The organism is Runella sp. SP2, assembly GCF_003711225.1.
Taxonomy (GTDB): domain Bacteria; phylum Bacteroidota; class Bacteroidia; order Cytophagales; family Spirosomataceae; genus Runella.
Window position 1 is genome coordinate 576714 of sequence record NZ_CP031030.1, and the last position, 115343, is coordinate 692056.

The 115343-nt window shown below is 45.3% G+C and carries 89 protein-coding genes, 2 tRNA genes and 1 pseudogene (2 of these 92 cut by a window edge); 47 read left to right on the forward strand and 45 right to left on the reverse strand.

What is annotated here, in order from left to right:
- The 5 genes from DTQ70_RS02275 to DTQ70_RS02295 form a co-directional block, all read left to right on the forward strand.
- A protein-coding gene (locus tag DTQ70_RS02275) for a glycoside hydrolase family 9 protein (protein ID WP_122929307.1) crosses the window boundary here: on the forward strand, positions 1-449 show its 3' end. Its footprint begins 2029 nt before the window's first position; the window shows 449 of its 2478 coding nt (coding positions 2030-2478); its start codon lies beyond the left edge, outside the window; its stop codon occupies positions 447-449.
- A 142-nt stretch (positions 450-591) separates the two neighbouring features.
- Positions 592-2043 (forward strand): APC family permease, encoded by a 1452-nt coding sequence (locus DTQ70_RS02280; RefSeq protein ID WP_122929308.1) that lies wholly within the window; start codon positions 592-594, stop codon positions 2041-2043.
- 9 nt (positions 2044-2052) lie between these two features.
- A complete protein-coding gene (locus tag DTQ70_RS02285) occupies positions 2053-3360 on the forward strand; it encodes an MFS transporter (protein ID WP_122929309.1) in 1308 nt (435 codons plus the stop codon).
- Between the two features lie 29 nt (positions 3361-3389).
- A tRNA-Val gene (locus DTQ70_RS02290) sits at positions 3390-3464 on the forward strand.
- A 72-nt stretch (positions 3465-3536) separates the two neighbouring features.
- Entirely contained in the window at positions 3537-4226 is a 690-nt protein-coding gene (locus DTQ70_RS02295; RefSeq protein WP_122929310.1) for a VOC family protein, read from the forward strand.
- Between the two features lie 12 nt (positions 4227-4238).
- On the opposite strand, the gene DTQ70_RS02300 is transcribed toward DTQ70_RS02295, so the two are convergent.
- From DTQ70_RS02300 to DTQ70_RS02315, 4 genes are all read right to left on the reverse strand, one after another.
- Positions 4239-5501 (reverse strand): Y-family DNA polymerase, encoded by a 1263-nt coding sequence (locus DTQ70_RS02300; protein WP_122929311.1) that lies wholly within the window; start codon positions 5499-5501, stop codon positions 4239-4241.
- 3 nt (positions 5502-5504) lie between these two features.
- Complete coding sequence (locus DTQ70_RS02305; protein WP_122929312.1) at positions 5505-5966, reverse strand: LexA family transcriptional regulator; 462 nt, start codon at positions 5964-5966, stop codon at positions 5505-5507.
- 108 nt (positions 5967-6074) lie between these two features.
- Positions 6075-6500 (reverse strand): energy transducer TonB, encoded by a 426-nt coding sequence (locus DTQ70_RS02310; protein ID WP_122929313.1) that lies wholly within the window; start codon positions 6498-6500, stop codon positions 6075-6077.
- A gap of 24 nt (positions 6501-6524) precedes the next feature.
- Positions 6525-8189: an amidase gene (locus DTQ70_RS02315; RefSeq protein WP_122929314.1), complete on the reverse strand. Its 1665-nt coding sequence runs from the start codon at positions 8187-8189 to the stop codon at positions 6525-6527.
- A 146-nt stretch (positions 8190-8335) separates the two neighbouring features.
- On the opposite strand from DTQ70_RS02315, the gene DTQ70_RS02320 reads away from it, so the two are divergent.
- Positions 8336-8407: transfer RNA gene (locus tag DTQ70_RS02320), tRNA-Arg, on the forward strand.
- 630 nt (positions 8408-9037) lie between these two features.
- Here the strand turns inward: DTQ70_RS02320 and DTQ70_RS02325 are convergent.
- The 11 genes from DTQ70_RS02325 to purE all read right to left on the reverse strand — a co-directional run bounded on the left by DTQ70_RS02325 (position 9038) and on the right by purE (position 16874).
- Positions 9038-10255 carry a hypothetical protein gene (locus DTQ70_RS02325; protein ID WP_122929315.1) on the reverse strand — a complete coding sequence of 406 codons (1218 nt, stop codon included), beginning with the start codon at positions 10253-10255 and terminating at the stop codon, positions 9038-9040.
- An 82-nt stretch (positions 10256-10337) separates the two neighbouring features.
- Complete coding sequence (locus tag DTQ70_RS02330; RefSeq protein ID WP_122929316.1) at positions 10338-10589, reverse strand: hypothetical protein; 252 nt, start codon at positions 10587-10589, stop codon at positions 10338-10340.
- Entirely contained in the window at positions 10586-10996 is a 411-nt protein-coding gene (locus tag DTQ70_RS02335) for a hypothetical protein (protein ID WP_122929317.1), read from the reverse strand. Before DTQ70_RS02335 ends, DTQ70_RS02330 begins: the two co-directional genes overlap by 4 nt.
- The gene (locus tag DTQ70_RS02340; RefSeq protein ID WP_122929318.1) at positions 10996-11325 is read right to left on the reverse strand and encodes an AlpA family transcriptional regulator; all 330 of its coding nucleotides are present in this window, start codon (positions 11323-11325) and stop codon (positions 10996-10998) included. The genes DTQ70_RS02335 and DTQ70_RS02340 overlap by 1 nt, the downstream gene beginning before the upstream one ends.
- 80 nt (positions 11326-11405) lie before the next feature.
- Positions 11406-12533 carry a hypothetical protein gene (locus DTQ70_RS02345; RefSeq protein ID WP_122929319.1) on the reverse strand — a complete coding sequence of 376 codons (1128 nt, stop codon included), beginning with the start codon at positions 12531-12533 and terminating at the stop codon, positions 11406-11408.
- Between the two features lie 96 nt (positions 12534-12629).
- On the reverse strand, positions 12630-12872 hold the full coding sequence (locus tag DTQ70_RS02350) for a DUF4926 domain-containing protein (protein ID WP_122929320.1): 243 nt from the start codon (positions 12870-12872) through the stop codon (positions 12630-12632).
- 7 nt (positions 12873-12879) lie between these two features.
- Entirely contained in the window at positions 12880-13215 is a 336-nt protein-coding gene (locus DTQ70_RS02355) for a DUF6883 domain-containing protein (protein ID WP_122929321.1), read from the reverse strand.
- The gene (locus DTQ70_RS02360; protein WP_122929322.1) at positions 13215-14558 is read right to left on the reverse strand and encodes a site-specific integrase; all 1344 of its coding nucleotides are present in this window, start codon (positions 14556-14558) and stop codon (positions 13215-13217) included. Before DTQ70_RS02360 ends, DTQ70_RS02355 begins: the two co-directional genes overlap by 1 nt.
- Positions 14559-14820: 262 nt before the next feature.
- Positions 14821-15453, reverse strand: coding sequence for an acetyltransferase (locus tag DTQ70_RS02365; protein WP_122929323.1), 633 nt, complete (start codon positions 15451-15453; stop codon positions 14821-14823).
- A 115-nt stretch (positions 15454-15568) separates the two neighbouring features.
- Complete coding sequence (locus DTQ70_RS02370; RefSeq protein WP_122929324.1) at positions 15569-16282, reverse strand: LysM peptidoglycan-binding domain-containing protein; 714 nt, start codon at positions 16280-16282, stop codon at positions 15569-15571.
- 103 nt (positions 16283-16385) lie between these two features.
- On the reverse strand, positions 16386-16874 hold the full coding sequence (purE, locus tag DTQ70_RS02375; protein ID WP_122934240.1) for a 5-(carboxyamino)imidazole ribonucleotide mutase: 489 nt from the start codon (positions 16872-16874) through the stop codon (positions 16386-16388).
- A 117-nt stretch (positions 16875-16991) separates the two neighbouring features.
- Here purE and DTQ70_RS02380 point away from each other — a divergent pair, with 117 nt between their 5' ends.
- Positions 16992-17900: a sterol desaturase family protein gene (locus DTQ70_RS02380; protein WP_122934241.1), complete on the forward strand. Its 909-nt coding sequence runs from the start codon at positions 16992-16994 to the stop codon at positions 17898-17900.
- Here DTQ70_RS02380 and DTQ70_RS02385 read toward each other — a convergent pair.
- Positions 17875-18900 carry a LacI family DNA-binding transcriptional regulator gene (locus tag DTQ70_RS02385; RefSeq protein WP_122929325.1) on the reverse strand — a complete coding sequence of 342 codons (1026 nt, stop codon included), beginning with the start codon at positions 18898-18900 and terminating at the stop codon, positions 17875-17877. The genes DTQ70_RS02380 and DTQ70_RS02385 overlap by 26 nt on opposite strands.
- A 102-nt stretch (positions 18901-19002) precedes the next feature.
- Between DTQ70_RS02385 and mce the strand changes: the two genes are divergently transcribed.
- A complete protein-coding gene (gene mce, locus DTQ70_RS02390; protein WP_122929326.1) occupies positions 19003-19410 on the forward strand; it encodes a methylmalonyl-CoA epimerase in 408 nt (135 codons plus the stop codon).
- A 6-nt stretch (positions 19411-19416) separates the two neighbouring features.
- The gene (locus tag DTQ70_RS02395) at positions 19417-20076 is read left to right on the forward strand and encodes a lysoplasmalogenase (protein WP_122929327.1); all 660 of its coding nucleotides are present in this window, start codon (positions 19417-19419) and stop codon (positions 20074-20076) included.
- 93 nt (positions 20077-20169) lie between these two features.
- Here the strand turns inward: DTQ70_RS02395 and DTQ70_RS02400 are convergent, their stop codons facing one another.
- Positions 20170-22806 carry a BamA/TamA family outer membrane protein gene (locus tag DTQ70_RS02400; protein WP_122929328.1) on the reverse strand — a complete coding sequence of 879 codons (2637 nt, stop codon included), beginning with the start codon at positions 22804-22806 and terminating at the stop codon, positions 20170-20172.
- Between the two features lie 20 nt (positions 22807-22826).
- On the opposite strand from DTQ70_RS02400, the gene DTQ70_RS02405 reads away from it, so the two are divergent.
- From DTQ70_RS02405 to DTQ70_RS02440, 8 genes and pseudogenes are all read left to right on the forward strand, one after another.
- Positions 22827-23573 (forward strand): RNA methyltransferase, encoded by a 747-nt coding sequence (locus DTQ70_RS02405; protein ID WP_122929329.1) that lies wholly within the window; start codon positions 22827-22829, stop codon positions 23571-23573.
- Between the two features lie 305 nt (positions 23574-23878).
- Positions 23879-24091 carry a helix-turn-helix transcriptional regulator gene (locus tag DTQ70_RS02410; protein ID WP_122929330.1) on the forward strand — a complete coding sequence of 71 codons (213 nt, stop codon included), beginning with the start codon at positions 23879-23881 and terminating at the stop codon, positions 24089-24091.
- Positions 24084-24374: a HipA N-terminal domain-containing protein gene (locus DTQ70_RS02415; RefSeq protein WP_122929331.1), complete on the forward strand. Its 291-nt coding sequence runs from the start codon at positions 24084-24086 to the stop codon at positions 24372-24374. The genes DTQ70_RS02410 and DTQ70_RS02415 overlap by 8 nt, the downstream gene beginning before the upstream one ends.
- A gap of 131 nt (positions 24375-24505) precedes the next feature.
- Positions 24506-25312, forward strand: a pseudogene (locus tag DTQ70_RS02420) (HipA domain-containing protein).
- Positions 25313-25539: 227 nt separating this feature from the next.
- On the forward strand, positions 25540-26016 hold the full coding sequence (locus tag DTQ70_RS02425; protein ID WP_122929332.1) for a MarR family winged helix-turn-helix transcriptional regulator: 477 nt from the start codon (positions 25540-25542) through the stop codon (positions 26014-26016).
- A gap of 59 nt (positions 26017-26075) precedes the next feature.
- Complete coding sequence (locus DTQ70_RS02430; RefSeq protein WP_122929333.1) at positions 26076-27401, forward strand: TolC family protein; 1326 nt, start codon at positions 26076-26078, stop codon at positions 27399-27401.
- Positions 27402-27403: 2 nt separating this feature from the next.
- Positions 27404-28462, forward strand: coding sequence for an efflux RND transporter periplasmic adaptor subunit (locus tag DTQ70_RS02435; protein WP_122929334.1), 1059 nt, complete (start codon positions 27404-27406; stop codon positions 28460-28462).
- A 12-nt stretch (positions 28463-28474) separates the two neighbouring features.
- A complete protein-coding gene (locus DTQ70_RS02440; protein ID WP_122929335.1) occupies positions 28475-31597 on the forward strand; it encodes an efflux RND transporter permease subunit in 3123 nt (1040 codons plus the stop codon).
- A gap of 375 nt (positions 31598-31972) precedes the next feature.
- Here the strand turns inward: DTQ70_RS02440 and DTQ70_RS02445 are convergent, their stop codons facing one another.
- From DTQ70_RS02445 to trxA, 7 genes are all read right to left on the reverse strand, one after another.
- Positions 31973-32923 carry a hypothetical protein gene (locus tag DTQ70_RS02445; RefSeq protein WP_122929336.1) on the reverse strand — a complete coding sequence of 317 codons (951 nt, stop codon included), beginning with the start codon at positions 32921-32923 and terminating at the stop codon, positions 31973-31975.
- Positions 32924-33122: 199 nt separating this feature from the next.
- Positions 33123-33680, reverse strand: coding sequence for a DUF3365 domain-containing protein (locus DTQ70_RS02450; protein WP_122929337.1), 558 nt, complete (start codon positions 33678-33680; stop codon positions 33123-33125).
- A 517-nt stretch (positions 33681-34197) separates the two neighbouring features.
- On the reverse strand, positions 34198-34803 hold the full coding sequence (locus DTQ70_RS02455; protein WP_122929338.1) for a transposase: 606 nt from the start codon (positions 34801-34803) through the stop codon (positions 34198-34200).
- 108 nt (positions 34804-34911) lie between these two features.
- Complete coding sequence (locus tag DTQ70_RS02460; protein ID WP_122929339.1) at positions 34912-35523, reverse strand: low molecular weight phosphatase family protein; 612 nt, start codon at positions 35521-35523, stop codon at positions 34912-34914.
- Between the two features lie 2 nt (positions 35524-35525).
- Positions 35526-36554 carry an ACR3 family arsenite efflux transporter gene (gene arsB / locus DTQ70_RS02465; RefSeq protein ID WP_122929340.1) on the reverse strand — a complete coding sequence of 343 codons (1029 nt, stop codon included), beginning with the start codon at positions 36552-36554 and terminating at the stop codon, positions 35526-35528.
- Between the two features lie 45 nt (positions 36555-36599).
- Positions 36600-36941: a helix-turn-helix transcriptional regulator gene (locus tag DTQ70_RS02470; protein WP_122929341.1), complete on the reverse strand. Its 342-nt coding sequence runs from the start codon at positions 36939-36941 to the stop codon at positions 36600-36602.
- Between the two features lie 120 nt (positions 36942-37061).
- On the reverse strand, positions 37062-37385 hold the full coding sequence (gene trxA / locus DTQ70_RS02475) for a thioredoxin (protein WP_122929342.1): 324 nt from the start codon (positions 37383-37385) through the stop codon (positions 37062-37064).
- Between the two features lie 358 nt (positions 37386-37743).
- On the opposite strand from trxA, the gene DTQ70_RS02480 reads away from it, so the two are divergent.
- The 3 genes from DTQ70_RS02480 to DTQ70_RS02490 are packed head-to-tail and all read left to right on the forward strand — an operon-like array spanning position 37744 to position 51941.
- On the forward strand, positions 37744-39402 hold the full coding sequence (locus tag DTQ70_RS02480; RefSeq protein ID WP_164489818.1) for a lipopolysaccharide assembly protein LapB: 1659 nt from the start codon (positions 37744-37746) through the stop codon (positions 39400-39402).
- Positions 39403-39450: 48 nt separating this feature from the next.
- Positions 39451-42618, forward strand: a complete 3168-nt coding sequence (locus DTQ70_RS02485) for a DUF11 domain-containing protein (protein WP_164489819.1) — start codon at positions 39451-39453, stop codon at positions 42616-42618.
- 35 nt (positions 42619-42653) lie between these two features.
- On the forward strand, positions 42654-51941 hold the full coding sequence (locus DTQ70_RS02490; RefSeq protein WP_164489820.1) for a DUF11 domain-containing protein: 9288 nt from the start codon (positions 42654-42656) through the stop codon (positions 51939-51941).
- A gap of 164 nt (positions 51942-52105) precedes the next feature.
- On the opposite strand, the gene DTQ70_RS02495 is transcribed toward DTQ70_RS02490, so the two are convergent.
- The 3 genes from DTQ70_RS02495 to DTQ70_RS02505 form a co-directional block, all read right to left on the reverse strand.
- Positions 52106-52312, reverse strand: coding sequence for a DUF6132 family protein (locus tag DTQ70_RS02495; protein ID WP_122929346.1), 207 nt, complete (start codon positions 52310-52312; stop codon positions 52106-52108).
- Positions 52296-52535 (reverse strand): hypothetical protein, encoded by a 240-nt coding sequence (locus DTQ70_RS02500; RefSeq protein WP_122929347.1) that lies wholly within the window; start codon positions 52533-52535, stop codon positions 52296-52298. Before DTQ70_RS02500 ends, DTQ70_RS02495 begins: the two co-directional genes overlap by 17 nt.
- Positions 52536-52613: 78 nt before the next feature.
- Positions 52614-52940, reverse strand: coding sequence for a rhodanese-like domain-containing protein (locus DTQ70_RS02505; RefSeq protein ID WP_122929348.1), 327 nt, complete (start codon positions 52938-52940; stop codon positions 52614-52616).
- Between the two features lie 149 nt (positions 52941-53089).
- On the opposite strand from DTQ70_RS02505, the gene DTQ70_RS02510 reads away from it, so the two are divergent.
- Together DTQ70_RS02510 and DTQ70_RS02515 are read left to right on the forward strand one after the other, a co-directional pair.
- Complete coding sequence (locus DTQ70_RS02510; protein ID WP_122934242.1) at positions 53090-54049, forward strand: alpha/beta hydrolase; 960 nt, start codon at positions 53090-53092, stop codon at positions 54047-54049.
- A gap of 87 nt (positions 54050-54136) precedes the next feature.
- A complete protein-coding gene (locus DTQ70_RS02515) occupies positions 54137-54652 on the forward strand; it encodes an RNA polymerase sigma factor (protein WP_164489821.1) in 516 nt (171 codons plus the stop codon).
- A 21-nt stretch (positions 54653-54673) separates the two neighbouring features.
- Here the strand turns inward: DTQ70_RS02515 and DTQ70_RS30560 are convergent, their stop codons facing one another.
- Positions 54674-54820 carry a hypothetical protein gene (locus DTQ70_RS30560; RefSeq protein ID WP_164489822.1) on the reverse strand — a complete coding sequence of 49 codons (147 nt, stop codon included), beginning with the start codon at positions 54818-54820 and terminating at the stop codon, positions 54674-54676.
- Positions 54821-54855: 35 nt separating this feature from the next.
- Here DTQ70_RS30560 and lgt point away from each other — a divergent pair, with 35 nt between their 5' ends.
- On the forward strand, positions 54856-55701 hold the full coding sequence (gene lgt / locus DTQ70_RS02525; protein WP_122929351.1) for a prolipoprotein diacylglyceryl transferase: 846 nt from the start codon (positions 54856-54858) through the stop codon (positions 55699-55701).
- A gap of 83 nt (positions 55702-55784) precedes the next feature.
- Here the strand turns inward: lgt and DTQ70_RS02530 are convergent, their stop codons facing one another.
- Positions 55785-61973: an ExeM/NucH family extracellular endonuclease gene (locus DTQ70_RS02530; RefSeq protein WP_164489823.1), complete on the reverse strand. Its 6189-nt coding sequence runs from the start codon at positions 61971-61973 to the stop codon at positions 55785-55787.
- A gap of 979 nt (positions 61974-62952) precedes the next feature.
- Between DTQ70_RS02530 and DTQ70_RS02535 the strand changes: the two genes are divergently transcribed.
- On the forward strand, positions 62953-65382 hold the full coding sequence (locus DTQ70_RS02535; protein WP_122929353.1) for a TonB-dependent receptor: 2430 nt from the start codon (positions 62953-62955) through the stop codon (positions 65380-65382).
- A 59-nt stretch (positions 65383-65441) separates the two neighbouring features.
- Here DTQ70_RS02535 and DTQ70_RS02540 read toward each other — a convergent pair whose 3' ends face one another.
- A complete protein-coding gene (locus DTQ70_RS02540) occupies positions 65442-65792 on the reverse strand; it encodes a DUF2200 domain-containing protein (RefSeq protein WP_122929354.1) in 351 nt (116 codons plus the stop codon).
- Between the two features lie 3 nt (positions 65793-65795).
- Positions 65796-67697, reverse strand: a complete 1902-nt coding sequence (locus tag DTQ70_RS02545) for a S9 family peptidase (RefSeq protein ID WP_122929355.1) — start codon at positions 67695-67697, stop codon at positions 65796-65798.
- Between the two features lie 181 nt (positions 67698-67878).
- Between DTQ70_RS02545 and DTQ70_RS02550 the strand changes: the two genes are divergently transcribed.
- Positions 67879-68064 carry a hypothetical protein gene (locus DTQ70_RS02550; RefSeq protein WP_122929356.1) on the forward strand — a complete coding sequence of 62 codons (186 nt, stop codon included), beginning with the start codon at positions 67879-67881 and terminating at the stop codon, positions 68062-68064.
- Entirely contained in the window at positions 68054-68476 is a 423-nt protein-coding gene (locus tag DTQ70_RS02555) for a PIN domain-containing protein (RefSeq protein WP_122929357.1), read from the forward strand. The genes DTQ70_RS02550 and DTQ70_RS02555 overlap by 11 nt, the downstream gene beginning before the upstream one ends.
- A gap of 206 nt (positions 68477-68682) precedes the next feature.
- On the opposite strand, the gene DTQ70_RS02560 is transcribed toward DTQ70_RS02555, so the two are convergent.
- The 4 genes from DTQ70_RS02560 to DTQ70_RS02575 form a co-directional block, all read right to left on the reverse strand.
- Positions 68683-71010 carry a glycoside hydrolase family 65 protein gene (locus tag DTQ70_RS02560; RefSeq protein ID WP_122929358.1) on the reverse strand — a complete coding sequence of 776 codons (2328 nt, stop codon included), beginning with the start codon at positions 71008-71010 and terminating at the stop codon, positions 68683-68685.
- Between the two features lie 118 nt (positions 71011-71128).
- Positions 71129-72553, reverse strand: coding sequence for a TolC family protein (locus tag DTQ70_RS02565; RefSeq protein ID WP_164489824.1), 1425 nt, complete (start codon positions 72551-72553; stop codon positions 71129-71131).
- 178 nt (positions 72554-72731) lie between these two features.
- The gene (locus tag DTQ70_RS02570) at positions 72732-74093 is read right to left on the reverse strand and encodes an HlyD family secretion protein (RefSeq protein WP_122929360.1); all 1362 of its coding nucleotides are present in this window, start codon (positions 74091-74093) and stop codon (positions 72732-72734) included.
- Positions 74094-74097: 4 nt separating this feature from the next.
- A complete protein-coding gene (locus DTQ70_RS02575; RefSeq protein WP_122929361.1) occupies positions 74098-76293 on the reverse strand; it encodes a peptidase domain-containing ABC transporter in 2196 nt (731 codons plus the stop codon).
- A gap of 202 nt (positions 76294-76495) precedes the next feature.
- On the opposite strand from DTQ70_RS02575, the gene DTQ70_RS02580 reads away from it, so the two are divergent.
- The 7 genes from DTQ70_RS02580 to DTQ70_RS02610 all read left to right on the forward strand — a co-directional run bounded on the left by DTQ70_RS02580 (position 76496) and on the right by DTQ70_RS02610 (position 82683).
- The gene (locus tag DTQ70_RS02580; RefSeq protein ID WP_164489825.1) at positions 76496-77167 is read left to right on the forward strand and encodes a hypothetical protein; all 672 of its coding nucleotides are present in this window, start codon (positions 76496-76498) and stop codon (positions 77165-77167) included.
- 134 nt (positions 77168-77301) lie between these two features.
- Entirely contained in the window at positions 77302-78969 is a 1668-nt protein-coding gene (locus tag DTQ70_RS02585; protein WP_122929363.1) for a S8 family serine peptidase, read from the forward strand.
- A 13-nt stretch (positions 78970-78982) separates the two neighbouring features.
- Positions 78983-79681, forward strand: coding sequence for a DsbA family oxidoreductase (locus DTQ70_RS02590; RefSeq protein WP_122929364.1), 699 nt, complete (start codon positions 78983-78985; stop codon positions 79679-79681).
- Positions 79681-80799, forward strand: a complete 1119-nt coding sequence (locus tag DTQ70_RS02595) for an MFS transporter (RefSeq protein ID WP_164489826.1) — start codon at positions 79681-79683, stop codon at positions 80797-80799. The genes DTQ70_RS02590 and DTQ70_RS02595 overlap by 1 nt, the downstream gene beginning before the upstream one ends.
- A gap of 93 nt (positions 80800-80892) precedes the next feature.
- Positions 80893-81426 (forward strand): DUF4833 domain-containing protein, encoded by a 534-nt coding sequence (locus DTQ70_RS02600; RefSeq protein ID WP_164489827.1) that lies wholly within the window; start codon positions 80893-80895, stop codon positions 81424-81426.
- 43 nt (positions 81427-81469) lie between these two features.
- The gene (locus tag DTQ70_RS02605) at positions 81470-82297 is read left to right on the forward strand and encodes a sterol desaturase family protein (RefSeq protein WP_122929367.1); all 828 of its coding nucleotides are present in this window, start codon (positions 81470-81472) and stop codon (positions 82295-82297) included.
- 89 nt (positions 82298-82386) lie between these two features.
- Positions 82387-82683, forward strand: a complete 297-nt coding sequence (locus DTQ70_RS02610) for a DUF3817 domain-containing protein (protein ID WP_122934243.1) — start codon at positions 82387-82389, stop codon at positions 82681-82683.
- A gap of 85 nt (positions 82684-82768) precedes the next feature.
- Here DTQ70_RS02610 and metK read toward each other — a convergent pair whose 3' ends face one another.
- Positions 82769-84058 (reverse strand): methionine adenosyltransferase, encoded by a 1290-nt coding sequence (gene metK / locus DTQ70_RS02615; protein WP_122929368.1) that lies wholly within the window; start codon positions 84056-84058, stop codon positions 82769-82771.
- A gap of 169 nt (positions 84059-84227) precedes the next feature.
- Here metK and dusB point away from each other — a divergent pair, with 169 nt between their 5' ends.
- Both dusB and DTQ70_RS02625 read left to right on the forward strand, forming a co-directional pair.
- Positions 84228-85223, forward strand: a complete 996-nt coding sequence (gene dusB / locus DTQ70_RS02620; protein ID WP_122929369.1) for a tRNA dihydrouridine synthase DusB — start codon at positions 84228-84230, stop codon at positions 85221-85223.
- Positions 85224-85247: 24 nt separating this feature from the next.
- Complete coding sequence (locus DTQ70_RS02625; RefSeq protein WP_122929370.1) at positions 85248-85700, forward strand: carboxypeptidase regulatory-like domain-containing protein; 453 nt, start codon at positions 85248-85250, stop codon at positions 85698-85700.
- A gap of 65 nt (positions 85701-85765) precedes the next feature.
- Here the strand turns inward: DTQ70_RS02625 and DTQ70_RS02630 are convergent, their stop codons facing one another.
- The 3 genes from DTQ70_RS02630 to DTQ70_RS02640 form a co-directional block, all read right to left on the reverse strand.
- Positions 85766-86494: a hypothetical protein gene (locus DTQ70_RS02630; RefSeq protein WP_122929371.1), complete on the reverse strand. Its 729-nt coding sequence runs from the start codon at positions 86492-86494 to the stop codon at positions 85766-85768.
- Between the two features lie 611 nt (positions 86495-87105).
- Positions 87106-90798, reverse strand: coding sequence for a PKD domain-containing protein (locus tag DTQ70_RS02635; RefSeq protein ID WP_122929372.1), 3693 nt, complete (start codon positions 90796-90798; stop codon positions 87106-87108).
- A 223-nt stretch (positions 90799-91021) separates the two neighbouring features.
- A complete protein-coding gene (locus DTQ70_RS02640) occupies positions 91022-92113 on the reverse strand; it encodes a DUF2891 domain-containing protein (RefSeq protein WP_122934244.1) in 1092 nt (363 codons plus the stop codon).
- Positions 92114-92219: 106 nt separating this feature from the next.
- Here DTQ70_RS02640 and DTQ70_RS02645 point away from each other — a divergent pair, with 106 nt between their 5' ends.
- Complete coding sequence (locus DTQ70_RS02645; protein ID WP_122929373.1) at positions 92220-93965, forward strand: hypothetical protein; 1746 nt, start codon at positions 92220-92222, stop codon at positions 93963-93965.
- On the opposite strand, the gene DTQ70_RS02650 is transcribed toward DTQ70_RS02645, so the two are convergent.
- On the reverse strand, positions 93962-95128 hold the full coding sequence (locus tag DTQ70_RS02650) for an AGE family epimerase/isomerase (RefSeq protein ID WP_122929374.1): 1167 nt from the start codon (positions 95126-95128) through the stop codon (positions 93962-93964). The genes DTQ70_RS02645 and DTQ70_RS02650 overlap by 4 nt on opposite strands.
- A gap of 69 nt (positions 95129-95197) precedes the next feature.
- Between DTQ70_RS02650 and DTQ70_RS02655 the strand changes: the two genes are divergently transcribed.
- Positions 95198-95725, forward strand: a complete 528-nt coding sequence (locus DTQ70_RS02655) for a GNAT family N-acetyltransferase (RefSeq protein ID WP_122929375.1) — start codon at positions 95198-95200, stop codon at positions 95723-95725.
- Between the two features lie 44 nt (positions 95726-95769).
- On the forward strand, positions 95770-96282 hold the full coding sequence (locus DTQ70_RS02660; RefSeq protein WP_122929376.1) for a peptidylprolyl isomerase: 513 nt from the start codon (positions 95770-95772) through the stop codon (positions 96280-96282).
- Between the two features lie 87 nt (positions 96283-96369).
- On the opposite strand, the gene DTQ70_RS02665 is transcribed toward DTQ70_RS02660, so the two are convergent.
- The 5 genes from DTQ70_RS02665 to DTQ70_RS02690 form a co-directional block, all read right to left on the reverse strand.
- Positions 96370-97419 carry an agmatine/peptidylarginine deiminase gene (locus DTQ70_RS02665; RefSeq protein WP_122929377.1) on the reverse strand — a complete coding sequence of 350 codons (1050 nt, stop codon included), beginning with the start codon at positions 97417-97419 and terminating at the stop codon, positions 96370-96372.
- Between the two features lie 293 nt (positions 97420-97712).
- On the reverse strand, positions 97713-98288 hold the full coding sequence (locus DTQ70_RS02670; RefSeq protein ID WP_122929378.1) for a dTDP-4-dehydrorhamnose 3,5-epimerase family protein: 576 nt from the start codon (positions 98286-98288) through the stop codon (positions 97713-97715).
- 332 nt (positions 98289-98620) lie between these two features.
- A complete protein-coding gene (locus DTQ70_RS02680; RefSeq protein ID WP_122934245.1) occupies positions 98621-100339 on the reverse strand; it encodes a GMC oxidoreductase in 1719 nt (572 codons plus the stop codon).
- Positions 100340-100441: 102 nt separating this feature from the next.
- Positions 100442-100954, reverse strand: a complete 513-nt coding sequence (locus tag DTQ70_RS02685; RefSeq protein ID WP_122929380.1) for a gluconate 2-dehydrogenase subunit 3 family protein — start codon at positions 100952-100954, stop codon at positions 100442-100444.
- 63 nt (positions 100955-101017) lie between these two features.
- Positions 101018-102052 carry a LacI family DNA-binding transcriptional regulator gene (locus DTQ70_RS02690; RefSeq protein ID WP_122929381.1) on the reverse strand — a complete coding sequence of 345 codons (1035 nt, stop codon included), beginning with the start codon at positions 102050-102052 and terminating at the stop codon, positions 101018-101020.
- A gap of 375 nt (positions 102053-102427) precedes the next feature.
- On the opposite strand from DTQ70_RS02690, the gene DTQ70_RS02695 reads away from it, so the two are divergent.
- The 9 genes from DTQ70_RS02695 to DTQ70_RS02735 all read left to right on the forward strand — a co-directional run.
- Complete coding sequence (locus DTQ70_RS02695) at positions 102428-103594, forward strand: glycoside hydrolase family 88 protein (RefSeq protein ID WP_122929382.1); 1167 nt, start codon at positions 102428-102430, stop codon at positions 103592-103594.
- A 13-nt stretch (positions 103595-103607) separates the two neighbouring features.
- On the forward strand, positions 103608-104216 hold the full coding sequence (locus DTQ70_RS02700) for an RNA polymerase sigma factor (RefSeq protein WP_122929383.1): 609 nt from the start codon (positions 103608-103610) through the stop codon (positions 104214-104216).
- 156 nt (positions 104217-104372) lie between these two features.
- Positions 104373-105455, forward strand: coding sequence for a FecR family protein (locus tag DTQ70_RS02705; RefSeq protein ID WP_122929384.1), 1083 nt, complete (start codon positions 104373-104375; stop codon positions 105453-105455).
- Between the two features lie 80 nt (positions 105456-105535).
- Positions 105536-108985, forward strand: a complete 3450-nt coding sequence (locus DTQ70_RS02710; RefSeq protein ID WP_229600058.1) for a TonB-dependent receptor — start codon at positions 105536-105538, stop codon at positions 108983-108985.
- A 45-nt stretch (positions 108986-109030) separates the two neighbouring features.
- Entirely contained in the window at positions 109031-110662 is a 1632-nt protein-coding gene (locus DTQ70_RS02715) for a RagB/SusD family nutrient uptake outer membrane protein (protein ID WP_122929385.1), read from the forward strand.
- A gap of 265 nt (positions 110663-110927) precedes the next feature.
- On the forward strand, positions 110928-111803 hold the full coding sequence (locus DTQ70_RS02720; protein WP_122929386.1) for a DUF1080 domain-containing protein: 876 nt from the start codon (positions 110928-110930) through the stop codon (positions 111801-111803).
- A 12-nt stretch (positions 111804-111815) separates the two neighbouring features.
- Entirely contained in the window at positions 111816-112595 is a 780-nt protein-coding gene (locus tag DTQ70_RS02725; RefSeq protein ID WP_122929387.1) for a hypothetical protein, read from the forward strand.
- A gap of 122 nt (positions 112596-112717) precedes the next feature.
- The gene (locus DTQ70_RS02730; protein ID WP_122929388.1) at positions 112718-114244 is read left to right on the forward strand and encodes a GDSL-type esterase/lipase family protein; all 1527 of its coding nucleotides are present in this window, start codon (positions 112718-112720) and stop codon (positions 114242-114244) included.
- Positions 114245-114268: 24 nt separating this feature from the next.
- On the forward strand, positions 114269-115343 hold the 5' portion of the coding sequence (locus DTQ70_RS02735) for an APC family permease (RefSeq protein WP_122929389.1). The gene runs 374 nt beyond the window's last position; only the first 1075 of its 1449 coding nucleotides appear in the window; its start codon is at positions 114269-114271; its stop codon lies off the right edge, out of view.

Here is a 115343-nt window from a genome sequence, read left to right on the forward strand (position 1 = left end):
AACATTTGCTGTATTGCGATTGGAGAAAACGCGATTCGCTGCTGGTGACCCAAGCGCAATTTGAAAAAGACCTACGCGATAATTTTACAGAATTGGCCAAATTTGGGTTACGTCCTGAGCAAACTTTCGTGTTTATGCCTCCTTATGAATGGTATAATGCTGCCGTGGAAGACTGGGCGGGTGATTTGGGTTTGACGATGGTCAACTTTACGCCAGTAACGGGCACAAACGCGGATTATACCTGGCCTGATTTACCCAATTACCGCAGCAGCGAGCAGCTCTACGACCGATTGATGAACGTTGAAAAAACGTCGCCTACTGGTTTGAATGGGGCAATTGTGCTGATTCATGGTGGCACAGACCCGCGCCGCACGGACAAGTTTTACACTCGCCTTCCTCAGTTGCTGAAAGATCTCAAGACCAAAGGGTATCGCTTTGGGAGGTTTTGATTAGGGGTGATTGTTTCTTATACAACTATTCTCTTTCAATTACGTCGTTATTTTACCCTAAACGGTCTTTTGGTATAGCCAGAACACCAATAATATCTTTATATTTGCCTCAACTCAAAAACCTAACCTTCTCGTTTTCCACATGTCTGATTCTACTTCTGCGCGATTTAAACAGTCGCTAGGGTTGCTCGATGCAACCATGTTGGTCTCTGGTGCCATGATTGGCTCTGGTATTTTTATCGTAAGTGCTGATATGTCCCGAAACGTCGGTTCTACGGGCTGGCTTTTGTTGACGTGGCTCATTACAGGCTTGGTTACCGTGGCTGCGGCATTGAGCTACGGAGAGTTGGCAGGAATGATGCCCAAAGCGGGCGGACAGTATATCTATATCCAACGGGCGTTTGGCCCCTTGTTGAGTTTCGTTTATGGCTGGACGGTCTTTATGGTGATCCAAACGGGGACGATTGCCGCTGTTGCCGTGGCTTTTACAAAATTCTCTGCGGTGTTTTTTCCCATTCTTAATCCAGAAAATATCCTTGTTACCCTTGGCTCCATCAAGGTGTCGGTAGGGTCGTTGTATGCCATTACCAGCATTATTTTGCTTACTTTTATCAATACCAAAGGGATTCAGAGCGGAAAAATGATTCAGAATACCTTTACTATCGCCAAATTGGTGGCTTTGTTTGGGCTTATTGTGGTAGGACTTGGTTATGGTTTTAAGAGTGGAATGTTGTCCCAAAATTTTGAAAATGCGTGGGATGCTTCCAAGGCAACCAGCGAAGGTGGCATCACTGCCATCGGAGGCATGGCGTTGGTGATGGCCTTGGGCGTGTCGATGATTGGTTCTTTGTTTTCGTCGGATGCTTGGAACAACGTGACCTTTATAGCGGGCGAAATCAAAGACCCCAAGCGTAATATTCCGCGTAGTTTGTTTTTAGGAACGCTTATCGTGACCGTCATTTATTTGTTGGCCAACCTCGCTTATTTGAGCATTCTTCCGCTCAAAGGTACTCCTGACGGTGCCGACGTGCTTGCAAAAGGAATTCAGTTTGCCGACTACGACCGTGTGGCTACGGCGGCCATGTCGGTGATTTTTAGTGATTCGGCGGCGGGGATTATGGCGGCTTTGATTATGATTTCAACTTTTGGGTGTAACAATGGCCTTATTTTGGCGGGCGCACGTTTGTACTACGCCATGGCGCAAGACGGTCTTTTCTTGAAACAAGCCTCTACCCTCAACGAAAACGGCGTGCCTGCCAAAGCGCTTTGGTTGCAGTGTTTGTGGGCGAGTTTGTTGTGCCTTTCAGGAACGTACGGCGAACTTCTCAACTACTGTACGTTTGGTTCGTTGTTGTTTTACATGGTTACTATCGGGGGTATTTTTGTGCTTCGTCGCAAAGAACCCAATACCGAGCGTCCTTACAAAGCGGTTGGTTATCCGTTGGTGCCCATTTTGTACCTCGTTGTTACATTTGGTATTTGTTTGATTTTGTTGATTGATGACAAAACCCGTTTTGATACAGGAATGGGGCTGCTCATCGCCGCCATCGGCGTGCCTGTGTATTATTTTACGACCAGAACGAAAAAGGCTTAATCCAATTTTATGGAAAAGAATAAACCCTCCATTCTGAACGCGTGGTGCATGTACGACTGGGCCAACTCCGTCCATGCACTGGTGATTGTCTCGGCGATTTTTCCTATTTATTTTAGCAATACGGCCGTCAATTCGCAAGGTGGCCCCGATGTCGAGTTTTTGGGGTTGACTGTCAACAACTCGGCTTTGTTTTCGTTTGCAGTGTCGTTTGCGTTCTTGTTCATTGCGGTGGTCAATCCGATTCTAGGAGCGATTGCCGATTTCAGCGGGCAGAAAAAGCGCTTCATGCAGTTTTTTGTCTATTTGGGAGCGTTGAGCTGTTTGGGGTTGTACTTCTTTGACCGTGAACACCTTACGATTGGGATTTTGGCGTTTACGCTTTCACTGATTGGCTGGTCGGGAAGTATTGTTTTTTACAACGCCTACCTGCCCGAAATCGCGACCGAAAATCGTTTCGATAAACTGTCGGCGCGGGGGTTTACCATGGGGTACGTGGGGAGTGTTTTGTTGTTGATTTTTAACTTGACCATGCTCATCAAACCCGAATGGTACGGTGGAATTGACTCGGGAACGGCCTGCCGTATTTCGTTTGTAACGGTAGCGATATGGTGGATTGGCTTTTCACAAATCCCTTTTTACTATTTGCCCAACGGTACGCCTTCCAACGAAGCACGTACGGGCGGGTGGATTTGGAACGGCTTTCGCGAACTGAAAAAAGTGCTGGCTGAGCTTAACCATTTGCCCATTACCAAACGGTTTTTGGTGTCGTTTTTCTTTTACAACATGGGGGTTCAAACCGTGATGTACATTGGAACCTTGTTTGGAAGCAACGAACTTCACTTGCCAGATAATGCACTGATTGTGACCATTTTGTTGTTGCAAATCTTGGCCATCGTTGGTGCGTACTGTGCAGCGGTTTTGTCGGGAAAATGGGGAAATACCAAAACCATTGCCTTGATTCTTTTTATTTGGATTGGCGTGTGCGTGTCGGGATACTTTGTTTATACTGAGCTTGAGTTTTACGGCTTGGCTGCCATGATTGGTTTTGTGATGGGAGGTGTTCAATCGCTGTCACGCTCTACGTACGCCAAACTTTTACCCGAAAATACGTCCGATACAGCTTCGTATTTTAGCTTTTATGATGCTTGCGACAAATTTTCGACGTTTTTGGGAACGACCATTTTTGGAATTATCACCCAACTTTCGGGAATGCGGAACAGTCTTTTGTTTTTGGCGTTCATTTTTGTGCTTGGTTTGTTGATTTTACGTCGAATTCCTTCGCAAAAAATTTACCGAACTCCCTTGAGTGGTACATAAAGTTACTATATTTGTGGCCGAAACCCGCTAGGATCTTAGCTCAGTTGGTTCAGAGCGCTGCCTTGACAGGGCAGAGGTCATCGGTTCGAGCCCGTTAGGTCCTACTTCAAAACTGCAATTAGCTTCCCATAGTTAATTGCAGTTTTTGTTTTTAATCCAATAAAACAGCAAGCACCATGAAAATTTTAGCCCTAACCCTTCAGACCAACAACCTAAAAGCAACCGAAGAATTTTATTCAACTGTGTTGGGATTGCAATTGGTTGAAAAAACCGAACGTTCGCTTTCGTACGCAGTCCATTTTTCTCGATTGACGTTTGAACTGACCGAGGCAGAAGTTTGTCCTACTTACCATTTTGCGTTCAATATTCCTTTAAACAAGATGCAAGAAGCGCTGACTTGGTTGTCAACGAGGGTACAACTGATTCTCAACGAGGACCAAAAGCAAATTGTTGATTTTAAGGATTGGAAAGCCCACGCGATTTATTTTTACGATGCTAACCAAAATATTTTAGAGTTTATTGGTCGAGAAGGGTTACAAAATAACTCAGCAAAAGCGTTTGATACAGATGGTATTTTGTGCCTCAATGAAGTGGGAATCGTAACGGAAGATCCACTAAAACTGGCCGAAGAAATTCTGGGAAAAACCAAGGTAAACTATTTCGACAAAGGCCCCAAACGCTCTGATTTTGTGGTAATGGGCGACGATAACGGCCTTTTTGTGATTTCTACCGTTCACAGAAATTGGTACCCCACTTCACACCAAGCTCAAAAATACAACGTAGGCGTTGCCATTCGTGTTGGTGTCAACAACCCTTGTGATTATCAGCTTGAGTTTAATGATGGAAAGTTAGCGGTGCTCTTATGATTTGTTCTTTTTTTACGCTTTTACCTCCAGCAGTTCTTGCCAACGAGTGGTATAGCACCGCGATTTACGTTCTTGTCGCAAATGCCAGTTGCGGTCAAATCCCTGAACTGCTACCCGTACCGTATCGCGGCCCATACGGCGGTTAAGCTCGTCGAGCGCCCGCATCGCTTGCGTATCCAGTTGGCGTTTACGTCCGTCAAAAAGGGAGATTTGTACTTGATTTTCGGGCACAATACCGCTGATCATTACCCCCGCTTTTTTATAGTGATAACTTTCCTTAAAAATAAGCTCAAGCCCTCTGAGGGCATAGCGGATAATTTCAAAACTACTACTGGTGGCAGTAGGCAAGTGAAGGACTTTGGAGTTGAAATACTGAGGCTGATCGGGGCGGTTGGGGTTTGTATATAAGAATACGTGCAAGATATGGGCGCAGCTTTGCTGTTTTCGTAGCTTGGCAGCGCAACGAGCCGCAAAAGTAGCCACGGCTTCTTCAATTGGTTTTCGTTCCGACAACGATTTGCCAAAAGAGCGAGAAACACAAATGCCTTTTTTGGGCGCAGGCTCGGTGTCGAGCTGATAACAAATTTCGCCTTGGAGTTCACGCAACATACGCACTCCTACTACTTTCATTTTTTGGCGCACCCATTCTTCGTTGGCATTGGCAAGTTGTAAGGCATTGATAATGTGCTGCTTTCTTAACATCTCACTGTAACGCCGCCCAATTCCCCAAACATCCTCGATGGGAGTTGCGAGTAAGGCTTTTTCGGCGTCGGTATCAGTATCAATCAGATAAATCCCTCGCTGAGTTTGGTATTTTTTTGCGTAATGATTCGCAATTTTGGCCAGGGTTTTGGTAGGAGCAATTCCAATACTGACAGGGATTCCCGTCCATTGCCGAATGGTTTGTCGAATGTGAAGTGCCAGTTCTTCCAAATTTTCGTAGGGCATATTGCGTAAATCGAGAAACGCTTCGTCAATCGAATAAACCTCCATGCTAGGCACTAGCTCCGAGAGGGTTTTCATGACGCGGTCTGACATATCGCCGTAGAGGGCATAATTGGAGGAAAATACTTCGACCTGATGTTTGTCGAAAAGCTCCTGCATCAAAAATGCGGGGGCACCCATCTGTACCCCCAACGCCTTCGCTTCGTTGGAGCGGGCAATCACGCAGCCGTCGTTGTTGCTTAGAACGACCACGGGTTTTCCTTCTAGCTTTGCGTCAAAAACGCGTTCACAGCTTACGTAAAAATTATTGCAATCAAGCAGGGCAAACATCCATTATTTGGGTTGATTAATGATGAACGTCACAACGCCCCAAACGATAAACTCCATACTTTCGGTTACCAGAATAGGTTCGTAAGCAGCATGTTCGGGAATAAGCCACACTTTACCCTTATCGCGCCGAAAACGTTTTACGGTATATTCTCCATTGATGACCGCAATGACAATGTCGTTGTTTTTGACCACCCGAGAGCGATCCACGACCAACAACGAACCATCAACAATCGTTGCACCTTCCATTGAATTTCCTTTCACACGGACACAAAACGTTGCGTGGGGCTTATCGACGAGGTACTTGAGTAAATCGAGCGACAACTCCACGTAATCGTCGGCGGGAGAAGGAAAGCCTGCTTCGACACAGGAGTGGTAGAAAGGCAGACTTACACTTTCGGTGGGCTCCAAAAATGCGTAAATCGTTAACCCATCGGGTTGTTCGGGCAAGGGGTAAAACAAACTCATCAATGATGAAGGCTTAGAGATAAAGCCCTAATTAACCAATAAAAAAGACGTTTGTCAATATAAATCAACGATTTAGACGATAATAGTTTTTTAGGATGTCCGTTGCGGCTACTCTCCCTTTTTCAAAAATGAAACCGTATAATACGTTACTACATTGACGTCTTTTCCACGTACGGTACCAGGCTTCCACTTCAACGGAATTTCTTTTAACAAACGCTGTGCTTCGTTATCGAAAGGAGCGCCAATACCGCGCCAAACCATGGGTTTGAGGAGGTTTCCTTGGTCATCAACCGTGAGTACTAACGTAACTTTTTCAACACCTTTGAGCGCTGCCGCCGCTTGGAGTTGTTGGTTGTGCTCGTAGAGCCATTGTTCAAATGCGGCTTTATCAATCGGCTCAGGTTTTGTACTTAACTCTCTATCATCTTCTTTATAAACGGCCCGAACTTGCCCATTGGCGGCCGATTGAGTGGGTGCGCATGAATAGAGCGTAATAGCAACCACGAAAAGACTAAAAACGAACGCAGCTCTCATTGGTAGGGTTGAAATTAGTTGTACTTACAATTTAGGATGTTGTTTGTGCCAAGTAGTAGCGTCTTGATATACTTTAGCAACGGCCAACAGCTTGGCTTCGGCATACAGTTGGGCGCTGAAAGTAATACTGGTTGGCATTCGGTTACGGTTAAAACCGTTTGGTAAACAGATACTTGGGTGTCCCGATAAGTTGGTGTACGTCAGGTTGCCACCTACATACGTGGGCGTAATATACACGTCGATTTTTTCTCGTTTTAGTACTTGGTACAAATCTTGAATCATTTTGCTACGAACGCGCTGGGCTTGCACGTACTCAACGGCAGGAATGTATCGGGCTGAACGGAATTCGTTAGGCCACGCGTTTTTACCCTGACGAACCATTTGGTCGTCTTTGTTGGTTAACGTAAGTTCGTCAAACGCAGCGCCGCCTTCTACCCCAATCGTGATGGTAAGGTCGCCAACGGGATACGAAGGGAGTTCAAAAGGAATCAACTCTGCCCCAAGCTGACGAAGTTTGGCAAGGGTCAACGAGTCGTTGGCGCGGCCTGGGTAATTTGATTCAAAGGCTTTTTTCAAATAACCAATGCGCGTTCCTTTCAGCGTGGCAAGCGGGGCGTAGTTAAAAGGTAAATCCCGAACCGTAGCGTCTTTGCCGTCGGGGCCAACGATGGCATTAAACACCAGCGCACAATCCTCGACCGAACGAGTCATGGGGCCAATTTTATCCATGCTCCAGCTCAGCGCCATTGCGCCAAAGCGACTCACCCGCCCGAAAGTAGGGCGCAATCCCGTAACACCGTTGACGGTTGATGGCGAAACGATAGAACCTAACGTTTCGGTGCCGATGGCAAATGGCAAACAGCCCGCCGATACTGCCGACCCTGAACCTGCCGAAGAACCACTTGCGCCCGTTTTGGTATTCCAAGGGTTGCGGGTCATGCCTTCAAACCAGACATCTCCCCAAGCAAATTCGCCGACTGACATTTTTGCCACTAAAACCGCTCCTGCTTTTTCGAGGCGTTCAATGACCGTGGCGTCGTAGGGCAACTGTTGATTTTTGTAAATATTAGAACCCCACGTAGTTGGGTAACCTGTTTTGGCCAATAAATCTTTAGCACCGTACGGAATCCCGTGCAGCGGCCCGCGGTATTTGCCTGCCTTGATTTCGGCATCGGCCTGTGCGGCTTGTTTGAGGGCTAAATCCTCGGTGAGGGTAATGACATTGAGCAGGGTGGGGCGGTATTTTTTGAGGCGCTCCAGAAAAAAGGTAGTTAGTTCCACCGACGTAATTTGTTTGCTACGAATGAGTGCCCCCAATTCGGTCACGGTATAAAACGCCAAACTATCGCGGTTTTGAGGCAAAGTCACTTTTCCTACGACACTGGCTTGAAAAGGCTTTTTGGTTTTTTCAAACTCAAATCCAACGGGAACGGGGTCAAAGAGCAATGCTGGAGCAACGTCGTTGGTAAGCGGGACTTTGCGAACTCGCTCAAAACCTTTGAGTTGGTCGTTGAGGTTATCGAGCATCGAATCACGTTCGGCGGCCGAAAACTCTATGCCAAAGACTTTTGAGGCATAATTGGCGATGTCGGCGGTGATGGGTGCTTCAGCAGGTCGGTAGGCCGTTCCCAGCAAAAAACTACCTGTGCAAGCAGCAATAACCCCTAAGGGAAGTAAAAGTTTTCTCATTGATTTTTAGGTTGATGGTAAAGTAGAACTAATAATAGCAACGATTAAAGCCCGAATGGTGTTTGCAATTTAGTACAAATCTGTATATTTGCAGCCCGATTCGCTCAAAATGCGCCCGTAATTACAACGTAAGCATTTGAGTTTTTGCGCCCGTAGTTCAATGGATAGAATTTTGGTTTCCGGTACCAACGATAGGGGTTCGAGTCCCTTCGGGCGCACAATAAAGACCCCTAACTGTTTGATAGTTAGGGGTCTTTATTTTTATGTATTAGCCAGTTGCCGCGCTGGTTGCCGTTTTTTTGTTTTTCTGCATTTGTACTCCTATTTTTTCCCTAAAGTTTGATTTCATAGGGTGTCCTCTTCCACCGTTCCAAAAGTTGTTTTTCCTCCTCGGTGAGCCCTTGACGAGCTACTGGTCAAACGGTGGATTTACCATGAAGTGTATTTAATTTTTCGGACTCAATACTCCTATAACAATTATCCCCGTGCGGCCTCCTCGTTGCGTTTTTTTTGAGGCTGTGGGCTAAGGTAGGGGGGGAGGGTAAAGGATATTGAAAATGATAAATTGAAGGTCGAGGCACACATAAACACGTTTTAAAGATGCACTCTCAAACTATTGGGAAGGGGGCAAGAATAGACCATTGAGCAATTACAAATGCTAACAGTCTAGTAATAGATAGAATTTATAGGAAAATTGGCGCGTTTTTACCCTCTGAATTTAGGTTTTCGACACGTTTTTTGACACTATTTTTTGAGTGCAAGAATTTTGTGTAAGTGCCTGTTAAATAGGTGTTTATTTGTTGAATGTTGCCTTTTATTTGATGGTTATTTGATAGGGTTTTTTGACACTATCCAACGTTTTCTTTTTCCATTGGCTCACTGTCCAAATTTTTTAGATAACCGTTACTACTGTGCAGTTCCGAATACATTGCACTTGCTGCCCTGAACTTTTGCTTTCGTAGCCTTTTTTCCAAATTAATCACCTCCGCGTTCTTTTTATCATTTTTCAGTACCATCTCTGAATAAGTGAGACCTTTATTTTTCCGTCTTTTCCTCCCCTTGTTATGCTCTGTCTTCAAAGAGTTGAGTGTAACATTTTTCTCCTTTAATAATGTAAAAACGTTACACTTTTTCTCCTCGGTACTCGCTGTAGTTTCATTTTCGACCTTTTCACAAAACCATGTAAAAACGTTACACTTTCTCAACGATTCCCACTTTTGACGAGCGGCTGTTTGTACCTCATTGGCAATGGTCGTCTTTGCGTATTTTTCAATCAGTGAATGAACTTTGCGTTTTTCGTCGTCTCTTTTCCATCTTTTTAGTTTTTTCCAGTATAAAGGGTTGATAGCTTTTAAATAAAGTTTCTCCTCCTTATCAAATCCCTCGGGTAGTTCTAAATCTTCCTCAAAAAAAATGTGACTGATTCTTTCTTGAAACATATGTCCCAATCGTTCCAAAGTCTTACTATTACACAGGTCGTGCAGCGTCTTTACTTCTATCGGGGCCAGGTCTTTGCTTCTCAACGTTTTGATTTCCAGCCTGAAAATTTGAAAACTTGTTCTCTCCTGTAACCCCTTGTCATAACCTTTGACCTTGTAATTTGACGATTTGGCCTGTTTACCATGTCCACGACCTACAATACTTTTGAGGCTCTCAAATGGTGTTCGCCAGTTGTAGGTAATCATTCGGCTGATTAATTCTTCTGTCGTGAGCACGGGAGGGGCAATGTTTACCCCGTATTCTAATCCTACAATACGGGCATCTTTTGGGGAGAAATATAGTTCTTCAGAAATTTCCTCAATAGTTTGCCGTACTGCCCATTGGGGGAAGTCGTTGCTATTACTGTCGTTCCCATTCCAAAACTTGTGTATTGACCCTTCAATTATGACGGCCTTTTCTTGGACATGAATTTCCAAGTCCAAGTTTTTAAATTTAGCTTTTGGATTATCCCCTGGAATTAGCACCCAGTCGGCATCAACCGACATTTTAAATGAAAGTTTCGGGTTTTCTAGTGGTGACAAAGTGAACTTTTCGAGTGAAACTTCTATTTTTACAAAATCAATCATGCAATTTATTGCGTGTTTAATCGAACATATTTTGAAAAAGAAAGGGGTTTTTGACCCCTTATTTTTTTGCCATGATTTTTTTTTAATTTGGATCGGGGGAGGGTTCGGCCTTGTCATTTGCTTCAGCCAATGCCAGCTTTAGGACAATTAAAAAAGAGTCCTCTACCACGTTTCGCACTTGTACAACCTCTTCCGCTGTGGCAATTACAGTGCATTGACCTTTATTGGGGTCAAATTCTACAAGGTTGTCAAACTCACTGCTTATGTTGTGAGCCAAGGCGGTGATAATGAGGTGAGCTTCGCTAGTTTTGAGGTCAATTTTTATTGTTTTCATAATAAAGTTTTGTTTAAAAAATCGTTGACAAATTTCAATCGTTCCCTGGTGAAATGCTTGTAGAACCCCCTGAAAACGAAGACAACGAGGAGGTTTTTGTCTTTTGACATTGCGATTGCCAAAAGGTGTTTTTTCCCACTTTCGAGCATGTCACCCGAAAAGAAAAAACGACCGTAACAAACTTGCTGCAACCCCGTTTTAAGGGCGGTGATACCCAGTTTTTGGCGTGAGCATAAAAACTCTGTAACCCCTGCCAATTTGTATTTTGAATTTTCCCGCACGGGTTCAATTCGCAATTCATCGGGTAAACGGGAGTCCCCTTGTTTTTTTACAAAATAATCGGTGGCTGATTGACGGGCGTAGTCGTATCGGTCAAAATTGGGGGTTTTTGTTTTTGCCTTTGCCATTATTTCGCCCCCCCTGACGCACGTTTGTGCTTGAATTTGTTGGCGTTTTCGAGTGTGGCCAGCACCTCGTCACGACGGTAGCGAACGCGCCCGTTTACAGTGACCTTTTGGGGAATCAATCTTTTTTTGTCCCACTCGTAGAGAGTCATCAGCGAAATTCTGAACAAATTCGCGGTTTCACGTCGCGTAAGGTATTCGGGAAGTTTTTCTTTTGGAACGGGCGGGGTATAGGTGGCCAGTTCTTCTTTTACCGCCTCTTTGATGAGAAATTTCAGGGCGGTTCTTGCCTCGTCGTCAAAAGGAACGAGCAGCGTTTGGGAAGTTATCATTTTATATCAATCGGGGGGATTTTATCCCGACGGATACAAAATTCGATGGTTAAGGGAGGAGGGAATGGTTAGGGAATTCCCTAATTTGATTCATTCAGATAAATTTTTTTACTCGATGCGAACTCTTCGACTTTAGCTTTAAATGCTTGGCAGTTTTCATTACTAAAGTATTCTAGTACCACCTTTAAATCGTCTTTAATGTATCTCTTTTGGGATTCAGTTATATTTTTATCAATTATGACATTAACCCGTTTAATGGCCTTTTTAAAGTCTTCCTCTGTCTTTCCGTATTTGTCAGATAGTCTTTTGTAAAACTTTGTTTTATCTTCGTTAGGTTCACTGTTTAACTTTCCCTCGGAAAAGTATTCTATAAAACAGAACCGAGCCGCTGTAAGGCCGTTTTGGCCTTTAGGGAGTTTTACGTTACTCAATTTGCTTGAACCCTCCTCAAACAAAGAACCCTCTTGGGCCATCTTGTATAATCGAGAAATACAATCGTAATAAAAGAGCATTTTTAACTCGTCTTTGAGCTCCTCTACGTACTTTTTCAAACTTTCTAGCTCTGCGTAAATTACAGGTAGATTCTCGTCAGCTAGTGGAACACCTAGTTCAGCAGCAACCCTTTGAAGGATTTCGGATTCATTATCACCACTGATTATATGAAACTCGTCAAATGTATCAAGAGGTTCTATGCAAGTTGCCTTTGCTGTATAATCTTCTCTTGTATCAGCATACTTTTTGGCCTCCTCTTTGATTATTCGTTTAAAGTTTTCTGCATCAAGATTTTGCCAATCTGCAATGATTTTACGATAACAGTCCTCTAATTTTTCCCAATAAAAAGAGTCCTCCCAGAATAGCCTCTCAAATTCTTGCGACAAATCAGCGTATTGGGTTGAAGACTGCAAAACTTCTTTAACCAAGGTTTCTATTTTCTTGATTTTTTTTGGTTGGGTGTACATGTTTAATCGAACGTGATTTTGATTTGAGTCCAGGCACTGATTGAAATATTGAAACACTTTGACCCCACAAATGGAAACGGTTAAATCGGTTGAGGTTTTCCCCTCGTTTTTGCGGGTACGTTTGGCAGAATAAAATACCTCGATACCCAAAAACACTAAAACACTGATTTGTGTAACTACCTTTTCGCTCTCTCCTCCTCTTCGTTTTACCGTACTTTCATTGGTTCGGAGGAGGGAGAAAAGGGGCATTACTCAATGCTTTGGCTTCCTCGGCTGTAAAAGGGCTGAAAGTGGGTGTTGGTCATATTCGGACGGTTGGTTTTATGGTACGGATTCTTTTTACAACTACGCGGCATTTTGTGCGGGTAGGTCGGTCATGTGAAGGATAGCATTTTGTAACTGGACAGCACAAATTTCGTTTTCGTCCAGTGTAACGACGGCCACGGTGTCGCCTGCTGCGTTTACAAATTCAACTTCGTACAGGCCGCCACCATCATAGACAAATGCGACAGTTCCAATGTCTCCCCGCATAAGTTTCTTTTCGGGTAGGTTCTTGAGGATAGCTACTAAATCAGTTTCGTTGTGCATGATGTTTCTATTTTTTAGGGTATGCAGTTACTAATTTGGGTTCAATCTGTCCAGTCTGAATCATCCAAACAGTGGTAATTTTATAGTTGCGCTGATTGGGGGCATTTAATAAACCTTCTACGATGTATTTATTTCCCCTTGGGGTTGCCTCTACCTCGGCTACTATTCCGTTGATAGCTACTTGTTTTATGCCATCGGCCAAAATGTTCGGTTGTTCGAGACTGTACCCTATTGAGGTATAAAATTTTGCCTTGCCTTTGTTTTGTGGGTGGTATTCGTCTAGTAAATACTTTGTGATTTTTTCATTCGGTACTACTGCCAAATCTGCATCAGGTAGTTTCATTAGTTCGCAATTTTAAAGACTCCCCGTTTTTCCTGCGTAAAGAATGGGTGTTCTGCCATTCGGTGGGCTACCTCTTCATTGGTTACTTTGATGTATTTCATAAATGAGGTTTCGGTACGGTGCCCAGTGAGTCGCATTATGTCAATGGTTGGCACTCCTTCTTTATAGGCGTTGGTCGCAAAAGAACGTCGGGCGGTGTGGGTTGTGACCAATTCCCATTTTTGGCGGGTCTTGGTTTCTTTCAAACCTCCCTTGGTTTGGGTAATAGTTACTTTTTCGTTGAGCCCTGCCAGTTCGGCAATTTCTTTCAAGTACTGGTTCATCCGCTGATTGGTCAGAACGCGGGGCGGTATGCCGTCGTATTTTGTGAGTATTGCCCGTACCTCTGGTTTAAGAGGGACATAAACGGGGTGGTCTGTCTTTTGTGTCGTTACCCGTACAAATTTCCCATCATTGATGAAGTTTTCGGGCTGTAATTGATTGAGGTCAGAAAATCGTAAACCCGTGTGACAACCAATGATGAACACGTCTCGAACGCGATCGAGTCCAGCCCGTGCCGAAAGGTCGAGGTTGTAAATGCGTTGGATTTCGTCGAGGGTGAGGTAAATATTTTCTGATTCCTCCACGGGTTTTACAAAGTCCTCATCCTGAAAGGCGGTATTGGTGTGCATTTTGTCTTTCATCGCCTGACGCATGAACACCTTTACATACTTGACAATCCCCCCTTTGGTGTTGGTGGCCTTTCCTTGGTCGTTGAGGTACTTAATGAGTTGCTGATAGAAACGAAGGTCTATTTTATCAAAATCCACTTGGTAGCGGGTCTTTTTCTGAAATGCCCGTAAATGATTGAGGGTCTTTTTATAGTTTTTGATTGAACTTTCAGAGTAGCGTTTGCCCGTACGTGGAATGGTTCTTTCTCCGTTGGCGCACTCCTCAATGAATTTTTCAACCCACGAAAAGAGGGTGAGTTTTTCAGTAGTAGAGGCAACTTTACGGGGTTTGTTGAGATTAAACTCTTTATCGAGTTCAGCCCTGAAAAATTCGGGGGTCGGTTCAATCTTTTCGGCCTTGACACGGGAGTTGATACCCCCCACTGCGTCGGCAATGCGGTTGAGGTGGTTTCTGATTTCGTCGAGTTGTTCTTTGGTGGTTCGGTCAAACTTTTTGGTCTGAACCGTGGGGCGGTCGGTGGTGGAGTCCCACAAAGAAGGCTGAATAGATACCCCCGTTGAGTACTTCAAACGAGGGACGCACGTACGGCAAATAAGGTAAACCAAGGTCGGTTTTTCCGAATTAGGCTCTTTTAGCACAAAACGCGCCTGATTTGTGATTACTTTTCCCATGAATTTCTGCGTTTATCGAACAGAAACAAAGATAATGGAAAAAATACGAGGGGACGCGAGAGGGGACGTTTTTTTCTTATTTACCCTTATTTCTTTTAATAAAGATAGATAAGGAATTTTGTTAATAGTCTGATAATGAACAGTTTTTGTTTTTGCTCAATAAGGCGAAATACAGGGGTTCGAGTCCCTTCGGGCGCACAAAAAAAATCCCGCTGACCAGTCAACGGGATTTTTTTGTTATTGAGACGTTTCAAGAAAAATCTTACACCTTCTTCGCAGGATTTCCAAAAACTCTTCCTCCCGCTGGGACGTTTTCTACCACCACGGAGCCAGCTCCTACGCTTGCACCTTGGCCGATGGTTACGCCCGCGATGATGGTCACACCAGATCCAATAAAGGCGTCGTTTTCAATCGTTACGTTGCTTCCTACGACGCTCCCTGCGCCAATATTGACAAAATCGCCTACTTCGGCACCGTGTTCTACGATGGCGCCCGTTTGGAGGATGCTGTGGTTTCCTACTTTGGCAGTAGCGTTGACGACGCTTCTGGGAGCAAACAAATTACCGTGGCCAATTTCAGCCAGCGCCGAAATAACCGCCGTATCATGAATGGCATTGACGGGCATCACGTGGCGGCGTTCGTTGAGCATTTCGACGAGGTCGCGACGGATAGTCCGTTCTTCGATGGCGACAAACGCCTCACATTTTTTACCAATAAGTTTTAAGAACCCATCGTCGTCGGTAGCTCCTAAAACCGAATATTCGCCGATTTCGGTGCCGTGTAGGTCGGCATCGTCGTCGAGCAAGCCATACACAACAACATTATTACGTTGAAAAATATCTAAGGCAACAAGTCCTAAGCCTTTTGCCCCAAAAATAAGAACTGGATTTTCCATAAATGATTTTCAGATGATTTCTGGATGTGGTCGTCAAAACCTATCAAGTAAAAAGCCCTGAATGGGGAAAATAGTTCCTCGTTCAAGGCTTGTAATGCAGTTGTGTCAGCGCTGATTATTTCTTTTCAGGAAACGGAATAATGAGCTTTTCTCCGCGTTCGGCAATGTTTTGGGTCTTTTTGTTGGCGGCCATCAGTTGCTCCACCGTCACACCATACTTGGCTGCAACTACGCGCAAAATATCGCCTGGGCCAACGGTATGAATCGCTTGTACCCGAATTTTAATTTTTGTCACACCCGACTTGACGTCTTTGCTTTCGTCCTGAATATTTGGGTTGTTGCCTTTGAGCGTAGTGCCTCGCACGTTGTAGCGATTGGCAATCCCATAAAATGTTTCTCCTGCCTGAACCACGTGCGTGATTTCGATTCCACCAGGGTCAACAGCCACGGGTTTGGGCTTTTCAGCTGGTTTTTCTTCCGTTTTTTTAGGCGTTTCTTCCTCTTCTGGTCGTGGCGTAGCAGTCGCTAATTCTTCTTTTGAAGCGGGCGCTGGTGTCGATTTGTCATCGATAGCGACATCGGCATTTTCGGTTTGTTCGGTGGAAGCAATAGCCGCAGGGTCTGTATTTTCAGGTACAGGCTGAAGCTCACGGGCGTTGGGGTCAACGGGTGTGTTTAAGAGCTGATCCACGTCGGCGGCATCGTCGGCGATATACTCATAGCCAACATAAAGTAGCCCAGCAATCATCGCAACCAAAACAAGTAAAGAGATGTAGGGTAGTTTAGAAACCTCGTCAGGACGGCGGTTTCTATTTTCGTTTTCAGACATGTGTATTAAAAAAAGTTGAGAACATTTGAGGATACTTCCGATTTGTACTATTCTCAGAAATAACGCCGCGACAAGCTACGGAACTACAAAACGAAGGCAAATTTTATGCCATAATTTTTTGGGCTTCGAGGCTCATTTCGGCTACTTTTTGCTTTAAAGACTCTTTGTAATCGGCGAGTTGATTGGCTACGTTTTCGTCGAAAGTACCAACAATTTGTACGGCCAACAACCCCGCATTTTTAGCGCCGTTGAGTGCAACCGTTGCTACTGGAACACCACTTGGCATTTGTAAGATAGAAAGCACCGAATCCCAGCCGTCGATAGAATTACTACTTTTAACAGGAACTCCAATCACGGGAAGGGTAGTGAGCGAGGCAATCATGCCAGGCAAATGAGCGGCTCCACCTGCTCCCGCAACGATGGCTTTTAGTCCCCGTGCACGGGCAGTTTTTCCGTACTCAACCATTTTTTCGGGGGTGCGGTGCGCCGACACTATGTCTATTTCGTAAGCGATACCAAATTCTTTTAAAACATCAACCGCTTCTTGCATGACCTTGAGGTCTGAGAGGCTGCCCATTATGATTCCTACCATGCTGTGTTTGTGTGTATTAGTTGCTATAATACGAGCTTTTGACGGCTTTGTCAACTCTAGCGTATTAATTCTCGTTTGATTTTGCGTAAATTGCGCCACAAAAATAGTATTTTTCTAATGAGTAACGAATTAGAACAAACCATTATTCAGCTCACAACGCCTTTATATGCACTTTTAATTGGATTGGAAGCGTTGCTGAGCCACCGCCAGCACCGTGATTTCTATACTTGGCGTGACACCCTTACTAACTTCGTTTTGATGCTCCTCAACGGAGGAATTGATTTGGCCTTTCGGGCAGTTTATGTTGTTGTTTTGGTATGGTTTTATCAGTATCGTGTTACCGAAATAGATAACGTTTATTTATACTGGTTTTTGTTGTTTTTGGCCGAAGATTTTGTGTTTTATGTTTTACACGTCGTTGATCACTATTGCCGATTGTTTTGGGCAGTCCACGTCACGCATCATTCATCTGAGCATTTCAACTTAACGACAGGCTTCCGTTCGTCGGTATTTCAGCCGTTGTATCGTTTTGTCTATTTTATTCCATTGGTACTTTTTGGTTTTAAGCCTGCGGATATTGTGTTGATGTATTCGATTACGCAGACCTACGGAATTTTGGTACATACCAATTACTTAGGAAAATTGGGCTGGCTTGGGTATGTATTTGTGACTCCCTCTCACCACCGCGTTCACCATGCTTCCAATGTAGCCTATTTGGACAAAAACATGGGTATGTGCCTTATTATTTGGGATAGATTGTTTGGCACTTTCCAAGAAGAACTTGACCAAGAGCCTGTGCGATATGGACTTACCAAGTCGTTGGAAGATACAAGTTTAGGAAATACCATTTTTCACGAATGGAAAGCCATTGCGCGAGATTTTGGTAGAAACGTAGGGATTGGAACAAAATTAAAATACCTTCTCAATCCCCCTGGCTGGTCGCACGATGGCAGCACCCTAACGAGCAATCAGTTGAGGGAGTTGGAGGAAAAACAAAAATCTAGCTCTTCAGTGACGACTCTCTAATCACCAAGGCGGCAGGAAGCATCAGGCTTTCTGCCGAACTTTTTTGTACGGCTTCGTTCAAAAAAATACGGGCAGCTTCGGCCCCAATTTGTTTGCCAGGACGCCGCACGGTAGTGAGCGAAGGAAAGATATAGGCAGAAATAGGGGAATCATCAAAACCAACGACGGCCACTTGATTCGGAATGTGTAAACCGCGCTCTTTGATGACGTGCATCGCCCCAATCGCTACTTGGTCGTTGACCCCAAAAATGCCGTCGGGAGGTTGTGGTAAATCCAGCAGTCGTTGGGTCGGAATGATGGCACTTTCGATTTTGAAATTGGTACTTGCAATCAATTCATCCAAAACGGGCAGATTGTACTTTTTCAAGCATTCGGTATAACCCAGAAAACGCTGTTCGGTAATGGCCAAACCTTGTGGCCCTTTGAGGTGTGCAATGCGTTGGCATCCCATTTTAATGAGGTGCTCGGTGGCGGCAAAAGCCCCTAAATAATCGTCGATAGTGACGCGCCCCGCTTCAAATCCTTCGTATTCGCGGTCAATAAAAATTAAGGGTACTTTGCGCTGAATAATGCTTTCGAGGTGTTCGTAATGGCCTGAGTCGTAGGTTTCTTGCGAAATCGATAGGAAAATTCCCTCTACGCGGTTGGCCAATAGTTTTTCTACGTATTCTTTTTCTAACGCATAACTTTCATTGGTAACGCAGATGTTCATCAAATAACCTTGCGGCTGAAGCACACTCTGAAGCCCTTCGATGATGGTCGTTTCGTGTTGGTGATTGAGCGAAGGCACGATGACGCCCAACGTGCCCGTTCGTTTATTGAGCAAGCTCAACGACACCGAATTACGCTGATAACCCACTTTTTGGGCATACTCTTGTAAGTTTCGGCGGGTGTCTTCATTGATCAACGGGTGATTGTTCAACGCCCTCGAAACGGTAGATGGAGAACACTTGAATTTTCGGGCGATGTCTTTGATGGTAACTGGGCGGTCGGTAGCCATGCGAGTTGGAATGAATTTGCTAGCTCGAAAGTACAGAATAGTGCTGAAATGAGCGTTATATTTGGAAGAAATGTACCTTTACATCTTCATCATCAACTCACTATGCTAACAAACGTAGAACACCTCGGTATTGCCGTAAAAAGCCTAGTCGCTTCGGACGAATTGTTTACCAAATTATTCAATGTTGCTCCTTACAAACACGAAGAAGTAGCTTCGGAAGGCGTGACTACTTCCTTTTTTAAAATCAACCAAACCAAAATCGAATTACTCGAAGCGACCAATCCCGATAGTCCGATTGCGAAGTTTGTTGAGAAAAAAGGAGAGGGGATTCACCACATCGCGTTTGAAGTGGATGATATTCTGTCGGAGATGGAAAGGCTTAAAAATGAGGGGTTTGTGCTACTGAACGAAACGCCAAAAAACGGCGCAGACAACAAACTGGTGTGTTTTCTTCACCCCAAAGGTACCAATGGCGTGTTGATTGAGCTTTGTCAGGAGAAAAAAGACTGATTGAAGATGAACATAAAACTATTTATCTACATGGCGATTGTAGTCGCCGAAATTATCTGTGGCTACGTGGGTTTTCGGGAAGGCGTATATGTATTGAAGCCACTCATTATGCTATCGCTCATTTATTGGCACCTCGACTACCTAAAAACGCACCCGCTGCTGTGGATTGGGATGTGGTTTGGCCTTGGCGGTGATGTCTTTTTGATGTTTAGAGGAACTCAGATGTTCATGGCGGGACTTGGGTCTTTTTTGGTGATGCAATTGTTTTACATAACAGCATTCACAAAGCAAAAAACAGCCAAAGGAAAGCAGGAATTAACAGGAAAAACTTGGCAACTTGTCGCACCCTTTGCTTTGTATGGACTGAGTTTTTTGGCGATTTTATACCCTTCCATGATGAATAATGCTGCCACCAAAGGGCTTTGGATTCCCGTAGTGGCTTATTCGGTATGCTTGTGCAGTATGGGAGTGGCGGCCGCCTTGCGCAAATATTCCGTCAGTCAAGCGAGCTATGTATGGGTGTTGGCGGGTGCCGTGCTGTTTATTTTGTCCGATTCTACCATTGCCCTCAATAAGTTTATGCAACCTTTTGATGCTTCATCGCTCTTGGTGATGACGACCTACGCTGCGGCTCAGTGGCTGATTATTTGGGGAGTGAGAAAGTAAGGGGCAAGTTGTGGGTCGGGTTGCTCACAACCCGACGAGTGAATAGTCAGCACGAGTGGGGACGCTCGCGCTATCTGATGGAATGACAAAAAGTTAAAAAGGATAACCAATACCAATATTAAAGACGGGCAAATTGGCACTAGAGCGACGGAACGAAAATCGTGGAAGGACGTAACGCTCGTCGATGGTGATTGGCTTTCCGTCGGCGTCGGTTGTTTCAAAAATGCGGCTAGGATCATAGACTTTGATACCCATATCGAGACGAAAAATGAAGTACGAAAGGTCATAGCGCAGACCCACACCCGTGCCTACGGCAATTTCTTTGTAAAAACGACTGACGTCGAAAGCGCCTTTGAGGGTATTTTGGTTGGGCGTGGCGTTTTTGTCGAGGCGTAAGCGCCAAGCATTACCAGCGTCGATGAACAAAGCGTAATTAACATCTCCCACAAACCGAAACAAATGTCCGCGAAGTTCGAGGTTAGTTTCCATCAAAACGTCCCCTAATTGCTCAAAACGATATTCAAAACTGCTGTATTCTGTGATGCCAGGTTGCAAAGTAGTGGTAGTGCCGTTACGAAAAATCGGACTTCCCGTTTGCAAATCGACGTTCGGGTAGGCTGAGCCAAGGCCAAGCCGTCGAGGAGGCCATGCCCTGAGGCTGTTGCTTCCACCGCCCGTGAGAGATTTTTCATAGGGAGCAACCCGTCGGTTGTTGTAATTAAAAATCAAACCAGCATTGGCCCGATAGACCAGCGTACTTTTGGGGCCGATGGGGTGGTAGGTTCGGTATTCTCCGTTGAGTTTTATGAATTTATATAGTTCAAAACCTGTGAGGATGAGGGGGAGTCTTTGTTGTCGGAGAAGGTTGAGTGAAGTCCCGCCCGCTTCTACAAACCAGCGCAAATAGTGCGCTTTTCGGTTTTGACCAATGATGTTGTTATTAAACACATACGAAAAACTCATGCTCGAAATAACCGCCGATTGAAAGCTGAATTTCAGAGGGTTACCTCCGTAAGTGTAAAGTGAATCAAGCAAATAAGAAAATTTCTGACTTTGTTTACTTTCCAAAATACTCAAATCAATGGGCGTAAAGTTGAGGTATTCGTACTCGCTTTTTTTCCAGTTGTAGCGCAAACTCGCCTGAAAACCACTTCGCACAAAATCAGGGTCGGCACCCAAGAAGTCACGGTTGGTGTAATTGTAGCCAAGGCTCAGGATGCTTCGTGGAGTTTTGCGGTTGAGGCGTGAAGCCAGTTTTCCAGGAAATAAAATACGGGGAAAGATAAGGGCAGTATTGGCACCCAGTTCTAGCGTACGAACGAGTTGAGAGGTGTTATTTAACCCAAAATTGGCATCCAAAGCACCGCGTAATGACACTTCAAAGTTTTCGAGTCGCCCAAAAATATTACGAACCCGAAAAGTGCCATTTAGGAAAGGTCCAGGCAGGTTTTGTACTACGTTAACGCCACTTTCGCCCGTTACTTGGTACTTGTCTTGGGGCAATACCCGAATAAGCGTCCGAATTTGCCCATTGGTGGTATCCGACTCGATGTTAATAAATTGAAACTGGTCAAGCACACTCAACTGACGGTAAGTTTCTTCCCAATCGCTTTGTTTGTAAAGTGCCCCTGGGCGGAGCAAAATTTTGCTATCCAAAACGCGCGGGGCGTAGTTTTGTTTGGGCAAAAATGAGTACGTAATTCCGCGAAAAGAAGTGGTAGCTCGCGGTGTGCTGTTGGGGTCATTGGGAAGTGGCTCTACCCGAAAACCAACGCTGCTAAACCGATATTGGGTATGGGAAGTTTGATTACGTGGGTAATTGACCTGCAAACCTTTAATGTCCACGATGTGAAACAAGGAGTCGGTGGCGGGGTCGTGCGCGCTGGTATCTACCAAAAAGCCCCCGTAGCGTTTTCCAAGGGCATTTTGAACGGGGCGTAGGTAGTTTTTGTCAAAACCATAGTAGCCATTTTCACGCATGAGGCGCTCTATTCGACCACTTTCGTTGATGACGTCGCTATTGCGGTAGTTTTTGTTGGATTTCAAAAAAGACACTTCCTTGTTTTTTTGCAACAAGGAGTCAATGGCTGCGTCTTTATGGGTAAAAATATCGACATTTCGGAGGCGGTGCGGAAGCCCTTCTCTGATGATATAGGTGGTTCGGACGTGGCGCAAAAGGGTATCGGTGGCAAAAGAGACGTGGGCATCGCGGTAGCCTTGGTTAATCAAATAATTCTTGATTTTCTGGGCGTTGCTTTGCGCATCTTTGTCCGAGAAATAGACGGGAGGCTCTCCCACGGTTTGCATCCACCAGTTGCCCGACTCAATGCGTTTTTGGTATTTTGTGCCCAGACGCGTGTATTTGCGACGCAGTTTGGCAAGCTTTCGGCTGTCGTTGGCATAGCGCTCAAATTGAAGTTCGTAGTACGCCGTCAGTGAATCAAGTTTTTGGCGGGCGGGAGTGCGGTCGTAGCGTTTGTCGAAGTATTGATATACCCACAGGGAAACCGTTGCCCCAGGGATGGCCAAAAAACGCTTGTTGGGACGTTGGGGGAGGAGGGCGGCCAAATCTTCGGTTTTGACGGCACTATTTCCTCGGAAACTTTGGTTTCCAAGCAAAAATTCATCTTTTTTGAGGGTACTTTTTGGGGAACAAGCACCTAAAAGAAGAAGAAAAATCAGCGACAAGTACCCCAAAAAGGGGCGAAAATGAGTTGCCTTATTGTGCATTATCGACAATTATATATCTGATGCTTTCTAAGAACGTATTAAAATACCTTAGCTCACTCCAACAAAAAAAATACCGTCAAGAATACGGCGCTTTTTTGGTGGAAGGGGCTAAAAGTGTCCTTGAACTACTTGCCTCCGATTTCGAGGTAGAAATGGTGGTGGCAACCGACAAATTTTACAAAGAAAACACGAGAAGCTTAGAGAAACAACCTTTTCGGGTTGAAATAGCTACGCCTGACGAGCTCGTACGGGCAGGAACGCTGCAATCCAACGATGCGGCGCTTGCCGTGGTTAAAACGAAATCGAACGATTTTTTGTATGCCGAAGAAGGGGAATACGTGCTGGTGTTGGATGATATTCGCGACCCAGGTAACCTAGGCACGATGATTCGGATTGCGGATTGGTACGGGATTCGTAAAATGGTGTGTTCGCTCACAACCACCGATTGGTACAATCCCAAAGTGGTGGCAGCCAGTAAAGGCTCGTTTACGCGAGTTCAGGGCTTTTACACCGACTTAGGGGCTTATTTTGAGGGGCGCTTGGCGAGCGAAGTGAGCGTGTATGGGACGTTTTTGGAAGGAAAAAATATCCATCAAATTACGTTTGCCAAAACGGGCTACATCGTAATGGGCAACGAGTCGAACGGGATTGGGAGCGAGGTTGAAAAATTTGTGACGGACAAAATCACAATTCCTCGCTTTGGAGAAGCCGAATCACTCAATGTGGGCATTGCCACGGCGATTGTGCTCGACAACTGGCGACGATAGAAGGGGAATGAGACTGACCGTCTCGGCTTAATTTTTTGCGTCGGAGACGTTAGACCAAGAGGCCTCTAATGCCGATAGCGCGAGCGTCTCTGCTCGTGCTGACAATTCCGAGGCTTCAAGCCTTGGTAGGAAAAATAGGAGGCTAGAAGCCTGCTCATAAAAGGCGCGAGCGGGGACGCTAGCGCCATCGGCGGATATGGAAAAATAGGTGCCAATTCGATGATGAAAAAATATTTTCCTATATTCGTACCCAAACGGGTATAAAATAGTTGAATAGTTGATGAAATAACCCCGAACAGGTATAAATGAAAAATCTTATTGCCCAATTTGTAAAGGATAAACGTAAGTCGTTAAAATTGACTCAAGTGGATTTAGCCGAAAAATCGGGCGTAGGACTTCGCTTTGTTCGGGAGCTTGAACAAGGTAAAGAAACTCTACGACTCGACAAGGTAAATCAGGTTTTAGATTTGTTTGGATGTGAATTAGGTCCCGTTAAAAAGGAGGTTAGCTATGAATAGGAGTGGAGAGGTTTATTACCAAGACCAATTAGCGGGCATCATTAGCGAAGAAGAGGATGGATACGTATTTACGTACGAGGCGGGGTATTTGATGAATAATGATTTACCTGTGAGCTTAACTTTACCATTTTTTGACGGATTGATTCCAGAGGGTTGGTTATTAGACATTGCCATTCAAAATTGGAAACTCAACCCACGAGACCGAATGGGGCTATTACTTACCGTTTGCCAAGATTGCCTTGGGGCAGTAAGTGTAAAGAAAATTGAAAATAGTGAGCCATGAGCCAACGCTGCCTTTATTGTTACCAACCTTTGAGTGAACAGGAACAAGACTTCCATGCCAAGTGCTGCAAGAAGTTTTTTGGAACAACCATACCGCCAACCCTCAATTTGGGAACTGATGATTTGCGAGAAATGGCTCGACGACTCATCATTCGTAGTGTAGCCGTAACGGGGGTGCAGCCCAAACTTTCGTTGGATTTAGAAAAAGTAAATGCCCAAACAAGCCGCCTTACTGTGGTAGGGTTATGGGGCAGCTACATTCTCAAACCACCTACCGATCATTTTGACTCACTACCTGAAAATGAAGACTTGACCATGAAGTTGGCGGCTTTGTGTGGGGTCAAAACAGCAGAACATACATTGATTCGGTTGCAATCGGGTAGCTTGGCATATCTAACCAAACGGTTTGACTGACAAAAAAACGGAAAAATCCATGTAGAGGATTTATGTCAATTGACCGAGAACCTAACCGAACACAAATACCGAGGCTCGATTGAAAAGGTGGGTAAAGCGATTCGTACCTATACAACCAACAAAGGGTTGGAAGCGTTGGCTCTATTTGAGTTGGTGATTTTTTGTTTTATTACGGGTAATGCCGACATGCACCTAAAAAACTTCTCGCTGATTCGGTTTGACAATGGAGATGTAGCTCTATCTCCTGCCTATGATTTGGTTTCTACTAAATTAGCCATGCCCGAAGACCTGGAAGAGTCAGCTTTAACGATAAATGGCAAGAAAAACCGACTCAAACGAACCGATTTTGACGAATTAGCCACAAAGCTGGGTATTCCTGCCAAATCTTCCGAACGGGTTTATGCAAAATTCGTAAAGAAACAGAACGCCTTGTTAGAGGTGGTTGGACAGAGTTTTTTGCCTGATGAGATGAAGCTAGAGTATGCTAAATTATTGGCAGAGAGGATTGATAGAATAGGTAATTGAGTAGTTGGAAAGGGGCTAACGACTACTGAGGAAGCATTTAATTTTGCAAAGTTGTCTAAACACTCCACTGATAGGGTGAACGCTCGCACCATCGGAGCAAAAGACACTAAAAAAACTACCCTTAGAAACCGCCTTTCCCAAAAACACTTCTATCATCGCTTTTTACCGTCCATAAATTTTTTTAAAATAAAATTGGTTGATATGTCAACTTGTTTTACTTTTGTCGCATGGAATCTCAACAAGGAATACACATCAAGGAAAAAATCTGGAAACATTTGGGCCAGTACCTTACCTTTAACATCAACCACGTGTCTCATTTGTTTGTGAGAAAAATCAATCGTGAGTTGGGGCAGACGGGGCTTTCGATTCAGATTGAACAGTTCCCGATTTTGTTTTTAGTTCGCTATTCGGCCGATGAGCCACTTTCGCAGCAAGACATTGCCAATTTGCTCCAAAAGGACAAATCGGCGATTCAGCGCTCGATTCGTACCTTGGAGAGGGATGGTTATATCCGAATCGTGAGCGATGACGTGGACCGCCGTCGTAACCTGATTCACCTCACGCCCGCAGGAAAATTTGCCGTGGATAAAATCGCTGATTTGGCAGCGGTCATCAACCAAGACGTGACTAGCAAACTCACCCAAGAAGAATCAGAAACCTTGATGAAGCTTTTGCAAAAAGTGGCTTCGACCATTGAAGTTTAAATTTTTTTGTTCAATTAGTTGATATGTCAACTTATAATTTTTCTTAGTAAAGTACAACCATGAAAAAAATCGCAGTCTTTTTAACGCTTCTGCTGTCGGCTTCGCTACCAAGCTTCGCGCAGCAAACGTGGTCGTTGAAAGCTTGCCTCGACTACGGCCTTCAGCATTTTGGTTCGGTGCGAATCGCTCAGTACCAGCAGGAGACGGCCAACGAGCAAGCTCGGCAAGCCTTGGGCACTTATTTGCCGCAAGTATCGGCGACGGGAAACTTCACCGATAACCTCAAACTCCAAAGTACGCTCTTACCAGCGGGTTTTGCAGGCCCCGAACCACGGCGAATTTCGTTGGGTTCGAAGTACCAAACTGTGGCCTCGGCGCAATTGACCCAAACCATTTACGACAAAGCGGCTTTGCTTGGTTTAAAAGCCGCTGAGCCCAATCAAAAATTGGCCGACTTGTCGATGCGCCAAACGAAAGAGGAAATTATTTACAACATCGCCAGCAATTACTACCAAGTATTTATTGTAAAACAGCAGATTGCGTTGTTGAAAGATAACCTAGACCGCACCGAAAAAGTATTGAACGTCTTGCGGTTACAGCGTGATAACGGCGTGATTCAACCCATTGACGTGACCAATACGGAAGTAACGTACAACAACACGCGCTCGCAGTTGGCGTTGAGCGAAAGCAATTTGGCGCTGGCTCTTAACCGCCTCAAATACCAAATGGGGCTTTCGCAAGACCAAGACGTGAATGTCTCGGACTCGTTGCTACTTCGTCAAACGCCGCAGGTAGAAATGAGTCAATTTAACGCGCCAGGGTTGGTGTCGTACCAAAAAGCGACAACCAATTTAGAGTTGCAAAAGCTTCAATTACAGCGGATTAAAGCTGGCTATCAGCCGACGCTAAGCTTTACCGCCAGTTATGGTTCGATGGCGTTGGGTAACCAATTTGCCGATGGCTTTCGCAATTTTACGGGCTTTGGAAGCGTGGGATTGCGCTTGAACGTGCCCATTTTCGATGGATTTCAGCGGGATGCGCAGTACAAACAACAGCGCCTCACGATTTTGACCCAAGAAGAACAATTGCGGATGAATGTGGCGGCGTTTGGATTGCAGTTTAACAACGCCCAAACCCAAATCCAAAAAACACGGACGAGCATTCAGAACGACGAACGTACCGTGAAGCAAGCCCAAGAGGTTTATAACGTCGTGACGTTGCAGTACAAACAAGGCACCAAGTCGCTGACCGACTTGATCAATGCCGACAATTCGTATCGTCAGGCGCAATCGAATTACATTAACTCACTCATTAATTTTTATCAAGCACGCCTCGACCTTGAACAGTCACAAGGAACGTTGCTAACTTTCTATAATCAACTCTAGAAATGAAAAAGTCCTCATTTATCGTCGCTTTAGTTGTGGTGGTCGCTGCGTCACTGATTGCTTTTCGGTTGACGGCCAATAAAAAGAAAATTGATGCCCAAAAAGCACTACCAACCACCAATAATAATACGCCTATTCCAGTCACTGTCAGTCGGGTAGCAGAAGGAGAGGTGTCGCAACAATTGATTAAAACAGGAAACTTGGTTCCCTTCAAGGAAGCGGCCATTACGGCCATGACCGCAGGGCGCGTTACCAACGTCAACTTTGAACTTGGCTCGCAAGTGAGTCAAGGGGCAGTTTTGGTACAATTAGATAACAAATTGAAAGAATTATCGCTCGAATCGACGCAATTGACCATCAACAAACTCAAAAAAGACGTAGATCGCTACACCACTTTGTTGGCAGGAAACGCAACCACCGAAATTCAGGTCAACGAAGTGAAGTTCAACTACGAAAACGCGCTTAATCAGGCCGAGCAAATCAAAAAACAAATTGCGGACGCGGCGGTGAAGGCGTCTATCAGCGGTCGTATTGTGAAAAAAGACATCGAACCAGGCGAATTTGTGGGTGCAGGTACGGTGGTCGGGACGATTTTGGACGTGGCGCGCCTGAAAGTGGATGTTCAGGTTAACGAAAGCGACGTGTACCAATTAAAGGTAGGGCAAGTGGTAAAAGTAACGACCGACATTTTTCCTGACAAAGTACTAACGGGGAAAGTGAGTTACATCGCGCCGCAAGGAAGCAATGAGCACAATTATCCCGTTGAAATTACGATTGCTAGCCCTGCGGGATTAAAAGCGGGGACGTTTGTAAACGTCGATTTTTCTCAAAAATCAAATCAGCGGGCGTTGCTTATTCCACGTTTGGCGTTGGTAGAAAGTTTGAAAAATCCGTACGTCTATGTGGTTAACAACAACGTAGCTCATCAACGTATCATCAAAGTTGGACGCGAATTGGGCGATAACATTGAGGTGCTCAGTGGCCTTGAAACAGGCGATGTGGTGGTCGTTACGGGTCAATTGAACCTGAGCGAAGGACGTAATGTGCAGATTACTAAGTAAAAAATTACAACCATGTCAATTACCGAAATAGCCGTTAAACGACCCTTGTTGGTCACTACTGTTTTTATCGTCCTGATTTTATTCGGGGTGCTGGGCTATAAACAGTTGTCATATAATTTATTGCCCAAATTTGAAGCCAACGTGATTAGCGTGGCAACTACCTACATTGGGGCTTCGGCCGACGAGGTAGAAACCAACGTAACGAAACGTATCGAAGACGCTTTGTCGTCGTTGGAAGGCTTGGATCGCATGACTTCGACGTCTCAACAAGGGGTGTCGTTGGTGACAATCCAGTTGAAAAATGGCGTAAACACTACTTTGGCGCAGCAAGATGCCCAACGGAAGATTGAGCAAATCATCAACCTTCTGCCTGATGAGGCCGACCGCCCGATTGTAAATAAGTTTTCGACCGACGAAATTCCCGTGCTACGTATGGGGGTAACCGCCGATTTGTCGCCCACCGAATTGTACGATTTGATTGATGATGAGTTGAAGCCCCAGTTGGCCAATGTCCCAGGTGTGGGCCAGGTCAACGTCGTAGGTGGAAACAAGCGTCAGATTCAGGTCAATGTCGATAGTGATAAGCTTCGGGCGTATGGGGTATCGATTGTCCAAGTGTCGCAAGCCATCAACAACGCCAATACCAGCTACCCCGCAGGGCAGCTTGAAACGCGGAGTGCCCAGTACGCCATTCGTTTTGACGCGACGCTTGAAACAACCTCGCGTTTGCGTGACTTGGTGGTGGCACGTCGCGCCAATGGCAGTGAAATTTTACTCCGCGACATTGCCGAAGTAGTGGATGCAACGGCCAAACCAACGGCCATCAACCACATCAATGCCAAGCCTTCGATTGGGATTCAGATTAGCAAACAGTCGGATGCCAACGCGGTGTCGGTGAGTGAGTTGGCACGCAAAAAAATGGAGGTTTTGGAAAAACAATACGCCAAATCTCACCTGAAATTCAACATTGCCTCCGACCAGTCGGTTTATACTTTAGCTTCGGCGCACGCGGTGGTGGACGACTTGTTTTTGGCCATTCTTATTGTGTCGGTCGTGATGCTGCTCTTTCTGCACAGCTTCCGTTCGTCGCTGTTTGTATTGGTCGCGCTGCCTTCGTCGATTCTACCGACCTTTTTGCTGATGTACTTGGCAGGTTTTTCGTTGAACCTGATGACCTTGATGGCGCTTTCGTTGGTGGTAGGGATTTTGGTCGATGACTCGATTGTGGTGTTGGAAAACATCAACCGACACCTCGAAATGGGTAAAGACAAACGAACGGCCGCCCTCGACGGACGGAGCGAAATTGGTTTTACGGCCTTGGCCATTACCTTGGTGGACGTGGTGGTATTCGTGCCGTTGGCTTTGACGGGTGGTTTGATTGGAAATATTTTGCGTGAATTCTCGCTCGTGGTGGTGTTCTCAACATTGATGAGTTTGGTGGTTTCATTTACATTGACACCGCTGTTGGTATCTCGTTTTGGTAAACTTGAGAAGTTAAATCCCGATAGCTTGTGGGGAAAACTCAATTTGGGTTTTGAACACTTCATCGACCGCCTCACGGCCGTTTATGCCGACTACTTGAAATGGGTTTTGGGGCACAAACGTTGGATGTATCTGACCATTTTGGGAATGTTGGTAGCAACCATCTATCTCGTTCCAGCAGGTTTTATTGGAGCCGCGTTTATGCCGCAAAGTGACCAAGGAGAGATGAACATTCAGCTCGAATTAGCACCGACGGCCTCGATTTATCAAACCAATGAACTTTCGCAGAAGGCCGAGCAGATGATTATGAAGCACCCCGAAGTCACCAATGTCTTTACCAACGTGGGTTACACAAGTACGAACTTTGGGGCGTCTTCAAACAGCAACATTGCGGAGTTGAATATTAAGTTAGTGGATAAAAAACAGCGCACGCTTTCGACCGAGAAATTTGGGCAAATGCTCAAACACGAACTATTAGAGCTTCCAGGCATCAAAGTGACCGTGAGCCCAGCAAGTATTGTAGGGGCATCGCAAGCGCCGATTCAGATTGCCATCAAGGGAACCAACCTTGAAACCATACGGAAATCGGCGGCACAGGCATTAGACATTGTGAAGTCGGTACCAGGAACGCAAGACGTGAAGTTTTCGGTAAAAGACCCTAAGCCTGAAGTAACTGTAAAACTTGACCGCGAAAAAATGGCGCAGTTGGGCATCAGTGCCATGGACGTTGGGATGGCCTTGCAAAACTCATTCCGAGGAAACGACCGTGCGAAATTCAAACAAAATGGTAACGAATACGATATTTTGGTGAGCCTCGACCAGTTTGACCGCTCGCGGTTGAATGATGTAAGTCGCTTATTGTTTGTCAATAACCAAGGCAAAACGTTTGAGTTGTCGCAGTTTGCGCAAGTGCAGGAACAATCGGGTGAGAGTGTGTTGGAGCGTATCAACCGCCTTTCATCGATTACCATCAACGCCCAAGTTGTAGGCCGCCCTGTGGGTACAGTAGGAGCTGATATTCAGAAGAAAATGAACGACGTAAAATTGCCTGAAGGAGTTTCGGTAGAATACTTGGGGCAAATGCAACAACAATCTGATGCTTTTGGAAGCCTTGGCTTAGCCCTCGGAATCGCGATTTTGCTGGTTTATTTTGTGATGGTGGGTTTGTACGAAAGCGTGGTTTATCCGTTTGTAGTATTATTTTCCATTCCTGTGGCGTTGATTGGAGCCTTGTTGGCCTTGGCCCTTACGATGGAAAGTTTGACCGTATTCTCAATTGTGGGTATGATTATGTTGCTAGGTTTGGTGGCCAAAAACGCGATTTTGATTGTCGATTTTACCAATCACCTTAAAGAACAAGGTTACGATGTAGTACACGCCCTGATAGAAGCGGGAAAAGAACGGATGCGCCCCATCTTGATGACGACGCTTGCGATGGTATTCGGGATGTTGCCGATTGCGTTGGCAAGCGGTGCAGGTGCCGAAACTAAGAACGGCATGGCATGGGTGATTATCGGAGGGTTGACCAGCTCGCTCGTTTTGACACTCTTCATCGTACCAGGAACTTACTTGGTGGTTGACCGTATCAAAGAACGTTTCAACGGTCGAAAGAAAAAGAAAGCAAAAAAGGCTGATTTGGCAGAAGTAGCCTAGCGGTTTCTATAAATAAACTGATAAGCCCTCGTTAGAGAATTCTAGCAAGGGCTTGTTGTGTAGTGGGTTTTGGTTCTCGTTTGGGCAGGTTTGTGGGTTGGTCGGGCAGGTTTGTCGTGTCTCTTTCGGACAGGTTTTGAGAAATCTGCCCACACGCCGCCCACACTGTGCCGCAGGTTTCTCAAAACCTGCGTATTCGGTTTCTCAAAACCGAATGATGGCTTGATGTGTATTTAAGCCATGTCCGCTTTAGTAGTGGAAATAAATCAAGAAAATCAATTTTAAAAACAAAAATGCGGTCGGGTAAGTACCTGACCGCATTTGGGTAATTGGGCATTGTGTATATATGAAAGGGATTTCTTGTTTTAGTTCACCTTACTTGATGGTAAACTGGCTGCTTCCGATTCTGAAACCTTCAGCATAAACTTCCACATTGTATTTTCCTGGTCGTAGGCGTTGTGGATTATCGTACGTCATCTCAACAGTTTGATTGGTATTTTGATAGGCCACGCGGTCTTTGGTGGTAAACATCATGTCTTGACCTTGCCAGTTAAACTTCCCAGAACCCATCGCTTCATCTGTAATAACCGCTCCTTCGGGGTCGAGAACACGAACATAAATTTCTTTCTCGTTTGTTTCTGTCAACGGGTTAGGAGGAAGCGTAAATTGCAGTTTCAATTTATCCACGCGCTTCGAGCGATAGGTATCGTCAGTACGAACCTTGCCTTTAGGCGAAACAGCCAACACTTTAATATTTTCAGCTTTCAAAGCAGCACCGATGGCTACTTTTTGGCTAAGTTCACGGTTTTTGCTAGAATAAGCTGTTACCGAATCTGTTAGCTGCATTTTAGCTTGCGTAAGTGTTTCTTTCTCCGTTTTTAGGTTCGTATTTTCACTAGCTAACGATTGATTTTCAACCGATAACAAACCGTTTTCTTCTTTTAGCTTCGCAATTTCGGTGTCTTTTTCGGCCAAAAACTGCTCGTACTCCTTGATTTTAGCGTTGTATTTAGCTACCTCAAATTTTGCATTTTTACGCAATGCTACTTTATCGGCTTCCAACTTCGCTTTTACTTTCATCAGTTCCTCTACGTTTCCGCCCAACTGCTGCACTTCGGCAATCTTGATGTCCAAACTACGCGACACCGAATCCAATTTTGTCTGAGTGAAGGCCAATTCTTTGGCTTTTTGGACGATGCTTACCTCTTTCGACTCCGTTTCTTGTTTTTGGTTATAAAACAAGATGCCAAACGTACCTGTAGCTAGGGTCATGATTACTAGCGCTACCCACGCAAAAGGGCTTTTTCCTTGCTGATTGTTTTCCATGATTGTAATTGATTGTTTGGTGTAACTTAATTAAAGCAAGTAAAGCGTTGTTTCATGTTTTGTATAAATGAGTCTCAATTGTGTTTGTATGCCAAGAATTACAAAAAAGCTATTCCTAGCCCAAAAACGCAGGTCTATGGGTAAAATTGTGGAGTAAGTTCCACACATTGAGTAAACGGTAAGCAAAAAAAGGGAAGCTTTATTCCTCAAACGACAATTTCCAAGCGCCACGGAGGTCGTTGAGGGCGTAGCCTGTGGCTTTGTCGAAGCGGTATTTTTCCTTGATGGTCGAAAGAGTTGCGGAGTTGATGTCGGTTTTGGGGTTGCCGTGGCATTGGAGGCAAGTGGGCATCGCTACCCGAATTGGCTTATAATAAATAGCTCCATTGGGGGTTTGAAGGAGGGTGTCTTTGGGAGAGTTGGCCGAAGCAAACGATTCCAATAATTTACGTTCAAAGAGGGATGCTGCATTTTTGGGATTGCGGTTTTTGACCGAAATGCGCTGAATACGAACCTTGTATTTCTTCGATAGTGAATCGGTGAGGGGCATGGCTCGTTCGCTACAAAAATCAACGGCATAGTCAGAGCCTCCTTTTTGAATCGCTCCTAGCAAGTTACGAACAAGTACTTGTTGTGCTTGAAGGCTGAGTGAGTCGCCAAGTTTTCGGTAGTCGATAGGAGCTTGAGAACTAGGCTGAAAAGCCGTACTGATAACAGCTATCACAAATAACAATCCTGCTGCAAGTACCGATTTCATAAGAGACGATTAGTTTGAGTTTTTTTCGGAGACGCAATTTTGTGCAATACCCAGCCGAAGCCCGCTACCAAATGTAGCATAACAACACCAAAGAAAAAAGCAGCCATTTTTGTAGATGTTTTAATGTGCTACAAAAGTGGGTCGCTTTCAAACAAAAAACTGTGACATTGGTCACATTGGTCAGACGGTAGTCAGACCGATGAATTGTTTGTGCTACGATGTTAGCTGAGCCGCAGGAGAGGAGAAGTCTGACTACCGTCTGACTTGAGCATGAGGATGTCTCGGTCAGACGATAGTCAGACCGATGAATTGTTTGTGCTACGATGTTAGCTAAGTCGCTGATGAGGAGAAGTCTGACTACCGTCTGACTTGAGCATGAGGATGTCTCGGTCAGACGGTAGTCAGACCGATGAAAATGCACGCTCTAGCTACTTGTATTATGACTAAGCAAGTATAGTTAGACCGCTGTTATACGTCTGACTCAATCGTAATATAATTGGTCAGACGGCAGTCAGACCTACATATCATACAAATACTTGATTTTGGATTCGGAAATTACTTGATAAGACTCCTTATAAAAGCTCTCTTGCTGAATCCCAATCAAATCAAATGCGGGTTGTTTGCTAACTAAAGTTCCTTTCCGAACTCCCAAATAATCTCTAAACGAACTGAACTCCCAATCCTCTATTTTGGGGCAAAGATTGGCCACAAATGGATTTTGATGTATGTAATGAAAACATACAAAAGGGTAATTGTTGCTTGGCTTCTCACCTTCGCGTTCTAGGTTTTTGAATTTCGTTTTTTGGCGAAATAAAGAGCCTGTTCTGTGATATTTCTTGTTAAATTCGTGTGCATACCCGCTGAGTAATAGCCTGAAACCATTATTTAAAACTGTGCTGGTCAATTGTCCCAGCTTAACAGGTTCTATTGATTTTTGAGTCGTATTGATTAAAAAGTGAAAATGGTTGGGCATCAAACAATAGGCTACTATTTCACAATGGGGAAGTACCTTTTCTCTGACGTGTCTAAGAAATTGGACATAGTCATCTTTGGTGTGAAAAATGATTTCTTGGTTGTTTCCTTGGTTATATACATGATACAGGCGTTCGGCTAAAACTTGCATACAGTAAATAGTTGAAATTTGGTCAAATTCAGACTATTGACTGTATGATTGGTCACTCTAGTGTGAGGGTACTGATAGTCAGACTCTCAGTATGTATCGTCGGTCTGACTATCGTCTGACCTGGTCAAAGACCCATTTCATTTCCGTCGCTATTTGCCGACAGCGGGCGTCGTAGGTGGCACTTTCTTCAGGGGTGTCGTCCGAAACCTTGGGGTCAATGTACATAATTGGTAAGCGTTTTTCTGCTCCTGGAATAAAGGGACAGTTGGCCTCGGCGTGGTCGCAGGTCATGATAGCTGCAAAACCATGACTTGGATTAGGAGCTTGGTTATAAACTTTCGAGAAAGCGATAATAGGTTGGGACAAATCATCAAAGCTAATTTCATAAACGGGATTGTCAGATTCGGTAGTCTTTGTCACTTTCAATCCAGCTCGCTCAAAAGCCGCAATGGTTCGAGGATTGCAGGCGGTGGTTTCTGTCCCTCCTGAAAAACAATGCACATTTTTAACCTCAAAATAAGCTGCTGCTACTTGTGCCCACACTTGCCCTAAGTGGCTTCGACGGGAATTATGCGTGCAAATAAAGGTCAGATTAATAGGTTGCTGGCTGATTTTTTTTGTAGTAATATAGTCGGCCAATGGCTGTAAAATAGCTTGGCGTTCGACGGATACCTCGGCGAGATTGAGGGTCTTAATGTAGGTGTTGAGTTGGGGGTTCATTGTTAAAATTTGTGGGTTTGTTTGAGGGCATAATTAACAAAAAGAATCAATACGGGTACTTCGATGAGTGGCCCTATAACGGCGGCAAAGGCAGCACCCGAATTGATACCAAATACCGCGATAGCAACGGCGATACCAAGCTCGAAGTTGTTTCCTGCGGCAGTGAAAGCAAGCGAAGTAGCTTTTGCATAGTCGGCTCCTGCTTTTTTGGAAAGATAAAAAGCCGATAGAAACATAATGCCAAAGTAGAAAGAAAGTGGAATGGCAATGCGAATCACATCCAGCGGAATCTGTACTATCAATTGCCCTTTCAAACTAAACATAATGACAATGGTGAGCAACAAAGCGACCAGCGTAATCGGACTGATTTTAGGCAAATATACGTGCTCAAACCAATCGCGTCCTTTTAGTGCCGTAAGACCATAACGAGAAATAATACCCAATAAAAACGGAATACCGAGGTAGATAAATACACTTTGCGCCACTTCTCCAATCGTTATGTTGACTTCGTAGCCTTTTAAACCAAAAAGTGGCGGCAGTACCGTGATAAATACCCAAGCATACACCGAGTAAAATAATACTTGGAAAATACTATTGAATGCCACTAGTCCAGCGGCATAGAGGCGGTCACCATTGGCTAGATCGTTCCAGACAATGACCATTGCAATACAGCGGGCAATGCCAATCATAATCAGGCCTGTCATGTATTCGGGCTTGTCGGGTAGGAAAACGACGGCCAAACCAAACATTAGTAAAGGCCCAATGAGCCAGTTTTGTACCAATGAGAGCGCTAAGATTTTACCGTTGGCGAATACTTTGGGAAGTTGTTCGTAGCGGACTTTGGCCAAGGGTGGGTACATCATTAAAATGAGGCCAATTGCTAATGGAATGTTAGTGGTTCCTACATTAAAACTATTGATAAATGCTTCGGATTCGGGGAAAAAGTAGCCGATACTTACACCCATAAGCATGGCTAGAAATATCCAAAGAGTCAGGTAGTTGTCTAAAAATGAGAGTTTTTTTTGTGTCATACGAATGCAAGGTTAGGTCACGGTCTGACTATCGTCTGACCTGCGTCAGCAGCATGATTGTGATTGACAAGATTCGTTTTTGGCTAAATCAGCGAAAACGCTAAAACGAACGACAAATTGATTAAACACCTCCCAGTTGATACAATAACATGAGGTTTTCCCCTCTATTGTTCCTTTTATTAAGCCCGCTGCTTTGAGTTCCTTGAGGTGCTGAGAAACAGTTGCTTGCGCCAACGGTAGCCCTTCCACAATTTCGCCACAAATACAGCTTTTTTGCTGGGCAAGTATTTTTAATATCGCGATGCGAGCAGGGTGTGAAATGGCTTTGGCAAAATCGGCTAAAGCGATTTCATCCGTTGCAAATTCCATTTTTCGGTTGATTGCCATGATATATATTATATATCGCAAATATACGATAAGAAAAATTGTAAAAACAAACACCCGCCCCAAATTACTTGAGACAGGTGTACAAAAGAGGGCAAAGTTGCTTGTTTTACAGAATAATAATCACTGTGTGTATGTACGTGGCAGTTGATTGACAACGTGTTCCAATTGTTTTTTTTGCACAACGCCCGACTGCCGCCATACTACTTCGCCCCGCTGAAAAATCACAAGTGTAGGGACACTTTGAATGCGATAGGCTTGAGCAGCAGCGGGGTTTTTATCCACATCAATTTTTAGAACCCGCACTCTGTCACCCATTTGGCTGGCAAAATCTTTAAGGATAGGCGCCATCATTTTGCAAGGCCCGCACCACTCCGCAAAAAAATCAACTACGACTGGCGTATCTCCGCTAATGATGTCTTTGAAAGATTGTTGTTTAGAGTCCATGACATGTATGTGTTTATGAGGTAACAAAGATAATGCAGAACGGTGTGTTTGTACGTGATGAATATCACATAAGGTCAAAAAGGAATGAAATTTTGATAGGCTAACTTAGTTTTTTATGGGCCGCATTTTTGTATTATGAAGCATGTCTTTGATTTAGTTAATTTGCTGAAAATGAGTTGTTTGAAATTTTGGTATATACTTTTTTGTATTATATGAGGCATTTTTGCCTTGCTTGTTGTGCATGAAAAAAGAAAAAAGAATAATGTGGAATATTATTTGGGTGTTGTGGATATTATTTTGGCACGTTTATTGATTTTGGCAAACATAATAAACCTATCCTCAATGTTGTGCCAATCCAATGATAGTATATACCTCTGTTAATATTGTCCTTCAACTTCGTAAATGCCACTTAAAGTCGTTTTTGGTTACAAATATTCTGTCCTGCGTTATCTTAGGAGGGTTTGGGGCTTGCCAAAAAAAGACCGAAACGGCAAAAAAGGATATTCTTTTAGTTGAAAATAGTATTCCGTTGTGTGTTGGAGGTGGTGCTTCAAAAAATGTACTGAAAAACATAACAAAACCAGTCTTTAGAACGGCAATAGGAAATAGCCATTTAGTAATTACGACCAAAAGCAAAGAAGCCCAACGATGGTTTGACCAAGGGCTCAATCATTTACACGGTTTTTGGCACCTAGAAGCGTATCGAGCGTTTCAGCAAGTGCTTGAAAATGACCCTGATTGCGCCATGGGATATTGGGGTATTGCCCTTTGCCAGCCAGGTTTTGGGGGAGATGATAAAAGCCTTTGGCAAGAAGCTATTGACAAAGCAACAGCGCTTTCTGGGGTGGTGTCTCCCATAGAAAAAGATTTTATCAATGCGGCTTCTACACTTGTCAAACAAGGATTAACCGAAACAACGCTGCAAGTTTTTAGAAAACTATACCAAACCTACCCCGACGAACCTGAAGCGATTGCGTGGGCGTCGATTATGCTACGTCAACACGAAAAAGAGGAGAGTCAACAAGAAGCGACTCAATTGCTCGAAAAATCGTTGCGTCGGTTTCCTGAAAACGTGGCATTGATGCACTACTATATTCATGTTATGGAGCTGCGTCAAGAATTTGCGAAAGCTATTCCTGTCGCCGAACGAATGGTGAAAATAGCTCCTAATGCCCCGCACATTACGCACATGCCAGGGCATTTATACTATTTGAAGGGGAATTATGAAAAAGCAATAAGCGCTTACGTCAAAGCAAAAAATCAAGAAACTGACTACCATATATCAGAAAAGATTCCCTTTTCGGCTAATCAAAATTACGTACATAACCTGCATTTTTTAGCGGTAGCCCAAGCCGAGGCAGGAGATGAAAAAGCAGCGCTCGAAACGGCGACTTCACTTGCCAATGTGGTACTCGAAACGCAACCTATCAACGAAGGTGCTGCGATGATGCTGCACTATGAAGGTAAAGTTTTGCCCGCCTGGGTTCATATTCGTTTTGGAGAATGGCAAAAAGCAGTGGCACATCTCGAAACGCTTCTCAAAGATTCGCAGCGCCCGAGTCAGCATTCATTGGTGGCAAATTATTACCAAACCCTGCGTTTGTATTGCCTCGGGATGCAGGCTGTGCAGCAGCAGCGGCTCCAAGATGCCAACCAGTACGGCATGGAACTGAGCCAGTTGATGCAGCAATATGAACAACAGGGAGCGACAAAGCAGGCGACCGCCGAGTTTAAGAGCATCAATGAAACCTATGACATTATGAACATGATGCGCTACGAATTGGCAGGTTGGATTGATAATATGGACAAGACTCAGCCCTTTAACGAGGCGGCTTGGAAAGAAGCATTAAGTCTCCAAAGTGCCATCAAATACGACGAACCGCCGCGCCTGATGGCTCCCGTAGAGGAGCAGCTGGCGTTGCTCCGAAAATTTCGAGGAGAACAAACAGCGTATCGCCAAGCAAAACAACAAGCATTACAAAAAAGACCTAATAGCCGATTAATTCACCTTATCTGACACTGTAAAAGAAGCGTATTATAAACCATATTAATTCAAATAAATGTTATGAGAACCCATGTTTTACTCAAAAACAGCTACAAAGGATTCTTATATGTCATACAGGTAATGCTGGTGGCGTGTTTGGGGATGTTGGTGGGCTGGCCATTGGTATCCTTTGCCAATTCTTCCCCCAAAAAAGCTGCTCCGATGGTGGCGAATCCTGATTGCTACAAAGATTGGAACTTAGCGGCCAATAAAACGGGTATTACCATCACTTCGGGGTTAAATACTGGTGGAGGAAACCTCGCTGCACTCAGGGATGGGGATGCCGCGACCAACGGTTTTTGGTTCCAAGCGAGTCAGGCCATAGCCAACAAAGAGGTATATAAATTTGTATTTCCCTCGGCGGCGATTTTGAATGGAATTGAAATTGTTGCTAATACACCTCTCACCAACGGTGCAACGTATCGGGTTGAAGGAAGTAATGATGGATCAAACTGGACAGATTTGACGGGGACGCAAACGTTTTCATCAACCGCAACTGCTCCTGCCTATGGGGCATCGGGTAACTCCCGGAAATTCCCAATTACGGGAAATACAACTCCCTATTTGCAATATCGTATTTATGGTCTTTCAAGTACAACAGCCAATAGCTGGACCAATGAGCTTTACTTTGGAAGCCCTGTTTTAACGGCAGGTTTGTCGGATATTAGTTGTACCTACGGAGCAAATACCAGTACAACTGCGGATGATGAAATTACCTTTAAACTCAACCCTCAAGGAGGTACTGGTACGTATTCAGTAGCTGTTTCGAGTGGTTCGGTGACACCAACGACAGGTACGTACGGGACAACGACAAACTTTAAGCTTCAACCAGGTTCGGTGGGAGCAGGCAATGTTTCCTTGATAATTACCAATACAACAATTACCTGTGACATCACCGAAACGATCGTTGATCCAGGCGTCGTACCTTTTGTGGATACCGACGGCGATGGCATTGGAAATAAAGTGGATTTGGACGATGACAACGACGGTATCTTGGATACGGTCGAAGACGCGTATTGTGGAGCGGTGAATTATAATACGAACCTCACCAATAAAGCCAAGTTACAAGTGTCAACGGACGCCGCAGTTACAGGAAGTATTAGCGTGTTATTGGATGGAAATATCGCCAATAATTCATTTTATTATACGGGAACAGCTCAAGCGGTGGCAGGGAAAACCTACGTTCGAGTTGACTTTGTGAAGCCTACCTTGTTAAAAGGAATGGAGTTGGCAGTGGGAGCGTATCTTTTCTCCAATGGAGCGGTGATAAAAGTGCAAGGAAGTAATGATGGTACTAACTGGACAGACATTGTTTCTTCGACGCGCACGGCGACTACTGCTGCTTGTATTTATGGTACTTGTGATGATGCTGAAACATTTCCTTTTGCCGCCAATATAACTGCTTACAAGTCATATCGTTTGTTAGGGGTTTCTGGAACGTCTCGTTCTACGCCTTGGATCAATGAGCTGTTTGTCAATACCGCCGTTCAAGGTGTGTGTGATTTTGACGGAGATGGCATTGCCAATAGCCTTGATTTAGATTCTGACAATGACGGGATTCCTGATAACGTAGAAGCTCAGCCTACCCTTACTTACGTTGCCTCAAATGCGGATAACGCGGCTACTTATACAACCAACAATGGTGTAAACTCCGCGTATTTGGGTGGATTGACCCCGCTAGATACCGACACTGATGGTTGCGAAGATTTTTTGGATACCGACTCAGACGGAGATTTAGATTTAGATAAAGTAGAGTCAGGGCTAACCTTCAACGGAGTACCAGGCTTAAATGGTTTGGACAGTGGCTCAGAAACAGCCGATACTTATGCGGATGTCAACGGGATTGTCGATGTGCCTAAAAATGTACTGGCAAGTTCAAATCCTGGCGTAGGTGAAGTCAAATACCGCGAAATTCCACCATTGAAGCGAACGATTACAGTATGCTATAGAACAGGAAAAGACTATGGTATTGGAGGGGCGCAACGCACAGACGCTGCTACTAAACTGCTCAGTGCTGCCAACTTTAGCCTTACAGGTACTTCTACTTTTACCTTTAAATTAGTCCCCTTTACGGTGGCCTTTACCAAAACAGGGCTCGAAGCAGCGGGTTGCCAAATTGTGGATTTGGGGATTGACAATACCGACGCAGGTGGAGCAACAGGTGCTTACACTGCGGCCGAAAAAACAGAACTTAATAACTGGAATGCAGCCTCTAAAAGCAACGTGATTTTAGCCTTCCAGAACTATGCAGGCGTATTTGTGTCGGGATATACAGGGGTATCAGGTAATACTAACCCCAACGCCCTAACTACATTGGGAGAATCTGTTATCAGTGGTCCGTTTGGTAGTGTGGTAGGGTTCAACCAAGGAGGTGGATATACTGGCTCATACTCAGCCATTCCAGCTTCTGCTTGCGTGATTGTACAAGATAATGCCAGCCCCACTAAAAGAACAACAGGGGTTATTGACAAAACTACCAATGATATTTATTTGGCGGACGTTGACTTGATTACCGAATTAGGTGGGCTAACGACTGGAAGTACAATAACAAGTAATACCGATAAGTTTTTTGCCAACCTATATCATTCGTTGGCCAAGCTAGTCGTGTTTGCACCGACCGATCCCTGTACTTATTTTAGTTGTGTAGCGGGACAAAATTCTCCTACGTTAAACAGCACTTCAATTTCTGGCTCAGGTTCGGTCAATCTTTCAACCATTACTGCCTCTAATTTACCTGCAAGTACGACGCTCACATGGCATACTGGCACGCCTGCAACCACGGCCAACAAGATTGCGAATCCAACAGCATACACCACTTCAGGAACGGTATATGCGGCCTTTTTTGATGCAGCCTCAAACTGCTATTCGGGGGCTGGAGTTGCTACTACGGCGGTTAATGTAACCATTACGGCGGCGGTACCTCAAGCCAATTTGAGTGTAGCCGTTGCCACGCCAATATCTCAAACTGGCGCACAAGGAGAGCAGCTTACCTACACTGTTACGCTGACCAATGCGGGTCCAGCCACCGCAACCAATGTAATCGTATCGGTGCCTATTCCAGAGCCTGCGGCCTCGTTGCTAACGGTGTCTCCCGCTTCGGGAACATATAATGGCACAACAAAACAATGGACGGTGCCAAGCCTAGCAGTGGGAAATACAACACTGACTTTCACCTTAAAAGTAAACTAATCGCTCACAACATATTTCTGAAACTCAACCATCGGATGAAACAGTTTTTTACGCTCATCGTAGTCCTAGGAATCATGTGTGGGATGATTTCCACGCAGGTTCAGGCACAATGCAATAGTTCTGCTCCTTCGGTACTCGCCAAATGGGATTTTAACTCTGGGACAGCCCAATGTAACGGCGCTGTGCCTTCTACCAAAGGCTGGTTGTACAAGCAAACTGTACCTATTCTTGCCCAAAATAAAAATACCTTTTGCCCCAACTCAAACAGTGGGTGTGGCCAGGCGCTACTTGGCTCGAAAGGATTTAGTAACACCAACGACTTCGCCAATGCACTTTGTTTGTCGGGATATTGGCGGCCAGGTACGAATCAATACGCAGTTTCGGAAGGGTGGAAGCCCAAAGACACCGTTTTTAAACCTGAAATCGGCGGTAATATCTATGTGGAGTACAAATTGCCCGCAGGAAAGTCAGGTACGTTAACCAGCTTTTCGGTTAAGCTTATTCAAAAGCAATATAACGGTACATCCATTCCTTACGAAAAGCAAGGTGTTGGTGTGTATCGAAATGGAGTGCTGGTTTATAACCAAACCCAAAATGTAGCGGCTTCCAATGTTAATGGAACACCTTTTACGTTTTCATTCCCAAATACCGCTGATTTTATTTCAGATGGTTCGGCCGAGGTAACTTGGACGGTTGTGTTTGGTTTGGTTAATCGACTAATTGAAAATGGAAGTTGGGGGTCAGTCAAAGTTGGCCCTGTCATTGGTTATGATGATATTTGTTTGAATGGAACATGCGGCGGTGGTGGCCCAGTGCCAGTAGCTGCCATTACGCCCGCAACTTGTGGCGCCACCAGTCCCAACAACGACGGTAAAATAACTTTGTCGAATTTTGGCGCAACGGATAAGTACGATTACGTCATTGGTACTACTTATACGGGGTCTCAGACGTACGCTACTGCCACGGCGATTCCAGCAGGTGGCGTCATTGCCAGTGCCTTGCCTAACCCCGCTTCGGCAACCACCTATACGGTTCGGGTGTTTAACTCAGGAGGTTGTACCACCGATTTACAGGTTGTGCTCAATCCAACAAGCTGCCCATCGGGCGTGTGTACAAAACCCACCGCTACCTTGACGCCAACGCCAGCTACCTGTACGGGAACAAGCTCAAACAGTAATGCGAATATTGCGATAACAAGCGTGACAAATGGAGATAAAGTGGGAATTTCTCTAGGTGGAACCTATTCGGGAACGGCGTATGCTGCGGCACAAACCTTGACGGGGGGCGCTTTTACTTTTAGTAGTTTGCCTAACCCAAATGGCAACCAACTTTACACGGTGCGGGTTTTCAATGCTTCTAACGATTGCTACCAAGATTTTCCTGTCACCCTTGCCGAAACCGATTGTGGATGTAAGAAAATGGTGGTACAAGTACTGTCGTCAGATCAAGCTGACCCCAATTCTACGCCCAATAACAATAACACAAGCGAAGATGATTTAGCGACCTACGAGGTTTGTAAAAGCCCAACATTTATTGACTTAAAGTTGACCAAAACGGTGAACCCGACCAACGGGGTGACGTGTCCCGTAAGCTCAGACTTTGTTTGGACTTTGACCCTGACCAATGAGGGAACAATGACCGCTACTAACATTCAGGTAGTGGATAATATGCCACTCGAACTGTTGGTGTTGGGCAGTAACCCAGCTTCTGGAACGACCTATAACCCTATTGGTGGGTGGATTGTACCAAGCTTGGCGGCCAATGCGTCGGTGACGCTGACCATTACAACCAAGGCGACAAAAGCAGGGTCGTTTACCAACTGTGCGTGGGTAAATACAGCTTTCCCGCTGAACGACCCCGATTCAACGCCAGGTAATGCTCCAGCCCTGAACGAAGATGACGACGATTGTGCTACCATCACTGTCACAGGGCCAAACGTGCCAACTATTACCAAGGAGTTTAGCCCGTCGTCGGCCAAGCCAGGAACACCCGTTCGTTTGACACTCAAGATTAATAACAACGAAACAACGCCAATTACGTTGACTTCGACGTTCGTGGATAACCTTCCAAGTAGCCCAGCGCAGATGACTGTTGCTTCCAATCCAAACGTAAGCGTCAACAACGCAACGCCTGTCATTGCGGCTGCGGGAAGTAACGTGATTTTTATTCCAAACGGTACTTCGCTTCCGCCAGGTCTTACTCAGATTCAGGTAGATGTGATTGTGCCAGCGGAAGGGATTTATTGTAATAAATTAGTACCAGGAGCGCTCCAAACCAGCTCTTGTAGCACAATCGATACCACCGAAGCCTGTATTGAGTTTAAAAACTCGTACATCGCTGCGCCTTTATTGAAAAAAGCGTTTGCTCCTGCAATGGTACAAACCAACCAAAATAGTACCCTGACCATCACCATCGAAAACCGAAACAGTACGCCTATTACGCTTGGACAAGATTTCAAGGACGAATTGCCAGCGGGGGTAGTATTGGCAGGGGTGGCTACGGGAACGTGTGCGACTATCAGCACTTTTAGCAGCACCAACGAAGTAGGGTTGACCTCGGGCTCAACGATTGCCCCAGGGACGTGTACCATTACAGTACCTGTAACCAGCGCAACGGCGGGCGATTACTGTAATACAATTCCAATGAATGCCATGATTGGTGAAGTAAGCAATGGAACAATCATGGTCATGACGGGCAATGAAGACATTGCAGAAGCATGTTTGAAAGTGGTTGCTAGTCCAATATTTGACTTAGCATTGCGCAAGACGTTGGCCGCAGGACAAGATTCGGTAGTGACTTTAGGGGCAACTGTAAACTACAATATCCGCGTCTTTAACCAAGGTACGGTAGATGCGACCAATATTCAAATTACGGATTACATCCCGACAGGAATGAGCTTGCCAACCAGCACTCAATGGACGGCAACGGCAGGAAAAGCAACACTTGTGACACCCTTGCCGCTCTTGAAAGCAGGTCGTGATACTACTTTGTCAATTAGCTTAACGGTAGAAAATACAGCTACAGGAGATTTAATCAACCGTTCTGAAATCAGTGCGGCTACGGGCGGAACAGATATTGATAGCACGCCAGACGATAATCCTGCCAACGACGCGGGCGGGAAAGAACGGAGCCCAAGCGATGATAGTATTTACGGAAATGGCACAGGAAATCCTAGCGAAGTCAGTGCCTTGAGCGACGAAGACGATGCTGACCCCGCAGTGGTAAAAGCGGGCAATTTGTGCGCAACCGCTAAAATGGCAGTGGGTATCATCCTTGCGCCTCAGAGCATTCGTACGCAAAACGACATTGTTTCGGTTACATTCGGTGTGGTTAATAATGGTTCAACGCCTCTATCGAATGTAACTTTTGAAGGAACGTATAAACTTTTCAAAGGAAGCGTAGGCGCACCTAACGTGCTGACTGTGACCAAGAGCGGGGATGTCAACAACGATGGTATCATGCAACCCCTTGAGTCGTGGTTATTTACTGCGACCATGACAAACACTCCGTACAACCCTGGCGATGTATTTTTGATTTGTGGTTTTGCCAAAGCATTGTGTGGGACTGATACTGTTAAGGCAGGAAACGCCGACTTGTTATTTACCGCAGGGGTGAACATGGACGTAGAAATTACCAACGACTGTGTGAAACCTGGCGAGTTTGTAGAGGCTGATTTGATTGCCCGCTTACTCATCGATGAAGATGCCGCTCAAAACCCAGGCACAGCCAACGTCGGAGGTATCACGATTACGTTGCCAAAACGCCGTTTTGAAGCGCGTAACATGCGTATCACGTCGCCGTTGTTGAACGGTGGAACGGCATTTGATCCATTTAATCCACCAGTAGGTCTGACTATCCAAACCGTTACTGACCAAGGTGGGGCTGATGGAGGCCGCAATACGTCAAATATTTTGGACGAAGGCGATGCTGTTAATACAGCGCGCAAGCCTTGTTCGGCTTTGGGGCAAAATGATGTCAACTGCGATTTCCCTGATTGGGTATTTAAGGTGAAAATTCAAGTGCCTGCCAATTATACAGGCGATAAGTTTATCGTAGAAGCACAAGATCAATTTGATTTGTACGAAGCCAAAGAAGACCCCGCAGGAAGTGGCACATTCACGGCCTTTAGTAGCCTTGGTGCCGCTACGGAGTCGGATAAAGATACCATCAATATCAAACCAAACGCAGGGCCAGATCAAACTTTGGCGTGTAGCAATGGTAGCCTCCCCGCCACTATTCAATTAACAGGAACTCCTGCCAACGGTACGTGGGCGGCCTTGGCATCCAACCCAGCGGGAATGTCCGTGAGCAACGCAGGCTTAGTGACGATTACCAACGCCGATGCCCAAGGAAAAAGCTATAGCTTTGTTTATACATTGAATGGATGTAAGGATACTTTACAAATTACGGCGGCCGTTTGTTGCGTCAAACCAGTCGCAGCGGTAAGCCCTAAAACCCAAACCATTTGCTCGGGAGCAACGGCTTCGGCTTATGCGGCAACGCCAAGTACGGGCGTAGAATACAAATGGTTCGGGCCTTTGACTGATACTACGGGGGCATTTGGAACGGCCATTTCGGGTCAAACGAATGCTAGCTTTACGCCATCAGGTACGGCGCTCACCATCACTGGTACCAAGTATTTTGCAGTGATTGTCAATACAACAGGCAACACAACCTGTTCGGATACGGCTTTTGTACAATTAATAGTTAATCCCAAACCTACGCCTGTCAACTTTGCAGCAGCAAGTGTTTGTGTGGGAGCCGAAGTCACCTATCCAGATCCATCGGGTACAAATGGTACTTGGACAGGGCCTGGAGTGACAGATACAGGAACGGAGGCAACGGTGAATACGACCACGGCATTGACCCAATTGGCAGCGACAGCACCAAAAACGTTCTACATTTATTACACCCAAACTACAGCAGGCTGTACGCAAAAAGACAGTGCTGAGATTACGGTAAAAGCGCGTCCAGTGGTAACAATCTCTGGGCCAACGACGGTTTGCGAAACGGGTCTGCCAGTGAACTTTACGGGCTCGCCAGCGGGTGGCACGTTTACGCTTCCTCAAGGTTTCCCTGCGGGTGCAGCTACTCAAAACGGAAGTACGCTGACGTTGAACCCAGGGTTTAATATCGCAAGCCTTACCTTTAGTTATAGCTATACGGACGCAACAACAAGCTGTTCAGCAAGTGCTAGTCATTCAATCACAGTCAATCCAAAACCAAACGCGGGTCAAGACCAGACGTTGGCTTGTGCGAACCCAACGACAAACACGTTGACAACTAGCACGACCTTGTCGCCAAGTCCAGGGGGTGGAACGTGGGCACAATTGGGCACAACGCCAGTGGCAGCGACGATTTCGGGTAACAGCGTTTCAGGCATGACGGTGGCAGGGACGTATCAGTTTATTTATACGACCACGGCAGGTTGCAAAGACACCGTAGCGGTGATTGTTCAGCCTTGCGCAGGTTGTGTAAAACCAAACGCAGGCCCTGACGCGGCGGCGGTATGTCAGCCAACGAGTACGTCGAAATTGACGGCAGTAACATCGGGCGGTATGTGGGCACCGATTGGCAGCCCAGCCAACCCATCAGCTGCGAGCATCGACGCAAGTGGTAACATCACGGGCTTGTCAGCGGCGGGTATTTACAAATTTGTATATTCGGTAACATCTGGCGGACAAACGTGTACGGACACGGCGCAGGTGGAAGTGAAAGCCAAGCCAGTGATTGCCGACGGCAGCGCGACGATATGCGCAGGTGAATCGGTGGACTTGATTTCTAAGATTGTGAATTATAACACTTACCAAGGCCAAGTGTGGACAGTCGGCACAGCCAATGGCACAGTAGTGACTACGCCATCGTCGGTGAAACCAACGGGTACAACGACTTACGTCTTGGTAGCGCAAAACGCGGCAGGTTGCAAAGACACTGCGCAAGTAGTAGTGACAGTTAATCCAAAACCAAACGCAGGTCAAGACCAGACATTGGCTTGTGCGAACCCAACGACAAACACGTTGACGACGAGCACGACCTTGTCGCCAAGTCCAGCGGGTGGAACGTGGGCACAATTGGGCACAACGCCAGTGGCAGCGACGATTTCGGGTAACAGCGTTTCAGGCATGACGGTTGCAGGTACGTACCAGTTTATTTACACGACCACGGCAGGTTGCAAAGATACCGTAGCGGTGATTGTTCAGCCTTGCGCAGGTTGTGTAAAACCAAACGCGGGCCCTGACGCGGCGGCGGTATGTCAGCCAACGAGTACGTCGAAATTGACGGCAGTAACATCGGGCGGTACATGGGCACCGATTGGTAGTCCAGCCAACCCATCGTCTGCGAGCATCGACGCAAGTGGTAACATCACGGGCTTGTCAGCGGCGGGTATTTACAAATTTGTATATTCGGTAACATCTGGCGGACAAACGTGTACGGACACGGCGCAGGTGGAAGTGAAAGCCAAGCCAGTGATAGCAGACGGCAGCGCGACGATATGCGCAGGTGAGTCGGTGGACTTGATTTCTAAGATTGTGAATTATAACACTTACCAAGGTCAAGTGTGGACAGTCGGCACAGCCAATGGCACGGTAGTGACTACGCCATCGTCGGTGAAACCAACGGGTACAACGACTTACATCTTGGTAGCGCAAAACGCGGCGGGTTGCAAAGACACGGCTCAAGTAGTAGTGACAGTTAATCCAAAACCAAACGCAGGTCAAGACCAAACATTAGCTTGTGCGAACCCAACGACAAACACGTTGACGACGAGCACGACCTTGTCGCCAAGTCCAGCGGGTGGAACGTGGGCACAATTGGGCACAACGCCTGTGGCAGCGACGATTTCGGGTAACAGCGTTTCAGGCATGACGGTTGCAGGGACGTATCAGTTTATTTACACCACTACGGCAGGTTGCAAAGACACGGTAGCAGTGATTGTTCAGCCTTGTGCGGTTTGTACTAAACCGAATGCAGGAAATGACCAAACATTGGTGTGTGGTAGCGGTGGAGTTTCTCCAACAACTGCGACCTTAGCCCCAGTTACGACGGGCGGCGTTTGGAGTGTAATGGCCTCTAATCCTGCCGTTGCAACTATTTCAGGAAATGCCGTATCAGGAATGACTGCGGTTGGAACGTATAAATTTATTTACTCGATAACAAGCGGTGGACAAACCTGTACAGATACCGTACAAGTAGTGGTGCCAACCTGTGTACAAGAGCCAGTAGCTTGTACGATGAGTATGACCGCAACGCCTGGAAGCTGTATTCCAGCAACGGGTACTTACACGCTGACAGGAAAACTTACCTTGAGTAATCCACCAACGTCGGGAACATTGACTGTAAGCGTAGGAGGTGTTGAGCAGGTGTTTAGCGCACCATTTACAAGTCCGATTAATTACACATTGTCAGGACTGCCATCCGACGGTCAGGCGCAGGTTGTTACCGCCGCATTCTCGGCAGATGGAGCTTGTAAATCATCGTTGACGTATTCGGCGCCAGCCAATTGTAAAACCAACCCATGTACTACTACCCTCACAGCAGTGCCAGCGGCTTGTAATCCAACCACAGGTCTGTATGAGTTGAATGGTAGCGTAAGCTTTACAAATGCCCCAACGACAGGTACAATGACAGTAACGGTAGATGGACAAAGCCAAGTGTTTAACGCACCATTTACCAGTCCTCAGGCATACAACATCAAAAATTTGATGAGCGATGGGTCGGGTCACTTGGTAACAGTGAAATTTAGCGCCGATGGAAGTTGTGTAGGCTCTGCCACCTATACGGCACCTGCCAACTGCCGTACCAATGAATGTGGGGTTTCGGTGACAGCTATTCCTGGAAACTGTATTCCCGCATCGAATACCTATTCCGTAAGCGGAATCATTACGGTTGCAAACGCCCCTGCAACGGGTACAATGACCGTGACAGTAGGAGGTAAGAGTCAAGTCTTTACTGCACCATTTAGTGCCAGCCAAACCTACAGCCTTGCAGGGTTAGTAAGTGACGGAGCGCAGCATCAAGTGAAAGTAAGCTTCTCGGCGACGTCGATTTGTAGCGCTACTGCCACGTACAAAGCACCGCAGAATTGTTCAACAACCCAACAATGTGCCATTAACGTATCCGTAGAAGGAACGTTGTGTAATACAACCACGGGTAGTTATACATTGAATGGAGTAGTTAATTTTGTGAGTGCCCCCACCACAGGTACGCTGACCATCGTAGCAGCAGGTAAAACGTTGACTTTCAACGCACCGTTTTCAAGTCCAATGTCGTTCTCTTTGACAGGTTTAACGGGAGCAGGCAACCAAACAGTAACAGCCTCGTTTAGCGCCTCTAGCTGTTCTGCTACCACTACTTATGCACAGCCAAATTGTGGTTGTGTGCCGTCTAATCCAGCCGTTTTAGTGTCAAGTGTAACGGCTTGTTTGAACGATACTTTCCCAACGCTTCGTGCCACGGTGATTGGTCAAGCTACGATTGACTGGTTTACATTACCTTCGGGAGGTGCGCCAGTAGCGGTTGGTACGACGAGCTTCAAACCCGCAGGAAATGTCACAGGAACGGTTACGTTTTATGTACAAGCCCGTAGTACCAACGGAACGTGTGCAGGAGAAGTAAGTGAACGAATTCCTGTAACGGTGACGGCTCAAAACTGCTTGGTAGAAATTGACTTGGCACTGAAAAAGTTGATTAGTAAGAAAATCGCTCAAGTGGGCGAGGAGCTAACTTATACCATCAAAGTTTATAACCAGTCGGGCAATGCTGCCACCAACGTAGCGGTAACAGATACTTTACCAACGGCGGTGCAATTTGTGGCCAATAGTTTTGCGGCAAGTCGAGGGTCAGCTACCCTGACGGGCAACATCATAAACTGGTCAATTGGAAATATTGCAGCCAACGGAGATACCGTCACGCTGACTTACCGCGTGAAAGTACTGCAACCTGGTTTGTACTTCAACAAGGCCGAGATTACGTCGGCAGGTGAAAAAGATGTGGATTCAACCCCAGGCAATAACCAAGACGCAGAGGACGATTTAGACCGTCAGTGTTTTACAGTGCCAATTCCATTGTGTAGCGGAAGCAAAGTAGAAGTGAGCATTGGAACCAACTACACGGGCGTGAGATGGTTCAAAGATGGTCAAGAATTGACGACTTTGGCGGGTCAGCACGTGGTATTGTTGGATGCCGTAGGAAATTACACCTACACTGCCACCAACGGCGGATGTCCAACGGGAGGATGTTGCCCAATCATCATCCAAGCGGGTACCAACTGCTGCTCAGATCAACTTTGCGTACCATTTACCACGCGTAAGATTAAGAAGTAATTGTGCATCGGAGTTGCTCAATTGTGTGTTGGGGTTGCTCACAACCCCAACGAGCATCCGATTATTAAAAGATAGTTTTCATAACGTTGAGTAAGAAGAAAAAACAGCCCGTCAGCATTGCCGACGGGCTGTTTCGTATAAAAACTAATCTGAAAATAATAAATTTACGACGCTTTGGGTTTCAATAAAGACTGTACTAAATCAGCCCCTAAGTAGCCCAGCAATGTACCATAAGGTACCATGGTTTGCCACTGAGATTTGATAGGGCATGTGCCAGTGACACAGCCAATTTCTTTCCAATACAAATAGCCGCCCACAGCGCCAATGCCCGCGCCAATCCATGCCCAGTTGAGGTTACTTAATTTCTTCATAAACGGTTTCTTCGTGAAGTGGAGTTTTTGATTGACGGTAATTGGGTGAAGCACACCCGTTTGCGCCACAACAACCGACATTTAATGCCGCTTGGAGGGCAAACAATCCCCCCATAAGACCCAACAACGGCTGGTGGTCGGCAAAGGCCGAGTAAATGAGCCAAAGCCCCATGCCCATGCGTAACATCCGCATTATATCCCAATTTTTAAGTATTGCAGGCATTTGATTGTTTTTTGTTAAAAATGTGTATTTGAACTTTTTGCCCCTTGCAAATTTGCTCCTTGCCTTTTGCCAACTTCCCTAATAAGGCCAACTCATCATGCCGCCCGAGAGGTTATAGACCTTTTCAAAGCCCATATTACCCATCAATTGGCAAGCTTGACCGCTGCGATTGCCACTGCGACAATAAACAAAATACGTTTTGCTTTTGTCCAATTTAGCAATATTTTGTTGAAAATCCATTCTCATAAGGTCGATGTTCACCGCCCCTTTCATGGCTTCTGAACGAACTTCAGCGGCTGTTCTTACGTCGATAATTACGGCGTTAGGTGTTTCTGATAGTAATTGTTTGAACGTAGCGGCGTTTACGTTTTCGTAATTTTTCTTGGTTTTAAAAAAGCTAAACATGGCTTTGTAATGGTTGAGATTGTGAATGTATGGCACAAAGGTCAGGAAGAAAACAGCCTAAAAGCGTGATATTTGTTACACATGAGTAGAAATCGTACCAAAATAAACTTAGAGCAATGTTAAACTCGAATGAAAAAAACACAAACCCCATGAAATCCGCCTTATCTTTGCGTTTTGTTTTTGGTCTTATAGCTCTCTTTTTCAGTTGTACTATGTCGCGTTCTCAAACCGTCATTCCTCTTTGGCCCGATGGACAAATTCCCAATGACCTAAAAAATCGTAGCATTCAGGAAAAAATCGAAGTCGGAAATGACGGAGTTCTGCGCATTAGTAACATTGTGCTACCTACGCTGTCGGTCTATATGCCCGAAAAGCCGACGGGTGCAGCTGTGGTAATTTGCCCAGGGGGTGGTTATCGCATTGAAGCTTCTGGCCACGAGGGTGTGGATGTGGCGCAGTGGTTTAATAGTTTTGGGGTAACGGCGTTTGTGTTAAAATACCGTTTGCCTGACGATGCCCTTTGGGCCAACAAACACGAAGTCGCGCTCCAAGATGCGCTCAAAGCCATGCAGTTGGTGCGTAGCAATGCCACCAAATACAAAATAGACCCCAATCGTATTGGCATCATGGGCTTCTCAGCAGGAGGGCATTTGGCATCCACGGTAAGCACGCATTGGCAATCAGCGCCTTCTATGACAGGGCTGAAAAACCTCCCCAACGCCGAAATTTGCAAGCCTAACTTTTCGATTTTGATTTATCCCGTGATTAGTTCGGGGCCTTTCAAACACGCAGGTTCGTTTGAGTTGTTGTTGGGTAAAAACCCGTCTGCCGAACAAATGGACTATTACTCTAGCGAAAAGCAAGTGACCGAAAAAACACCGCCTACGCTTTTGGTACATGCCACCGACGACAAAGGTGTACCCGTAGAAAACAGTTTGATGTACTACGATTCCCTAAGAAAGCTTAAAATTCCTGCTTCTATTTTGGTATATGAAAACGGCGGGCATGGCTTTGGACTGGGCAAAAAACAAAAAGGCTCAGTCAAACATTGGCCCGACGGCTGCCAAGCGTGGATGGAAGGAATGGGGCTGCTCGAACCGAAAAATTAGAATTAACGCACTATATTTTTGATAAAGTGTGACTTTTATAGCCCTTCCTGCAACTAATACTTCAAAACACATTAAGCCTTTATTGTTGTGGCAAAAGTTTCGTTGCAGGAAGAATTTTTACGGCTAATAACTACCCAGCAAAAGCTAATTCATAGCCTTTGCAGCCTTTATTTTTCCCAAAGCGAAGACCGAAAAGACATGTTTCAGGAAATCGTTCTTCAGCTTTGGAAGTCATTTCCTTCGTTTAAACATCAGTCCAAAGAATCCACTTGGATATATCGAATTGCGCTTAATACCATCTTTACGAAGCTGCGAAAGGATAAGTCGCGCCCAAAAAACGAGCCTTATTCGGACGATGTGTATCAGATTTCGGAGGCAACCAATTCGCTCGAACTAACGCAAGCCACCCAGGAACTTTACTTAGCTATTGAGCAACTTTCCGATTTGGATAAGGCCATCATTACGCTTTATTTGGAAGAATATAGCTACGACGAAATCGCAAGTATTTTGACCTTGAGTCGCACCAATGTCAGTACCAGAATCAATCGAATTAAAGCAAAACTCGAACGAATTTTAAAAACCAATGGCCATGAATTTAGATGAATTAAAACCACTGTGGGAGTCTTACAAAACGCAGGTAAACGACCAGTCGGAGTGGAGTGCTGCGGAGCTTTCGCGACTCATCCAACCCCGTCCTGCACCAGTGCTTTGGTACCAAAGAGTCCAGCGGCCTTTGCTCCACTTTTGCGTAAGTTGTTTTCTGATGGGCATTACTTCTGGTTGTTAAACTCATAACCCTTTTTCACATGTTGGCATATATCATTTGGGATATTTATCCCGACCTCATCACTATTGACTTTTTGGGAAAGACTTTACCGATTCATTGGTATAGTTTGTTGTTTGCTTTTAGCTTTTTGGTAGGAAAATCGCTGATTACCTTCATTTTTCAAACCGAAAAAGTGGACGCCTCCAAAGCCGATTCTTTGTTGATTTATGTAGCAGTTGCTACCGTCATCGGTGCTCGTTTGGGGCATTATTTATTCTACGAATGGGAGCTTCTTTTTTCCCAACCCAAGGAATGGTTGTTGTCGTTGGTGAGCCTGCCTTTCTTCGGCTTGGCCAGCCACGGGGCTATTATCTCCATTATTTTGGCCTTGATTCTTTACAGTCGGAAGGCAGGTAACCCTTCATTTTTATGGTTGGCTGATCGGATTGTCATTGCGGTTGCGTTAGGAGGGGCGTTGATTCGAACTGGAAATTTGTTCAATTCCGAAATTTATGGCAAACCTACCGACATGCCTTGGGGATTTGTTTTTGTCCACGAAACTGACTTTCGTTTATTGCCCCTCGTTCCCCGCCATCCTACCCAACTCTACGAAGCCTTTTTCTGCCTATTTTTATTCGCATTGACTTTTTATTTATGGAAACAAAAAAGGCAAGCATTGCCAGAAGGAACCATTTTAGGGTTGTTTTTGATGTTGCTTTTTGGCTTTCGTTTTATGGTTGAATTTCTTAAAAATCCACAGGAAGATTTTGAAAATGAGATGATTGTAAATATGGGGCAATGGCTCAGTTTACCTGCTATTTTGATGGGAATCTTTGTGCTGGTTTATTCCCAAAAGCGACGAGTGACTGCTGTGTGGGATAAGTAGTAAAGCAATTGTAGATTTAGTCAAGGCAACAAAAAAGCCCCGACCTTGCAGTCGGGGCTTTTTTGTTGATACACAATTCTGTTTTACGGTAGCTTCACTACTTTAAGCGTAGTGTGCTTGTCCGAAGTAGAAACTTTCAAAAGATAAACGCCCGTTTCGAGCCCTTTTGTTTCCATCTCTTCCAAGTGAGCGTGAGTTTCAGCCACAAACGAGCGACTTAACACTTCACGGCCTGTAACGTCTGTTAAGCTGGTTTGCACCGATTGACCTTTGCTATTTTGTACTTTTAAGCGAAGAACGTTTGAAATTGGATTAGGCATCACTGTTGCGAAAGTCCCGTTATCGCTTATCTGTTGCCCGTTCTCTGCTGCCCTAGCTGCTCCAATACCTACACCATCTTTCGATTGGATACGGAACCAATATTCTTGGTAAGCAAGCACGTTGCCTTGGGCCTTACGCGTAGCGGGGTAAATACTTCCCCAGCCTTTCATATCCCAATAGCGAATACCTAACTTATACAATCCTTTTGGCAAACCAGCGTCATACACGTTTTGTCCGCTACCGTTGTCTTGGTAAAATCCATAGGCAGGATGGTTTTGGGCATAAAGTTCGGTCCAGCCCTCGCGGTTGGCGTACATGAAATAAGGGGCGTTGTTTTCGTGGGTGTTAAACGAACGAACCACGCCCATTTCGGGAGTTGCTAACATATCAAACGTCAACGAACCATCTGTGCCCAAACCACAAGCTTCCACATTGATGGTCCAGTAGCGGGGCGCGATTTTGTTGGCATTCTCCACAAAATACAAAGTCGGGTTTTGCTGCGTACTCTGTTCTAATTCTGGACCGCCGTCTCGGGTGATAAACTGGCTCGTCCATGCCGAACGGTCGTTGGTTTTAACGGCCGATTTTGATTCACCAATGTTGATGAGTGTCACCGCAAAAGCATTCCAGTAAACGTCGATTCGTGCACTTTCGGCGCTTTGACAGCCTCCTTCAAAGATACATTTCGCCCAGTAGGTTTGTTTGGTTACATTGTTAAAGGCTACTTCAAAGCTTGGCGTATTTATGCCTGTGTTCCAAGAAGTGGTGCTTCCCGCTGGGCAATTGGCTGTTATAGTTACGGAAGTTCCCATACACACAATCTGCTGAGACGCAGTCACTACAGGGGCAACCTGAGTAGGCGAAACTGTAAAGGTGACTACGTTACTTTTCTCGCTGACACAGCCGTTTTCGGTTTGACAACGGGCATAATAAGAGGTAGTTTCGGTAGGAACTGTGGTAGGTAAGTTAGGCAATGCGATGTTTGTAGTGGCATTGTACCAAATGGTTTTTAAGCTACCACAAGTTGACTGACCACTGAAACTTGCTGAAGAATTACAACTTCCTGTAGCAGATAATGATGCTGTAGGAGTGGCTGGGATGGTCACTAATTTTAAGCGCATTACTCCCGATTCGCTTTCTACGCAAGAACCAGTTCCACCAGCTTGGCGGCAACGGACGCGGTAGTTATGAAACTGATTGTCGATTAATGCTTGGGGGATTCCTGCACTGTATTCGCCACCATCTACTGAATAAAGAAGGATTTCGCCCGCACCGCAAGTAGCGTTAAAAGTCAAAGTATTGGCTGGCGAACTACAGACTTCTTTTGTCTCACCTGCGGCCACAGTTACTCCATCGACTAGCAAAGACACATTTTGTGGAACAGCAGCGCGGTAATTTATGGTCAAGGTGTAGGTTCCTGTCACGGTCGTTGTACAAGTCACGTCTGAGCACGCCGCTTGGTAGCGGTAGGGTTGGTTGTTGGATGGTTGAGACGTAGGAGCTGTTGTTGACCAATCGCTCCAAGCTCCGTTGCCCGCCTGAACGCGCCAAAATGTTGAACCCGAAACGCAAGATGTGGAAACTGAAAACTGCAAACTGTTAACTGGATTACTGTCAGCGTCGCAAAGTTCGAGTGTTTTACCTTCTTCCAACGGAATGCCCACGTAAGAAATAGCCACGGAAGGTTTGGTATTTACTTTAATCGTACCTGCGCCATTGGCCACGGCACAGCTATTGCCCGTGGTCACGATGCTATAATTTGAGCTACCGCTGTTGGTAGGTGTTCCACTAATGGTAAGTACGTTTCCACTGAGCAAGCTTGTAATGCCGTCAGGTAAACCAGTTACGGTAGCGTTTGTAGCACCTCCGCCTAACGTATAAGTAATGGGTACCATAGGGGTATTGATACAAACGGTTTGGTTTTCAGTAGCCGCGGCCGAAGTAAGTGTCAATGTATGTGCTGGAGAAATTGTCATAGAGCCAGTTGCACTAGCTGTTATACAATTGTTTCCCGTTGTAATGATAGTGTAGTTAAAACTACCACTTTGTGTGGGTGTTCCAGTAATTGTTAGGACTTTGCCAACAACGTTTGCTGTCACTCCGTTTGGTAAACCATTTACGGTTGCTCCCGTTGCTCCACCATCAAATCCGTAGGTAATGTCAGTAATTGGCGTATTTACACAGACAGTTTGAGTGGTAGTTGTAGGAACGGAGGTAAGGTTAATAACGTGATTAGGGTTAACAACGATGGTGCCCGAGCCACTTGCTGTATTACAACTATTTCCTGATGTTACAATAGTGTAGCTAAAAGTGCCACTAACAGATGGTGTACCATTAATGGTTAACACACCTGCTGTAACAGCGCCAGTGACTCCTGTTGGTAGGCCAGAAACGGTGGCATTGGTTGCTCCTCCACCAATTGAGTACGTAATGGCTGTGATGCCATTATCAATACAAAGTGTTTGATTAGAAGTAGCCGTGGCCGAAGTAAGTGTCAACGTATGAACTGGATCGACGGTAATGGTTCCTGTGGCTGTGACAGCTGGAGAACAACCGCCCGAAGTAGTTACGGTATAATTGAACGGACTACCCACGGCAGTGGTTGGACTGCCACTAATGGTGAAGACACCTGCATTGAAAATTCCTGTTACGCCATCAGGGAGACCTGAAACGGTCGCACCCGTTCCACCGCCACCGATGGCGTAGGTAATGGGTGTGATGGCAGTTGTGGCACAAACTGTTTGCACATTACTACCTACTGCTGACGAAAGTGTAATCGTTGGATCAGCACAAAGGTTCAATCCGATCAGAATTGGGTCGTGATCCGATGAGCGGAAAACGTCATTACTGTACAAACTTGTTTGATGGTTTACTGATTTAAATTCAAGGTTATAATCTAATGAGGTAGGTTCGTCGGCATTGATGTGCCACTTTTCAGCGCCAGTTACCTGACTTGTTAGACTAGAACTACCCAAAGCGTGGTCAAGCGAACCAAATTCACCCCCAAACAAATAAGAATAAGAAGTAGGATTTAACAAGTTGCTGTATCCACTTGAAGCAAAAGTCGTCATTGGCTCTTCTTTGGCATAAGCATTAAAGTCACCAATGAGTAAATAGTCGGGGTCGTTGGTGCTTGTTGGTTTTGTCGCTAACCAAGCTAGTAAATCTTGGGCTTGACGAGTACGAGTGCCATTAGACAAGCCCTGCCCGTCGTTGGCATCAGCATCGCCTGTTCCACCCGAGCTTGAGCCTTTTGATTTAAAGTGGTTGACAACCAACGTAAAAACGGCGCCGTTTGATTTTTGACGAATGGTTTGAGCCAAAGAACTACGCCCCACAGAAAGGTATGAACCTGTGCCATAATTGAGAGGAATCGCTGCAGAAGTACCAACCAATTCTACCGCCGCAGGTTTGTAAATCATTCCAACTGTAATTTGGTCGGTTGCAATATCTCCTGAGCGAACAAAATCGTATGTACCACTGGCCGTGGCAGCGTTGAGTCCGTTGACAAGGTCTTGAATGGCACTAGCGGGGCCGTCGCCATCATCTTCCAATTCCATCAAACCTACCACATCAGCACCGCCTGTTACAATACCATTGATAATCTTATCCCGTTGACGGTTAAATTCATTGAGGTTATCAGCACCACGAGAAGTAGGGAAACCGCCGCCAGCTCCGTTGCCATTGAAATAGTTAAGGATATTGGCACTTCCTACTTTGAGTGTTGCAGCCCCTAGTGAAGGTGGCGTTGCAGGGCGAGCATTGGTAGCAATAAAGTTAGGACTGGTCAAGGTTTGGATACGATACCCTTCAAAACGATGGTCGAGGACACCCGCAAGTTCTTCGACTTCGTCGCCCGTACGAAGGGTATTTGAAGCACTCAATGGATTACCGCCTCTCCCAAAAATAATCGGGTCAAGGTTTTGTGAACCTTGGCCATCATCTAGGATAATTATACGCTTTGCATTTTCTTCCTGATGAGTAGCATATCCAGATACACTCGGTGCATTGAACTGGGTATATTGGTCTAAGCGGGCATCAGTGCCAGGTTGATTGTTGCCACCACCCGAAGATAATGTAAGTTGCCCAAAACGCCCCAAAGTAAAATGGTCAGTAACGGCTAAGTTTCCAGATGCTGCTTTTATTACAACGCGCATTCCTTCGTACCGTTCCCAATCAGCGACATTAGTGATGGGTAATTGTACATTTTGAGGCGTAGGAAGTGGGTTGCCTGAGCTTACGATAGAAATAATGGGATTGGTTAATTGAGTCAAACTACTTGAAGTACCTGAGGTAAATTCTGCCACAGTACCTGACACACATACCAAATCACCTACTTGTACATCTACTGCTGGGACTCCGCTGCCTTGGAATACAAAGATACCTTCGGCGGTGTTTGGATTTCCGTCAGAATCAGCGTCTTCTTCTTGCACGTAGAAACCACCTAAGCGAGTAACCCCTCCTGTGTTTTGAAAATCACCCACAACTATCCCACGAATAACTTGCGTACCTGAAAATGAAGTGGTAGCCCCTGTTCCCTGAATGGTAGAAATTAAGGTTGGCGTGGCGCAGTTAACGTCATCGTTGGTTATGGTTCCAAGACCTTGGGCATCACTTACATTTGCTCCTGTAACATTTGTGATGTTGACAAAGAATGTCTCATTCGATTCCCCATCTGTATCACCATTGATTGTCACTGAAAATGTTTTAGTCGTTTCTCCTTCGGCAATGGTTTGTGCTGTTAGCGATTGACTTACGTAATCATTGTTGGCAGCAGTAGCGGTGTTATCGGCGGTTGCAATGTCAAAAGTAACTCCACCTGCGGGTGCTGGAGAAGAAAGCGTCACCGTAAATGTCATGGTAGTCGTTCCAACATTCCCTTCAGTAACTGTTACGTCATTGATAGACAGGTTAGGAACCACTACTGCCGCATCGTCATATGGCGCGAAGGCGATTCCTCTGAATGCAGTATTATTAGGAGCAGTAACGAGTGTTGTCACTGTTCCTGATAGGGTGCCGTTATAACCTGAATTATCAACAAAACTCACCAAAGTGGAGTTACCAGTAGCATACAATGTAACGCTACCTGCATTGACCGTTGCTACTATGCCTCGATACGTTCCTGAAATAGAACCGTTGGCAGTCCAAGTGCCACTTACAAGTGAAAATTTCTTCAATCCCCCTGAGTCATCAGCAACGTACAAGACATCAGGTCCAGCAACTGAAGCATCGAGGTCAACAAAAAAGAAACCATAAGGAGTGAGAGCGGTAGGAATGCCTGGAAGGCCAGTCAAAGTTTGTCCACTCGTAGTTGGAGTACCTGTTCCTACTGTTGCAATTTTAATGTTGGCTGCACCAGAAGAGTGAGATACATAAAGTTGATTATTAATAATATCAATATTACGTATGTTTGTAACGGTGGTACTTAATTGCGTTGAGGTAGTGGCTCCTAAGGTAGTATAGCGTGCGCCTGCATTAGAGGCTGAAGAAGCTGTACCAGCTACCCAAAAATCTGTACCGTTAGTTGTTACAACCGAACGAATATTACTTCCACTAAACCCATCTGTTAGCCCAGTAGAAGCATCAATCGTACCATCATATTTTATTCTTGCAATTGTTCGATTAATAGTACTTGAAGCTGAGGAAGCAATATTTGCTGTTCCGACTTCAGCATCATAACCTGCCACTGTTAAGTATTTAAAATCAACAGAACGCGTCAATGCACCTTCTGAAGTAGCGGATCCTGATAAAACAAGGCGTTTATTTACCCCAATAACAGTAGTGGGTAAAGAAATAGACTGAACGGCTGTTCCTGAAGTAGTGTATTCTTTTAAAAATGTGGCCGTTCCAGTACCACCTAGTGATGCTGCCCCGTCTCCCACTTGCACGATTACAATATTTCCTTTTGTAAATGAAGTTTGAGAAAATACCGTTATTTGAGTAGTAAACATAGAGAGGAGGAAAAAACTTAGTTTCCCCCAAAAGGTTTTTGAATACCTTAACCTAGAAAAATGATGTAGAAGTTGAATCATGGAAATTTAGTTTGATATAAATTGAAGTTACAAATTGATGAAAAGTGTTTTAAGCAAGAAGTAGCCCTAAAACGTGGGCCTAAATTACCTCTAAGTATATTACCGAAATATTATTTTTTGAAGCTAAGCCATAGTGCTAACGCATCATTTGGGAACTATTCAAAAGACGTGATGTACTAAAAATGGGTTAATGGTATGATGATTACAAGTGTAATGGCAACGTGTGACATCCCAAATATACAATCAGTTGGTTATATTTTATGGATATATGCGTACCTATTTTTCAAAATATAATCCAGATAATAGCAAATATCTATACTGCTGCATTCAATTCTTAAAAAAAATCAACCATTTGTTTAAATAATAATATTGTCAATTGGTATTTATCTATTTCTCTTCTCCCTCGTGATTTCCGTAATCAATAAGCCACGAACAAATATACAGATAGGTAACAATCCGAAAATTATGCCTTTTGGTATGTTTTATAACAAAAAAAACATGTTTGTGAATAATCCATAATGTGCTGTAAACCAGTTTGGTTATATAGATAAAAAACGTAAATCTATTGGTAGTTAAAAACGCGTTTGGGTGACATAAATATCGGTGCGACTCTTTCATATTTTTTCCTCTAAAAACTTAGGAGATGTGAATCCATCTTTAAATTTTTATTAACGAATACAGAAACGGCTCGATTGGGCACTTCTGGTAGTTTGGGTAACCAATCAAACTGATGAACCCTAATTACCTACAATAGACAGAGTGGGACTTTTTCTGTGTGTTCACGCATTAGAATTTATTTGTATTTAAAATAATTCTAAATAATTTTTTTGAAATTAGGCTTTCAAGGTTACTTTTGTGCTTCTATTTAGAATTAGTCTGTACTTAAATTGATCTATCTATGAAATATTTGATTTGTACACTTTTTAGTTGGGGAGTTTTGGGGCAGGTGCTATGGGCTCAAAAAGCGGTTATTAACGGAAAAGTGACAGAGAAAATGTCAGGCGCGGTCGTAGGAGCCAGCGTAACTTTGAAGGGCACGGTTAGAGGAGTCCAAACAAATGCCAACGGGGAGTTTGTCATTAAAGGGCTCAAAGAGGGTAGCTACACTGTATTGGTAACAAGTGTAGGATTTGTAAAAAAGGAAGTAAGTGTATCGGTTCAGGAAAATGAAGTAAAAACACTCGCCTTCGAACTAGAGGAAGAAACGTACACCCTAAAAGATGTTCATGTGGTGACAAGCCGAGGGGTAAAAGGCAACGAACACCTAGCTGAAGTTGAAGGGTATAGCATCAACGCAACCAAAAAAAATGAGCTAATCGTTTTAAATAACCTTAATGCCAATTTGGCAATGAATAACAGTCGCCAAATTTTTGCCCGTACTCCTGGCATCAGTATTTGGGAAAATGATGGCTCGGGAGTGCAGCTTGGGGTCGCTTCACGAGGCCTAAGCCCTAATCGTTCTTGGGAATTTAATACCCGTATGAATGGCTATGATATTACGCCCGACCCAATGGGCTACCCCGAGGCTTATTATACTCCTCCCATGGAAGTCGTTGATAGGATTGAGATTGTCAGAGGCGCTTCTTCCCTTCAATACGGTTCGCAATTTGGGGGACTGATGAACTTTATTCTACGCAAGCCCGACATATCAACACGCTTTACGGTAGAATCACAAAACACGACTGGGAGCAATGGACTATTCAGTACGTTCAACTACGTAGGAGGTACCGAAGGACGCCTCAGCTACACTGCTTATTACCAAAAACGCCTAGGAAATGGCTGGAGAAACCACAGTCGCTTCAATACAGACCACGCTCACGTAGAATTGAGCTACGCCGTTTCAAATAAACTAAAGATTGGTGCCGAAGCTACGTACATGATGACGGAAATACAACAGGCAGGAGGTCTTACCGATGCTCAGTTTAAAGCCGACGCTCGCCAAAGTCTCCGCTCACGTAACTGGTTTAGTACGCCTTGGTTTATTCCCAGTATAAACGCTGAGTATATTTTTAATACCAAAACAAAGGTAAGTTTCAAAGGCTTCTCTACCATCGCCGAACGCAATAGTGTCGGCAATGTACGTCCTATCACGGAGACTGATGTTCTTACTGCTACTCGACAAGTTGATAGAGATTTTTACACAACCCTCGGGGCTGAATTGCGTCTTTTAACAGATTACAAATGGCTGGGTAAAGAAAATACGTTGGCAGCTGGACTTCGCTATTTTCGAGGTAAAATTGACCGAAAACAACAAGGTCGCGGTACCAATGGCACTACGATGGATTTTGAACTTTCGGAAGGCGACTATCCAAGAAACTTAGATTTTGCCAACGTTAATAAAGCCGCTTTCTTAGAAAATATTTTCCGATTTAATAAACGCTTTTTGATGACTGCGGGGGTGAGAGTTGAAAGCATTCGTTCAACAATGGAAGGGCAATTTGGTCTATCCAATTCGACTCCTGTTTTGCTAAACCCTATCTCCCGCTCTCGCCAATTTCTATTGTTTGGCACAGGCTTTGAGTACCACGTTTCGCCGCAATCAGAATTCTATAGTAATATTTCACAGGCGTATCGTCCTGTCTTAATCTCGGATTTGACTCCACCTGCTACGACCGACGTTATCGACGAAAATTTACAGGACGCTCGGGGGTATAATTTTGACTTTGGATATCGCGGTAAAGTAGGGAATTATCTGAATTTTGACATAGATTATTTTTATGTCAACTACAATAACCGCATTGGAACGATTACTCAAACCAATGCGACAGGGCAGCTGTATCAGTTTAGAACCAATCTTGGCCGTTCGGTGAGTCAGGGACTAGAGGGCTATGCCGAGTTTAACCCAATAGCAGCCTTCTTAAAACAATCAAAAATAGGCTATTTAAGTATCTTTGCATCAGTAGCTTACATCAATGCAACATACCGTGATTTTAAAACAACATCGGTCGTTAATGGCCAAATAGTTGAAACAAACCTAGCAGGTAAGAGAGTTGAAAATGCCCCACGTACCATCAATCGTTTTGGAATTACGTATTCCAAAAAAGGATTTTCGGCGACATGGCAACTTAGCGACATTGGCAAAGCCTACGCTGATGCGGGTAATACTGAGGTACCTAACGCAGCCGCGACAACTGGTGTTATTCCTGCTTATCAAGTGCAGGATTTGTCGGCAAATTATAAATTTTTAAAGCATTACAATGTGAAAGCTGGTGTTAACAACCTGACAGATGCTCGTTATTTTACGCGTCGCGCGGGCGGGTACCCTGGCCCTGGTCTGATGCCAGCCGATGGACGTACTTTTTACCTAAGCGCAGGAGTTAAGTTCTAGCCACAAGTTACTGGTACTTCAAAGGGGGAGTTGATTCAATCAGCTTCCCCTTTGTTCTTTTATTTCCTTAATATTTTCTCAATCGCTTTGCCCTTCGCCAGTTCATCCACGAGTTTGTCCAAATAGCGAATTTTTTGCATCAAAGGGTCTTCAATATCTTCGATTCGATGTCCACAAATAACCCCCGTGATTTTATTAGCATTGGGGTTCATCAAAGGGGCTTGAGCAAAAAACGTTTCAAAATCAGTGCGTTCATCAAGCACTTTTTGAAGGGTAGCCTCGTCGTAGCCTGTTAGCCACTGAATGACTTGGTGCAATTCTTCTTTGCTACGTCCTTTCTTCTCAACTTTCTGAACATAATGCGGATAGACGCCCGCAAAAGCCATTTTATAAACTCGGGTATTGTTCATTTTCTACAAGGTTTCCTTCAACCATCGATAAAATTCATTTTGCCAAACTTGGGCATTTTGGGCGCGGAGTACCCAGTGATTTTCTTCGGGCAGCACCACCAATCGACTTTTGATACCCCTCAACTGCGCTGCTTGAAATGCTTGCAAGCCTTGTTCGAGGGGAACTCGGTAGTCTTTTTCACCGTGAAAAATCAAGATAGGCGTGTTCCATTTAGCGACAAAATTGCTGGGTGAAAATTGACTGTACGATTTTTGAGCTGCCGCATTTTTGGTGTCCCAGTACGGACCACCGTAGTCAAAATTAGGAAACCAAAGCTCTTCGGTAGAGCCATACATGCTGCGAAAATCAAAAATACCATCGTGGGCAATGAAGGTTTTGAAGCGATTGCTGTGCATACCTGCGAGCATAAATGCGGAGTAGCCACCGTAGCTGGCCCCCACGCAGCCCAACCGATTTTTATCGACAAAAGGCTCTTTGCTCACGTTATCAATCGCGGCCAAATAATCTTGCATCACAATACCGCCGTGGTCTTTGCTGATTTGTTCGTTCCATTTCGTACCGTGGCCAGGCATCCCGCGTCGGTTGGGAGCTACGACGATGTACCCGTTGGACGCCATGAGTTGAAAATTCCAGCGAAACGAATAAAACTGAGTCAGGGCGCTTTGTGGGCCACCTTGGCAGTAAAGCAAGGCAGGATATTTTTTGTTTTTGTCAAAATTTGGCGGATAAATCACCCATACCAACATGCTTTTCCCATCCACGGTTTTGACAAATCTGCGTTCGGTTTTGCACATTCCGAGGTTTGCGTAGGCTTCGTCGTTGACGTGGGTGAGTTGGGTCATGGTGCCGCTAGCAATATCCACGGTATATAATTCGCTGGCGTGGTTCATGTCCGCGCGGCTTACGACCAAGGTTTTTCCGCTTTGACCAATGATTCCATTTACGTCAAAATCCCCCTTGGTGATTTGCGTAATGATGGGCATCATTTTGGTCAAGCCAGGATAGGTCACCTGAAACAACTGCGACGTGCCGTTGGTCGCGGCGGTAAAAAACAAGCTACGCCCATCTTCACTCCACTTAAAACCGTCCACGTGTAGGTCGTCGCGCTGGGCGGTGAGGTTCATTTTAGTCGTGCCGTTGCTTACAATAATGTCTTGTTTATCAGATTCGTATCCGTCACGTTTCATTTGTAACCACGCGAGTTGCCCTTGTTGATTAAAGGCAGGTTGAAGGTCATAGCCTTTGTTATCTTCGGTGAGGTTGGTTGTCGTACCTGTGGCTAAATCGTAGGCGTACAAATCCGTATTGGTACTGATAGCGTAGGCTGTTCCAAATTTTTTCTTGGTTACATACACAACTTTTTTCCCGTCGTGACTCCACACAAAATCTTCGTCACCACCGTCGGGTTTGAGCGGGCAGTCGTGGGGCTCGCCTTCCATGAGGTCTTTGGCCGCCCCGCCTCCTGTAGGCGTGAGCATCACGTGCCCAAACTTGCCATCTTCCCATTCGTCCCAATGGCGATAATTGAGTTGGTCATAAATCAGGACGTTACTTTTTGAAAGCTGAGGGTAAGCATCTTTGCCCGTTACTTTCATCACTTTTACTTCTTCACTGCTGATTTTGAACTTTCCATCGGGCGAAATTTTAGGATTAACGAGTAGGTCGTCCACGTTGGTAATGAGTGAGGCATTTCCGCCGCCGATGGGAATAACGTACGTTTTGCTACTACTTTTGTTTTCGTCGATATTGGGCGTGCTGACGCTATAAACGACTGATTTGCCGTCTTTAGAAATTCCTTTACCACTTACCCGCCCCAATTTCCAGAGTTGTTCGGGAGTCAATAGCGTTTGGGCTTGGGCCGTTAAGCCCATGAAGAGTAGCCCAAGGAAGCCTAGATTTTTCATGCTGATTTTCAGGATAATGTTTGACAATCAAAGATAGAAAGGGAAAACATAAAGCCCAAAAAAGCCGTAGTGGTGTAAAATAATAGTAGTCATGCCCTAAGCATTTCCTGAGGCTAACAAGGATGTTTGTAAAGAGAATATGCTCCAATTTTATTAGATTTGTAGAAAACTATCAACTGAAATGGAAACAGTTACGATTAAAATCAAAAAAGAGTATGCCAATAGGATTTTGGAAGACCTCAAAGCCTTAGATGCTATTGATTTTGTGGGAGAGAATCTTACTCGCTCAAAAAAACGCGTTTTCAATGCCATTAGTGTCTCTACCAAAACCTTCAAGTTCAACAGAGACGACGCGAATGAAAGATAAGGTTTTTCTGGATACTAATATCTTGATTTATCTGTATTCCAACGACGATTTATGGAAAAAACAGGTTGTTAGTGAAATCGTAGCCAATACAAACGAAATTATAATTTCTACTCAAGTTTTAACCGAATTTTCAAATATCGGTTTTCGTAAACTTAATCTCAGTTCATTGGAGGTTGCAATCACTTTGGATGAATTAGCCACAAATTGTGAAATCAATATAAATACATTCAAAACCATTAAACAGGCTGTTTTGGTTAAAGAAAAATATCATTATTCTTGGTTTGATAGCTTGATTATTGCAGCGGCCCTTGAATCGAAATGTACTGCGCTGTATTCGGAAGATATGCACCATCAGCAGTTGATTGAAGGTTCTTTGATTATCGTCAATCCTTTTTATATAAAGCCATTGTAAGTCGCCAAAAGCTAGTGTACTTTATCATGCTGTAGCCTCGGTAGAGGCGAAACATTTGTAGTAGCAGCAGGATTTTTTATTTTTTGCTTCGGACGGGTAGCCCTTTAAGCATTTCTACCAAAAGCCTCGGAAAGCCGAAATATTTGTAATAAAAAAAAGCGGAGTCGTCAAACTCCGCTTTTTGGTAAGTACTATTTTTGGTTTTATTACCCTTTCACTATCTCGCTTGCCTGCGCCGTTACGGTAATTTCTGTCCCATTAATGACCAAACTCAACGCCTGAGACGAAAGGTTTTCTACTTCCACTTCGCCTGGGCGAACGGCTACGCGAACCACTTGCCCACGGAAACCAATTCTAAAGGAATAACCTTTCCATTGCTCAGGCAAAAAGGGCGTAAAGGCCAATTTGCCGCCTTGGATACGCATTCCCCCAAAACCCTTGACCACCGACATCCACGTGCCCGCCATACTGGTGATGTGTAGGCCGTCTTCGGTGTCGTTGTTGTAATCGTCGAGGTCGAGGCGCGAAGTACGAAGGTACATTTCGTACGCTTTTTCGTTGTAACCCAACTTCGCCGCCTGAATTACGTGTACGCAAGGCGATAGCGACGACTCGTGTACGGTCATGGGTTCGTAGAAATCAAAATTGCGACGGATGGTTTCGGTATCAAACTCTTCCTCAAAGAAATAAAGCCCCTGTAATACGTCAGCTTGTTTGATAAAACAGCTCCGCAAAATGCGGTCCCACGACCATTTTTGATTGATAGGACGGTGTTCTTTGATGTCTTCAACGGTCAATAGTTCTTTGTCCAAGAATCCATCTTGCTGCAAAAACACTTGTCGCTCGGCATCGTAAGGATAGTACATATTGTCCACAATGTGCTGCCATTTGGCTAATTCCTCCTCACTTAGTGTACCCAACACCGCAGGCTGTACCCCACTGTCGGCTGCCTGCAAACTGCTGACCGCTGACAGCGTATAACGCAAACACCAAGCGGCGAGGTAGTTGGTGTACCAGTTGTTGTTGACGTTGTTTTCGTATTCGTTAGGGCCAGTTACGCCCAGCATCACGTATTTTTTCTTGTCTGCCGACCAGTTGACGCGTTGCGCCCAAAAACGAGCAATTCCTACCAATACATCTAGGCCATACTCAGCCAAGTAAGCTTCGTCGCCCGTGTGACGAATGTAGTCGTGGATAGCGTAAGCAATGGCGCCGTTGCGGTGAATTTCCTCAAACGTAATTTCCCATTCGTTGTGGCATTCTTCGCCCGTCATGGTCACCATCGGATACAGTGCTGCACCGTTGTTGAAGCCCAGCATTGCGGCGTTTTCAATGGCCTTTTGGAGATGCTTGTGGCGGTAAACCAAGAGATTACGCGCTACTTTTTGGTCGGCCGTAGCGAGGTAAAATGGTAAACAATACGCCTCCGTATCCCAGTAGGTACTACCGCCGTATTTTTCGCCCGTGAAGCCTTTCGGGCCAATATTGAGGCGGGCGTCTTCACCCGTGTAGGTTTGTTCGAGTTGGAAAATGTTAAAACGAATCCCCTGCTGAGCAGCGTCAGTGCGACTGTCCGAATCGCCTTCGATGATGATGTCGTTTTGTGCCCAACGCTCGGCCCATGCTTGGGCTTGTTCGGCTTTCATTTGCTCAAAACCTTTGGCCGAAATCCGTGCGATATAGGCTTTGGCGTTGGGAAGGAGGTCGTCGATGGCGTGGTTCAACGAAGCCAAGTTAACGGCGTATTTGTACAACGTGATCTCTTCGTTGGCTTTGGCTTTTAGCTCAATTTTGCACGCAACATATTTCGCAGACTTAACAGGTTTGCTTTGGAAATCAACACTTTCTCCGTTTATGAGAATGTCAATTTTCATTCCTGTACATACGTTGAACAACTCCGTTTTGAACGGGGTGTCTTTCGTACGCATCTCAAGATACGCTTCGCCAAAAGCGGTTTCTTTGTGGATTTCGTCCCAAAATTTCTCGCCGTAATTGGAGTCTTTGTTGCTAATATCACCATCGAGCGAAGGCGTCAGGGTGATAGTGCCGTCAAAATTAAGCGGCGTTACCAAATAGCGAATCGCTCCCGCTTCGTCGTCAACAATGCTGCAAAAGCGTTGGGCTTGAACGCGCACCTGTTTGCCGCTGGCGAGGGTAGCCACGAAAGTACGCTCCAAAATACCCTCTTTCATGTTGAGCACACGCGAGTAATCCGAAACGGTGCAGGTTGCCAAATCGAGCGTTTCCCCCTCAATGTCAACGTTGACGCCAATCCAATTGCAAGCATTGAGGACTTTGGCAAAATAGCGCGGATAGCCGTTTTTCCACCAACCTACGCGGGTTTTGTCGGGATAAAAAACCCCTGCAACGTAGTTTCCGAGAAGAGTTTTGCCAGAAAATTGTTCTTCAAAGTTGCCTCGCTGACCCATGCGGCCGTTGCCAAGGCTGGTAAGACTTTCGGTGATTTCGTTGTATTCAGGATAAAATCCTTCTTCGATAATGCACCAAGGGTCGTGTTTTATGTAATTTTTCATCGTTAGAAGAGCCCACCCACTAGGGAAAGTGTTTAATCAGACCCCAAAATTAGGCATTTCGGGCGAGGGTTTTTATAACGATTTTTTCAATAATTAGTGGCGAGTTACCTTTTCGTGTTTACCACTCACTCAAACCTGCCGAAAATAAGAGCGTGGCTTTGGCTTTTTCGTACTTCGATTTCATGGATTCGAGCTTCACTTTCAGTTCATTGAGTTTCGACTCGCGCATGTTCAGTTGAAGTAGTTGGGTTTCTCCAATGGCAAACCGCTGCTCGTCGGCCCGTAGTACTTGGGCTTGACGTTCAATGGCAACTTGCTGGTTTTGAATTTGTTTTTCGAGGTTCAGCACTTCGTTGTACGATGCCTGGACGTCGTTGTTGATTTCGCGACGAACTTGCTGGAGTTCGAGGTTATTTTGAGCTTGTTTGATGCGGATAGTTTCGAGTTTACCGCGTTCTTTACGAAATAGCAACGGCATCGAAAAATCAACGTTCAGCTTGTAAAAAGCAGGAAACGGCCCCGTATTGGGTATTTCGAGCCCCGTGATAAAGCGGTGTGTATAGTTGAGCGACGACAGCCCAATGTCGAATTTGGGTTTGAGCATTTCGCGCCCTAAACGCTCGTCAATACGTAATTGCTGGGTTTTAATGTCCAACTTTTGAATTTCGGGATGTTTTTGTCGGGAAATGTCCAATAGTTGTGTAAGCGTATTGCTATCAATGCGTTGGGCAGGACTAAGCTGAGGAACGGCATTGCTGGGTAACTCACGCGGGCCATTGTTGTCGTCCCACAAATAATTTGACAGAATGAGGCGGGCATTTTGAAAATCTACCAAGGCTTGGTCGAGCATAATTCGTCGGTCGAGGAGCGTAACTTGGGCATCGGCGGTATCCACAGCGGGTAAGTCGCCTTGCGCTACGCGTTTTTTGACCAAATCGTACCGTTGTACGGCCAAGTCGTGAAATTCTTGGACGAGGGCGTAGTTTCGGTACGCAAAGTACCACGTCCAGTACTCTTTGGCAGCTGAAAGTATCAATTTATTGACCAACTTAACGCGTTCTACTTCGGCCATGTTCTGAAACAAACGGGCGTTTTGGAGGGTTGCACGGCGTTCGTCGATAACAAATCGCTGCAAGACGGGAACGGTGAAACCTACGTAACTAAGACCGTCGATGGGGGTACGAATATCGGTGCCCAGCACGTCGCCAACGTTCCGTTCAAAACCCGCTTTTACGTCAATTCCTCCCCAATAAAGGGGTACTTTAAGCTGGTTGTCCCAAAAGTTAAAATAGGCTTTGTTATCAAAAAATTTACGGTCAAAATTAGCTTCTAATTTTGGGTCAAAGCCTCCTTTGGCCATCAAGAGCTCAGCTTTGGCTTGGTCAGATAGGTTGTTGGCTTGCCGCAGTACGGGGTGGTTTTTGGTCACCAACTCATAAAAATCGCGGTAAGAAAACACCTTGCTTGTGTCGGTCTGTGCCCATATAGGTGAAAAACCCACGAAGCAAAGTAGAACAACAAATAACTTTATGACGAATTTCATCGATGTACACTTTTTATTTTTTTTCATTCCGACCAAGGACAGTGCCGCCCGTGCGGAAATTTAGCTTTTTGCTTACAGTTTCGTCGGGTTGTGAGCAACCCGACGCACGCTATTGTTGATTTGTGAGCAACCCGACGCACGTAAATTTGCCCCTTGCGAATTTGCCCTTTGCCTCTTTTTATTTTTTCTCCTTCTCTTCCATAGGTAAAATATCGCTGAGGTAGTCAGGCGGGAACCCGTTGAGTTGGCGCCATACTTCCCACCAAATTGGGACGTCTTTGAGCATCACAAAACCATTCACCCCCGAACCAATGCGAAGCTGATCGGGCCATTTGTCGTTTTCGTTACCCTCGTGGTCTGACTTGATAAGGAGACGGTACTCCCCGTTTTTACTGTTGACGCGGTCAACAATGGCTACTGTTCCGCCAAAAGTTCCGACTGAAGTACCAGGCCAGCCCGAAAACTGTAACGCAGGCCATCCGTCAAATTCTAACCGTACGTGGCGGCCAGGTTGGATAAGCGATAAATCCATTGCTTTTATGTATAATTCGACTGCCAAGTCGGGTTTATCGGGTTGTAATGTTACAATGGATTCTCCCTCTTTGATTGTTTCACCAATCCCTGCTTTCAGGGTTTTGACGATATACCCATCTTGGGGAGCATGAACGACGTATTGTTCACGACGGATGCGGATATTTTCGTATTTGTTTTTAAGTTTTGATAATTCAGATTCTCCATCGGCGAGGCTTGACAAAGCTGAACTACGGTCTGAGAAAGATTTGGCAATATCTTTCTGATACTCAGCTTGGACAGAACTAAGCTCAATTCGGGCATTGATGAGTTCATTGCGTGAAATAGCTAACTTCTGGCTTTGAGATACAACTTTTGCTTGGTCTTCTTGAAATTTTACACGGCGACTCTCCAGGTCCACCAACGAAATCGTTCCGTCTTTGTACATGGCTTCGCCGCGTTCAAGGCGTTCTTTGGTTATATCAAAACCGCGAGTTATTGCGACAAGGTCAGCACTATCACTTCTTACTTTGAGTCCAGATTGGAGAAGTTTATTTCGAGTTTTTTCTAAGCTCAATTGAAGCCCTTGTCGTAATGCAGAAATCTGATTGTCTGTGGCTTGAATTTTGGCATTATAAGCATTGATGGCCTCTTGTTTGGCTTGGATTTGCTCCTGTGTTCTGACGAGCACTTGGGGGTCAAAATAATCGTCTTTGATTTCGGAAATAGTTAAGAGTGTATCGCCTTTTTTAACGTAATCGCCTTCCCGAACGTGCCAATGTTGAATTTGTCCAGCTACGGCGTTTTGAATGTTTTGTGGTCGGTCTTTGGGCGTAAGTGCGGTGACGTAGCCTTTTCCGTTGATGTTTTGTTGCCATGGCAAAAACATCACCAGAACTAAAACAATGACAATACCCAAAATCCAGCGATACACAATTCGGGCAGTTTTGGGCGAATGGAGCGTATGAAGTGAGTTGACTTCGTTTTCGATGGCGGGTACATTGACCCGCTGTTTTGATATATTGAGCATGGTCTTAGTTTTCGAGCGTTGCAACGTGCTTTAATACAGTTTTATAGGGGCCTTCGGCAAGTATTTGGCCTTCTTCCAAGACCACAACACGGTCACAGGCACCCATGAATGCAGGGTCATTGGAAAGCACTACGAGCGTCCACTCATGAGAAGGGTCAGTCAAAAACTCAATGATTCGGATGCGTTCGCTGCGTTCTATTTGCCGAAGGGCATCGGTATATAAGAGCAATTTAGGCTGAGTGAGCAAACAACGTGCAAGGGCTATTTTGGTGACAAAACTCAGCGAGAAATGGCGCCCTCCCGAAATAATGGAGGTAGCAAGGCCATCGGGTAATTGGGCAATTTCTTCAGTAAGGTGTAATTTGTCTAAGGCATCTTTGACGCGTTCCAACGTAATTCCTGCCCGCCCCATGGTCAGATTTTCGAGAATAGTGCCGTCGAAAATTTCTTGGTTGGGAAAGTTCATACTCAGGTAGTTCCTAAGGGTGGTGATGTCTAAGTCGTGCATAGAAATCCCGTTGTAAATAAGGCTACCTTCATACTCAGTGAGTACCCCCGAAAGCAATTTTAGAAGGGTATGTTTTCCTGAACCGTTTTGCCCCGTCAAACAAACCCGCTCACCAGGTTGAACGTCCATCGAAATTCCTTTGATGGCAGGATGAGAAGCATCGGGATAAGTATAGCTTAAATTACGCGTTTTAAGCTCAAGTCCTTTGGGGAACTGAGTGGCTGAAAAACGAAAACCGCCTTCTTTTTCTAACGTTAAGTCCGAAACGTACCCCAATTTATCGACGGCAGTAAGAAGGTCAAAAACCACATCAATACTTAGAAGTAATTTTTCAACGGCCGCCGTCAACAAGACAATCACGATTTCGGAGGCTACGAACTGCCCCAGCGAAATTTGGCGGTTGACAAGCAGGTAGGTGCCCAAAATCAATAACCCACCGATGACAAGAACTTTAAATGCCAACGAATAGTAATAAAACCCTTTTAAGATTTTGAAGTGTTTGTTACGGTAGGTGAGGTAATTGGTCACGAGTCCGTCCATGCGTTGAATGGGGAGGTGGGTCGAACCTGCCGTTTTAAACGAAAATAAGGTACTGGCCATTCCTTCAAGCCAAGCTACTACCCGATATTTATATTTTGATTCTTTAATGCTCGTTTCCATTCCCTTACGGCCATTGATGCGAATGATGGCCAAGAAAATAAGAATGACAAACAAACTAAATGCAATAAAGAAAGGGTGGTAAAACGAAAGCAAAAGCAACCCAAAAATGATTTGTAATAAAGCAGCAGTGAGCTCAATCAAAAACTTTGGAAGCGATTTTTGGATGGTCAGGACGTCAAAGAAACGGTTCATAAGCTCCGTAGGATTGTCCTGGCGAAGGGCTTCGTATTTCAACCGCGGCACACGATAGGTGAACTCAAAAGCAGCTTTGGCAAAAATTCGCATTTGGAGGGTTTCGACCAAAGCTACTTGGATGATTTGCATAATACCACTTCCGATAAGCCCTAAAACGACCAAGCCCATCAGTACATAAACGGAGCTAAACACCGAACCACTCGAAACCAAGCTAAAAATGGCTTGTACGCCTAATGGCAACACAAGGCTGATAAGCCCCACGACGACGGCATAAAAATAGATGTAACCAATGTCCTTGCGTTCGTTGCGCAGCAGACGCATTAATCGCTGAACGGGACTGAGAATTTCGTTTTCGGTTTGACTTAGGGTGCTGTCGTCGCTCACCAAAGGTTGCATCGGAAATGCCGTAATGTACAGCACTTGTCCGTTTTTGGTACTATCCGATTGGTTTTCAAATACCAAAGGCGATAAGACTTCAGAGGAGCTGTGATGAGGACGATTTTCGATGATGGGGCTCCACTGAACGTTAGCACCTTGGAAGTCTTTACCGACGATGACAGGGGTGAGTCCGAGATTGTGCTTTTCAAAATAAAGTACGGGATGGGTAGCCGATTCAATAAATGGAACAAATTGATTCTTTGGTAAGCAATTAACGACCAACGTAAGGTTGTTGTGCCGCGCGCTTCGGTGAAGATCTTCAATAAACCGATGGATGTCGGTTCCTGAATATGAAGACGTTTGCTCGACTTGATCGTAAGTCGTTCGGTGGGTTACAACGGGTTGCCCAGTCGAAATGGCAAGTTGTTCTACAATTTGCCTTATATACTGCGAATTCATGCGGTTTCTTGGATGGGTTGATAGTTGAAAAAGCAATAGACCGTTATATTTGTTCCAATATTAATTAATTCTAACTCAATTCTAATATAGGTCTATTTTGGCAAACAAAGACGAAAATAGGACAATGAGGCATGTACATTTTGCTTTTCGTATGACCATTTTGTTAAGAAATTGTTCTTTACTAAACTGGACTTTGGTAGGCATGGTTTTGACTTTTGGGATAAATTCTTGTACCTCTCCCTGCGACGATTGCGGAACTACGTTGAAAGGTAGTGAATTTTTCCCAATGGAGGTAGGGCGATTTGTGGAATATGACGTAAACGAAGTAGAAGTAGCCCTTGGGCGCCCAGCAGTGGTTCGGGCGTTTCAATGGAAAGAACAAGTGGCAGAAAGTTATCTTGACCCTGCGGGAGAGAAAGTGTATCGCATTGCTCGTTTTCGTCGAACACTGGAAGGCCAGTCGTGGACGCCAGATTCTACGTTTACGGTACGGTTAAAAATTGATTATGCAGTCCGCAACGAAAGTGGTCGAGAGTACGTAAAAATGGTATTTCCTCCTTCCGAAAAACGTTCGTGGAATGGGAATATTTACAACAATTTGGGGGAAGATGAGTATGTACTAAAAGACGTAAATAAAGCGTTGAAAATAGCAGGAACTGCCTTTGACCGAACGGTAACCGTGGTTCAGCAAAACGACTCGACGCTGGTGAATCAAGATAAACGGATAGAAACATACGCAGTAGGAGTGGGGTTGATTTATCGGGAACGAATTAATGTGCAATTTTGCTCATCCACGCCTTCCTGCATTGGCAAGGCACAAATAGATTTTGGAACACGGCAGTTCGTTCGTTTTAAACGTGCAGGCGTAGAGTAGGTGGGAGGGTTGCTGATGTGGTGAGGGTTGCTGATGTGTGGTGAGGGTTGCTCACAACCCGACGAGAGAGTGTTGAATTTGGATTTCTAAGTGGTATTTACTAGAAAAAATAAATATATAAAAAACATATACAAATGATTGACAATCAGAAGGGTAAATGGATTTTTGTGGCCGTGTTTACTTGGCTTTTTATGTGGGGTGGGATGGGGCAGGCGCAGACCGCCAAGTACTTGGTTTTATTAAAAGACAAAACAGGTACGCCCTTTACGACTGACAAGCCCACGGCCTATCTGAGTCAGCGCTCGGTAGATCGTCGTTCGCGGCAAGGGATTGCGTTGACGTCGAGAGATTTGCCTGTCAATCCTAGTTATGTATCTCAAATTCGCCAAACGGGTGCCAAGGTTTGGTACACTTCCCGTTGGTTGAATGCTGTATTGGTTGAAGCAACCTCAGCCCAACTGACGGCAATTCGAGCGTTGTCGTCGGTGAAAGAGATTGAGTTTAACCGTGCCCTTCGTACGGCTCGTTTGTCGGCCGAAAAACAAACCAATGCCACGCAGCAAAAATTTGGAATGGATGCTTTCAACTACGGAGCTTCGCTTAGCCAAATCCAAATGTTGGGTGTCGATGCCATGCACGACCAAGGCTACAATGGCAAAGGAATGCTGGTGGCGATTTTGGATGCAGGTTTTTTAAACTCCAATACCAACCCTGCTTTGAGTGCGTTGTTTACCGAAAAACGCGTAGTTACTACCTACGATTTTGTCAAAAATGAAACTAGCGTTTACGAAGACCATTCGCACGGAAACAACGTGTTTAGCATCATGGCAAGCTTTAAAGAAAATAGTTTGATTGGCCCAGCTTACGGAGCTTCTTATGCGTTGCTAAGAACCGAAGATGACAATAGTGAATCACGTTTGGAGGAAGCCAATTGGCTGATTGCTGCCGAATATGCCGACAGTTTGGGCGTCGATGTCATCAACACTTCATTGGGGTATAATCAGTTTGATAACGAAGCCGATGACTATACCTATGCCGACATGAACGGTAAAACGACGCTCATTACACGGGCCGCCGATTGGGCAGCAGCAACAGGCATGATAGTGGTTGCCTCGGCGGGAAACGAAGGGGCGAGTGCGTGGAAATACATTTCAGCTCCTGCCGATGCTGACTCAGTATTGGCAGTGGGTGCGGTCGGCAGCACCAAAGCGTTGGCGTCTTTTAGTTCCATTGGCCCTTCAGCCGACGGGCGGGTTAAGCCTGATGTTTGTGCCCAAGGGGCTTTAACAGTACTTTCAAATCAAGCAGGTACGGTAACGGCGGGCAATGGAACGTCATATTCGGCTCCGTTGATTGCGGGCTTGGTGACGGCTTTTTGGCAATCGCAACCGCAACTCACGGCCATGCAAGTCATTGATTGTATTCGCCGAGCAGGAGATCGTTTTGCCAGCCCAACCCCTCAATTTGGCTACGGCATTCCCACTTTTGCGGCGGCAACGGAGGTAGCACGGGCCAAATATCTGCCCATGGGGGTGGGTGGAAATAAGCCAACGGAAGCCATTGTATTTCCAAATCCATTGGAGAATGCCAATGCGTTACAGATTCAATGGGGAGCAGAATTTACGGGGAAAAAAGTGGAAGTTGCACTAACAGACGTGGCGGGAAGAGTGTGGTTACAGCAGTCGGTCATGGCCAACGAACCATCAAGTAAACTAACCCTACCGATGGCAATGCCTCAAGGGACTTATGTATTAAAAATGAACGATAACGAACGCGTGCGGGTTTTGAAAGTAATCAAATAAGAAAAAAGTTTACATGAAACCACACATTAAAATCGACATTGTTTCGGACGTTGTTTGTCCGTGGTGCTACATCGGAAAGCGCCGTTTGGAAAAAGCCGTTGACCAACTCAAAGACGATTATACGTTTGAAATCAGCTATTTGCCTTTTCAGCTTTCGCCCGATACGCCCCTGGAAGGAGAAAATATGAAGGAACGGCTTTCGGCCAAATTTGGCGGAGAAGAGCGTTTTTATGAATTGACCAACCAAGTGTCGAACGTGGCGGCGGGAGAAGGACTAGAGTTTGATTTGTTGAACCAATCAATTTCACCCAACACGCACGGTTTGCACCGTTTGGTTTGGTTTGCCCAGCAAAAAGGCAAACAATTGGCGCTGGTAGAGGCATTTTTTAAAGCTTATTTTGAAGACCGTGTTAATCTTGCCAATGTCGAAAATGTAGTAGCAGTGGCGCAATCGGTAGGATTAGATGCGGAAGAGGTTCGTCAGTTTATTGCCTCTGATAAAGGAGCAGAAGAAGTGGACCAACTTCTTTATCAAAACCGTTTGATGGGCGTGAGCGGCGTGCCGTATTATATCATCAACGACAAATACGCGGTGTCGGGTGCGCAGCCAACGGACTTGTTTTTGCAGGCATTGCCAGATATTGCGGTAAAAGCCCCCATTCAAGCCCCGACGCAAGGAGAAGCGTGTGACCTCGAAACGGGTGTATGCTAATGCCGCCTTTTCGCATTATTTCGTTTGCGTTGTTGCTAGTTACGTTGGCCGTCAATATCTCGATGCCACTTTTTCGGGTATATGCGGCTGAAGCGGGTTTAAGCAACGGCCAAACGGCCTTGGTCTTGGCAGCGTACATCACAGGTATGCTGCCTTGTTACGTTTTTTTAGGAGGTATTTCCGACCGAATTGGACGTAAACCTGTGCTGATTGTCAGCGTTTTTTGTTCATTTTTAGCTACCCTCGTCATTACTCTTTTTCCCAATGTCACGGCTTTGGTTTTTGCTCGGATGTTACAAGGAATTGCCCTGGCGTTGAGTATGGGAACTGGTACCGCTTATTTAACAGAAGTGTTGTACCCTGACAAAAATGCCCCAACCAAAGCCGCTAATTTGGCTTCACTTTCTACGGCAATTGGTTTCAGCGGAGGTGCACTTGCCACAACTCTGTATTTACTTGTTGATTTTCAGCTTGTTCCGCCTACCTATTATTTGCTTTTGGGTACTACTTTTATTGGGCTTATCCTTCTTATTACGTTGCCCAACCCCAAACCGATTGGTGGAAATATCCTTCGACTCCCGTATTTTCCCAAAGGCTCTTTCCCCGTCAACATGGCTATTGCGATTTGCTGGGCGGCAACGGGCACGGTCATTGCCATTATCCCAACGCAACTGGCAAAATTTAACCTGACGCCTTACGCGGGTTTTTGCTTGGTATTAATCAATTGGACGGGCGCTTTCTTGCAACCTTTTATTCGCAAAAACGACCCTAAACAATCCGTTCGCATTGGTTATGTGCTGGTGCCATTGGGCTTTGGACTGGTGGTGTTGGGTAGTCATTTGGGGCAATTGTGGGTAATTTTGAGCGGGACAACACTCATTGGCTTGGCGGCTTACGGCTTTTCGTATGTGGGAGGGCTGGCATTGATTGCCAACTACGGCGGAGTTCAACGGGCAAGGGCCGTGTCAGGCTATATGTTTATGGGGTACATCGGCTTCGGAATTCCAGCCATTTTTCTTGGCTACTTGTCTGACCACGTTGGAATTGTCAATGCCTTATTAGTGTTTGAAGTGGTGATTAGTGCTTTGACGGTTTATTTACTTCGTATTTTTCGGTAAAAGATTATTTGAAAAAATAGTGGAAGAAATAGGGGGAAGGTGATTTTGAGTTGTCATCACTTCAAAGGTCTTAAAAACAACCTCTATACAGCTATGAAATTTTTAAGTATGCTTCTGGTAACAGGAGCGTTGGGTACTTTTTGTGCCGATGAAACGCCTTCAAAACTCCATTTTCCCGAGCCTCCGCGCACATCAAACCATTTGTTCTACATCCAACGGAGCAACAACACCAATACCGTCATGTACGAAGCGAATGTCGGTTCTGACAAAAAATTAGACCATGAAAGCCCAATGAACGTATATTGGATACGGTACGCCGAACGCGGGCAGCGCGAAGACCTCTCGACGCTTCAATGGCGGTTGGCGTATGGCTACAAACACCATTCAACTCCTAGTGCTAACACCTACGAAATTTCCTTGAATGCGTTAAAAAAACGTCAAATTTGGGTGACGTACCAAGAGAATAAACCCGTGGCTATGACCCACATCAATGGCCGTAAAGTGCTGTTACAGAAAGTGTTTGTGCAGTTAGCTAACAATGCGTTTATTCCAAAAGTAAAGTACGTAGAGCTTTTTGGGGTCGAAAACGACAACCGTACCAAAGCGTATGAACGTATTGATATTTAGTGATTTCTTGTTTGATATTCCTCATTTTTAATTTGACATTCTAATGCTTTTTTTATTGCAGTTTGAACAAGACGTGCAGCCGCTATTGCTGTATGCTGCCCCCGTTATTTTTATTTTTGTAGCCCTCGAATACTGGTTCTTACGCCACGACCCGCACCATCATTACGACGCTGACGATTTGAAAGCGTCGGTCGGAATTGGGGTGGGTGCTTTGGTCATCAATGGATTATTGAAAGCGCTTACGGTCGGTTTGATTTTGTTTTGTTATGAACTTGTGCCGTGGCGCATCCCGAATACGTGGTGGGCGTGGGTGTTGGCGTATTTGGGCATTGATTTCTGTAACTATTTTGCCCATTACATTGCGCACAAACAACGGATTTGGTGGGCGACCCACGTAACGCACCATTCGTCGGAACACCTAAATTTGTCCACTTCGTTTCGAAATTCGTGGACGCAGCACATAAAAATCATTTTTTTTCTGCCCGTTTGGCTATCAGGCATCCACCCCGTAATTACGTTTATGTGTTACCAAATCAACTTGCTGTATCAGTTCTGGATTCATACGGAGGTCATTACCAAATTGCCTCGCTGGTTTGAGTATATTTTTGTCACGCCGTCGCACCATCGGGTGCACCACGGTAAAAATGATGCCTACCTCGACAAAAATTTTGGGACAACATTTATTATTTGGGATCGATTGTTTGGCACGTTTCAAGAAGAAACCGAACGGCCTATTTATGGATTAACGAAACCCGTTACTTCCAATAATGTCGTTTATCTCAATTTTCACGAGTGGCGAGACATTATTAGGGATGTTCGGAAGGCCAAAAGCTGGCGAGAAGTAACGGGTATTTTGTTTGGGCCGCCCTAATATTTTGGTATATAAAAGCAATTTAAAGCCTCAAATCGTCTTTCTTTGTAAATTCATTGGTGCGTTTTTCAACCAAAATTTCAAAAAAGATGGATTTATTAAAAACTCAAATAGGGCGTTTGCGGGTCATTGGTTTTATAGAGGGCGTTTCGTTTTTGCTTATCTTGTTCATAACCATGCCATTAAAGTATTATGCCGAGATGCCAGGCCCCAATAAAGTGATTGGCATGGTACACGGATTGCTGTTTGTGCTGTACGTATTGGCGGTAGTACAGAGTAAAATTGAGTACAACTGGCCCCTAAAAAAAACGGCTTTGGCCTTGCTTGCCTCTATTGTTCCTTTTGGTACTTTTTGGGCCGACGCGAAATTGTTTCGTCAGGTATAATATTTATGATAACAAAAGCCCCCGTTCACCTAAGAACGGGGGCTTTGATATGTCTTTCGGTTGTGAGCAACCGAAAGCACCTAGCTTACAAACCAAAAGCAGCTTTTACGGCGTCAACGTAGTCGAGTTTTTCCCAAGTGAAAAGTTCTACTTCTACTTCGGCCACTTGACCAGCGTTTTTGAATACTTTCGTTACTACTTGCGACTCGCGACCCATGTGGCCATAAGCGGCTGTTTCTGAGTAAATTGGATTGCGTAGTTTGAGGCGTTGCTCAATCGCATAAGGGCGCATATCGAATACGCTTTCTACGATTTTAGCAATTTCTCCGTCGTTCAATTTTTTGCCATTTTCGCCTTTTACTTTCGATGTTCCGTACGTGTTGATATACAAACCGCAAGGTTTAGCTACCCCGATAGCGTATGAAATTTGAACCAATACTTCGTCGCAAACGCCTGCTGCTACCAAGTTTTTGGCAATATGACGCGTTGCATAAGCGGCCGAACGGTCCACTTTTGAAGGATCTTTACCAGAGAAAGCACCACCACCGTGGGCGCCTTTACCACCGTACGTATCAACGATGATTTTACGACCTGTCAAACCAGTGTCACCGTGAGGACCACCGATTACGAACTTACCCGTTGGGTTGATGTGGTACGTGATTTGGTCGTTGAACAATTTGCGCAATGAAGGCTTTAACTTGGCTTTCACGCGTGGAATTACGTAGGTAATGATGTCTTTGCGAATTTGTGCCAACATGGTTTCGTCATCGCCAAAGTCATCGTGCTGCGTTGACACTACGATGGTGTCAATGCGAATAGGCTTGTTGGTGTCAGAGTATTCGATGGTTACCTGCGACTTTGCATCAGGACGAAGGTACTTGATGCGCTTGTTTTCGCGACGGATAGCGGCAAGTTCTTCCAAAATTTTGTGCGACAAGTCTAACGCCAAAGGCATAAAGTTGTCGGTTTCGCGCGTAGCGTAGCCAAACATCATCCCTTGGTCACCTGCACCTTGGGCATTTGCCTTACTTTCAAAATCATCTGCTGCTTGACGGTCAACGCCTTGGTTGATGTCGGCTGATTGTTCGTGAATGGCTGAAAGAACACCACAAGAGTGTGCTTCAAACATGTACTCAGCTTTGGTATAGCCGATTTTGGCGATTACTTCACGTGCAATTTGCTGCACATCGAGGTATGTTTTGCTGTTTACCTCACCTGCCAGAACTACTTGGCCAGTGGTAACGAGCGTTTCACAGGCTACTTTTGACGTAGGGTCAAACGCCATGAAGTGGTCAATAAGGGCGTCCGAAATTTGGTCGGCGACTTTGTCGGGGTGGCCTTCCGATACCGATTCTGAAGTGAATAAATAAGGCATTCTTCTATTGTATGATTTACGAAGTATGAATTACGATTTGTGTGTCGTTGAATTTTAGAGAGCAAAAATAGGTTATTTTCAGAGATAAAGAAAAAAGAACGAACTTTGTGTCCCCGCAAGATAGTGTTTTTGGGGATTAATTATTTTACGTACTAATTTTTGGTTAGCAATGGTAAAAATTGAAAATATAGAATTAGGCGACTTTCCATTGTTGTTGGCGCCGATGGAAGATGTCTCAGACCCGCCGTTTCGGGCGGTGTGTAAAGAAGGTGGTGCTGACTTGATGTACACCGAGTTTGTCTCGTCGGAAGGTTTGATTCGCGATGCGGCTAAAAGTGTGCAAAAGCTAGATATTTTTGAATACGAGCGCCCCATCGGGATTCAGCTTTTTGGGAGCGACATCGAAACCATGGGTGAATGTACCAAAATCGCGACCAAAGCGGGTCCCGATTTGATTGACATTAACTACGGATGCCCTGTTAAACAAGTGGCTTGTCGCGGAGCAGGTGCGGCGTTGTTGCAGGATATTCCTAAAATGGTCAAAATGACCGAAGCAGTGGTGAAAGCTACCCACTTGCCCGTGACGGTTAAAACCCGTTTGGGCTGGGACGAATCCACCAAAAACATTGAGGACGTAGCCGAACGCTTGCAAGACATTGGCATCAAAGCACTGACTGTGCACGGGCGCACGCGCGTTCAGATGTACAAAGGGGATGCCGATTGGACGCTCATTGGTAAAATCAAGGATAATCCACGCATCAAAATTCCAATTTTTGGCAACGGTGACATTGACAGCCCCGAAAAAGCAATCGAATACCGTGACCGCTTTGGTGTAGATGGCATCATGATTGGGCGTGCGAGTATCGGTTATCCTTGGATTTTTAACGAAATCAAACATTTCATCAAAACGGGTGAGCACTTGGCGCCACCTACTACTGCCGAACGCGTACGCGTGTGCAGAAAACACCTCGATTTTTCGATTAAATGGAAAGGTGAACGTACGGGGATTTTGGAAATGCGCCGCCACTACGCTACTTATTTTAAAGGTTTGAACAATTTTAAACCCTACCGAATGCGTTTAGTGGAAACCCTCGACTACGCTCATATTCTGGAGATTTTGGATGAAGTAACCGACATCTACGCCCTAGAAAAAGTGGAAGCGTAAGGGATTCATAAAACCTTTTGAACTATGCGCACTCACTGGTTAAGTAGTTGCCTTTTGTTGTTGATAGCAACATTGGCAGTGGCTCAAAAAAACACCCAAGGTATTTCGGGACAAGTACTTTGGAAGGCTGGAAATTTTATGCCTACTATCGGTACCAAAGCGTCCGTTCCCAAAGCAGTACCCGTGGTGAGAGAGGTGTATATTTATGCTTTGACGAATGATAAACAGGTAGAGGCGGGTGAAGATGCGGGTTTTTATCAAAAAGTGAATTCAAAACTCGTCAGAAAAGTAAAAACTGATAAAAAGGGGCGTTTTTCAGTGACGCTGCCAGTGGGTTATTATTCAGTGTTTACTAAAGAAGAAAAAGGGCTTTATGCCAATCTATTTGACGATGCCATGAATATTAATCCAATTCAAGTTCAAAAACGTCGTTGGACAAAAGTGGAAATGATAATTGATTATCAAGCTGTTTATTAAAAGAACCTCCCGAAAGTTTTGAACATTGTTGTACGCTTTAAAGTTAGGTACGCTCAAACAGACATTTAGTTTGATTGGTTTTTTTGTTTTGAAAATACGGTCATATTTTTGATTCTATCATCAGTAAGACAGTTATCGGCAATATTTTTGATAATTTGAGTGGAGTTCGAGATTTGCCACTTCAAGGTATCTGGCTTGAATTTAAGTTGGACAAATTGGTGAGCAAATTCTTTTCCTACCCTAATCGTTTGTCCGAAATGCGTAATTTGTCCTACTGATGATACTTTTCGAGTGTAGATTTTTTTTGCAATAAATTCATGAACTCTCTTTGAATCAAAGTCTTTACTTGAAAATACGCGTTGTTTAGTAATTAACTCAGGGAAAGCCATCGCCCTGGTTTTTCCCTCCAGCCGAGTTACTGGATACAGCTGTCGTTGAATATGAATTTGGGCATCTAGCTTGGCTTGTAATTCTTGTAAACAACGGCAAGCTTGCACTTCTGCCCAGCGTTGAGTGGTATCTTGCATTTTCTCAACGCGATTATTCATCTGTGGACAATAAGGTTTATTCCAAGTCAAATCAATATCGTGAGCGATAAGCCACAGCGCTAAAGGCGGAGTAGGTGCCCCAGCAGGACTTCCGAATGGCTCGCCATTATCTACTCTAAAACAACCTGCTTTTCCCCATTTGTTGAAAACCTCAATAAGTTTTTGCCGTATTTGGTCAATGGGCACTTGATTGATTCGGGCATAGGGGGAAAACGGGTGCTTCCAGACAAGCTCCACTTTTTTCATCCACAATGGTCAAATAACAAGCTGATTGACCATTTTCTAAGCTTAATCGTTCTTTGGCATCTACCTGCCAGATGTTATGAACCTGTGTTGATTGCCCAATTTTGGGTTCTAATTTTTAGGAACGTGGTTTGCTCATATGAGCTGACAAAAACCAACGTTGAATCGTGCGTACATGAACCACCTGAGAGCAACCATAGCGATTGACCAGGTGCATATGAATCAAGGGGCTTCCCCAATTTGGATGTAAACGTTTTAGCCAAAGAGCTCCTCGATAAATCACATCGGATCTACTGGGCGGCTTTTTGCCACAGTTCTCATATGCTGTTCGTAAATTTGATTGGGGAGTTTTTTGGTGTTTATGCCATAAGTTTCGCAGGGTAGCATAGGGAACACCTAAGTGTTCACTAATATATTTTAGTGTTTTACCTGAGGCTTTTAACTCCAGTAATGACTGCCGTATCGCTGTATTGGTCGCTTGTCCCATCGGTTGTTGCTTGTATGAGCGTATATCAAAAAACAAAAGTACTTAACTTCTTGCCGCTATAAATACTTAACTTTAAGACGTACAGCAACCTCCCGAAAGTTCAAAACTTTCGGGAGGTTCTTTATTTCTACTCCCTAACTACCTTCACTGAAGATTCTACCTTACCGTTTCGCTTATACGATAAGATATACGTACCAGCGGGAAGCTCTTGGGTTGATACTTCTATTTCATTTGCGTTGCTAGTAAGTGACACTGATTTGACCAACTTGCCTTGAATGGTATGAAGTTCGAGCTGAGTTTTATCGGCCAAACTTCTTGATTTGAGCAAGTTATCCAACTTCACTTTCATTACATTTTCAAATGGATTGGGCATTACTTTTAGCAATGATGGTTCCAATTCTTTTTCTTCTTCCAGGGCAGGAGTTACCTCAACGGCGGCTTCTCGTGCAGCAGCATTAGAAGGTTCTGACAAGAGGTTGGCAGGTAGCATTTGGGCACAATTTCCAGCAGTTCCCATTCCTGGCGTTACCGTGATGGTGCGACAAGCTTTGGCTACGCACTCACAAGGGCCATTTCCGTTGTCAGCATAAACAGTTAAGCAAACGTTGTAAGTACCAGCACTGAGGTAAGTGTGTGAGAAAGTAGCACTGTTTGACCAGTTGCCATCACCAAAATCCCAATGGTAGGCGGATATAGGGTATGTACTGGCACTTCCTGTTGAGTTAAACAATACTTGTAAGCCCGTAGCTGCATAACTGATACATGGTGTGACGGTGCATACACATTTTGCTACCACAATTTGGTACGTAAGTGTTTGCTTTCCACAGCCATTGTCGTAGGTGAGTATAACCGTATAAGTGCCTGGATTAGTATAAGCATGGCTTGGATTAAGGGCCGTAGAGGTGAATCCATCGCCAAAGTTCCAAAGTACATTCTGAACGGGACAATCGCTTGTTACCAAGCGCAACGTTACAGGCAATCCTAAACAGGCTGTTTTGGGAACGGTAATGGCAGGAGTACAGCAACATTTTTTCGACTCGGTTTTGATACATGTAGTACCATTGGCAAACGTAATATTGTAAGTAATAACTACATTGCCGCTCGAGGTAGCTTTGAAACACGCATCAACGGTCGTGGAATCGCAAGTACCCGTTGGAGTAAAGGTATAGGTGGACGTTCCTACGTAGCTGGTTGGTGCGGGGTTGCAGGTCCATGCCAAGTTCGTAAACGTGCCGTTGGTCAAAGTAACTTTGACTTGTTTTACGGGACACGCGACTTTCAATTTGCTACAACACAATTTGTCGGTCGGAACAATTTGGGTTTTTTCACAGCAATTTACTGCCGCCGCGTCAATGGAAACACAGGCCAAGTTAGACTCACATGGGGTGAGGTTTACGTCGGTATTGGCGTTGTTGATGTACATCAAGGCAGCCGCTGTTGCGGCAAAGGTATTGCAGGCTTTTTGGGCGTTTTGGGCCGAGGCGCTTACCAAAGCCCTGAAGTCGTATTGCTGCGTAGCGGTTGGCATAAAACTACTGCCAAAATTCGCTTTTACATTGCGAGCACTAACCGCTGAGGCTGTCCAAGTGGTGGTGTTACATCCCCCAGGCGAATACGATAGGTCAGGAAGGCAAATGTTGACCGAATTGGCATAAGTGGAGGAAGCACTCAATGGCGTTGCACCCACAAAATTTTGGTGCAAAACATCAAACTGACTACCACGGCTTACCGCTCGGTTGAGCATCAAATAATCCGTCGTTACGTTGTCGCGGGGGAGCATGTCAAAAAACAACAAATTTTTGAGGGCAGCTCCTGTTTTGGTCAATCCCAAGCGATATATAACGTTTGTATTTGGATTGGTAACTGCGGAAGTAGCGAAGGTTGCTCCGTTGTCTTTGCTTAATTTTTTATCCAACGTAAAGCCAAAAACCGCGTTTGTTGTGAGATATTCGGTATTGGAAGTAGCTAGCACTGCTGACAAGTTGGAATGAACTCTAAAGAAGTTAGGAATAACACCAACGGCAGCATTGTTGAGGACTTTTACGTCAAATTCGATGAAGTAAAAAGGGACGCCCGCCGTGCCGTATTGGCCGCAGTTGGGGTAATAGACATTGGCGCAGCTAGTACCGATGGTTGGGATGTTCCAACGCAGGTTATTTCCTGCGTGAGCGGTAGAAACGCCCGTCCAGGCAGTAGTTCCAATAGGAATGCCCGAGCCTGCCGTACATACTGGACTGTAATTGCTTGATATATAGTAGGTTTCGTTTCCGACGTACTGCAAATTTGCATTTAACAAATCATTGATGTAAGCGCCCGATAGTACGGCTGTGCCGATGTTTTGAACCCGTAAACGATACCGCAACACTTGCCCTTGATTATAAGTCGTTTGCTTGTTACAAATTTCTTTGAAAGCACAAACGTTGGTTGTTGGTGGATAAATCGCGATGGTATTACAAGAAGTACGAACCGTCGTAGGATTAGGCATGGGATACCTCAAGCTCGCACAGTTCATAATACTGCTTGAAGCTAGGGAGTTAATGGTAAAGTTGATGCGGTACGAAACGCAAGCCCCCACGGCTAAAGTACCATTGTTTTGAAAATAAATGGCGGGGTTAGTCCCTAGCGTGGCAGTGTAAGTTTGTGTCGAAGTGGCATTGACCAAAACGTTAGCAGAATTAACATTGACAGTGACAGGGTTAGCCGCAGTTCCTGTTACCTGAATGCTCGTGACCGTAATGCCCGTCGGGATGTTGTCATACACATTGAAGCTGGAGAGTGGAGAGGTACCATTGTTGCAGACGACGATGTTGTAATAGCCTGCGCAGCCACGAGCATTGCCCGATACATAAGAATATTTGCTAATTTGTCCAGAGGTAACGGGAGCCGATTTGGTAACGCAAATTTGGAGTGAATCGGCGTGTTTACCGCAATTGGGAGAGGTGGGTTTGCCCAAATCACCCGTTAAAACTGCTTTATTGGTGCGACTGGTGTTGACGGCAAAACCAGGATAATAGATTTTAATTTTAGCCTGCCGCTGGAAATAGTTTTGGGTAGCGTCAAGCGTTCCTAAGCCTGTCCAAGTGATATTGGTGCCCGAAGCAGTGATAGTGCCCGTAGCGGGAGCAATGGGGGCGCCGCTAACAAATACCGCACCCGCGGGCATTCGATCCACGATGGAGGCATTTTCCAAATTGAGAAAACCGTACAATCCCGTGTTTTTATAAACCGAGACAATGTATTCAACGGTGTCGCTCAACGTCGCCCATTGGCACGTACCACCCGTGTAAGCTAGGCCGCTGGGTACTTTATAGACTTTCCACGGGTCGGTGGCTTGGGCGGTGGTACTTACGTAGCCTGTACAAAGATCAGCACCTGTGGAGGTTCGTAAGCAAGCGCGGTTGCGGGCGGTTTCTCCGTTACAAGTTGTTCCAGCGGGAAACTTCACGTTGATTTGAAAAGACCCCGAGCAAGTTGACGTCGTCGAGGGTATCTGATAAGAAACTTGGGTACCTCCCACAACGGTTGTTTGAGATACGCTTGGCGTACCACATACGGCCGTTGCAATGACGTTGTCAACCACCAATGGGCTAGGCACTACATCCGTGATGGTCGTAGCGGGTGAGCCAGCAGGGATGGTATAAAAGATTGTGTACGTAAACCCAACTCCAGTTGGGATGGTCGAATTACTAACCACTTTTTTCAAAAAATAACCACCAAGGTTGGCTTCTTGAGAGGTGGTTGAATTTTGGGCAATTGCACCTATGGATAGGCACCAAAATAGCAAAATCCTCCACCAATGTGTAGTAAATGGTTGTTTCATAGGGTAAGTAAGAAGTGTAAGAAATAGAAAAAATTAATGCGTTTTTAACGCGAGTGTTGAAGCATATCAACAGAGAAATAGAAGCAAAAATAATGCCGTTTCCTGCGAGAGTGTAGGAAAAATGCACATCTAAAAAGGAATACTATTGTTTTGAAAACATGCTCATTAATTGAGTGTTAATGAGCATGTTAATGAAAGTGTTATCAAAAATTGTGCCACATTTTTATTGCAATGCATACAATGCAAAGGAAGCCAGCCAGTGCTCGCCGCCGTAGCCACCATTGGTGATTTGGGGTAGGGTGGTATTGATAAAATGTTGAGAAGCTTTGAGCATATTTGCCCGACGGGAGTCGGTTTTAGGAAGGGCTCCGACAATGCCTTTCAAACACCAAGCCCTACTCAACGAAAGTCCATCTAAATGAACAATCTGCATGTCGTTTCGGTCACTTATGACGGGGAGTTTAAGGATGTTTTGCAAGCCAGCGGCAGGCATAAAGCCATTGAACCATTTGGTGAATGCTGTGGGTGTTAGGATACGTCGCATTAGGTCTGCTACTTCCAGACTTGGCGATAGAAAATCGGAACCGTCGGGTTCTTGGATGGCGGGCGCTTGGGTATTGTTTAGATAAAAATACTTGGCTTTTTCGACGATTTTGGCTTCAAAAGCGGCATTTTTAACCGTACGGGCGTAGTCAAGGGCAAACACCAAACCGAAAGCCGTGTTGGGATGAACGCCCGTGCGGTTGGGGTAGGTTTGTTTGGGTAAAAATGCCGTCCAAAGCTCCACCACTTGTTGGGTAAGCGGACGTAAATGCTGATGCCATTGGCGGCCTTGTGGGTCGTCCCATGTGGCCAATTCTTCGTCGAGTTTGAGCAACCAAGCCCAGCCGTAAGTACGTTCAAACGTGCGCGAAAACTTGTATTTGGTAAAATACTCCGCTTCGGTTTTCATTTTATCGGGCTGAAAACTATCATCCAGTATTTTTCGTATTTCCGTTTCTTCGGGAAGTCCCTTGAAGGTTTTAAGGAGCCGAACCAACATCCAGTGTCCATGTACAGAAGAGTGCCAATCCAAACAGCCATAAAAAGCAGGGTGTAGTTGCTTGGGTGTGAGTTTGGCGTCATTCTCGGCTTCGATGGTGTGCCCTGTTTTGTTGGGGTATTCGGTATGAATACAATGTAGGGGTAATTTGGCCAAAAAAGAAGCGCCAGCGGACGTGAGGCGCCATTGGTCATTTTCTTTGACAAGGTAGGTGTTTTGGGCAAAGAGCACGGTGAACGGAAAAAAGAGTAAAAAATAAAAGCTATTTTTCATTTTGTTGATAATGAAGCAGTTAAGGTTGGTTGGGGTACATTTTGGGGGGTAAAACACTAAAATCGCCTACGAACTTACTAATTTTAAGCGTTTTTCGACCTTACGCATGACTTTTTTCAATCTTTCTATCCAAAAACGCTTCTTAGTTTCGCTGTGTTTGTTACCGCTGGTGATATACGTGGTTTTTTTTGAAGCCATTGCATTGAATGCCAACTACGTGGCATACGACGATATTCACGTGCTTCAAATTGTAGAGCAATGGCAGAATGCGGTATCTTGGGGCGAAAAATTGGACTGGCTGACCATCGGTTTTCCCGAACACCGCATCGTGTTTACGCGTTTGGTGGTACTCTTGTCGTACTGGCTAACAGGAAGTGTCAATTTCAAAACGTTGATGGTCATCAGTAATTTACTTTGGGTTGGCCAATTGGGAATATTGTTTAAAGTTTTCCAGAAACTCAATCTCTCTTTTGCGTATTTTATCCCCTTGTGTTGGATTGTCCTCAACGTACATGCGTTTGAAAATATCTTTTGGGGAACAAGTTCGCTTGGAAATTTTGGGTTGCTGTTTTTTACCATGATGGCTGCGTATGGATACACACAGCTGTCGCCCAAGTACATTTGGGTAGGGATTGTGTTCTCAATCTTTGCCACATTTTCGTACGGGAATGGCCTGTTGACCTTTCTAATTGGTGGAGTTGTTCTGGCTTTGTCGAATCGTTGGAAAGAGATGAAGCTCACTTTAGGGATATTTGTGCTAACGATGGGACTATATGCACTCACCGATTCGCACGCGTCTCCAAGTTCACTTGATTTGACAAAAGCGGAAAACTATCTGCAAGCAATCATTTGTTTTTTGGCGTTTATTGGGTCTTCGGTAAATTTTGATGCTTACAGCCCGTCCACGCTGGCTCAATGGCTTTCAGTAGTTTTTGGGGGAGTGCTTTTAACAGTAAATACTTGGGCTTTGTTACGACATACGACCATCACAAAAGGTCAGACGATAGTCAGACCTGATATCACCAACCCAACCCTATCTTTATTCCAAAAATACACAATTACATTAAGACTCAACAAAGTGCAGTGGTTTGCGCTATACATGCTGTTATTTGTGTGTTTGACCTCTTTGGGCGTCGTTTACAAACGGGCTGAATGGGACGGCTTATATGGTATGTTCAAGGGCCGCTATCGGATGTATCCCACTTGGATGTTGATTCTGACGTATGTGTTGGTGCTGGATTGGAATCGGGAGAGAATAACGCAGAAATGGTTGGCTATTGGGATGGGAATTGCGGTGATTTTCAATGCTTTGGTGTTGTATTATGCCATTGCACCTGCGGTCAATAATCGCCGAATGGCAGTGGCGCAAGAGTTTAATTCGATGTACAATGCCGATTTGTTGGGGCTAAAAATGTTTGATTTAACGGGCACTGACTTTCTTCGATTGCAGAAACTGTACCAGCCATCCTTGTTTTTTAGACAATACGAAAAAAAGTGGACTGCTTCGACCGATTCACTTTCAACGAACGGAAATTTTAAGGTTGATTCGGTTTTTTGGAGCAACAAAAACTTGAACGTTTATTATCACCGAGATTTTATTCGACCCGTTAAAAATACGGACGATGGAGCTTATGTTATTCTTAAATCAACATCCCACGTATATATGGCAGGTGGAATGCAGCAGGCACTTCCGCTGAAGACATTTCTCCGAAGGGGCTGGTATTGGAACAGAGGATTTATGGCAACTTTTGTTCCTGAGGCAGTCGTTAAAGGCAACTATCGGATGTACGTGCTACTGCGTCAGAACGGAGTTTCAGAATTACTCGATACACAGGAACAAATCACGTTTTAGACACCAATATTTGCCAGTAATTCGGAGGAAGTAAGCAGGTTTCTGATGGGGGCAAAGGCATTTTTGTCAGAAGCCGCTTTAAGGGGCAGCAGTGGCTCTCCGTGCCGACTCACCACGCCTACCCATTCGCCTTCAGGAGAAGGGTCAGGAAAATGTTGCCAGAGATAATCATTTACCCGTTGCCACTGTCTCAACAACGAACGGTCTTGAAGTACTTGATACGCCCGCAGCAGAGCCGTGCAGGCTTCTAATTGCACCCAAGCGTATTTGTAGTAAGCGTCGGGTTCGGTGGCGGGCAGGCTTTTAACGTCTAACCAATGATAATAACCGCCGTAGGCTTCGTCCCAAGTAGTTTCGGCCAAATAAGCGATGTGCTGTGCTAATTGTCTGCGAATTTGTCGTTTGTTGAGGGAGTAAGTCAGTTCGTAAAAAGAATTAAAGGCTTCAAAAACCCGCCCTGCGTGGATTCGTCGCCCCAACAAGCAATCGGAGTAGCCGCCTTCTGGGAACACATTTTCTAATAAAATATCGGCGCGAGGTTCCCAAAAATGTTTCATCAGTTCGCTTAAAAGGGCTTCTCCTCGTTCGCGAAACGCTTTTTCAGAAAGGCAGTTTTTTGCGGCCATTAATGCACGGGCAAGGGCGCTTAGTTCACCAATTTGTTTTAAATGGCGTCCGCTGATGGGCTCGTCGATGTATTTTTGAAGCCGTTTTTCGCGCTTACGAACTGCTTTTGTCAACGATTTTTTGGCTGCTTCGGCATATACTTCATCCTCGGTAATGTTGTACAAAATGCCCCACGCGGCGCAGGCAGCAGCTTCCACTTGGGTGTCTTTCACCTCGGCCACACCTCGGCCTGTAATATCTACTGATTCCCACCAGTTTTCTTTGGCGTCGGTAGCGTATTGAAGCAAAAAATCAGCCCCTTGGCGGGCGTAGTCCAGAAAAGCAGGTCGAGGTTCGGTTTGGTACAACTTCGCAAAAGCCCACGCCTGTTGCCCGTGCCAAGCCATCCACTTGTCGGTTGAAATGACCTCTCCTTTGTTGGAAAGTACGCAAAAATACCCGCCATTGACGCGGTCGATGGCGAAGTCGAGCCAAAAAGGAACGATTCGTTGCAGAAGGTCTTCGCGGTATTGTTGGGCGTATAAAAGCAAATTCATGCCGCAAAAATAGATTTTTTTTTACCTTTGTTATGTACCCAAACCTTCCCCAAAGGCTAGAATTTCATCATGTATTTTATCGAATCTATTCGTTTGCGGTTAATTCCGCTTACTACCCAGCAGTTACAACTCCACGCTAGTGATTACTTAGGATTACAAAAATCGCTAGGTCTTTCTCCGCGCCCCATGAAAATGGAAGAAGAGTTTCAGTCAGAATTCGACGATGCTTTAGCCAATTACTGGCTACCCGAAACGGCGGCAAACGTGGCCAATTATCAGTGGTTTACCAATTGGCTGATTGTTGAAAAGGAAAGCAACGCGGTGGCGGGTGGAATTGGGGTGGCAGGAATGCCCAATGACGATGGTGAGACCGAAATGGGCTACGGTCTAGACGAAGATTTTCGGGGCAAAGGCATTGCGACCGAGGCGGTTGAGTGCTTGATGAAATGGGTGTTCAAGCATCCCGCAGCGCAGGCCCTCACTGCCCAAACGCCCGTTCGACTGCCGCTTTCTCAAAGGGTGTTGGTCAAGGCAGGTTTCTCCCAAGTAAAGGAAGAAAATGGCATCATTTTGTGGCGAAAAGCCAAAGTAAGCTAGTTTACACCCTTAAAAAGCAGTACGTTTGCAAAAAATTTAAACCAATGAAAATAGCAGCTAATCAAGTCGTAGCGTTGGCCTACGAGCTTAGTATTATGAACGATACCGACGAGTGGCAGATGGTAGAAACCGTCGGTGAAGACCAACCTATGTACTTCATTCAAGGAATGAGTGGCTTGCCAGAAAGTTTTGAAGATAAAATTAATGGGCTTGCTGTAGGTGAGTCGTTTGATTTTACGCTTTCTCCCGAGGAAGGATACGGCGATTATGACATGGAAGCCGTTGCTGAACTTCCGATTGATATTTTCAAGGTGGACGGCGAGGTTCAAGAAGATATGCTTCAAGTAGGCAATATGATTCCAATGACCAACGAAGATGGACATCGTTTGATGGGTCAAGTGGTAGAAGTAAATCGTGAGTTTGTGTTGATGGATTTTAACCATCCATTGGCAGGCCGTAAGATGCACTTCAAAGGCTCAGTGATTAATATTCGTCCTGCTACTGCCGAAGAACTAGACCATGGTCACGTTCATGGTGACGGTGGGGTAGAACATTAATAGTTTTTAGTTTAGGGTTTGCTGTTTCGAGTTTATCGTTTTCTAATAAAAATAGACTAAACCCGAAACAGTAAACCTCAAACAGAACTACACCAACGGTTCTTGCTGACTTAGACAGTGGAAACTGCCGAGGCCCCAAACTATTTCTGTGGAGTCGATGCCGATAACCTTGCGGTCGGTGAAACATTGACTCAAAATATCCAATGCTTTTTGGTCGTTGGCGCAGCGGAATGTGGGTACAATAACTGCCGCATTGCTGATGTAAAAATTGGCGTAAGATGCAGGCAAACGCAAATCTTCACTGTACAAAGGTGTTGGCATGGGCAACTCAACGATGTTAAGTTGTTTTCCATTGAGCAAACGCATCTGCTTCAACTCGTGAATGTTTTCTTGTAAAATCTCGTAGTTGTCGTCCGATTTGTTCTCTTCAACAATCGCTACCACCGTATCTTCATTGACAAAGCGCACGGTGTCGTCGATGTGTCCGTCGGTATCATCGCCAATGATACCATCGCCCACCCAAAGAATTTGTTCCACGCCGTAATAATCGCACAAGTATTTTTCAATTTGTGCTTGGCTTAGGTGCGGATTGCGGTTTTCGTTGAGCAAACAAGCTCTGCTGGTCAATAACGTTCCTTTTCCATTGAATTCTACCGAGCCACCTTCCATGATGATGCCAGGTGTCACGTAGTCTAGGCCCAAATAATGAGCAATCGCTACGGGAATCAGGTCGTCGTTGTTGAACGGTGGATATTTTCCTCCCCAGGCGTTATAACCCCAATTGACCACCAGACGTTTTTTGGTTTCAGGATTAATCAAAATACCTGGGCCATGATCGCGGCACCAAGAGTCGTTGGTGGCGTGGAGCGGAAGCTCAATTTGATTGAGGTCGATTCCTGCCCCCAGCAAGTGAAGTTTTATCGTTTGTTGAACCGTTTCGTTGTGCGCATTGATACACACCTTTTCGCCCTCGCTAATAGCTTTGATAAATTCCAAATAAGCAGGAAGCATTTTAGGCTGACGCTCGTACGTCCAAGAGGCTTCGGTGTGAGGGAAACTCAACCAAGTAGCGCGGTGTGGATGCCATTCGGCAGGAAAGAAAAAGCCCTGTTCTTTGGGCGTAGATGAAATTGACATGATGCTTTGTAGTCTATTAAGCAGTTTTGCAGCTACAAAAATAGGGAGAAATGTAGATTGTTTTACGACCCGCGTGTAGGTTCGTTTCGTGCGGTCAGTCGCTATATGTGCGTAAACTGGAAAAATAACCGCACAACCCTGCGATTCATGCCACGTTGTCGGCCATGGTTTTAATGACTACGCTCCAATCGAAGAGGTATGGGCCTATTATTCCGTAGCATTATTATTCAACCATATAAGACATATAAGTTTTTCTTATAATCCCTTATATGTCTTATATGGTTCAACAAAAACTAAGAGAAATACCCTTTAAATGTCAAGCCATTGATAAGCCCCTGTAATGATGGTGCGTCGGCAGCTAAATCACTCAAAATCGGGTTTTCAACGCCCCAGTTGAGTTCAAGTTCGGGGTCGTTCCAGCGGCAGCGCCAGTTGTCATCCGCGCCGTAGTCGGGATAGGCTTCCGAAACCGCCTGTACGTGAATAGACGGCGTAAAGAAATACCATCCATGTAGCATCCCAACGGGGAATACAAGCGCGGCGGGATCTTCCCCAAACAATTCAAACAAGGCAGATTGGTGCTGGGTAGGAGAACCAGGCCGCAAGTCGCGGAGTCCTAATAAACAGTGTCCTTCGATAAGACAAAAGTACTCGTCGTGGCGGACGTGAAAGTGCATTCCCCGAAAGACGTTGGCTTCCGATTTTACGGCGCTCCACTGTACAGGCTTGAGAACTGTTCCCCAGTGGTCTTGAAAGATTTCGGTAAACGACCCACGATGGTCTTTATGCTCGTCTAACGACACCAAGCGAACTTGGTGGAGTTCAACCCCATCTATTTGTGCGGATTTTATAAGCTGAGTAGTATTCATGGTACAATGCGGTTTTGGGCGAAAGTACCACGAGGCAATGAATAAAAAACTGAGAGATGTCAGGGCTTTGATTTTATCCGTTTTCAATTACATAATGAGTTTCACACCACTCCTAAAACCCCACGCCTTTAGGCTGGGGATAAAGGAAATTAGGCAACTTAACGAGGCTTTAGCCCTGACTTTTCCATATTAAAGAGCTAAAAAGTCAGGGCTAAAGCCCTAGATTAAGCTCTTGTTTACAGACCCCAGCCTAAAGGCATGGGGTTTTATGACTCACATATCGTTGATAATGTCCAGTTTAATTTTGCACAATTACCTATAGACAAAAAAGATTACAAATTCTTCGCTTTCATTTGTTTTACGGCGTAGTCAGCGGCGCGAGCAGTGAGTGCCATGTAAGTGAGCGACGGGTTTTGAGTGGCGGTTGAGGTCATACACGCCCCATCCGTAACAAACACGTTTTTGCAAGCGTGGAGTTGATTCCAATTGTTCAAAAGCGATGTTTTAGGGTCTTTACCCATCCGAACGCCACCCATTTCGTGGATGTCAAGTCCTGGTGCTTTGTTTGGTACATCGTGGGTTTGGATGTTTTTGAAACCTGCTTTCGTAAACATTTCGGTCAGCTGTTCGTGGTAATCTTTCACCATCTTTTCGTCGTTGTCGTCGTAGCTTACCGAAACCCGTAGCTGCGGGATACCCCAAGGGTCTTTCAGGTTTGAATCAAGCGCCACAAAATTAGTTTCTTTCGGAATGGTTTCGCCCATCATGTGCGAACCCACGCGCCAGTTGCCATATTTTTTCTCTGCCAATGACGTTTTCAGCTCTTCACCCATGCCTGAGCGGTCGTTGAAGGTAATACGGCTGGCATTAAAGCCCGCAGCGTAGCCGCGTAAAAAGTCGGTTTCTTGTTTAAGTAAGTTACGGAACCGAGGAATGTAGCTACTATTGGGGCGGATTCCCTCGGAGGTCGTATCTAGGAAGCCTTCGTATTCACCCGAAATGCTTGTACGGTAGTTGTGGAAAGCGATGTACTTGCCCATTAGTCCATTATCGTTACCCAAGCCTTTGGGGAAGCGATGAGAGGTAGAGTTGAGCAAAATCAAGTTGGTATTAAGTGCAGCAGCATTCACAAAAATAATCTTTGCGAAATACTCCGTCATCTCTTTTGTCTTGGCATCAATGACGCGTACGCCCGTGGCTTTAGCTAATTTTTCGTCGTAGATAATTGAGTGCACCACCGAGTCGGGCTTGAGGGTCATCTTTCCCGATTTCATAGCCCACGGAATCGTCGTGGCGTTGCTGCTAAAATATCCTCCGTACGGACAGCCACGTTGACAAAGCGCGCGATTCTGGCATTGAGCACGCCCTTGTTGGAAGTGAATCGGATTCGGTTTCGTCAAGTGCGCGCAACGACCAATGATAATGGGGCGCGAGCCTCCGTAATGTTTGGCCATTTGTTCTCCAAAGTATTTTTCTACGCACGACTGCTCGTGAGGGGGTAAAAACTCGCCGTCGGGAAGCTGTGGAAGGCCGTCTTTGTTACCCGAAATACCCGCAAATTTTTCAACGTAACTATACCAAGGTGCAATTTCGTTGTAGTTGATTGGCCACTCTACGGCAAAACCATCCCGAGCGGGTCCTTCAAAGTCAAATTGTGACCAACGTTGTGTTTGGCGAGCCCAGAGCAACGACTTTCCACCTACTTGGTAGCCGCGAATCCAGTCGAAAGGTTTCTCTTGTACGTAAGGGTGTTCGGCGTCTTTGACAAAAAAATGCGCAGCATCTTCGTTGAAAGCGTAGCATTTGCTCACGATAGGGTTGGCGTCTTTGACCTCTTTTGGCATTTGATTCAAATGAGGAAACTCCCACGGGCGCATCATGGTCGTTGGGTAGTCGGTGACGTGCTGCACATTGCGACCGCGTTCTAACACAAGGGTACGTAAGCCTTTGCCCGTGAGCTCTTTGGCCGCCCAACCCCCACTGATACCAGAGCCAACGACAATGGCATCAAATGTACGATCTTTGATAGAATCTATTGAGAAATAAGACATTTGTAAGTTTGCAGTTTTGAGGTTGAATTGCGTCAGAGACGCTGTGCCACTGTTGACCCAAATCACAGTTTGGGCCAAGCTTAATCAAGATTAAGTTCTATGCTATTTCTTGACAGGAACACAACCGTGATAAAATCCAGGTGCCATGTTGTATTTCTGAATGTTGACCATGACGTATTCGGAGTTTTGGTAGCCCTGAATCGTCAAGTTTTTAATCATGCTTACAAACGGCTTGGTATCTGCGTTGTCGGCCAGTTTTTTGAGAAGGTCAAGGCGTTGTTTTCCATCACAAGCAGCAAAAGACTTGCTATATGCTTGTTGAGCGGCGCTATTTGTGTCGGCTAAACCTTTTTTGAGGTTTTTTTGCGCATTTTCACCGTAGCAATCATTGATCATCCGAAGCGCAAATTGATGGACTTTTAGCGATTTTGCACCTGGCGTTGAAGTTTCAGGAATGATGGTTTCAACGATTTCGGCGAGGGTATCTTCCTCTGCCATTGTAAGTAGGGTAGGCCCTTTTACCGTTTCGGGAGTCCATGCTTGCGCCCAGCTTGGCAGACTCATCAATCCTCCAACGGCCGCCGTTAGGCTTTTTAGGGCAGAACGTCTTTGCATAATAACGTTTGGTTAGTTTTACTTATACAAAGAAATGAAACTACATTTGATACCTATCAAAACTTATTTTTTTCGCCCTTCAACCATCGATGACTCCCTAATCATCAGTTGCGTACTGAGTACAATCGTTTCGGCAACGACAGGTTGGTCGTTTTCAAGTTGTTTGAGTAAAAGCCGAACGACTTGTGCACCCATTTCTTGAATGGGCTGGTTGACACTCGTAAGCGATGGCGAAAGATAAATGCAGGTGGGGTCGTTGTTGAAACTCACAATGGCCACGTCCTCAGGAATCCGAATTCCTTTTTGTTTAAAAGCATACATGGTGGCAAACGCAATGCGATCGGTCATGGTCAGAATTCCGTCGGGCGGTGTGGGCAAGCTCATCATATTGAGTGCCTGCATCATGGTGTTTTCTTGGGTAAAATCATTGTGAAAAACGTAGCGCTCGTTGTAGGGCAGGCCGTAGTGTTCGAGGGCGTCTTTGAAGCCTCGTAAACGCTCGTTGCTGATAAGCAGGTGCGGCGGGCCTGCCATGCAGCCAAGGCGTTGGCAGCCGTTTTCGATGAGGTGTTGGGTTGCCTTAAAAGCCGCTTCGTGGTTGTCAACGATGACCCGCGAGGCGTCGATGTCGGTTGAATAGCGGTCAAAAATCACGAGGGGCATATTTTTGCGCTGCAAGCGATAAATGTGTTCAAAATCGCTCGTATCGCGCGCCAACGACATAATCACCCCTTCAACTTGGCTGTGAAGCAGGTTTTGAATCTGAGCAACTTCCCGTAAATACGATTCGTTGGTTTGGCATACCACCACACTGTAGCCCGCTTGCATGGCTGCCTCCTCGATGCTGTTGAGCATCGACGCAAAAAAATGATAACTCAAGGTCGGTAAAATCAGCCCAATGGTTTTTGTGCGGCTTTTGACAAGGTTTTTTGCCAACTGATTGGGTTGGTAGTCCATGTCCTCCGCCAACTGTAACACCGCTTGGCGAGTTTCGGGGTGTATCTCGGGCATCCCGCGCAAAGCGCGCGACACGGTCGAGGCAGATAAATTGAGGGCATTAGCAATGTCTTTGATCGTGACGGCCGTATTTTTATTCATTGGGTTTAGAGAAATATAATTTTTACAATATGCCACTCATTTTGGGTAGAAAACCCGAGGAATGTCGGGAAATGATACAGTTGGTGACTTTAGTTTAAATATTTGATTTTTTTAAGTTTAAAATGAGTGTTGCAGAAAAACCGCAAACGTAACCGCAAACGTTTGCGGATGATATTGCGCAGAAATATGTTCAATTTTTGCGTTATTTCTTTTTGAAATGTGAATTTACTTATACTTTTAACATAAAGAAAGGCAGAATAGCCCTTTTATTTGTGTAAATGATAAATGTAGGGCAATCTTGTTGAATGGCTTCAATTTGTACTTTTTCAATAAATTCGTTATCCTTTTTTACGTTCTAATAAATCTATTACTTGAATGAAGAAAATCCTTGTGTGTGTTATGACTGTGCTGACGCTGTCGGCATGGGGGCAGTCCAAAATTGATGTAAAAAAAGAGTTTGAGTTTGCCGCCAAGCAGTACGAAGGAATGTTGGCAGCTCACCCCGACATTACGAAGTTTCCCCAATCGACAAACCCCGACGGAACCCCGCGCGACATGAAGTCGAGCTGGTGGTGCAGCGGATTCTTTGGAGGTTCTTTGTGGTATATTTATGAATTTAACAAAGCGCCTCAGTGGAAAGAAGCTGCCCACAAATGGACGATGGCCGTCGAAAAGGAGCAGTACAATAAAGGCACGCACGATTTGGGCTTTATGATTTATTGTCCGTTTGGAAATGGTTACCGCCTGACCAAAAACGAAGCCTACAAACCTATCATGCTGACAGGGGCGCAGTCGTTGGCGACACGTTTTGATCCCAAAGTGGGGCTGATTAAGTCTTGGAATAGCTTCAAAGGTGGGTACAATTACCCCGTGATTATTGACAATATGATGAATTTGGAGTTTTTGTTTTGGGCAGCGAAAACGTCGGGCAACAAAGACTTGTATAATTTGTGTATCACGCACGCCGATAACACCATGAAACACCACTATCGCCCCGACCACAGCGCCTATCACGTTATCTGCTACGGGCCAAATGGTGAAGTATTGGCCAAGAAAAACCACCAAGGCGCGTTTGACGAGTCGTCGTGGTCAAGAGGGCAATCGTGGGGAATGTACGGGTACACAGTCATGTACCGCGAAACTAAAGACCAAAAATACCTCGATCATGCGCGCAATATCGCTGACTATTTGTTGAGCCACCCCAACATGCCAGCCGACAAAGTACCGTACTGGGACTACAACAAACCAGGGGAAGAACGCGATGCTTCAGCAGGGGCGATTTTGGCGTCGGGCTTGTTGGAGTTGAGTACCTACGGTGGTAAAAATGCTAAAAACTACTACAACACTGCCGTTACAATTTTGGAAAGCTTGTCGAAACCACCTTACAAAGCAGAGTTGGGCAAAAACAATCATTTTATTCTACAACACAGCGTAGGACACAAGTTAGGTAATTCGGAGATTGATGTGCCTTTGGTATATGCCGACTATTACTACTTGGAAGGACTGCTCCGTTACCAAGCCTTGAACAAGAAGAAAAAATAGACGTACGTGCTACATGAAGCCAATAGAAACCTCATCGTCCCAAGTGGATAGTCAGCTATGGTCCCAGTTGAAAAATGGGAGTGAGTGGGCGTTGGGCAGGCTCGTTAAAAAATATTTCAATCCTTTACAAAATTATGGGTGCAAGTTCGTCCCCTCCGAAGATTTTGTAAAGGATTGTGTCCAAGAGGTATTCATTGAAGTATGGCAACGCCGCGAACGCCTCAGCACTCCCGTGAGCGTCAGGGCGTATTTGTTGAGTTCGGTCCGAAAAAAAGTGCTGAGGGAAGGCTTTCGGCAACGAATTTTGAAGGATGAACAACACGAAATCGACACCATCTTGGATTGGCATTCACAAGAGCTTCCGCACGAATGGGCGATTATTGAACAAGAGAATGTTGAATTATTGACCCAAAAAATCACGATTTTACTGGATAAACTGCCCAAAAGACAACGTGAAGCTATCTATTTGCAATTTTATCAAAACCTGAATCGGGATGAAATTGCGCAGATAATGGAGGTTAACCCGCAGTCGGTTTCCAATTTGGTACAGTCAGCATTGAAAGTATTTCGTACCCATTGGCAAGTGATTCAGGTGTTGTTGGGGGTAATTTTATTCCATTGACAGTTTTAAGATGGCAAATACATATACGCAATTAGATATGCTCCTTTGGGCTACATCCATCCCGACACCTTTGTAAACCTTGTAAAAAAAATGAAGAAGAAAGGAGTATATTAGTTGGTTTAGCGCCATCTGATAGAAAAACATTCCTATTACCCAATGAATTATTACCGCTCGTATCAGTTAGAGGACTTTGCCCGCGACGAATCTTTTCGTCAGTGGGTACTGGAACACGAGCCTAGTAATACCCAATTTTGGCAGCAATGGCTTGCCGAAAACCCCGACTGCCGCGAAAAAGTCCATTTGGCCAAGGCGTTTTTGTTGGCCTTAGAAGAAAACGAAACCGATTTGCCAGAGTTGGAATTAGACGCCATTACAGAGCAGATTCTCCAAGCACCTCCGCAAACTTCTTCTCAGTTTTGGCAGTTCCCACTGTTCCAATGGGCGGCTTCTATCATTCTGCTTTTGGGCGTGGGGTGGGGAACATATTCTTATTTTCGACCTAGCACATTGGCATTTCATGACAGCAAAACGGTCGTAGCTTTCAAAGATAATTATCTCGAACAGACCAATCAAAGCGACCGCGTTCAGAAAATTTCCTTGCAGGATGGAAGTACCATTTCGCTTTATCCCAAGAGCCGAATTCGGTACCCACAGCCTTTTCGTGCGCAACTGCGAGAGGTTTATTTGGAGGGAAAAGCCTTTTTTGATGTTGCGAAAAACCCCCAACAGCCATTTTGGGTCTATACCGACTATATTTCTACGCAAGTATTGGGTACGAGCTTTATGGTTCAAGCATTTTCGGAGGCCGATGAGGCTAAAGTGGTGGTCAAAACGGGGCGTGTGTCAGTTTATACCCTAAAAGACTCAGAAAAAGCCACAACGAACCAACAAGCAGTAAAAGCGGGGGTGGTGCTTACCCCTAACCAGCAAGTTGCTTTTTCAATACCCCAAGAACGTTTTTTAAAATCGATTGTAGAAGCGCCAGCTGCAGTTGTACAGACACCCGTTAGTAGCTATTCGTTTGAGGAAACGCCTGTTAGTCAGGTGTTTGATTTGATAGAAAAAACCTACGGTATCTCCGTGATTTATGATGCCAAAGTCCTCGAAAATTGCTTTTTGACGGCTACACTTTCCGAGGAGTCGCTGTTTGATAAACTCGACCTCATCTGCAAAATCACGCACTCGACCTACGAAATCGTTGATGCTCAAATCATTATCCATAGCCGAGGGTGTAAATAGTATTTTTTTAAAAAAAAATTTTAAAAAAGCAGTATTTTAGGCTTCGGTTCGCCATCCATGATAAAACCACATATTTCATCATGGATAAAATCTACAACAAACCCAATTTCTGCTGGACGCTCATGAGGATTTCATTGACACAGCTGCTGATTGCAATCCTGTTCATGGGAGTATCTCATGCCCACGATGCAAGCGCTCAGGAAGCCCTGGAGCAAAAAGTAACCGTAAAACTTGCCAATGAGGACTTAAAAACAGCCCTAGGCACCCTTCAACGAGTGACTAACGTGCGTTTTATCTACAATCCGCGCGAAATTAAAGTGTCTCAAAAAATCAATTTAGATGCCAAAAATGAAAAGCTGAAAGAAGTGCTTGAGCAAGTGCTAAACCCGCTTAAAATTGGCTATGAAGTGAAAGGCAAGCAAATCGCTCTCTTCAAAAAAGAAGTGAGCCTGTTGCCCATTCCCCAGCAAACACTCAGATTATTGACTACGCAAGGAATCGACCAAGGGGTAACGGGAAAAATTACGGACGATAAAGGCGAAGTGCTTGTAGGCGTAAGCGTGCAAGTAAAAGGAACAACGCGTGGGGCAACAACAGATGCTAACGGAAGCTACCGTTTGTCGGTGCCCGATGGAAAATCAGTGTTGGTTTTTTCTTACATTGGGTATATCAAACAAGAGATTGTAGTTGGTAATCAGAGTATTATCAACGTCCAACTGTCAGCCGACGACAAAAGCTTAGAAGAAGTGGTGGTGGTAGGTTACGGGGTTCAAAAGAAAGTGAACATGACGGGTGCCGTTTCGACCATTGATTCAAAAGCCATCGAAAACCGCCCTTCGAGTAACTTAGCAACCGCTATGCAAGGAACTTCCCCAGGGTTGATAATCCAACGTACGACAGGACAGCCTGGAAGTGAAGGGGTAAGTATTCAGATTCGGGGAGCGACGACGGCCAACGGAAGTGTGGATCCCTTAATGATTTTGGACGGGGTAGCTGTGCCTATCTCAACGCTCCAAACCATGAACCCCAACGACGTAGAAAACATCAGTGTCTTGAAAGACGCTGCTGCCGCGGCTATCTACGGCGCACAAGCGGCGGGTGGGGTAATTTTGGTGACGACAAAAAAAGGAAAATCAGGGAAAGTGACATTCGACTATTTGTCGCAATATGGAACCGACTGGTCAATCAACGTACCAGACCGAATGACCTTGCTAGAAGAAGCTGAGTTTTCTAACTTGGCCCGTAGAAACTCAGGAAGTGGCCCTGAATATTCTGCGTTTGATTTGGAACAAATTCGTAACAACGTTCCGTACGTTGTCAATCCTGTTGATACTTCCACTTACTTGTTTTATAACCAAGAGCCGTTGACCAACCAGGTTTTGAGAAAATACACCTCAATGCAGACACACAACCTGACAGTACGTGGTGGAACCGACAGGCTTAATTTTATGCTTTCGGGTGGTTTTTACGGTAAAAATGGGGTGTTTAAAGTGGGGCCAGACAACAATGAAAGGTACAATACACGGCTTAATTTAAGTGCAAAATTAACCCAAAAGCTATCGTTTGATGCAAGAATTGCTTACACAGGAGAGCGAACCCAAACGCCCGCAGCTGATGTAAACGGAGGTGGTTTGTTGTATCAAATCTATCGTTTACGCACGCGTACGCCATTTTTTACTCCAGAAGGACGTTATAACGGTGCTGGTTCGGCGGCAACAGTTTATGCGACAATGGAAGCGGGCGGTTATAATAAGTTCTTCAAAAATCACTTTGATGGAACCTTTACCCTCCAACACAGCGGTTTGGTCAAAGGCTTGAATCTTCGTGCGGTTGTAGGAACGCAGTATCGCCGCGAAGACCGTAATCGTTTTGCCCGTACGGTACCACTTTGGGGGCGGTCACGGATATTGAGTTATTTAAACCAAGTAAATTCGTTGCAAATTACGAACGACCTTATAAAAAATAACAACATCCAGTTGTTGGCCAATTATGACTTTAAAGTAGGCGAAAAACATAGTTTTGGCTTATTTGCTGGCTACCAATGGGAAAGTTATCGTTTTGATCGTGTATTTAATCAAGCTTCTAACTTAGTGAGTAACGACCTCCCAACGTTGAACCTTGGTGATGAGAAAACGAAAATCAATAGCCAAGATATTCGTACAAATGCTTTCCAATCCATTTTTGGGCGCTTTAATTATAACTACGGTGACAAGTACTTAGTTGAAGCTACACTACGTCAAGACGAAAGCTCGAAGTTGGCGCCAGGAAGCCGCGTGAAAATTTTCCCATCGGCTTCTATCGGTTGGAATGTACACCGTGAGGCGTGGTTTGGCAATAGCCTCAGCTTTATTTCTGAATTAAAGCTGCGTGGTTCTTGGGGACGTCTTGGTGGTGCGTTGGGTAATACCATTGGCAATTACGACTACCTGAACCAACTTTCGCAAGGCTCAGCCTTGGTTTTGGGTGATTCTCGTTCTACCTATATTTTTCAAAACGCGATTCCTTCGGCCAACCTTTCTTGGGAAACCATCGAAACTACCAATGGTGGTGCTGACTTAGGCTTTTTCAGAAATAGACTTCAAATCTCGGCCGATTATTACGTAAAGTATAACCGAAATATGCTTACGGCGCAGTTGTTGCCTGCCACGATTGGTATCAACACCCCTCGTAAAAACAACGGTGAGCTAAAATCGTGGGGATGGGAGTTAGAGGCGCGTTACCGTGGTACGCTTGGCAAAGAGTTTAACTACAACGTGTCGTTCAACTTGTCGGACAACAACAACAAACTCATTAGCTTCTCAGGTCGTAATGTCGTCGGAATGGGAACTAACGGAACCATTGAAAACTACCCTCTTAACTCCATTTGGGGGTATCAAACGGCAGGTTATTTCCAAACTGCCGATGAAGTAAAATCTTGGGCATTTCAGGATAGCCGTGCAGGGGCGGGTGACGTAAAATACATCGATCAAAACGGAGATAACCGCTTGACCGTTGGACGTGGAACCACCGAAGATTACGGCGATATGGTTTTCTTGGGCACAACAAACCCACGTCTTTTGTACGGGGCTAACTTAGGCTTCCAATGGAAAGGCTTAGACTTTTCGGCCTTCTTCCAAGGCGTAGGAAAGCGTAGTTACCGCCCAGCTACAGAGTCTATTGCACCTTTGTTGGTAACTTGGAAACAAGCCCTCGGTATTCACCGTGATTACTGGACACCAGAAAATCCCAATGCTATTTATCCTCGCCCGTTTATTGGAGCTACCCACAACTATTTGTCGTCGGATAAATGGGTGTTGAACGCTCGTTATACGCGGTTGAAAAATATTCAAGTGGGTTATACGTTGCCATCGAGATGGACGGAGCGTCTTAAAGTATCACGCGCTCGTTTCTTCTTCTCTGGACAAGACTTGTTTACCATCTCAGGTTTGGGAATTTTCCAAGGGTACTACGATCCTGAAACCCGCGACAACGTAGAAAACGACTATCCTTTCTTTGCTACGGCTTCTGTAGGATTAAACCTTTCGTTCTAAGGATTTTACCTCAAATAAAGGTGGTATCTATTAAATTGAAACAACATGAACAAGACATATTCATTTCTTACCAAAAAAGTAGCAATAGCGGCGGTATGCGGACTGACCTTTCTCTCGGCCTGTGACGTAACCCGCCTTCCCGAAACGTCGATTAGTGACGAAACATTTTGGCGTTCGGAAGCCGATTTGAAGGCGGCGGCCAACTACTTATACACGTTTTTACCCGTTTTTAACAATGAAGACAACTGGTCGGATGACGCCACTGGTTTAACAGTTAGTAACATTAGTGATGGCTCACGTTTGGCACCTGCCACCGACGGGAACTACAATAATCCCTTTCGCTTAATTCGGGCGGCTAACAACATCGTCGAGAAAGCACCACGTGCGAGTTTGGCAGCGGCCATTCAAGACCGCTACGTGGGTGAAGCCCGTTTCTTCCGTGCGATGGGGTACTACGATTTGTTGCGCAAGTACGGAAGTGTGCCATTGATTTTGAAAACATTGACCGACGAGTCGGCTGAATTAAAAGAACCTGCGGCTACCCGTGACCAAATCATTGAGCAGATTTACCAAGACTTAGATTTTGCCGCTTCTAAACTTCCGACCCCGACAGCGTTGGGAACGGCAGATTACGGCCGCATTTCTAATACAGGGGCGTTGGCGTTCAAAGCACGCGTAGCATTGTTTGAAGGAACTCGCGCTAAATTCCACAAGTACGGCGATCCCAACAAACACCTGACGTTGGCTTATAACGCAGCTAAGGCGGTGATTGACAGCAAGCAGCACGATTTATACACGGGAGGGTACTTCAACTTGTTTCAGTATGCAGGTGAAGGCCGTGCCAACCGCGAAAATATCATCGTCAAACAGTATGGAGTGTCGTTGACTGACCGTGTGGTAACGCACACCTATTTTCGTGGAACGGTTGAAAACGGAAACCTAAACCCTACCAAAAGCTTGATTGATTCGTATTTGATGAAAGACGGCTTGCCTATTTCAAAATCACCACTTTATAAGACACCTACTACGACTGTAGAGGTGTACCAAAACCGCGATACGCGCATGAGCGATACGTACATGAAGCGCGGTGACTCGTGGATTGCTACGTTTCCAGTGTTCAATGTGCCGAGTTTGGTGTTTGCCAAAACAGGGTTTACATTCCGTAAGTATTCGGATATCAACGACTGGAATAACCAAGCTTCGACGATGGATTACATGATTTTGCGCTATGCCGAAGTGCTGTTGATTTATGCCGAAGCACGTTTTGAATTAGACGAAAAAATCAGCGATGCAGATTTAGACTTGAGCATCAACCGTACCCGCGCCAGAGGCGGTTTGCCAAAGTTGACCAACGAGTTTGTGACTACAAACGGTCTCAACATGCGCGATGAAATCCGTCGTGAGCGTCGTGTGGAATTGGCGCAAGAAAGCCATCGTTATTGGGATTTGAACCGTTGGAAAATGGCAGAAACCGAAATGCCAAAACCAATTTTGGGTAATTTCTTTTTCCGTGAAGAATTTGGCACGACGGTTCAGGTAAACTTAACGCCCGATAACTATATCCAAGTGCAAGCGGCAAGCTTCCGTAAGTTTGATCCTGCCAAAGATTATTTGTGGCCGTTGCCTATCAACGAATTGGCATTGAACCCATCCCTAAAACAAAACCCAGGCTGGTAACTAGGTGGGTCGGGTTGTGAGCAACCCTCAACACAGTGAGTCGGGTTGCTCACAACCCGATTAATACGCTTGGTTCGTGTGGAGGGTTGCTCACAACCCGACTAATAGGCTTGATTTTTTTTGTACCCAAAGCCCCCTCAGCAAATAATGCTGAGAGGGCTTTTTTGTGCTGTTTCTTAAAAAATTATCAGATAACTAAGTTAGGAAATTACTTGCTTTATCTTGAAATAGTGACGAAAATCTTTTTCAACTTTTATTTATCCTTATGAAATCCCTCTTTTCATCCGCACGCTTGGTTGCTTACCTATTGTTGGTTCCAGTGGTTTCTCAGTTCTCTTTTACAACGCCAACGGCCAAAGAAAAAGAAAACTGGATTAATCTTTTCAACGGCAAAGACATTAAAAATTGGACGGTCAAAATCCACCACCACGAGACGGGCGACAACTTTGGCGAAACCTTTCGGGTGGAAGATGGAATCATAAAAGTGCGCTACGACAAGTACGATAAATTCAACGAACGCTACGGGCATTTGTACTTCAATACACCCTACTCGTACTATCATTTGTCGATGGAGTACCGCTTTACGGGCATTTGGCGCGAAGACGCTCCCGATTATACGAAACTTAACAGCGGAGTGATGTTTCATTCGCAAGACCCCCGCACCATGCCCAAAGAACAAGATTGGCCGATTTCGGTAGAAATGCAGTTTTTGGCTGGGCTGGGAGACGGCAAGCCACGCCCCACGGGCAATATGTGCTCACCAGGTACGGATGTAATTTTTCAGGGTGTCAAAGACCCGCGTCACTGCATCAATTCAACCTCTAAGACGTATCCAAAGGGTGAGTGGGTGAAGGCTGATTTGGTAGTTTTGGGCGATTCGTTGGTGCAGCATTTTATCAACGGTGAAAAAGTGTTGGAATACGCAAAACCCCAAATTGGAGGAGGCGTGGCCAACCGTTTTGACCCTGCCCAAAAAATTGACGGAAAACCCCTCAAAGAAGGCTTTATCGCCCTCCAAAGCGAAGGACAAGAAATCGATTTTCGTAACATCAAACTCCTTAACTTGGAAGGTTGCAAAGACCCCAAATCAAAGGCTTACCGCAGCTATTTTGTCAAGAATAACCCTGCTTTGTGCCGTTAACTCCCTTTTCGTATGAAGCGCATTTGGATTTTCTTTGGTTTAATGAGTTTTTCTTGGGCGGTATCGGCGCAACAGTCGCCCAGCCCTGGATTGTTGTATAGGTATATTTCAGTCACTCAAGGAGGCAGCAATCCCGACGCCAATCGCGTAGAATTACGTTCTGATGTAGATACCAGCTGGACCCGTTGGAAAGAGCGCGGGTATAGCTTTGGTTTCAACCCCGCGCTGACCCCCATGTACACGACTGTGAACGGGATTCTTTCAACCCCCTACATGATTCAAGTACGTGGAAATGCCGAAGAGCGAAACAAAAAACGCTGGGGATACCATGTATTTGAGGGCTATGCCAAAGACGATAAGTCGCGGATAACGATGTTGGTCAATAAGCACATTGAGGAAGAACGACCTGTGGCAGAGTTGTATTACTACGGAACGGCCTACAATCATTCCGAACAAGCGTACAATTGGTTTAAAATTGGCTCGGATGTTCGGCAACATTCATTCCTTTTTGGCCGTGACAAAGCTATTTTTTACGGTTCACTTCGCTTAACCAACGCATTCACACTAGGCAATATCGGCAAGGAAGATTTACTGGCTGAGAAGCCACAAGGCGACGACGAAAATGTATATCAATCGGATGCTAAATACGTAAATTTCAAAGAGTTGAAAGGAAGCGGCGACGGAACAATGTTTTATGACAAAGACAACAAAATCGTAGTTATAAAAATTGATGGCCAATGGATGAAACTCAAAGTTGAGCCATTGCCTGCGGGGGTTGAATACAAGTTTTAAGTAGTTGAGCATAAATTTTAGTGTATTAGCAATAATTAAAAAAATCACCCCTGTTACTACAAATGTTGCGGCTCTACCGAGGCTACCTTGAATTATTCTAAAATTTTTGATCGAATACTTATATGAAATTGGTTGTTTCTTTCTGTTTGTGTTTCCCGCTCGTGTTTACAGGATGGGCTCAGCGCTTTCAACGCTATCAACACGAAACCTTTCCCCAAATCGACTCCGTCATCAATGTACCTTTTGGCGAAGCGCGAAACATCAAAGGCGAAAACGAGAAACTCTTGCTGGACGTGTACAGCCCCCACGGCGATACGCTCCGTAAGCGTCCGTTGGTGGTGTTTGTACACGGAGGAGGATTTACGGGAGGCGATAAAAAAGTAGGGTATCCGCTGTTATTCAGCTATGGGTTGGCCAAAAGGGGGTACGTCTGTGGTTCCATCAACTATCGGTTGGGCGTGGAAGAACCTAAAAACGACAAAAGCTATTTTGAAGCCATGTACCGCGCGGTGCAGGACACCAAAGCTGCCATTCGCTTTTTTAGAAAAAATGCCGAACAGTACGGAATTGACACCTCCCAAATTTACCTCATGGGAGGTTCGGCGGGAGCCATGACTGCCCTGCACGCCGCGTATTTGGATGCCAACGAAGTACCCGCCTACGTCAACACCAAACGCTGGGGAAAGTTGGAAGGCAACAGCGGGAATGCAGGGTATTCGTCGAAAGTGAAAGCCATTATAAATTGTTGGGGAGCAATGGTCGATTATCGTTGGATTCAAAAAGGCGACATCCCCAATTTCAACGTTCACGGCGTGGCCGACAAACTCGTACCGAGCGATTCTTCTTTGACGTACAATGGCTTCAAATACGGCAGCCAAGTCGTTTTTGAACATTCGTTGGCCTTGGGCATCGCCACGGGAATACGTTTGTACGAAAACACGGGTCATACCCTCGACAACGATAAGTCCAAACAAACCCAAGCCCTCGAAGAGGCGGGGTATTGGTTAGCGGCGCAGCTCAAAGGAAAGTTGAACGTCACGCGTTTTGAGAAAGAAATCTTTGCGTTTAAGGAGGCCGATAAAACCGAAACCTACACCAACAACGCGATTTTGGTGACGGGAAGCTCGTTTGTGCGTTTGTGGAAAAACATCAACCAAGACCTTGCCCCGCACGAAATCATTCACCGTGGTTTTGGCGGCTCCACGGTGGCCGAAATGGCGTATTACATTCCTCAGATTTTGGGGAAACATCAACCCAAAGCCATTGTGATTTATACAGGTAGCAACGACATTGCCGATTCGCCGCTTGATAAAACGCCTTTACAAATCCTCGAAACCTACAAAGTGGTTGTGAAAAACATACGGGCAAAGTTACCCAACGCGGCCATTTACTGGATTGCAATTTCTCCCAACGAACGCCGCTGGGGAGTGCAAGATAAAATACTGGAAGCCAATGCGTTGTTGAAAAACTACTGCGAATCAACGCCCAAGCTGTACTACATCGAAACCATGCCGCAGTTGTTGGGAAAAGATGGCAAATACCAGCCCGAACTGTACATTGGCGACAAGCTGCATTTCAACGAAAAAGGCTACGAAATTTGGACAAAAGTAATCGGGGGCGTACTAAATCGTGATTTTGGTAAGAAATAAGCGTTTTGTCATTAAATTCGCAAAATGACTAAACCCGCTTCTTCACCCACGCTTTCCCGTCAGTTGGGGCTGCTGAGCCTCACCGCGACGGGGATTTGCTCCATGATTGGAGCTTCCATTTACATTGTGCCCATTATGATTCAGCGCAACGTGCCTGGCATTGGCCCGTACGTATTGCCTGCGTTTTTGTTGGCGGCCGTTCCTGCGTTGTTGGCGGCTTTTGCCTACGCCAGTTTATCGTCGGCCATGCCCCAAGCGGGCGGGAGCTACGTTTTTGCCAGCCGAGGCTTGCATCCGTACTTGGGCTTTGTGGCGAGTTTTTCGCAGTGGTTTGGCCTCACGATTGTCATTGGCGTCATTTGCTACGTCATTGTGCCGTTTTTTAGGGACATTGCCAATGCACTCGGCTGGGACACGACTGCGCAGTTGCTTGAAACGGGCTGGGTAAGGCTCACGTTGGCATTGGCGTTGCTGTGGACGTTTGTGGGAATAAATATGCGCGGATTGGCGTTTTACGAACGCACCCTCATTCCGCTCATGGTGTTGATGTTTGTGCTGGGAGCCATTGTCATTGTAGCGGGTTTTTACTTCAATCATGCTGATTTTGTCGCGGCTTTGGCTATAAAAGAAAACCGTGCGATTTCTATTTCGAGCGTGGCTACGTTTGACTGGAGCACGTTTTTGTCGGCAGGTGCGGTGTTGTTTGCCAGTTTTATTGGGTTTGATTCCATTGCGCAGGCAGGGGGAGAGGCCAAAAACCCTGAGCAAATGCTGCCCCGTGCCATCGCCTTGGCGGTACTCATCGTAGGCTGTTTTTACTTCGTATTTACGGCGGCTGTTTACCACGCTATTCCATGGCAGTACATTGCCGAAGAAGCCAGCAAAAAAGACATTTCGGCCCCTGGACTCTTTAGTATTTTATTGACCCCGCAGTGGGGTGTTGCCATTTTGGTAGGAGCGACCATTGCCTTGGTCAACGACCTTCCTGCCATGTTGTTATCGGTGTCACGCTTGCTTTTTGCGTGGGCCGAAGATGGCATTTTCCCCAAAACCCTTGCCGACATCGACCCCCACACGCACACGCCCAAACGTGCCTTGC

Bases quoted from the DNA above. Each gene is read 5' to 3' on its own strand.
- DTQ70_RS02280 (WP_122929308.1), top strand. From the start codon at position 592: ATGTCTGATTCTACTTCTGCGCGATTTAAACAGTCGCTAGGGTTGCTC.
- DTQ70_RS02285 (WP_122929309.1), top strand. From the start codon at position 2,053: ATGGAAAAGAATAAACCCTCCATTCTGAACGCGTGGTGCATGTACGAC.
- DTQ70_RS02295 (WP_122929310.1), top strand. From the start codon at position 3,537: ATGAAAATTTTAGCCCTAACCCTTCAGACCAACAACCTAAAAGCAACC.
- DTQ70_RS02300 (WP_122929311.1), bottom strand. From the start codon at position 5,501: ATGTTTGCCCTGCTTGATTGCAATAATTTTTACGTAAGCTGTGAACGC.
- DTQ70_RS02305 (WP_122929312.1), bottom strand. From the start codon at position 5,966: ATGAGTTTGTTTTACCCCTTGCCCGAACAACCCGATGGGTTAACGATT.
- DTQ70_RS02310 (WP_122929313.1), bottom strand. From the start codon at position 6,500: ATGAGAGCTGCGTTCGTTTTTAGTCTTTTCGTGGTTGCTATTACGCTC.
- DTQ70_RS02315 (WP_122929314.1), bottom strand. From the start codon at position 8,189: ATGAGAAAACTTTTACTTCCCTTAGGGGTTATTGCTGCTTGCACAGGT.
- DTQ70_RS02325 (WP_122929315.1), bottom strand. From the start codon at position 10,255: ATGATTGATTTTGTAAAAATAGAAGTTTCACTCGAAAAGTTCACTTTG.
- DTQ70_RS02330 (WP_122929316.1), bottom strand. From the start codon at position 10,589: ATGAAAACAATAAAAATTGACCTCAAAACTAGCGAAGCTCACCTCATT.
- DTQ70_RS02335 (WP_122929317.1), bottom strand. From the start codon at position 10,996: ATGGCAAAGGCAAAAACAAAAACCCCCAATTTTGACCGATACGACTAC.
- DTQ70_RS02340 (WP_122929318.1), bottom strand. From the start codon at position 11,325: ATGATAACTTCCCAAACGCTGCTCGTTCCTTTTGACGACGAGGCAAGA.
- DTQ70_RS02345 (WP_122929319.1), bottom strand. From the start codon at position 12,533: ATGCCCCTTTTCTCCCTCCTCCGAACCAATGAAAGTACGGTAAAACGA.
- DTQ70_RS02350 (WP_122929320.1), bottom strand. From the start codon at position 12,872: ATGCACAACGAAACTGATTTAGTAGCTATCCTCAAGAACCTACCCGAA.
- DTQ70_RS02355 (WP_122929321.1), bottom strand. From the start codon at position 13,215: ATGAAACTACCTGATGCAGATTTGGCAGTAGTACCGAATGAAAAAATC.
- DTQ70_RS02360 (WP_122929322.1), bottom strand. From the start codon at position 14,558: ATGGGAAAAGTAATCACAAATCAGGCGCGTTTTGTGCTAAAAGAGCCT.
- DTQ70_RS02365 (WP_122929323.1), bottom strand. From the start codon at position 15,453: ATGGAAAATCCAGTTCTTATTTTTGGGGCAAAAGGCTTAGGACTTGTT.
- DTQ70_RS02370 (WP_122929324.1), bottom strand. From the start codon at position 16,282: ATGTCTGAAAACGAAAATAGAAACCGCCGTCCTGACGAGGTTTCTAAA.
- purE (WP_122934240.1), bottom strand. From the start codon at position 16,874: ATGGTAGGAATCATAATGGGCAGCCTCTCAGACCTCAAGGTCATGCAA.
- DTQ70_RS02380 (WP_122934241.1), top strand. From the start codon at position 16,992: ATGAGTAACGAATTAGAACAAACCATTATTCAGCTCACAACGCCTTTA.
- DTQ70_RS02385 (WP_122929325.1), bottom strand. From the start codon at position 18,900: ATGGCTACCGACCGCCCAGTTACCATCAAAGACATCGCCCGAAAATTC.
- mce (WP_122929326.1), top strand. From the start codon at position 19,003: ATGCTAACAAACGTAGAACACCTCGGTATTGCCGTAAAAAGCCTAGTC.
- DTQ70_RS02395 (WP_122929327.1), top strand. From the start codon at position 19,417: ATGAACATAAAACTATTTATCTACATGGCGATTGTAGTCGCCGAAATT.
- DTQ70_RS02400 (WP_122929328.1), bottom strand. From the start codon at position 22,806: ATGCACAATAAGGCAACTCATTTTCGCCCCTTTTTGGGGTACTTGTCG.
- DTQ70_RS02405 (WP_122929329.1), top strand. From the start codon at position 22,827: ATGCTTTCTAAGAACGTATTAAAATACCTTAGCTCACTCCAACAAAAA.
- DTQ70_RS02410 (WP_122929330.1), top strand. From the start codon at position 23,879: ATGAAAAATCTTATTGCCCAATTTGTAAAGGATAAACGTAAGTCGTTA.
- DTQ70_RS02415 (WP_122929331.1), top strand. From the start codon at position 24,084: ATGAATAGGAGTGGAGAGGTTTATTACCAAGACCAATTAGCGGGCATC.
- DTQ70_RS02425 (WP_122929332.1), top strand. From the start codon at position 25,540: ATGGAATCTCAACAAGGAATACACATCAAGGAAAAAATCTGGAAACAT.
- DTQ70_RS02430 (WP_122929333.1), top strand. From the start codon at position 26,076: ATGAAAAAAATCGCAGTCTTTTTAACGCTTCTGCTGTCGGCTTCGCTA.
- DTQ70_RS02435 (WP_122929334.1), top strand. From the start codon at position 27,404: ATGAAAAAGTCCTCATTTATCGTCGCTTTAGTTGTGGTGGTCGCTGCG.
- DTQ70_RS02440 (WP_122929335.1), top strand. From the start codon at position 28,475: ATGTCAATTACCGAAATAGCCGTTAAACGACCCTTGTTGGTCACTACT.
- DTQ70_RS02445 (WP_122929336.1), bottom strand. From the start codon at position 32,923: ATGGAAAACAATCAGCAAGGAAAAAGCCCTTTTGCGTGGGTAGCGCTA.
- DTQ70_RS02450 (WP_122929337.1), bottom strand. From the start codon at position 33,680: ATGAAATCGGTACTTGCAGCAGGATTGTTATTTGTGATAGCTGTTATC.
- DTQ70_RS02455 (WP_122929338.1), bottom strand. From the start codon at position 34,803: ATGCAAGTTTTAGCCGAACGCCTGTATCATGTATATAACCAAGGAAAC.
- DTQ70_RS02460 (WP_122929339.1), bottom strand. From the start codon at position 35,523: ATGAACCCCCAACTCAACACCTACATTAAGACCCTCAATCTCGCCGAG.
- arsB (WP_122929340.1), bottom strand. From the start codon at position 36,554: ATGACACAAAAAAAACTCTCATTTTTAGACAACTACCTGACTCTTTGG.
- DTQ70_RS02470 (WP_122929341.1), bottom strand. From the start codon at position 36,941: ATGGCAATCAACCGAAAAATGGAATTTGCAACGGATGAAATCGCTTTA.
- trxA (WP_122929342.1), bottom strand. From the start codon at position 37,385: ATGGACTCTAAACAACAATCTTTCAAAGACATCATTAGCGGAGATACG.
- DTQ70_RS02480 (WP_164489818.1), top strand. From the start codon at position 37,744: ATGATAGTATATACCTCTGTTAATATTGTCCTTCAACTTCGTAAATGC.
- DTQ70_RS02485 (WP_164489819.1), top strand. From the start codon at position 39,451: ATGAGAACCCATGTTTTACTCAAAAACAGCTACAAAGGATTCTTATAT.
- DTQ70_RS02490 (WP_164489820.1), top strand. From the start codon at position 42,654: ATGAAACAGTTTTTTACGCTCATCGTAGTCCTAGGAATCATGTGTGGG.
- DTQ70_RS02495 (WP_122929346.1), bottom strand. From the start codon at position 52,312: ATGAAGAAATTAAGTAACCTCAACTGGGCATGGATTGGCGCGGGCATT.
- DTQ70_RS02500 (WP_122929347.1), bottom strand. From the start codon at position 52,535: ATGCCTGCAATACTTAAAAATTGGGATATAATGCGGATGTTACGCATG.
- DTQ70_RS02505 (WP_122929348.1), bottom strand. From the start codon at position 52,940: ATGTTTAGCTTTTTTAAAACCAAGAAAAATTACGAAAACGTAAACGCC.
- DTQ70_RS02510 (WP_122934242.1), top strand. From the start codon at position 53,090: ATGAAATCCGCCTTATCTTTGCGTTTTGTTTTTGGTCTTATAGCTCTC.
- DTQ70_RS30560 (WP_164489822.1), bottom strand. From the start codon at position 54,820: ATGCCCATCAGAAAACAACTTACGCAAAAGTGGAGCAAAGGCCGCTGG.
- lgt (WP_122929351.1), top strand. From the start codon at position 54,856: ATGTTGGCATATATCATTTGGGATATTTATCCCGACCTCATCACTATT.
- DTQ70_RS02530 (WP_164489823.1), bottom strand. From the start codon at position 61,973: ATGTTTACTACTCAAATAACGGTATTTTCTCAAACTTCATTTACAAAA.
- DTQ70_RS02535 (WP_122929353.1), top strand. From the start codon at position 62,953: ATGAAATATTTGATTTGTACACTTTTTAGTTGGGGAGTTTTGGGGCAG.
- DTQ70_RS02540 (WP_122929354.1), bottom strand. From the start codon at position 65,792: ATGAACAATACCCGAGTTTATAAAATGGCTTTTGCGGGCGTCTATCCG.
- DTQ70_RS02545 (WP_122929355.1), bottom strand. From the start codon at position 67,697: ATGAAAAATCTAGGCTTCCTTGGGCTACTCTTCATGGGCTTAACGGCC.
- DTQ70_RS02550 (WP_122929356.1), top strand. From the start codon at position 67,879: ATGGAAACAGTTACGATTAAAATCAAAAAAGAGTATGCCAATAGGATT.
- DTQ70_RS02555 (WP_122929357.1), top strand. From the start codon at position 68,054: ATGAAAGATAAGGTTTTTCTGGATACTAATATCTTGATTTATCTGTAT.
- DTQ70_RS02560 (WP_122929358.1), bottom strand. From the start codon at position 71,010: ATGAAAAATTACATAAAACACGACCCTTGGTGCATTATCGAAGAAGGA.
- DTQ70_RS02565 (WP_164489824.1), bottom strand. From the start codon at position 72,553: ATGAAATTCGTCATAAAGTTATTTGTTGTTCTACTTTGCTTCGTGGGT.
- DTQ70_RS02570 (WP_122929360.1), bottom strand. From the start codon at position 74,093: ATGCTCAATATATCAAAACAGCGGGTCAATGTACCCGCCATCGAAAAC.
- DTQ70_RS02575 (WP_122929361.1), bottom strand. From the start codon at position 76,293: ATGAATTCGCAGTATATAAGGCAAATTGTAGAACAACTTGCCATTTCG.
- DTQ70_RS02580 (WP_164489825.1), top strand. From the start codon at position 76,496: ATGGTTTTGACTTTTGGGATAAATTCTTGTACCTCTCCCTGCGACGAT.
- DTQ70_RS02585 (WP_122929363.1), top strand. From the start codon at position 77,302: ATGATTGACAATCAGAAGGGTAAATGGATTTTTGTGGCCGTGTTTACT.
- DTQ70_RS02590 (WP_122929364.1), top strand. From the start codon at position 78,983: ATGAAACCACACATTAAAATCGACATTGTTTCGGACGTTGTTTGTCCG.
- DTQ70_RS02595 (WP_164489826.1), top strand. From the start codon at position 79,681: ATGCCGCCTTTTCGCATTATTTCGTTTGCGTTGTTGCTAGTTACGTTG.
- DTQ70_RS02600 (WP_164489827.1), top strand. From the start codon at position 80,893: ATGAAATTTTTAAGTATGCTTCTGGTAACAGGAGCGTTGGGTACTTTT.
- DTQ70_RS02605 (WP_122929367.1), top strand. From the start codon at position 81,470: ATGCTTTTTTTATTGCAGTTTGAACAAGACGTGCAGCCGCTATTGCTG.
- DTQ70_RS02610 (WP_122934243.1), top strand. From the start codon at position 82,387: ATGGATTTATTAAAAACTCAAATAGGGCGTTTGCGGGTCATTGGTTTT.
- metK (WP_122929368.1), bottom strand. From the start codon at position 84,058: ATGCCTTATTTATTCACTTCAGAATCGGTATCGGAAGGCCACCCCGAC.
- dusB (WP_122929369.1), top strand. From the start codon at position 84,228: ATGGTAAAAATTGAAAATATAGAATTAGGCGACTTTCCATTGTTGTTG.
- DTQ70_RS02625 (WP_122929370.1), top strand. From the start codon at position 85,248: ATGCGCACTCACTGGTTAAGTAGTTGCCTTTTGTTGTTGATAGCAACA.
- DTQ70_RS02630 (WP_122929371.1), bottom strand. From the start codon at position 86,494: ATGAAAAAAGTGGAGCTTGTCTGGAAGCACCCGTTTTCCCCCTATGCC.
- DTQ70_RS02635 (WP_122929372.1), bottom strand. From the start codon at position 90,798: ATGAAACAACCATTTACTACACATTGGTGGAGGATTTTGCTATTTTGG.
- DTQ70_RS02640 (WP_122934244.1), bottom strand. From the start codon at position 92,113: ATGAAAAATAGCTTTTATTTTTTACTCTTTTTTCCGTTCACCGTGCTC.
- DTQ70_RS02645 (WP_122929373.1), top strand. From the start codon at position 92,220: ATGACTTTTTTCAATCTTTCTATCCAAAAACGCTTCTTAGTTTCGCTG.
- DTQ70_RS02650 (WP_122929374.1), bottom strand. From the start codon at position 95,128: ATGAATTTGCTTTTATACGCCCAACAATACCGCGAAGACCTTCTGCAA.
- DTQ70_RS02655 (WP_122929375.1), top strand. From the start codon at position 95,198: ATGTATTTTATCGAATCTATTCGTTTGCGGTTAATTCCGCTTACTACC.
- DTQ70_RS02660 (WP_122929376.1), top strand. From the start codon at position 95,770: ATGAAAATAGCAGCTAATCAAGTCGTAGCGTTGGCCTACGAGCTTAGT.
- DTQ70_RS02665 (WP_122929377.1), bottom strand. From the start codon at position 97,419: ATGTCAATTTCATCTACGCCCAAAGAACAGGGCTTTTTCTTTCCTGCC.
- DTQ70_RS02670 (WP_122929378.1), bottom strand. From the start codon at position 98,288: ATGAATACTACTCAGCTTATAAAATCCGCACAAATAGATGGGGTTGAA.
- DTQ70_RS02680 (WP_122934245.1), bottom strand. From the start codon at position 100,339: ATGTCTTATTTCTCAATAGATTCTATCAAAGATCGTACATTTGATGCC.
- DTQ70_RS02685 (WP_122929380.1), bottom strand. From the start codon at position 100,954: ATGCAAAGACGTTCTGCCCTAAAAAGCCTAACGGCGGCCGTTGGAGGA.
- DTQ70_RS02690 (WP_122929381.1), bottom strand. From the start codon at position 102,052: ATGAATAAAAATACGGCCGTCACGATCAAAGACATTGCTAATGCCCTC.
- DTQ70_RS02695 (WP_122929382.1), top strand. From the start codon at position 102,428: ATGAAGAAAATCCTTGTGTGTGTTATGACTGTGCTGACGCTGTCGGCA.
- DTQ70_RS02700 (WP_122929383.1), top strand. From the start codon at position 103,608: ATGAAGCCAATAGAAACCTCATCGTCCCAAGTGGATAGTCAGCTATGG.
- DTQ70_RS02705 (WP_122929384.1), top strand. From the start codon at position 104,373: ATGAATTATTACCGCTCGTATCAGTTAGAGGACTTTGCCCGCGACGAA.
- DTQ70_RS02710 (WP_229600058.1), top strand. From the start codon at position 105,536: ATGGATAAAATCTACAACAAACCCAATTTCTGCTGGACGCTCATGAGG.
- DTQ70_RS02715 (WP_122929385.1), top strand. From the start codon at position 109,031: ATGAACAAGACATATTCATTTCTTACCAAAAAAGTAGCAATAGCGGCG.
- DTQ70_RS02720 (WP_122929386.1), top strand. From the start codon at position 110,928: ATGAAATCCCTCTTTTCATCCGCACGCTTGGTTGCTTACCTATTGTTG.
- DTQ70_RS02725 (WP_122929387.1), top strand. From the start codon at position 111,816: ATGAAGCGCATTTGGATTTTCTTTGGTTTAATGAGTTTTTCTTGGGCG.
- DTQ70_RS02730 (WP_122929388.1), top strand. From the start codon at position 112,718: ATGAAATTGGTTGTTTCTTTCTGTTTGTGTTTCCCGCTCGTGTTTACA.